The organism is Streptococcus cristatus ATCC 51100 (assembly GCF_000222765.1).
GTDB classification, from domain to species: Bacteria; Bacillota; Bacilli; order Lactobacillales; family Streptococcaceae; genus Streptococcus; species Streptococcus cristatus.
Genome location: NZ_AFUE01000001.1, coordinates 57,672 through 159,970, shown reverse-complemented (window position 1 = coordinate 159,970; position 102,299 = coordinate 57,672). Strand labels below are relative to the sequence as shown.

The window sequence follows — 102,299 nt, the reverse complement described above, 5'->3', positions numbered from 1 at the left end:
GGAGGATTGAAGAGTGTTTCATATAATAATTATCATTTCTATCATACTTTTATTACTCATGTTTCATTCTTTGATTCAGCAATCAAAGAACCCTTCGGGCTTTCTAGGAAAACGAATGATGAAATTGTGGAATCGAGCCTATCTTCCCATGTTTGTATGGGCAATTCGTTATCTGGATAGAACTTCTTACCCTGCAATCCTAGATGTAGGAGTTGGGAATGGTCGTTCAACCATTCTACTGAAAGAAACCTTTCCGCAAAGTACTGTAACTGGAATCGATATTTCAGACACTGCAATAGCTCAAGCCAAACAGATAGGGATGGTCAATTTAAATTTTGAACGAAGAGACGTTAGGGAGACAGGCTTTTCTGATGAAAGTTTTGATTTGATTACAGCTTTTCAAACGCATTTTCATTGGCAAGATCTAGAGGCTTCTTTTATAGAGCTTCGAAGGATACTCAAATCAGACGGGATGCTCTTACTAGCTTGTGAATATAACAAGTTATCTTATTTTTTACCGAAATTTCAAAGCGAAGAAGTATTTAAACGATTCTTGTTATCAGTAGGCTTTGCGCTCGTAACTAGTCAAAGAAGGGGATCGTGGATCCTTTATAAAATTGTTAAAAACTAATGGAGGTACAATCATGAAACAATTATTTTTATGTTCATATTTTGCTGGTGTCAAAAATCTTTTTAGTGATTATGCAAAGGAAAAAAATCTAGAAAAAAAGGTTCTATTTATTCCTACCGCTGGGAACAAAGAGGACTATACTGCCTATATCGATGAGGCTCAGCAAACATTCAGAGATTTAGGCTTTGAAATAGAGGTTCTAGATATTGCTTCTTGTGATCGAGAAACTGCACAGGCAAAGATTTTCCAAAGCAAGATTCTTTATGTCTCAGGCGGAAATACCTTTTATTTGTTGCAAGAATTAAAGAAAAAGCAACTCCTATCTCTCATCAAAGAACAAATAAGAGATGGGTTGGTCTATGTGGGAGAATCAGCAGGGGCTATCATTACAGCTAAGGATATTGACTACAATAAACTCATGGACGATAAGACCGTAGCGACAGAGTTATCTGATACAGCAGGATTGGATGAAGTGGATTTTTACATCCTTCCACATTATGGTGAGGAGCCTTTTACTGATAGTAGCAAAAAGACCTTTGAAATGTATAAAAATAAGCTCAGTTTAATGCTAACGAACAATTCCCAAGCCGTAATTGTAAATGGTGAAGAAAGAGAAGTCGTTTCTGAACAGGATTAAAATAAATTTCTTTTTGCTATTATGATGTTCATTTTAACAATTTGTTGCTTTTAAAAAAGAAAGTGAAGATAATATAAGTTTATGGCAGTTTTTTTCTTGACATTTATCCATTTTGCGTGTAGAATAGAGTAGATCTTGGACTTGAAGGGAGTGAAAAAAATGTCAAAAACAGTAGTACGTAAGAATGAATCTCTTGACGATGCTCTTCGTCGTTTCAAACGTGCGGTTACTAAAGCTGGTACTCTTCAAGAAACACGCAAACGTGAATTCTATGAAAAACCTTCTGTAAAACGCAAACGTAAATCAGAAGCAGCTCGTAAACGTAAAAAATTCTAATCAATAGAATGAGGAAGCAGCCGATTTGGCTGTTTTTTCTTTTGAATGGGAAGTATATAATAAAAACAGCACAGATTTTTCAGTGCTGTTTGGATATTAGTTTTGTTTTTCAAGCAAGCTCTTGATTTCTTGCAGAACTTCAAGTTCTGTTGGTCCAGCTGGTGCTTCTTCAGCAGCTTCTTCGTTCTTTTTAGCAAGACTTTGTGCTTTTTCAGCAGACTTCACGATGAAGAAGAGAACAGTACCGACTACCAAGAAGTTGATCACGGCGCTCAAGAAGTTACCATAAGCAATTCCGTTCCATTTCAATTCAGCGATTTGCTTCAAGTTTGCAGCTTTCAAAATTGGATTGAGGAAGAGGGGAGTGATAACGTCAGTAATCAATGAATTGACGATTGCTCCGAAAGCATTCGCAATGATAACCCCTACTGCCAAGTCAATCACGTTACCGCGTAGCAAAAATTCTTTAAGATCCTTTAACATTTTCTTTTCCTTTCAAAAAATAATTTAATATTTGAGATTATATTATAGCTTAAAGAAGCAATTATTTCAAGTTATTTGCCTATCAAATGTTTTACATTTGCGTCAAATTATTATAAAATATAGAGTGATATTCTGTGATGAATTGGAGGTATTGTCTATTGGATAAAGAAATGATTTCTGAAATAAAAAATAGTGTCAATATCGTCGATGTCATAGGAGAAACGGTAGCCTTGACCAAGGCTGGCAGAAACTTTTTGGGACTTTGTCCCTTTCATGGCGAAAAGACGCCCTCTTTCAACGTTGTAGAGGACAAGCAGTTTTATCACTGTTTTGGCTGTGGCAAGTCGGGTGATGTTTTCAAGTTCATTGAGGACTACCGAGGCGTATCCTTCATGGATGCTGTGCAGATTGTCGCAGACAGAGCGGGCATTTCCTTAGGTATGGAGAGAGCTGGCGCAGATCGACCGAGACAGGCTCATCCGCATCAGGCGCTCTACGATATTCATACAGAGGCAGCGAAGTTCTACCATGCGGTTCTGATGACGACCAAGATAGGAGAGGAAGCACGCGCTTATCTCTATCAGCGTGGTCTGACGGATGAAGTCATTAAGCATTTTCAAATCGGCTTGGCTCCTAATGAAGGCAACTATCTTCATAAGAGCATGGCTGGTAAGTTTGATGAGTCTACCATCATGAACTCAGGTCTTTTTAATCTAGCAGAGAATAATCTGGTCTATGATGCTTTTCAGAACCGGATTATGTTTCCCTTGACCAACGACAAGGGTCAGGTTGTCGCCTTTTCTGGTCGGATCTGGCAAGATTCGGAGGCTGGTTCACAGACTGCCAAGTATAAGAATAGTCGCAGCACCCCTATTTTTAATAAAAGCTATGAGCTTTATCATCTGGATAAGGCCAAGCCGGTTATCAAGAAGAGCCATGAAGTCTATCTGATGGAAGGCTTTATGGACGTGATCGCGGCTTATCGGGCTGGAGTTGAAAATGCAGTCGCGTCGATGGGAACAGCTCTGACGCCTGAACATGTCCAGCATCTGCGTAGGTATTGCAAGAAAATTATTCTGACTTATGATGGAGACAAGGCTGGTCAGGCTGCGACAGCCAAGGCTTTAGAAGAGCTGCGGGATATGTCGGTAGAGATTGTGTCCTTTCCTGACGATATGGATCCGGACGAATTTATTGCTAAAAATTCTGCCGAGGAATTGCGACAATTTCTGACTAAAACGCGAATTAGTGATGTAGAGTTCCTTTTACGCTATCTCAAACCGGATAATATTGAAAATTTGCAGGCTCAAATTGAATTTGTGGAGCGAATGGCACCAATTATTGCTCAGACACAGTCTATTACAGCTCAGAATTCCTATATTTATATGTTGGCTGAGTTGCTGCCGGATTTTGATTACCAGCAGGTAGAGAATACGGTTAACAATAGTCGTTTGGCTGAGCGAAGTAGTCGAAGCGGACAGCAGTCAGAATCTCTAAGAAGACCTGTACTGGTAGATCTTCCACTGTCTAAACAGCTATCACGGCTGATAAAGGCAGAAATCCATATCCTCTATCGTATGGTACACAATCCGCTGGTTTTAAATAGCTATCGGCTTCGCACAGATTTTGCCTTTGATACGGCGGAACTGCAGGAGTTATACGAGCTTTTACTGGCCAATGGTGAAGTGACTTCGCAGGATTTATCTAGCTTACCGGAAAGAGTCCAGCAACTTTGGTATCGGATGTTGGAGGAAGATTTGCCAGAGGAGATGGAAGACGGAGAGTTAGCAGAAGTTGAGTTAACTAGGGAACGTGAATTGCTTCGTAAGAATAATCAGCTGATTAGCAAAAAGGTTCGAGAAGCTTTGCATACTGGAGATGAGAATGCCGCTATATTAGAAGTGGAGCGCTTAATCGCACAAAAAAGAAGAATGGAGTAGGTATGGCTACAAAACAAAAAGAAGTAACAACATTAGACGTTCAAATTGCAGAATTCATCCGCAATCACAAGCAGACAGGTGTAGCGACAGACGATGAAATCAATGACCAGCTGGTCATTCCTTTCACTTTGGACGCTGATGGGATTGAGGATTTGCTGCAACGCATTCAGGATGCGGGCATTTCTATCACGGATAAGGAAGGAAATCCCAGCGCGCGGGTTCTGAATACTGAAGAGGAAGAAGTAGAACTGACCGATGAAGAGCTCTTGGGTAGCAATTCAGCCAAGGTCAATGACCCAGTCCGCATGTATCTGAAAGAAATCGGGGTTGTGCCGCTTCTTAGCAATGAAGAAGAGCAAGAGCTGGCGATTTTGGTTGAGCAGGGTGACTTAGAAGCCAAGCAGCGTCTGGCTGAGGCCAACCTTCGTCTGGTTGTTTCCATTGCTAAGCGCTATGTCGGCCGTGGTATGCAGTTCCTTGATCTGATTCAAGAAGGAAACATGGGGCTGATGAAGGCTGTTGATAAGTTTGACTACACCAAAGGATTTAAGTTTTCAACTTATGCGACTTGGTGGATTCGTCAGGCCATTACCCGTGCGATTGCTGACCAAGCTCGGACTATTCGGATTCCAGTTCACATGGTGGAAACGATTAACAAGCTGGTCCGTGAGCAACGTAATCTCTTGCAGGAATTAGGTCAAGATCCTACGCCTGAGCAAATCGCTGAGCGGATGGATATGACACCTGACAAGGTTCGTGAGATTCTCAAGATTGCTCAAGAGCCGGTTTCTCTGGAGACGCCAATCGGTGAGGAAGATGACAGCCATCTGGGAGACTTTATCGAAGACGAAGTGATTGAAAATCCAGTTGATTACACAACTCGTGTCGTTCTTCGTGAGCAGTTGGATGAGGTCTTGGATACTTTGACAGATCGTGAGGAAAATGTCTTGCGCCTACGCTTTGGTCTGGACGATGGAAAAATGCGGACGCTGGAAGATGTCGGCAAGGTCTTCAATGTCACCCGTGAGCGGATTCGCCAGATTGAAGCCAAGGCCCTACGTAAACTCCGCCATCCAAGTCGTAGCAAACCACTCAGAGACTTTATCGAAGATTAAGAAATGAAGAGCAAGAAGGGGCAGGAATCTTTCAGTAGGAAGTGTCAAGTCGGCAATCCTAGCTGAAAACAAAGGCCCCCTCGAGCTAACTTGAACTTTCTGCTATATTTATAAGGAGGATATGTATGTCAGAAAAAAATACAGCCCTGAAGAAGTTGAAAAGATTAAAACGCGTATTTTGGAGAGCTTGGAGCAGGTCATTGACCCAGAGCTGGGAATTGATATTGTCAATCTCGGCTTGATTTATGAAATCCGTTTTGACGAGACTACTGGGGAAACGGAAATCGATATGACCCTAACAACCATGGGATGCCCGCTGGCGGATCTTCTGACTGACCAGATCTATGATGCTATGTCAGATGTACCAGAGGTTACTAAGACAGAAGTCAAATTGGTTTGGTACCCCGCTTGGACAGTGGAAAAGATGAGTCGTTATGCTCGGATTGCATTGGGGATTAAATAGCGACATCATACTGGAAGAAAGAGTATACAGAAAAGCACTTGAAACGAAAGATCAAGTGCTTTTTGAATACAATCTTGGGTAGACTACCAGCTAGTCAGTGAAATTTCCCCGCTGTTGAGCCAGATATTTTGGCCGTTCTCCAACTGGACTAGAAGTTGGCCGCTGTCCGAGATATCGCTAGCAAGTCCCTTATAGGTTTGATTATTTTGATGGAAGCCCACTTGGCGACCTAGGACTAGAGAGTGCTTTTTGTAAAGATAGAGCAAGTCTTGGGGATCGCTTTCGTAGAAACATCTCCAGATTTCAGCAATCAGCTCATTTCTGCTGATAGGAGCTCGCTCTGTAAAGAGTGATCCAGCCTTAGATTGCAATTCTTCCGGAAAATCATTAATGCAAAAATTAAACCCGACCCCGATAATAATATCTGTGACTAAGCCTGTCTCGACTGAAGTAATGGCCTCGGTTAAAATGCCTGCGATTTTTTTATCCTTGTAGTAAATATCGTTGACCCACTTGATATCTATGTCTATGAGGGTTAGATTTTTTACAGCTTGATAGATGGCTCCAGCTGTCAGGAGGGTATAGGCAGGGATTTGATCAAAAGCTAGGTTGGGTTTGAGATGGAGGGACATGTAAAAGCCGCCCTGTTTTGGAGAGAAAAAGTCTCGGCCGAAGCGACCGCGACCAGCGGATTGAGCAGCAGCTAGATAAAGGGTATTTGCTTCGCCACCCGCCTCCAGACCTGCTTTGGCATCTATCTGAGTAGATTGGCAGTTGGGGTTGAAGGAAACTTTGATGGGCGCCTCTTTTTCAATGATTTCTGGGAATAGTAAATCCCCCGCTTTGAGCTTATAGCCCCGATTTTTTACGGAATCGATCTGGATTCCTTCTTTTTCCAAGCGTTGAATAGCTTTCCAAATGGAAGTCCTGGAAATGCCCAGTGTCTGAGCCAGACTTTCTCCGTTTACATAATCGTCAGCTTGGCTGAGAATGGTAAATAATTGTTCGTAGGTTTTCATTCGTTCTTTCTCTGTTAAATACTGCTTTCTCGAATGGTCAGCTTGGTAGAAAGTTTGACCATATAGGGAATGGAGTCCTCTTCGGATGTTAAAATTTGATTTAGAATGTGCAGAGCCTGCTTGCCCATTTCTTCTGTAAAAACGGTGACCGTACTGAGACTGGGATAGATATACTTAGCAATAGACGTATCATTAAATGAAATAATGCTGACATCTTGGGGAACTTGGATTCCGTGTTCTTGCAGAGCCCGCAAGGCACCGATAGCCAAAGCATCGCTAGAGATGAAGAAGGCGGGCGGGAGCTGGTCTATGTGTTCATTGATAATCTCTGTCATCATCTGATAGCCTGATTCCGAAGAAAAGCTGCCTACCTTAACCAAGTCAGCTTGGAAGATTCCCTTATCAGATAGATACTGCTGAAAACTCGCTAAACGAGGGTCGCTGATGAGGCTAGCCTGGTCAGAGGTTCTTTCTTGCCCAGCAATCATGCCAATCTGGTCAAAACCAGCGTTCATGAAGTGCTCAAGAACCTTCTGTACAGCATTCTCAAAATCCACCGTCACACAGCTGTGGCCTGCATTAAGCGTATCACTGTCGACAAAAACTAAGTGGCTACTGTACTGCTCCAGCTGCTGGATTTGAGCTGGGCTGAATTTACCGATGGCAATCAAACCATCAATGTCTTTCAATTGCTCAAGAGAATCATTTTGAAAGACTCTGAGAATCTCATAGCCCAATTCTTGGGCTTTTTTTTCAATACCCAAGCGAATGGAGTAGTAGTAAAGGTCATCGAGCTCTTCCTGCTCAGTGTACCATTCAATGAGCCCGATACGGTAGGCTTGAGCCTTGCTTGGCTTCCTTTTTCTTGATTTTTTATAGTTCAGCTGCTCAGCGATATCAAAAATCTTTTTACGAGTGCCATCACTGACTGACATGGCTGGGTCGTAGTTGAGTACGCGAGAAACTGTAGCGGGAGAGACTCCAGCAGCTTGGGCAATATCCTTAATCGTAGCCATTTTTTTCTCCTATTGTCTTATATGGGCTATTATACCTCAAAAACAAGTAAATAACAAAGAGGAATTTAGTAAATATTAGGTGATCGCTTTATTAAGTAAAAATTTACTAAAATTATTGAAGTTTTACTCGGAAACAGTTATAATGAAATCAAGAAAACGATTACAATATCGATCATCATTTTAAAGGAGTTTAGTTTATGTCAAATGTCATTTCAGTAGAGCAAATCCGCGCAGATTTTGCCAAGGTTTTTGGAGTAGAAGCGGACCACACTTTCTTTTCACCCGGTCGGATCAATCTGATCGGCGAGCATACGGACTATAACGGCGGCCATGTCTTTCCTGCAGCCATTTCTCTAGGAACTTATGGAGCGGCTCGCAAGCGGGACGACCAGCTCTTGCGATTCTTCTCAGGGAATTTTGAAGAAAAAGGGATTATTGAAGTGCCACTGGAAAACCTGCACTTTGAGCCTGAGCATAACTGGACCAACTATCCAAAAGGAGTTCTGCATTTTCTGCAGGAGGCAGGCCATAAGATTGACCGAGGCATGGATGTCTATGTTTATGGAAATATTCCCAACGGCTCGGGCTTGTCTTCTTCTGCATCGCTAGAGCTTTTAACTGGTATCATGGCCGAGAAACTTTTTGATTTGCAGTTGGAACGTCTGGACCTAGTGAAAATCGGTAAATTAACTGAGAATGAATTTATCGGGGTTAATTCTGGTATTATGGACCAGTTTGCCATCGGTATGGGAGCTGACCAGCGGGCTATTTACTTAGATACCAATACCTTGGAATATGACTTGGTGCCACTTGATTTGAAGGATAATGTTGTAGTGATTATGAATACCAACAAGCGGCGTGAGTTGGCGGATTCTAAGTACAATGAGCGTCGGGCGGAGTGTGAAAAAGCTGTTGAAGAACTGAACCGCAAGCTATCTATCGCAACCTTGGGTGAGTTGGACGAGTGGTCCTTTGATGAGTATAGCTATCTGATAGAGGACGAAAATCGCCTCAAACGGGCTCGCCATGCCGTTTTGGAAAATCAACGCACTTTGCAAGCGCGGGCAGCTTTGCAGGCAGGCGATCTTGACAAGTTTGGCCGCCTCATGAATGCTTCCCACGTTTCATTGGAGCATGACTATGAAGTGACTGGCCTAGAGCTGGACACCTTGGTTCACACGGCCTGGGAGCAAGAAGGCGTTCTGGGAGCCCGTATGACCGGAGCTGGCTTCGGTGGCTGTGCCATTTCCTTGGTGCAAAAAGATGCCGTTGAGGCCTTTAAGGAAGCTGTTGGCAAGCACTACGAGGAAGTCGTTGGATACGCTCCAAGCTTCTATATCGCTGAAGTTGCAGGTGGCACTCGCGTTTTAGACTAGGAGAGAAGTAAATGGACGCTGTAATATTTGATTTAGATGGCTTATTAGCTGATACTGAGATCATTTCTCTAAAAGTTTATCAAGAATTGCTTAAAGATTTTGGAATTCCTTTCACAGAAGAAACATATTCTAGAGAATACAGTGGACATAGGGAAGAGGAGAATGTTCAACGATTTTTGGATACCTATGATTTACCTTGGAACTTTGACCAAACCTTGGAAAAAGTTTATGAACTGGAAGCTCGAATATTAGCCAAAGGTGTAAATTTAAAAAAAGGTGCTAAAAATTTGCTTGCTTTTTTGCAAAGAGAAGGCATTCCGATCGCCTTAGCAACTTCAAGTGTTGAATCTCGAGCGAGAATGATCTTGGATAGCAATGGTATACTGTCCCTATTTGACCATCTAGTTTTTGCAAAAGATGTAAAGAGAAGCAAACCTTACCCTGATATATTTTTAAAGGCCTGTAGAGATTTGAACGTTTTACCAGAGAATTGCTTAGTACTAGAGGATAGTGAAGCAGGGATTGAGGCAGCGTATAGGGCTGGGATACCAATCATTTGTATTCCAGACTTAAAAATACCAGCGCAGTCTTTCTTAAATAAAACAGAACAAGTTTTTCAGGATTTAGACGCTGTCAGAGACTATTTAGAATGTAAGAAGGAGAATCAATGAGTCAGGGAGTTCTAGATGCATTTATCACAGAAGTCATTTCTGAAAGTTCATTTGAGGAAATGGATCGAATCTACCTGATCAATCGTGTTTTGGCACGAGTGGGAGATGGCGTTTTAGAAGTTGAGACTGAGTTGGATGACTTGATTGGCCTCAAGGACCAGCTGGTTGAGGAGGCAGTTAGATTAGAGACGATTGAGGATAGTCAGACTGCGCGTGAAATCCTTGGTGCTGAGCTTATGAACTTCATCACACCTGCCCCTAGCCAGCTCAATCAGGACTTCTGGACGACCTATGCTTCCAATCCCGAGCAAGCTGTGGCTGATTTTTACCAGCTTAGTCAAAAGAATGACTACATCAAGGTCAAGGCTATTGCTAGAAATATTGCTTTCAAAGCACCGACTACCTATGGAGATTTGGAAATCACCATTAATCTCTCTAAGCCAGAAAAGGATCCCAAGGAAATTGCGGCAGCTAAAAAGGCTAAGAACAGCCATTATCCAGCCTGCCAGCTCTGCATGGAAAATGAAGGCTACCAAGGCCGCTTGGATCACCCTGCCCGCGCTAACCATCGGATTATTCGATTCGATTTGGCCGGACAGGAATGGGGCTTCCAGTATTCGCCCTATGCCTACTTTAATGAGCATTGCATCTTTCTGCACAGCCAGCACCTTCCTATGGCTATCAGCCGACTGACCTTTGAGCGCCTGCTGGACATCGTCGAGACTTTTCCAGGCTATTTTGCAGGATCCAACGCCGACCTGCCTATTGTCGGTGGCTCCATCCTGACCCACGACCACTATCAGGGCGGACGGCATACTTTTCCTATGGAAATAGCAGAGCTGGATTGCAGTTTTGCTTTTAGCGGATTTGAAGAGGTGGAAGCAGGTATTGTCAAGTGGCCTATGTCTGTCATTCGTCTGAAGTCTGATAAGAAGGAACAGTTGATTGAGTTGGCTGACAAGATCTTGCAAGCTTGGCGGACTTATTCTGATCTAAGTGTGCAGGTGTTGGCAGAGTCTGAGGGTGAGCCTCACCATACCATCACACCGATTGCCCGCAAAAAAGATGGATGTTTTGAGCTAGACTTGGTCTTGCGGGACAATCAAACTTCCGCAGAACATCCAGACGGCATTTACCATCCTCATAAGGATGTGCAACATATTAAGAAAGAAAATATCGGTCTGATTGAGGTTATGGGACTGGCTATTCTGCCGCCTCGGCTCAAGGAAGAACTCAAGCAGGTGGGACTGTTTCTGCTGGGAGAAGACTGTCAGGTCGCTGTCTACCATCAGGAGTGGGCCAATCAACTCAAAGACCAGAATCCAGATGTTTCCGCTGAGATGGTGGAAGGAGTAGTTCAGGCATCGGTTGGACAAATTTTCAGCCGAGTACTGGAAGATGCGGGTGTTTACAAGCAAACAGAGGAGGGGCAGGATGCTTTCATGCGCTTTGTCCAATCTGTTGGTTTGAAAGAGGAATAATTGCAGGAGAGTTTTCATTTGTCCCTATTTTTGATAGAATAGTTAAAGTATAAATCAAGACAAGAAAGAGAGAAACATGGCAATTTTAGTATTAGGTGGAGCTGGTTATATCGGCTCGCACATGGTAGACCGTTTGGTAGAAGCAGGCAAGGAAGAGGTGGTCGTTGTTGATAATTTGGTGACTGGCCATCGCGCAGCGGTTCATCCTCAGGCAGTCTTTTATGAGGGGGATTTGACGGATAAGGACTTTATGCGAGATGTCTTTGCCAAGCATCCATCCATCGATGCGGTTATTCACTTTGCTGCCTTTTCACTGGTCGCCGAGTCTATGGCGGATCCGCTCAAGTATTTTGACAATAACACAGCCGGTATGATTTCTCTTCTGGAGGTCATGCAGGAATGCGGCGTTAAAAATATTGTCTTTTCTTCGACTGCGGCGACTTATGGCATTCCTGAGGAAGTGCCGATACTGGAAACGACTCCGCAAAAGCCGATCAATCCTTATGGTGAGAGCAAGCTTATGATGGAGACCATTATGCGCTGGGCAGACCAGGCCTATGGCATCAAGTTTGTAGCCCTGCGTTATTTCAATGTGGCTGGTGCCAAGCCCGACGGCTCGATTGGTGAGGACCATGGACCAGAGACCCATCTCCTGCCCATTGTGCTTCAGGTAGCTCAGGGTAAACGAGAGAAGATTGCCGTCTTTGGCGACGATTACGATACTCCAGACGGAACCAATGTCCGCGATTATGTCCATCCTTTCGACTTGGCTGATGCCCATATTCTGGCTGTTGAACACCTGCGAGCTGGTCAACCTTCGGATGCCTTTAACCTTGGCTCTTCGACTGGTTTTTCCAACCTGCAGATTGTAGAAGCCGCCCGTAAGGTGACCGGCCATCCTATTCCTTTGGAAATAGCAGAGCGACGCCCAGGGGATCCAGATACGCTGATTGCTTCTTCTGAGAAAGCGAGAAAAGTTTTGGGCTGGCAGCCGAAATTTGACAATATCGAAACCATTATCGAAACTGCTTGGAAATGGCATTCCAATCATCCAAATGGCTATGATGATCGTCAGTAACCAGTGTAGTTTCAAATATTTACTGAGACACTTTGTTAGAGATAGCAAGGTGTTTTCTTGGAGCGATAGAAGTTCTTTTCATGGGATTTAATTTGTTGTAAAAAAAGCGGATACATAGTAAAATAGAAAAATGATGAAAATAAGACGAATAAATAATGAATTAGAGATAAATCAGGAAGAAGATACAGTCTTGGTTCTGGGCTATTTTGACGGCCTGCATAAAGGGCATCAAACACTTTTTAAGGAAGCAAGGAAAATTGCAGCTGAGCAAGGACTGAAGATTGCTGTACTGACCTTTCCTGAGTCACCCAAATTGGCTTTTGTCCGCTATCAGCCAGAGTTGATGTTGCATTTGAATCATCCTGAGGAACGCGCTGCTCACTTAGAAAATTTGGGTGTGGACTACCTTTACTTGATTGACTTTACTAGTCATTTTTCTAAAAATACAGCCCGAGAATTTTTTGATAAGTACGTTTCTGCGCTTAAAGCAAAGGCAGTTGTGGCAGGTTTTGATTACCATTTTGGATCTGACAAGAGAAAGGCAGAGGAGCTTGCAGACTATTTCGATGGTCGGATTGTCATCGTCTCATCGGTCAATCAAGATGATGAAAAAATCTCTTCTACTCGGATTAGAGAGACCATTCAAAATGGTGATGTTGCCAAGGCGCATCAGCTATTAGGCTATCCTCTCTCTACTCGTGGCATTGTGGTTCATGGCAATGCTAGAGGGCGTACCATTGGCTATCCAACGGCCAATCTAGCACCATTGGATCGCGTGATTTTGCCAGCAGATGGTGTCTATGTGGTAGATGTTGAGCACAATGGCAAGATTTTTCGTGGCATGGCTAGCGTTGGCAAAAATGTGACCTTTGAAGGAGATGAGCTTCGTTTTGAAGCCAATCTATTTGACTTTGCGGAGGAAATCTATGGCGATACGATTCGGATTATCTGGCTGGATAAGATTCGTGATATGGTTAAATTTGATGGTATCGAGGAGCTAGTGACTCAATTAAAGAGTGATGAAGAAGTGGCAAGAAATTGGGAACGTTCGGAATAAATGTCAGTTTTTAATATTTTTCTTAGTATTTCGAGCCGATTCTCAAAAATATCTAGTCAAGAGAGATAAAATTTAGTATAATAGAGTTAGTTACTATATAAAAATAAGAAGAGAACAGCATGATTACATTATTTTTATCGCCTAGCTGCACTTCCTGTCGCAAGGCGCGTGCTTGGTTGATTGGTCATGAAGTTCCATTTACGGAGCATAATATCATGACGAGCCCTCTGTCTGCTCCAGAATTGCAACACATTCTTTCATTGACAGAAAATGGCACTGATGACATCATCTCAACCCGCTCAAAAATTTTTCAAAAACTAGATTTAGACGTAGAGGATTTATCGATTTCAACACTTATTAAGCTGATTGAGGAAAATCCTAGTCTTTTGCGTCGCCCAATTATCCTCGATGGTAAACGAATGCAAATCGGCTTCAATGAAGATGAAATTCGTGCTTTCTTGCCTAGAGGCTATCGGAAAGAAGAACTCAGAGCCGCAACTATGCGTGCTGATATTTAAAATATGGAAAAAAATTATAGTTACCCACTAGACTTATCGTGGAGCACTGAAGAGCTTGCTTCAGTGCTTTCTTTTTTTAATGATGTAGAGCAAGCCTATGAACAGAAGATTCAAGCGGAAAAACTGCTCCAGTCTTATGCAGTCTTCAAGAAAGTTGTTCCCAGCAAGGGAGAAGAGAAGCGACTTGGCCGTGAGTTTGAGACGGTCAGTGGCTATTCTCTTTATCGCGCTGTTCAGGAGGCGAAAAGGAAAGGGAAAGGAATGATTTCTCTTGGAAAATAAATTTCATTTTGCGAAAGAAATAGTTTATCAGGCAGGTGCTTTTTTAAGGGAGCATCTCTATGATGACTTGGATGTCGTACAAAAGAGCAGCCCGACTGACTTGGTGACTCAAATGGACCGCTTCATCCAGGATGACTTGGTTGGGAAAATTTTAGCTCAGTATCCTGACGACGCGATTTTGGCCGAGGAAAATGACCTACGACACGACATCGTGGATGGTAATGTCTGGGTGATTGATCCCATTGATGGTACCAATAATTTCATCACCCAGCGGGCTGATTTTGCTATTATGTTAGCTTATTTCGAAAATGGGCAGGGCAAGTTCGGATTGATTTACGATGTGACAAGGGACCAGCTTTTTCATGGAGGCGGGGCTTTTGATGTGTACTGCAATGACAGAAAGTTGTCTGCTTTTATTGACAAGCCCTTGCAGCAATATCTTATTGCTTCAAATGCTAGTATGCTGGAGCATAATCACTGGGGACTAGCTGATTTAGCTCGTGATTGCTTGGGTGTGCGTGTCTATGGCAGTGCTGGGATTAGTTTTGCTAAGACCTTGGCTGGTGGTTTAGCCGCCTATTTCTCTTATAATTGGCCTTGGGACTATGCGGCGGCCTATGTGATGGCTGACAAACTGGGCTTCGTCATTCAGACTCTAGATGGCAATCAGCCAAATTTTCAGACTCAGGAGCCGATTATGATTGCACCAAAGTGCAAGTTGGATGAATTACAAGAGTATTTACGAAAGGGAAAAGGCTAGTATGGACTTTCCAGCAGGTTTTAAGGAAAAGTATGAGAAGATCTTGGGACAGGAAGCAGAGGCCTTTTTTGCGACTTTTGATCAAGATCCGATTTCAGCTTTTCGCAGCAATCCCTTAAAAGAGAATCAGAAAGATTTTACAGATGCGATTCCAAATACAGACTGGGGTTATTACGGAAAAGTGTCTGGGAAGTCAGTGGAACATGTCACGGGGCTGGTTTATTCTCAGGAGCCTGCTGCGCAAATGGTCGCTCAGGTTGCAGCACCGCAAAAGGGCATGAAAGTTTTGGATTTAGCGGCTGCACCAGGTGGAAAATCTACTCATTTACTCTCTTATCTGGGAAATACAGGCTTGCTGGTTTCTAACGAAATCAATGCTAAACGTAGTAAAATTTTGGTGGAAAATATTGAGCGTTTTGGAGCGCGAAATGTCCTTGTCACCAATGAATCTGCGGATCGATTGGCTAAGGTTTTTCAGGGCTATTTCGACCTCATTGTTCTGGATGCTCCTTGCTCTGGCGAAGGAATGTTTCGCAAGCAGCCAGATGCTACTCAATATTGGAGTCCGGAATATCCTGCCCAGTGTGCGCGTTTGCAACGAGAAATTCTAGAGGACGCTGTCAAGATGTTGGCGACAGGCGGGCAGTTGGTTTATTCAACTTGCACTTGGGCGCCAGAAGAAAATGAAGAAATTGTCGCTTGGCTTTTAGAGAATTTTCCCTTGGAATTGCTTGAAATACCAAAAATCAATGGCATGGTTGCAGGGATTGATTTTCCAGAAACAGCTCGTATGTATCCCCACCATTTCAAAGGAGAAGGACAATTTGTAGCGAAATTTCGCTTTACAGGCAGTCAGTCTGCTAAAAAAATCAAGGCGACCAAAAATAAATTGACAGCAGAGCAGAGAAAACTCTGGCAAGATTTCCAGAAAAAGCATCTAAAAATTGAGCTAGAAGGACATTTAGATACTTTTGGTGATAATCTGTATCTGCTGCCAGCTGGACTGCCAGATATCTCCAAACTAAAAATTGCTCGTAATGGCCTGCATCTAGGAGAATTTAAGAAAAATCGCTTTGAACCGAGCTTTGCCTTAGGTTTAGCCTTGAGGCCTAGTGAAGTCGTCTCAGTCCTTGAGATTGATGATGAGTCTTTTAGCAAATATGTAGCAGGCGAGACGGTTCAACTCTCTCAAAACTATCCAAATGGCTGGTATCAAGTGCTTGCCCAAGGCAATGGTCTGGGCTTTGCAAAAATTACTGGAAATACCTTGAAAAATTATTTCCCAAAGGGGCTTCGCTTTCGTTCAAAAGACTAGGCAAAGCCCTCTTTCTATGTTATAGTGGATATAGTGGGATTTTCAGATTTTTTCAATATAGACATTCCACTATCATTCTCAAGATTTCGAGGAAAAAAATGGTGAAGAAAAAATATAAGCTGATTTTGTCAGCAGTTCTAGTGCTATTTGCAGTTAGCCTCTCTGCTTGTTCCAGCTGGATTGACCGAGGGGAGTCTATGACTGCCGTTGGTTCGACAGCTCTTCAGCCGCTTGTCGAAGCAGCAGCGGATGAGTTTGGTTCGGCCAATATTGGAAAAACAGTCAATGTTCAAGGTGGCGGATCAGGTACGGGATTGTCTCAGGTTCAGTCTGGTGCGGTTGAAATTGGCAACTCAGATGTGTTTGCTGAGGAAAAAGAAGGGATTAACGCTTCAGCCCTTGTCGATCACAAAGTAGCAGTCGCTGGAATTGCCGTGATTGTCAATAAAGAAGTATTTGTCGATAATTTAACGGCAGAGCAGCTGCAGAAGATTTTTACTGGCGAAGTGACAAACTGGAAGCAGCTGGGTGGGGAAAATCTAGAGATTTCCATCATCAACCGTGCGGCAAGCTCTGGTTCTCGAGCTACGTTTGACAGTGTTATTATGGCTGGTAAATCAGCCGTTCAAAGTCAGGAACAAGATTCAAATGGGATGGTTAAGTCCATTGTTTCTCAAACACCGGGAGCCATTTCTTATCTGGCCTTTGCTTATGTGGATGATTCTGTCAAGACTTTGAAGCTCAATGGCTACGAGCCAACGGCTAAGAATGTTGCGACCAATGCTTGGCCACTATGGTCTTATGAGCATATGTATACATTGGGCAAGCCGACTGGTCTTGCAGCAGAGTTTCTGGACTACATGTTGTCAGACGAAGTTCAGGATGGGATTGTCTCAGGAATGGGCTATATTTCCATCAAGGAAATGCAGGTCAGCAAGGATGCTGATGGAAATGTTACGAGCTTAAAAGGAGATAGCAAATGAGAAATGAAGAATTAGCAAAAAAATTACTATCCCCTTCGAAAAACTCTCGTCTGGAAAAATTTGGGAAATATATCACCTTTGCCTGCCTGTCTTTAATCGTCCTGATTGTAGCCATGATTTTAATCTTCGTAGCACAAAAAGGCTTATCGACCTTCTTTGTCAATGGAGTCAATGTGTTTGAATTTTTATTTGGCTCCACTTGGAATCCGTCAGGTAAGGAATTCGGTGCCCTGCCGATGATCTTGGGGTCTTTCATTGTTACGATCCTGTCAGCATTGATTGCAACTCCCTTTGCTATTGGAGCGGCTGTCTTTATGACTGAAGTGTCGCCTAAAGGAGCCAAGATTCTTCAGCCTGCGATCGAACTCTTGGTTGGGATTCCGTCTGTTGTGTACGGATTTATCGGCTTGCAGGTTGTGGTTCCCTTTGTTCGGACTGTTTTTGGCGGTACCGGATTTGGGATTTTGTCTGGTATTTTCGTACTTTTTGTCATGATTTTGCCGACCGTTACCTTTATGACGACGGACAGTCTGCGTGCTGTACCACGCCACTACCGTGAAGCGAGTCTGGCTATGGGGGCTACGCGCTGGCAAACTATTTGGCGGGTGACGCTAAAGGCTGCTCGCTCAGGTATTTTTACAGCGGTGGTCTTTGGAATGGCGCGTGCCTTTGGTGAAGCCCTGGCTATCCAGATGGTTGTTGGGAACTCTGCCGTGATTCCAACCTCTTTGACAACACCTGCGGCGACCCTGACTTCCGTTTTGACCATGGGAATCGGAAATACCGTTATGGGAACAGTGGACAATAACGTCCTCTGGTCTCTGGCTCTGGTGCTCTTGATGATGAGCTTGGCCTTTAACAGTGTCATTAAACTGATTACAAAAGAAAGAGGTAAGAAAAACTATGCACGCTAAGAAATTAGATAAATTGGCGACTGGTATTCTCTACACGATAGCGAGTATCATTGTTGCTATTCTTGCCTCTCTGATTCTTTATATTCTGGTAAGAGGCTTGCCGCACATTTCTTGGTCTTTCCTGACTGGAAAATCTTCTTCCTATCAGGCTGGAGGTGGTATTGGGATTCAGCTCTACAATTCCTTCTTCCTGTTGGTGATTACTTTGATTATCTCTGTTCCTCTTTCTATGGGGGCTGGGGTTTATCTGTCAGAGTATGCTAAGAAAGGACCAGTGACCAACTTTGTCCGTACCTGTATTGAAATCCTGTCCTCGCTGCCATCCGTGGTAGTCGGACTCTTTGGCTATTTGATTTTCGTTGTCCAGTTTGAGTATGGCTTTTCTATCATCTCTGGTGCCTTGGCTCTGACTGTCTTCAATTTGCCTCAGATGACTCGGAATGTCGAGGACAGCTTACGCCACGTTCACCATACACAACGTGAAGCAGGACTAGCTCTAGGAATTTCCCGCTGGGAAACAGTACTGCATGTGGTGATTCCAGAGGCTCTTCCAGGGATTGTGACAGGGATTGTCCTTGCTTCTGGTCGGATTTTCGGTGAAGCAGCTGCCTTGATCTATACTGCTGGTCAATCTGCGCCAGCTCTGGATTGGTCTAATTGGAACATTTTTAGCATTACCAGCCCGATTTCGATTTTCCGTCAGGCGGAGACGCTGGCTGTCCATATCTGGAAGGTCAATAGTGAGGGAACCATTCCTGATGGCACTGTGGTGTCAGCAGGATCAGCAGCGGTGCTTCTGATTTTTATCTTGATTTTCAACTTTGGAGCCCGCAAACTCGGTTCCTACTTGCACAAGAAATTAACCTCTGCATAAAGGAGAAGCAATGACAGAATATAATTGGAATGAAAAACATATCATTACTTTTCCTGAAGAAAAGGTAGCCCTTTCGACCAAGGATTTGCATGTTTACTACGGTAAAAAAGAATCCATCAAGGGCATTGATATGCAGTTTGAAAAGAATAAAATCACAGCTCTGATTGGTCCGTCTGGCTCAGGGAAATCGACCTATCTCCGCAGTCTCAACCGTATGAATGACACGATTGATATTGCCAAGGTAACAGGGCAAATTCTTTACCAAGGAATAGACGTCAATCGGTCTGATATCAACGTTTACGAAATGCGTAAGCACATCGGCATGGTCTTCCAACGGCCCAATCCATTTGCTAAGTCTATTTATCGCAACATTACCTTTGCCCATGAACGAGCTGGTGTAAAAGATAAAAATATTTTGGATGAACTTGTTGAAACTTCGCTCAAACAAGCCGCACTTTGGGACCAAGTCAAGGATGATCTTCATAAGTCAGCCTTGACTTTGTCAGGCGGCCAGCAGCAGCGACTCTGTATTGCCCGAGCTATTTCGGTCAAGCCAGATATCTTGCTTATGGACGAGCCGGCTTCTGCGCTGGATCCGATTGCGACCATGCAGCTGGAAGAGACTATGTTTGAGCTCAAAAAGGACTATACGATCATCATCGTAACTCACAATATGCAGCAGGCTGCCCGGGCCAGTGACTACACCGGCTTCTTTTATCTAGGAGATTTGATTGAGTACGACAAGACTGCCAATATCTTCCAAAATGCCAAACTGCAGTCGACCAATGACTATGTTTCTGGTCATTTTGGTTAGAGGTGAAGAAACTAAAGGAATGAACTTATGACAGAACCTATTTTGCAAGTCAAGGACTTGTCGGTTTATTATAATAAAAAGAAAGCACTCAATAGTGTCTCCTTGGACTTTATGCCTAATGAAATCACTGCCTTGATTGGACCGTCCGGTTCAGGGAAATCCACCTTGCTTAAGGCTATCAACCGCATGGGAGATTTGAATCCTGAAGTCACTACGACTGGCACGGTCATCTATAACGGACACAATATCTACAGTCCTCGGACAGATACGGTGGAGTTGCGCAAAGAGATTGGCATGGTGTTCCAGCAACCTAATCCCTTCCCAATGACCATTTATGAAAATGTTGTCTATGGACTGCGCATCAATGGTATTAAGGATAAACAGGTTTTAGATGAAGCGGTGGAGCGTTCCTTGATTGGGGCTTCTATTTGGGACGAAGTGAAAGACCGTTTACATGATTCCGCTATCGGTCTCTCTGGTGGTCAACAGCAGCGGATTTGTGTAGCACGCGTTTTGGCTACCAGTCCGAAAATTATCCTCTTGGATGAGCCAACGTCAGCGCTAGATCCAATCTCTGCGGGTAAAATTGAGGAAACTCTCTATGGACTTAAGGACACCTATACCATGCTCTTGGTGACGCGCTCCATGCAGCAGGCTTCTCGGCTTTCGGATAAAACAGGCTTCTTCTTGGGTGGCGATTTGATGGAGTTTAATGATACTAAGGAGATGTTCCTCAACCCACAAAATAAGGAAACAGAAGATTATATTACAGGAAAATTTGGATAAGGAGTTGAATGATGTTACGATCTCAATTTGAAGAAGATTTGGAGAAATTGCACAATCAGTTCTACGCAATGGGACAAGAAGTGCTCTCACAAATCAACCGCACCGTGCGTGCTTTTGTCACACATGACCGTGACTTGGCAAAGGAAGTCATCGAAGATGATGCAGAAGTAAACGAATATGAAGTGAAATTGGAAAAGAAATCATTTGAAATGATTGCCCTCCAACAACCTGTTTCTCAAGACCTTCGAACTGTCTTGACTGTTCTCAAGGCTGTTTCAGACTTAGAGCGTATGGGAGACCATGCGGTATCCATTGCAAAAGCGGCTATTCGTATGAAGGGCGAGCAGCGTATTCCAGCTGTCGAGGACGAAATTAAAAAGATGGGTCGCGATGTGAAAAATTTCGTTGAAGCTGCCCTTGATCTCTACCTAAATGGTTCTGTAGATCAAGCCTATGAGGTAGCAGCTATGGATGAAAAAATCAACCATTATTTTGATAGCATTCGTGACCTGGCTACGGAAGAAATCAAGAAAAATCCTGAAGCCATCGTTACTGGCCGTGATTATTTCCAGGTTATTTCTTTCTTGGAACGTATCGGCGATTATGCCAAAAACATCTGCGAATGGGTCGTTTACTTTGAAACGGGTAAAATTATTGAATTATAATATATGTTAAAGAGACAGGCTAAGCTTGTCTTTTTTGTTTTGAGGAGGAGAAAAGAGAATAACAGGATGTCTTTAAAATGATTACTTTATGTTTGAAGTCAAAAATCAATTTTGAGTCAGTTGGAATGAGTATAAAGTCACTAAATATGGTAGAATAGTAAGAGATGAATCTTGAATGGAGGTTGGTTTATTACCAGCCCCTTCAATTAGATGAGGAGAAAAACATGCAAGCAGTTGCACATTTTATTGATACTTTTGTTCCAGAGCACTATGATCTCTTTTTGGATTTAAATCGTGCGGATAAGACTTTCTCAGGGAAAGTTACCATTACCGGTGAAGCCAAAGCTGAGAAAATTTCCTTGCACCAAAAGGATTTGACGATTGAGGCCGTAGAAGTGGCTGGACAAGCTCGTCCCTTCACTCTTGATAATGATAATGAAGCTCTTTACGTTGAATTGGCATCAGCGGGTCCTGTGGAAGTAACCTTGACCTATACAGGTAAGATTACAGATAATATGACGGGGATTTACCCATCTTACTATACAGTAGATGGAGTGAAAAAAGAGATCATTTCCACGCAATTTGAGAGCCATTTTGCCCGTGAAGCCTTTCCTAGCGTGGATGAGCCAGAAGCTAAAGCGACTTTTGATTTGGCATTGAAATTTGACCAAGCAGAAGGCGAACTAGCTTTGTCTAATATGCCTGAAATCGACGTTGAAAACCGGAAAGCGACAGGCATTTGGAAGTTTGAAAGAACGCCTCGCATGTCTTCTTATCTTTTGGCCTTTGCTGCTGGGGATATGCAAGGCATTACTGCTAAAACTAAAAACGGCACTTTGGTCGGTGTTTATGCAACCAAGGCTCACCCAGCTAGCAACTTAGAATTTGCTTTGGACATTGCGGTTCGCTCTATTGAATTTTACGAAGAATATTATGGTGTCAAATATCCGATTCCTCAGTCGCTGCACGTAGCCTTGCCGGACTTTTCATCTGGTGCTATGGAAAACTGGGGTCTGGTGACCTATCGCGAAATTTACCTCTTGGTAGATGAAAATTCTACGGTATCCAGCCGTCAAGATGTGGCACTTGTTATCGCCCATGAGTTGGCTCACCAATGGTTTGGTAACTTGGTCACAATGAAGTGGTGGGATGACCTCTGGCTCAATGAAAGCTTTGCCAACATGATGGAATACGTCTGTGTCAATGCGATTGAACCAAGCTGGAATATCTTTGAGAATTTCCAAACCACAGGTGTGCCTTTGGCGCTCAAACGAGATGCGACAGACGGAGTTCAGTCTGTCCATGTAGAGGTGAAGCACCCCGACGAAATCAATACTTTGTTTGATCCGGCTATCGTTTACGCCAAGGGAAGCCGCCTTATGCACATGCTTCGTCGTTGGTTGGGTGATGAGGCCTTTGCTAAAGGATTGAACGCTTACTTTGCTAAACACCAGTATGGAAATACCATCGGTCGTGATCTTTGGAATGCCTTGGGAGCTGCTTCTGGTCGTGATGTAGCAGCCTTTATGGACTCTTGGTTGGAACAGCCAGGATACCCTGTTTTGACGGCTACAGTAGAAAACGATACATTGAAACTCTCTCAAAAACAATTCTTTATCGGGGAGCACGAAGATAAGAAACGCACTTGGGTCTTGCCTTTAAATAGTAATTGGAAAGGTTTGCCAGATACGCTGGAGACAGAAACCCTGGAAATTCCAAATTACTCTGCCTTGGCTGCTCAAAACCAAGGTGCTCTGCGCTTTAATACAGAAAACACAGCCCACTATATCACGGACTATCAAGGTGTCTTGCTTGAGCAGATTTTAGAGGGTATTACAGACTTGGATAGTACCAGCAAGCTTCAAGTGGTGCAAGAGCGCCGTCTTTTAGCTGAAGCAGGCAGCATTTCATTTGCTGATTTGGTTCCAGTTATTGAAAAACTAACAGAAGAAACCTCCTATTTGGTTGTTTCAGGAGTCAAAGCTGTTTTGAATGGTCTTAAGCTGTTTGTGGACGAAGGAAGCGAGTGCGAGAAAGCCTATCATGAATTGGTTCTTAAACTTAGCAAATTCAACTTTGACCGTCTAGGCTTTGAAGTACAAGAAGGCGAAAGTGATGAAGATGAGTTGGTTCGTCAGATCGTTGTAGGAAGTCTGATTTCAGCTGACGATCAAGCAGCAAGCCAAGAAGCAAGTCGCATTTTTGCCGCTCATCAAGAGGACTTAGAGAAATTGCCTGCAGCTATTCGCTTGCATATTCTCATCAATCAAATCAAGCATTATGAGAGCAAAGAATTGGCTGACCAATACTTGAATGATTATGTTTCGACAGTTGACGGCAGCTTCAAACGTCAATTGGCATCTGCTTTGGCTTATACTAAGGACGCAGAAACACTTGCTCGTATCTTGGAATCTTTGAAAAACAAGGATATTGTGAAACCACAAGATTTGGCCATGAGTTGGTATTTCCCTCTCTTGAATCATCAATTTACTCAAGCTACTGCTTGGACTTGGGCGCGTGAGAATTGGGAGTGGATTAAAGCGGCTTTGGGTGGCGACATGAGCTTCGACAAATTCGTCATTTATCCAGCTAATGCCTTCAAGACAGCAGAAAGACTAGCAGAATACAAGGCCTTCTTTGAACCGCAGCTGGACGATATGGCTATCAGCCGTAATATCAGCATGGGAATTAAGGAAATCGCAGCGCGTGTTGACTTGATTGCCCGTGAAAAAGCAGCGGTGGAAAATGCAATCAAGGCATCAGTTTAGCCTAATGAAAAGATCAGATTATAAAGTCTGGTCTTTTTTGTTGCTTAGAATCCCATAGTTTCAGTCTTCTTTAAGAAAAAATTCAGTCCCGTTTAAGCAAAACTCCCTATAATAACTCTAGCACGTGAAAAGATGTGAACTTGTGTAATCAAACTTTATATTGCTTCATAGTGTTAAAATCCATGAAATACAAAATTTAGAAAGAGGAAAACTTTAAAATGGATATGGAAAAAATGATTGTAGTTAAAAAGAGTACCAAATGGTGGATGACAGCAGTAGCTAGTGCCTCTTTAGCTGTCGGAGCAATTGGTGGCTATGGAATTGGTGCCTTGACCCAGAAAAGTCCGCAACAGAGCTCAGCGCAACAAGCCACTATGCCTCAGCAAAACAAGCAAGATGGCAAGATGCCAGGTCAAGGCGGACAAACTCCTCAAGGTCAGGGGCAGGGAAATGAAAATGGTATGCCACCACAGATGGGGGGGCAAAACGGTCAAGATGGTCAAGGCGGTCCTGGAGGTGGAGGCCAGCCACCACAAGGAAATGGTCAACCAGGGGGACCACAAGAAGGAAATCAATCAAAAAAGAAGCCATCAAACGCTGACGGCACAACAAAAGATGATAAGAATAACGAAAATAACTCGAAAACAACAAATTCTTAAAGCATTTTCGACAAGTCATGATATAATAGAAAAAGATAAGTGAAGATAGAATGAGAAGTGTTTACCATGTCTCAATTTAAACTACACAGCATAAGCTTTTTCTAGAAAGGGAGGAACAGGATGATTAAGATTCTATTAGTGGAGGATGACCTCGGTCTGTCAAACTCAGTATTTGATTTTTTAGATGATTTTGCAGATGTTATGCAGATCTTTGACGGCGAAGAAGGCTTATACGAGGCAGAAAGTGGCGTGTATGACCTGATTCTACTGGACTTGATGCTTCCTGAAAAAGATGGCTTCCAAGTACTCAAAGAATTGCGTGAAAAAGGGGTGAGCACTCCTGTCCTCATCATGACTGCCAAGGAAAGTATCGATGATAAAGGCCATGGTTTTGAACTCGGAGCTGACGATTACCTAACCAAGCCATTTTATCTGGAAGAGCTGAAGATGCGGATTCAGGCCTTGCTCAAACGCTCTGGTAAGTTTAATGAAAATACCCTTTCCTATGGCGATGTGACGGTCAATCTTTCGACCAATTCGACCTTGGTAGATGGAAGAGAAGTTGAGCTACTGGGTAAAGAGTTTGATTTGTTGGTATACTTCCTTCAGAATCAGAATGTTATTTTGCCCAAGACTCAAATCTTCGATCGTTTGTGGGGCTTTGACAGCGATACAACGATTTCTGTGGTGGAAGTCTATGTATCTAAGATTCGGAAAAAATTGAAAGGAACGGCTTTTGCGAATAATCTTCAAACCCTTCGCAGTGTCGGTTACATTTTAAAGAATGCTGAATAAACTCAAAAAAGCCTTATATGCGGATGATTTTTCTTATTTCATTCGCTATTTTGGTGTGTTCACCCTGATTTTTTCGGCCATGACGCTCATTATTATCCAAGTCATGCGCTCTAGCCTTTACACGACCGTTGATGATAATCTCAAAAGTCTCAGTCAAAATCCCGCCTGGGTAGCCAATCTAGCCTATCGGACGACGGGCCGGCAATACCAACAGCCAGAGAATAAGGATTCAGAGAACAGAGATTCAGAGTCTGTGCAAGCTCATGATATCAAGATTGAGGAACCGGGTAGGGTAAATGTTAGCGCCAATACTTCAGCTATTCTTTTGAATGATGATTATCAGAATGTATCAGCAAAAAATAGCTTTTTAAACTTTGATGCGATTAAATTTAACAAACGCTTTCTTAATCAGATCAAGCAAATACAACTAACTAATAGCTATGGACAGGTCGAGAGTTATCGGGCCTATATGTTTGACATTGATCCAAATGATGAAATTGAAAATGTCAAATACGCAGTTGTCATGACTAGTATCAGCCAGCTGGAGCAGACTAGCGAAAAGCATGAAAAGCTGATTGCCATCGTCATGATTAGTTTCTGGGGTATTTCCTTGATTGCCAGTATCTATCTGGCGCGGATGAGTGTCAAGCCTCTCTTGGATAGCATGCAGAAGCAGAAATCCTTTGTTGAAAATGCTAGCCACGAATTGCGGACGCCTCTAGCTGTGCTGCAAAATCGTCTGGAATCTCTTTTCCGTAAGCCCGAGGCTACGATTATGGAGTCTAGTGAGAGTATCGCGTCCAGTTTAGAGGAAGTGCGAAATATGCGCCTGTTGACCACCAACTTACTCAACCTAGCTCGGCGCGATGACGGTATCAAGCCAGAATACGGTGAAGTCACACCAGACTTCTTCACGACAGCTTTTTCTAACTATGCTATTATTGCAGAGGAAAGCGACAAGGTCTTTGATTTCAAAAATCTGGTTTCAAAATCAATCACGACAGACAAGGTCTTGCTCAAGCAGGTTATGACCATCCTTTTTGATAATGCTATCAAATACACGGAAGAAGATGGAGAGATCTATTTCGTGGCTTCCGCCAATGATCGGAGCTTGACCTTGCGTATTTCTGACAATGGTCCAGGGATTGCGGGCGATGACAAGAAAAAAGTCTTCGATCGTTTTTATCGGGTGGATAAGGCACGGACTCGTCAAAAAGGTGGATTTGGACTAGGACTATCCTTGGCGAAACAAATCGTGGACGCCTTAAAAGGAACCATTACAGTCAAAGACAACAAACCGCGTGGAACCATCTTTGAAATCAAAGTTCCCCTTAGGTCAGATATTAGAAAACGAATTAGCAAAAGCTGAAAAACTTTTCATATTATTTCAAATTTGACTGCTTTTGCGGTATAATAAAAGAAAGAAATGAGAGAGGTACAACTATGACATCAAAAATGTTGCATACTTGTTTACGAGTGGAAAATTTAGAGGCTTCGATTGCCTTTTATGAAGATGCATTTGGATTCAAGGAACTACGTCGCAAGGACTTTCCAGAGCACGCTTTTACCATTGTTTATCTCGGTTTGGATGGAGATGATTATGAGCTTGAATTGACTTATAATTATGACCACGGACCTTATGTAATCGGTGATGGCTTTGCTCATATTGCTCTTAGCACGCCTGATTTGGAAGGTTTGCACGCTGAGCATGCTGCTAAGGGCTATGAAGTGACTGAACCAAAAGGGCTGCCTGGAAATCCACCGAATTATTATTTCATCAAAGATCCTGATGGCTACAAGGTCGAAGTGATTCGAGAAAAAAGTCTTTAAAAATAGGTGAAACTTGTATTTTAGCACTTGTAAGATACAAGTTTTTTAACATCAGAATCATTTTATGACAATAGCTTAGGGGATAATAGATGAAAAGACAACATAAAAGGAAGCGTAGACGAAAATATAGACTGATTCTCAGTCTTCTGAATCTGCTTTTCTTAGGACTTCTTATTTTTGGCGGACTACGAATCTATGAAATGTTTCAGGAACAGGAGTTCCAGAAAAAGGTTACAGAAGTGATTGCCAAGGAAGAGCAAGAGCATGCTGACAATGCCGAAAAGCAGTCTGGTAGGATTGGCACCCATTACGTGGCAGCTTTTTATCCTCTGATGAATGGGCAGCCTCTTCAAAGTGTCAAAGATAAAATCTTGCAGGACAGTCAGAGCATTTCAGATGACAAGAAGCAGAAGGAAAACTTGACGGCTTTGACCTTTTACTATACGGAGGAGAAGTCTACTAGTCTGGCCAATACCAAGGAAGTAGTCATTCAGCGAAAAGATTACAGCATCTCAAAAAGAGACATCAAGTCTGAAGAAGCAAGAGAAGTAGCCTCGACTTATATCAATCAGGAAGGCACAGCGGTGACTTTGGACAAGCTGTTTCAAAATCCAGAAGCTGCCAAGGAAATTTTCCTGAAGGAGTTGACCAGTCAGCTGACCTTTAGACAGGTGGAGGAAAGTCAGCAAACAGCAGCTTTAAATACCCTCCGAGAAATAGAGTTGAGCCAGTGGAATTTTCATTACGAGGATAGTTTATTTTCCATTCGTTTGCCCAAAGAAATCAACGGTGTGTCGAGCGTGACAGTTCCTCTGTCTAGTTTTTATGATCTAATCCGTCCAGAATATTTACAGGGGGCTGATTTGGAAGCTTACCAGCAGTATGAAACCAAGCGGCATGAGAAAATGGTTGCCCTGACCTTTGATGACGGTCCCGACAGTAAAACGACTCCTCAGGCCTTGGAAATTCTGAAACGCTACAATGCTAAAGCAACCTTCTTTATGGTGGGACAAAATGTTGCTGCCAATCCAGAACTGGCTAAACGTGTCCTTGATGAAGGCCATCAGCTCGGCATCCATACATGGAGCCATCCAGATTTGACTAAGTTACCTCTGAATCAATCCAAAAAGGAAATTTTAGACACTCAGGAAGCCATTTATAAGGCGACTGGTATCCGACCTATGATCACAAGACCGCCTTATGGAGCCATCAATTCTACGGTTCAAAATGCTGTCGATCAGTCCTTTATTATGTGGAGCGTGGACAGTCTTGACTGGAAAACGCGTAATACAAAGGCTATTATGCAGGAGATCGTGAAGACCCAGCCGGGATCTATTATCCTCATGCATGATATCCATCAGACGTCCATCGATGCTCTGCCAAGCGTTCTTGACTATCTGAAGAACAACGGCTATACTTTGGTGACAGTTGATGAACTATTAGAAAATCAGCTTCAACCACATCAGATTTATTACAGTAGAAATTGAAAAAAGCATTGGGAATATTAAGTTTCCAATGCTTTTTGCTTTGCTACCATCAAATAAAAATATTGATGAGCGTAATTCTCGCTTAAGGACACACATACAGTTCTTGTTTTTTCAAGATGATTTCTCGAACAGAGGCATATTTTTTGAGAGTTTTTAGTTCTTCTGGGTGGCTGATGAAGGTAATGACATAGCCTTCCTTGCCCATCCGACCTGTTCGGCCAGAACGGTGGGTGTAGGTTTCCAAAGCGCGCGGCACTTCGTTGTTGACTACGCACTCTAGGGAATCAATATCAATGCCACGCGCAACTATGTCAGTCGCCAGTAAGAGTGTGATATCGTAATCTTTAAATTTCTCAAGAATGACCTTGCGGAATTTTACATTGACATCGCTGGCTAGAGAGACCACACTAGCTCCTCGGTACTGAAGCTTTTCTTCAGCGCTGCCCAAATCTGACAAGCTGTTGAAAAAGACTAGCCCACGAAATTCTTCTACATTGGATAGTTTGCGCAAGAGTTCAACCTTATCACGTTTCTCCACCTGCATATAGAAGTGCTGGATATTGTCCAAAGTCTGGTCGTCAATGCTGATGCGCAAGGTATTTTCGGCGATCTTCTCTTGGTCAAACTTAGCTGTAGCACTCATGTAAATCAGCTGGTGGTCACGCGGTGCATAATGCAGAATCTTATCAACAAACGCATACTGGGAATCACTGAGAAGCTGGTCAAATTCATCTAGGATAATAGTTTCAACATTCATCATCTTGATTTTCTTGAGCTTAATGAGCTCGAAAATCCGACCCGGTGTGCCAATCAGTATCTCAGGACCTTTCTTGAGTCGCTCAATCTGTCTTTTCTGGCTATTACCAGAGAGGAGGAGTTGATTGCTCAAGCCTAAAGGCTCCGCCCAAGATTTACAAACATCAAAAATCTGTCCCGCTAGCTCTGTATTTGGAGCTAAAATCAAAAGCTGCTGCGCTTTTTTAGGCTTCAATTTCAACAAGCTAGGAAAGAGATAAGCCAATGTTTTGCCCGTACCGGTCGGACTGATGCCTAGCACCGTCTGTCCCTGAGAAATGGGCTGGAATATTTTTTCTTGGATAGCAGTCAGTTCAGCAAAACCCAGCTGATTTAGCTGGTCCTGCCAGACTGTTGGAAATGTTTCTTTAATCATGGTCAACCTCAAATCTAATGCCAGCATCTTTTCTCATGGCAAACAGACACTCATGCACAGCAGTAGCAGCCTGCAGGTAGTCGCTATAAAGCTCTTCTTGGCCGCCTTTAAGCACACGAGCAAAAGCCTGAGCCTCTTCCAGCATTTGGTGCTCTGCTTGGTGGATAGCTAGACTTTCCGTCTCTCCAGTCAGCTTTTGGAAAATGGCAGAGCGGATAAACTCGATACCATCTAGGGTCAGAGTGCCTTGGTCCGTATAGATTTCAGCTGGTAGCTGGCTATGGATATTTTTTCCAGCTTGGATACGAACCTGAAAATCAGGATAAATCAGACTGCCTGAACCGTTGAGATCAACGCTATTTGGCAGTTGTTGAGCTGTATAGCAAACGCTTTGTGGAGCACCAAACAGCTGGACAGCTGCATAAAGCGTGTAGACACCCAGATCCATCAGAGCACCGCCTGAGAATTTAGCAGAAAAAACATTTGGTTCCTGTCCACTCAGCAGGGCTCCCATCTTGGAAGAGTATTTTGCATAGGTGAAATTAGCTCCCCAAATTTTCTTGTCCTTTAGAAAGTCACGAATGACTGCAAAAGCTGCTTCATGGTAGTTTCTGGCTGCCTCAAAGATATAAACCTGATGTTCAGCTGCCAGCTTAACCAATTCCTGCCATTCTTCAGGCCTTGATACAGCTGGCTTTTCAACGATGACATGCTTTCGAGCCAAAATGGCTACCTTGGCATGGTTGAAGTGGAGGCTATTAGGACTGGCGATATAAATTACATCTAGGTCGGCAGATAAGAATTCAATCATATCGGTGTAGAGTGCGACGTTTTTATAAGCTTGCGCAAAACGCTCCGCGGCACTCAAAGTTCTTGAGTAAACAGCTGTAAACTCATACTCACCACTTAGTTGAGCTGCTTTGATAAACTCGTGGGAAATGGTTCCCGTACCGATGATACCGAGTTGTAACATACTTTCTCCTTTAAAATGATTTTCCTGAATTTTTCTTGATTCACCCTTTCATTATATCATGAATTAAGGTAAAATAGATAAGATAACAAGTAATGGAGAAAACAATGCAAAACAGACCTATTATTATCGGTGTTACAGGTGGATCTGGTGGGGGAAAAACCAGTGTATCTCGGGCGATTTTAGATCATTTTCCTAATGAAAAGATTTCCATGATTGAGCATGATTCATACTACAAGGATCAGTCTCATTTGACCTTTGAGGAGCGGGTTAAGACCAACTATGACCATCCTTTTGCTTTTGATACAGACCTCATGATTGAGCAGATTAAGGAGCTTTTGGCTGGCCGCCCAGTGGACATCCCGACCTATGACTATACGGAGCACACGCGCAGCAATAAAACCTATCGTCAGGAACCGCAGGATGTCTTCATTGTAGAGGGAATTTTGGTCTTGGAAGATCAACGCCTCCGCGATTTGATGGACATCAAGATTTTCGTCGATACTGATGATGATGTGCGGATTATTCGTCGGATTAAGCGGGACATGGAAGAGCGCGGACGCAGTTTGGATAGTGTCATTGAGCAGTATCTGGGTGTCGTAAAGCCTATGTACCATCAGTTTATCGAGCCGACCAAGCGCTATGCGGATGTCATCATTCCAGAGGGCGCTTCTAATAAAGTTGCGATTGATTTGATTACCACCAAGATTGAAAAGATTTTGGAGGAAGCTAGAGAAGGATAGAAAGGAAGTCTGGTGTTACACTGGACTTTTTGGGTAAATTATGAGAAAGTTCGTCAAAAGAGAATTCCATTCTCGATCAAAGTTTTTTGCCTGTTTGCTGACCTTTTGCGCAGGTTTCGTGGATGCTTACACTTTCATGGAGCGCGGGGGCACATTGGTTGCGGGCCAGACAGGAAACGTCGTCTTTTTGTCCGTTGAGCTGATTCATCACAAGACTGGAGAAATTGAAGTCAAACTGGCTACCATGCTAGCCTTTATGCTGGGAATTTTTCTGATAACAGTTTTCCGCCCCTTTTTTGAGCAGTCAATATGGCGAGTAAGTAGCATTTCACCAATGGTGCTCATCTGTACTCTGGTAGGCTTTATGCCAAGTACCGTGCCTAATATGCTGATCGTTCCTCCTATTGCTTTCTGTATGGGAGTCGTTGCGACAGCTTTTGGCGAGGTAGATGGCATAGTCTACAATAATTCCTTTATGACAGGAAATATCAAGAAAACGATGGTGGCTTTTGGAAATTTTGTGAGAACTCAGGAAAAACCATACTTAAAAGAGGGCATTTTCTTTGTTGCTTTGTTAGGAAGTTTTGTCATCGGAGCCATTATTTCTACCTACCTGCTCCAATTTTACGCCTTGCGAACCATTTGGATCGTTGCAGGAATTCTATTTGCTTTCATGATGTTCCGCTTGGTTCAGTATGTACGAAGATAATGACGAAGCATGATTTGTAAATTATTAAAAAGGTAGGATATAAATGTTTAAAAAGGCTGAAATGAAGCTCTTGGCTAGAAGCAATCTTCGTTATCGCATACTAAAAACAGAGGATAACTATTATCTTCTGGATGTAGAACGCCCTTTTTTGATTGTCTACTTCTTGCCCTTGTTGATTTACTTTGTACCTCACAGATGTTATGAGATGAGTAAGGAAGAATATGAGCAATTGTCTCAATCAGAGGAGAAGAATGCTCGGTTAAAAGAGGCCTTTGAAAAACATGGTCTTGGCTATAGCTTAGGAACTGGCGTAGGTGCCATGCTTCTATCGAGAGTATTTGATATCAATCAATTTTTGAAATTTGATTCAAGTAGAATTAGCAATTTTTTGGCTATTCTAATTGTATTATTGGTTTTTGGTTTGCGTTTATGGCTTACAGTGGCTTATGAAGTCCCTAGTGGATTAAAAAATAGTAGCTATCATACGATTTACGTTTATCCTTGCTTTGTTAAAGAATTGCTTTTTAGTATTTTTGCGTATATTATATCAGTGTTGTTTACAGTAATGATTATTGCCGCTTTTTTAACGAACATAATGGATAATTATATTGGTCATATTGGATTGTTAATATTTTTGACATTTTGGTTATTTATAGGGAATATGTTTTTCATGCGGCCGGCAAGTAATTATTGGATAAGAATAAAAAATGGCTAAGGGAACGGTATAAAAAACTTTTGAGGAGCTAATTATGCGAGCGCACCATGTGAATTTTCGTTATATATTATTAGAGGATGGTAAGGAATACTTTCTATTGGATAAGCTACCAACATTGTGGGGTTATTTTTTTCCTTATCTGAATTGGTTTAGCAATCGAACGATTTACCGATTGACAGAGACGCAATTTTGGGAAATCCGAATGCGTAAAAAACATTGGTTGGAGACCCTTCTAATTCCAGCACCGATATTTTTAGCTGTTTCAGTATGGGCAGGGCGGATGCGAACTAGTGACAGCTTATATGCATACCTTAATTTACCTCGCTTCTCATTTACTGAAAGATGGATTTATTGGTTTCTTGCTTTTATACTAGCAGTAATACTTGCAAATCTAATCTATTTTTTATCATCTCGGTCTTTAGTAAAGAAATTTGATTTTAGTCTTTACAAAAAAGAGAAGGGAAAAATAAGATTAACTAAATTGGCTCCTTGGATGAAAAAGCAGTTTAAGGGCGTTCTGATTCTCAACTTCCTAATCTTTTTGTTTAGCTTTTTCATTTTAAATTGGGGGACTTTAGCTTTCCTGATATTTCATTGTCTTATATTACTAATGTCTACGCTGTTAGCAGGTGATCTAAGCTATAGTGAGAATTGTCAGTATACAATAGAAAGAGATGAGAAAGATAGTGGTATAAAATAAAGGTATTTGTTTTCTAGTTGTTAGCTGCAGTGCTAGTAAAAATAAAATTCTGAATGAGTAAAATATTCAATAATACGGGAGACCAAAGTGACTACATTTAAAAAATTGTTGTTTCTTGGAAATTTTCAAGAACAAGATATTTTCTATCATTTTGAATCAGGGAAACTCTATTCTTACTCTTATAAACCAGATAAGGTATGGGACATTAAATGGGCAGTTTTAACTTCTGGACTGGTGCTAACCAACTTACTATCTTCCATCGGTTTTCATACTTTCTCAAATTCTTTTGTAAAATATGGTTTGCTTATAAGCATGATATTCACCATTGTTCTTTTAGCAGAATGGGCTCTGAAACTCAAACATGATCAAGAATTGATAAGTTTTAATCCTAGTAATTATTTTGGTTGGTCTGACTTTATTAAGAAATGCAAGAATAACTTGTTGTTCCTCTCATTGACAGGTATTGTTTTCTCTGTAATGACATTTCAATTTTTATTGACCTATCTTCAAGAAGCAAACTTGTATAACTTTATCCTATTTAGTCTTTTTTTCCCAGTTTCCTATTTTTTAACATTTGGGGTTCGACCAATCAAAAGATTTTTGATGTTAAAGAAATTATCCGAGGAAATATCTAATACTTAAGTTATTACCAATAGGTAATGTTGTCCAGCTTAATAAAGAGGAAGTAAAAATCACTATTCTCTATATGATAATAAAGATGAAATTGCTATTAGACTAGTCTGGTAGGAAATTGGAAAAGTTTAGTATAGGTGATAATGTATTAAAAAATGATTATCACGATTTATAATCGCCAGCAATTATTTGAATCAAATATATAATGGAATAAGCTGATTACCAAGGAGAATATTGTTGAAAAATAAAGCAAAGTTGGTTAATTTAGGTGCTTATAAGGATAAGTATTACCACTTTGATTTTGAAAATAAAACATTATTAGAAGAGGTAAAACCTCCTAATTATTTGTCTTATATTTTAGTGCCGATAACTGTTTACGTTCTAAGATTTCTGATGACTGGTATTGAAAAAACTGGTATATTTGAAAGTGGGAGTACTCGAATTTTCCTAGTTCTATTTCTACTTGTAATCTCTTATCTATTGGCCCAATGGATTACAAAAAGTTATCAATCAAAGCTAGAACTTCAAAAATCTGCGCTTGATAAACATGTGTTGGCTAATTTTGTAAAAAGCCTTAGAAGAAGACACATAGTTTTTCTTACACTGAAATCAGTGATATATTTAGCAATTTTGATTTGTGCCTGGCTATTTCTATTAGGTGTGCTTGGAGATATCTTTCTGCTATTTCTAGGAATTTTACTTTCTTTATTTATACTAAATGCAGATTATCAATTACAAAAATGGCCCTTCATCATTCAAACTCTACAAAAAGGAGACTTTTAATTTTTAAGATTTTGAAATAATAGGATCTTGAAGATGATGTCTCCTAGTTATTCATTAGATGTTAAGTAAATAAAGACTGATAATCAAAATCTTGCTTTGAAATGCATGGTCCTGTATTCTATAATTTCCCAACTATAAATTGTGGCAAATGAAGCAATGATTTGATCACAAAAGGAGTAAACTGATATGAAAAAATTTTTTCTAAGTCTCTTCTCCCTCCTTGTAGTAGGTAGCTGTGTCTTTGGTTTTCTAAGATATCGGGACTATGACTCACTAAAAAATCCAATTGATGAAATCTATTATGCGAGCGTTCATTACAAAAATATTCTTGGTTTGCCAGTCATGAGTAGGATTATAGAAAGTAATACGGCATATGTAGGTGAGCCGGCCTGGATATACTATCGCCGAGCTAAACCTAGTTTGGCAGATGATGAAGATTTGCAGCTATATATCAATTCCGATGGTTTGCTTGCTGTTTTGTATAGTAAAAAGTTATCAGGAGAAACTTATCTCAATATTGACTATGTCTATGAGGAGGGTTTCGTTAAACAAAATGTCTCCATTGCTTTCTCCAAAGTTTCGGATTTTACTGTTCAAGCTTTTATTAATCAATCTAAAGAAAGGGGCTATGTCAGGACAGCAGATGAAATTTATCGCTCTCTTGGAGGGGGAGAGCCCCCGCGTAAGAGTCTAGTGTCAAAAGAGGAGATATTGGACTATCTGAAGGATTACGATATTGATCAGACTTGGTTGGCAGAAAAATCTGATCAAATTCTCTACACCTATTTTCTGGATATCTGGTTTAAAGAGGGAAGTCAGCGCTATTCTAAAGAAAATATGGGCGATTTGAAAGTGAAATACTCGGATACCATAGGGAAAGAGTAAATAGGTTATACTAAACCAGACAGAATTTAATAAGTTTTTTTACTCAAAAAACGTTATAGGCCTTTTCGATTCAAGGTTAAATTATTAGAGGCGATGCAACCTTTGTAGGATTTTAATGAGTAAAATGGTGAGTAGAGGAGGATGCGAATTGATAAAAAAGCCATCGATTGTTATCTATAAAAGATCAGCACTGGGACTACTTAGTCTATTTAGTTTAATGGTGGTGACCAGTTTTTTTAATATTTTCCTAGAAGAAAATCGGTCAGCAAATCTTTTCTATTTCTTAGTATCAGTTTCTTTATTGCTCACAGTAGGTTGGATGGCCTTTGCTTTTATGGGAAAAATCCAGCTTGATGGTCAATACTTGCTTGTTTTCCGAAATTTCAAATGCTATCGCTTTCCACTTTCTTCAGTGACATTTTACTTCGGAAAGAATAGACACGCTTATCGTGGCAGTTATGAATGGCCTTTATTTATTGTAGGGGAAGCGTTGACCCAAAATGGCAGCAGTCAAAAAGTAACGCTGAAGTTAATTGGAAGTAAGCGGAAGAACCGTCAATTCCAGCAATTTATTCAAGAACATCTTGAAGGGAAAATACATCCTCTGCCTAAGGAAGATTCGTGGAAACTGAATGCTTTTGGTCAGTTAGAGATCATTGAAGATGAAGCGCATGAAGAACCAAAGTCAGCATTGGCAGTTACTAGGAAGCTGGCTGATTTTATCGAATTTGGAGCAGATCAAGGAAATGTCAAAAGGACTGTGTTTTATGATATTAAGCGAAATGAGCTTTTTGTAGGGAAAAGTGTGCCTTTTCCAATGATTTTTCTACCAAGTGCTGGTTTTTCTTATGGCCTGTATATATTAACGGAGAATCTGACTGTACGAGGTTTGTTCCCTTTACTTTTTTCCTTCATTTTCATGCTTTTACTGGCTCTTTACCAGTTTAAAAATAGAAGGGAGAAATCAGTAGTTGAAGTAGTGCCTTATGAGATGCCTATAGACTATTTTGCCACCCAAAAATCTAACGGTCTAAAAACCTATGCTTTCATTTTCCTCTCTGCCTTGATTTCAGCTGTTTTCTCTTGGCTTTATCTTCTATTTGGCAGTTTCCTACTTTTATTTTTGACGATTGTGACATGGTATTGCTTCTTGCTCTTGCTCCTGTCTGGGCAATTTAAAAAATCTAAATATTTGAAAGTATTAGAAAAAGAAAAGTAATATAGAAATCAAAGATGGAAAAGTTGATTTGGAAAGCATGGGGATCAGCAATGGTATAAGGCTGGCAGATTTGCCGCGTATGATTCTCTTCTAATAGGGAGGAATGACTGGTTTTCAAAATTTTATCCTTGTAGTCAATATATTACTAGAAGAAGGAGCTGGCCTGCTTCTTTTTCTTTCTCGCATTTATACTAATAATGCCACAAAATAATCCAGCATATTAAAAATTTTCAGAAAATATCGAATTATCTGTTGACAGCTGAATGATACTGTGCTAAAATACTAATCAATAACATTTCAAAAGGAGTCAGTCAAACATGAAGTCAACTCAATTTTCAGACTTTGCTTTGTTGTTGCGTTACTCGGGCTAGTGCGAAAGCATTAGTCCTGTTTGGCTTACCAAGCGGGAGTAAATCAACATCTCGCTTGGCTTCCAGCGAGATGTTTTTATTTTATTCTTCACGAAAATCTTTGCTAGGATATACTGAGAAAAGCGAACTAAAAGTTCATTCCATAGTTGTATCTCTCATTGATTTTTATAGCTGTTTTAAACGATAAAGAAAGAGGAAAGTCTATGCAAAAAGTTGAGTTTCTTGATACCAGCCTTCGGGACGGTGAGCAGACACCGGGAGTGAATTTCTCTATTAAGGAAAAGGTTGCCATTGCTAAGCAACTAGAAAAATGGGGAATTTCTGCTATTGAAGCTGGTTTCCCAGCTGCTAGTCCAGATTCATTTGCGGCAGTGCAAGAGATTGCTAAAGTCATTACAAAAGCGTCTGTCACTGGCTTGGCGCGTTCGGTTAAATCGGACATCGACGCCTGCTACGAGGCACTCAAGGATGCCAAACATCCGCAGATCCACGTCTTTATTGCAACCAGTCCCATCCATAGAGAGTTCAAGCTGAAAAAGTCCAAGGAAGAGATTTTAGAAGCCATTAAGGAGCACGTTTCCTATGCTCGCTCTAAGTTTGAGATTGTCGAGTTTTCACCTGAGGATGCGACACGGACCGAGCTGGATTTTCTGCTTCAAGTTGTCCAGACAGCAGTTGATGCAGGTGCTAGCTACATCAACATTCCAGACACAGTCGGCTTTACCACGCCAGAAGAGTTTGGCAATATCTTCAAGCATCTGATTGACAATGTCCAAACAGATCGTGAGATTATCTATAGTCCTCACTGTCACGATGATTTGGGAATGGCGGTAGCCAACAGCCTGTCCGCGGTCAAATACGGAGCTAGACGGGTGGAAGGCACTATTAATGGTATTGGCGAGCGTGCTGGTAATGCTGCGTTGGAAGAAGTAGCGGTTGCCTTGGAAATTCGCAAGGATTATTACCAAGTTGAGACAGACATTGTCCTTAATGAAACCATCAACACTTCTGAGTTGGTGTCCCGCTTCTCAGGTATTCCAGTGCCTAAGAACAAGGCGGTTGTTGGTGGCAATGCCTTCTCTCATGAGTCCGGTATCCATCAGGATGGCGTTCTTAAGAATCCACTGACCTATGAAATCATTACTCCTGAGCTGGTTGGAGTCAAGAGCAATTCACTTCCGCTTGGCAAGCTGTCTGGCCGCCACGCCTTTGTTGAAAAACTCAAAGAACTGTCTCTGGACTTTGAAGAATCTGAAATTAATGAGCTCTTTGCTAAGTTTAAGGCCTTGGCTGATAAGAAAAACGAAGTCACGGACGCTGACATTCGGGCTCTGATTGCTGGAACTACAGTTGAAAATCCAGAAGGCTTCCACTTTAATGATCTGCAGCTGACGACCAATGACGATCATACCATCACAGCAGATGTGCAGTTGGTTAATGGCGACGGTGAGACGGTCAACTGTGTGGCAGAAGGCAAGGGAAGTGTCGAAGCTATCTTTAATGCTATTGACCAATTCTTTAACCAATCTGTTCAACTTTTAGCCTATAATATTGAGGCCGTGACGGACGGAATTGACTCTCAGGCTCGTGTTTTAGTAGCTATTGAAAATACGGATACAGATACGATTTTCAACTCCTCTGGTATTGACTTTGATGTTCTTAAGGCCAGCGCCATTGCCTATATCCATGCCAATACCTTTGTGCAAAAGGAAAATGCCGGTGAAATCGGCCATCAGGTATCCTACCGCGATCTGCCTGCAAATAATTAGAAGGAAGCGACTATGACAAAAGAAATTGTAGCTCTGGCGGGTGATGGTATCGGCCCAGAAATCATGGAAGCCGGTCTCCAAGTACTTGCTGCTGTTGCGGACAAGTTCGGTTTTACGTATCATATCACGGAGAAGGCTTTTGGGGGTGCTGGTATCGATGCGGAAGGTCATCCTCTGCCTCAGTCAACTCTAGAAGCGGCCAAGGAGGCGGATGCTATTCTCCTAGCAGCTATCGGCAGTCCCCAGTATGATAATGCTCCAGTTCGTCCTGAGCAAGGCTTGCTCGCTCTGCGGAAGGAGCTTGAACTCTATGCCAATATACGCCCAGTTAAGATTTTCGATGCTCTGAAGCATTTGTCGCCTTTGAAACCTGAAAGAATTGCTGGTGTGGATTTCGTGGTCGTGCGCGAGCTGACTGGTGGGATTTACTTTGGCGAGCATATTTTGGAAGACAGAACCGCGCGGGATATCAATGACTACAGCTATGAAGAGGTGGAGCGAATTGTCCGTAAGGCTTTTGACATTGCGCGTGGTCGCAGAAAGCGCGTGACCAGTATTGACAAGCAAAATGTACTAGCGACATCCAAGCTCTGGCGCAGAGTAGCAGATGAGGTGGCCAAGGATTATCCAGATGTGACCTTGGAGCACCAGCTGGTGGACAGCGCTGCGATGCTCATGATTACCAATCCTGCTAAGTTTGATGTTGTTGTAACGGAAAATCTTTTTGGGGATATTCTATCCGACGAGTCCAGTGTCCTGTCAGGGACGCTGGGAGTTATGCCATCAGCCAGTCATTCGGCTACTGGGCCAAGTCTTTACGAGCCTATCCATGGTTCAGCTCCTGATATTGCAGGGCTAGGTATTGCCAATCCTATCAGCATGATCCTTTCTGTAGCCATGATGCTGCGGGATAGTTTTGCAGAGCTAGAAGCTGCAGAAGCGATTGAAGCAGCGGTTGAAAAGACCTTGGCTCAAGGGATTTTAACGCGAGATCTGGGCGGTCAGGCGACAACAACTCAAATGACGGAGGCCATTATCAATAACTTATGAAATGGATACTAACAGGTATTTGCCTGATATGGAACCTTATCGTTTTCCTCCTTTATGGCTGGGATAAGCGTAAGGCTAAGAAAAATCACTACCGCATTCCAGAGAAGACTTTGCTCTTGTCAGCATTAGGAGCCGGAGGTTTGGGCGCTTTCTTAGGTGGTCGCCTCTTTCACCACAAGACCAGAAAATGGTATTTCTGGTTGGCTTGGATTTGCGGAATAATAGTGGAAATTGGAATTTTGTATTACATATGGAGAAGCTAGTATGGCTGGAAAATCAATTTTTGATAAGATTTGGGAAAGACACGTAATAACAGGCCAAGAAGGTCAACCCCAGCTTATGTATGTGGATCAGCATTATATTCATGAAGTAACCAGCCCTCAGGCTTTTCAAGGACTTCGAGATGCCGGTCGCAAGGTTAGACGACCGGACTTAACTTTTGGAACTTTTGACCATAATGTTCCTACGGTCAATATCTATGATATTCGGGATGTGATTTCCAAGGCTCAGATTGATAAACTTTCTGAGAACGTCAAGGATTTTGGCATCGAGCATGCGGCTCACGGATCGGAACTGCAGGGGATTGTTCATATGGTTGGACCCGAAACAGGCAAGACTCAACCGGGCAAATTTATCGTCTGTGGCGATAGTCACACGGCTACTCACGGAGCTTTTGGAGCTATTGCTTTTGGAATTGGTACTTCAGAGGTGGAGCACGTCTTTGCCACGCAGACCATTTGGCAAGTCAAACCCAAGAAAATGCTGGTCAAATTTACCGGAGTTCCACCTAAAGGTGTTTATTCAAAAGATTTTATCCTCGCTTTAATTGCCAAATACGGTGTAGCTGCGGGTGTTGGCTATGTGGTAGAGTATGCCGGTGATGCGATTGACCATCTGACCATGGAAGAGCGTATGACCATCTGCAATATGTCCATTGAGTTTGGCTCCAAGATGGGCATTATGAATCCTGACCAGAAGACTTATGATTACGTTCAAGGGCGGCCGGGCGCTCCCAAGGACTTTGAGGCGGCGGTAGCTGATTGGAAGACTCTGGTCAGTGATCCTGATGCTGTCTATGATAAGGTCATTGAGATGGATGTCTCCGAGCTGGCACCTATGGTAACTTGGGGAACCAATCCTTCTATGGGAGTAGAGTTTGGCGCGGCTTTCCCAGAAATCCGCGATATGAACGACGAGCGGGCTTACAATTACATGGACCTCGCCCCGGGTAAGAAAGCAGAAGATATTGACCTAGGTTATATCTTTATCGGATCCTGTACCAATGCCAGACTCAGCGATTTGCAGCTGGCGGCTAAGTTTGTCGCTGGCAAGCATATCGCTCCCAATCTGACTGCTATCGTCGTACCAGGCTCTCGTCCGGTCAAGCGGGCTGCTGAAAAGATGGGACTGGATAAAATTTTCATGGATGCAGGCTTTGAGTGGCGCGATCCGGGCTGTTCCATGTGCCTGGGAATGAATCCAGACAAGGTGCCAGACGGAGTTCACTGTGCTTCGACTAGCAATCGGAACTTTGAGGATCGGCAGGGATTTGGAGCTAAAACCCATCTTTGCAGTCCGGCAATGGCCGCAGCGGCAGCCATCGCCGGGCACTTCGTAGACGTCCGCCAACTACCGGAGGTCCAGTAAGGAAGGTTTATGGAAAAATTTACAATCTACACGGGGACAACAGTGCCCCTCATGAACGATAATATCGATACGGACCAAATTTTGCCCAAGCAGTTTCTCAAGTTGATTGATAAAAAAGGTTTTGGCAAGTATCTCATGTATGCTTGGCGTTATCTGGACAATCGATATACTGAAGATCCTGATTTCGTCTTTAATAGACCGGAGTACCGCAAGGCAACTATTCTGATTTCAGGAGATAATTTCGGGGCGGGTTCCTCTCGGGAGCACGCTGCCTGGGCCTTGGCTGACTATGGCTTCAAGGTAGTCATTGCTGGATCTTTCGGGGATATTCACTACAACAATGAGCTTAATAACGGTATGCTACCAATTGTCCAGCCGCTAGAAGTGCGGCAAGCCTTGGCGAATCTGAAACCGACGGATGAAGTGACGGTGGATTTGGAGCAGCAGAAGATTTTTTCACCGGTGGGAGAATTCTCCTTTGACATTGATGGTGAATGGAAGCACAAGCTCCTCAACGGTCTGGATGACATCGGCATTACACTCCAGTATGAGGATTTGATTGCAGAATATGAAAAAAATCGTCCATCTTATTGGCAGTAACCTTATTTTTGCTATATTGAGAAAATTCTGAAAAAATCTTGTTTCCAATAAAAATATATGGTAAAATAAATCTTAATTTAATAGAAAAGGAAGAAACTTATGACAAAACACATTCAATGGAACGGAACTCTTTCACAAGAAGGCTATGACATCTTGAAAGGCGATGGCGGCTGCATCGTTTGCCCGACCAAGGTGGGTTACATCATCATGACCAGCGATAAAGCTGGCTTGGAGCGTAAGTTCGAAGCTAAGGCACGTAACCGTAATAAGCCAGGTGTTGTCCTCTGTGGCAGTATGGATGAGCTTCGCGCTTTAGCACAACTCAATCCGGAAATTGAAGCTTTTTACCAAAAGCATTGGGATGAAGACATCCTCTTGGGCTGTATCCTTCCATGGAAGCCGGAAGCTTTTGAAAAGCTCAAAGCCTATGGCGACGGTCGGGAAGAGTTGATGACAGATGTTCGTGGCACTAGCTGTTTTGTTATTAAGTTTGGTAAGGCGGGCGAGCAGCTGGCAGCTAAGCTTTGGGAAGAAGGTAAGATGGTCTATGCTTCCTCAGCCAACCCATCCGGTAAAGGAAACCGCGGCAAGGTAGAAGGAATTGGAGAGCGCATCGAAAATGCTGTTGATTTGGTTATTGAAGCAGATGACTATGTAGCCTCTATCCAGCCAGACAAGACCATTGAAACTCGCTACGAGCAAGGCGTTATGGTCTCTATGGTGGATAAAGATGGAAAACTGATTCCAGAACAAGGTGGGCAACGTTCCATCTCACCAGCACCAGTGGTCATCCGCAAAGGCTTGGACATCGACAAAATCATGATGCACCTGTCAGATACCTTTAACTCATGGGATTACCGTCAGGGTGAATATTACTAAGATAAAAATAAGCTCAGTGTGGGAGAGGGATTTCCTCTTTACACTGGGCTTTTTGTTTTGAACTTTGAGTTTAAAGATCTTTACCCAATTTTAAATTATTTCTAAATCGAATAAAATCCTTGACAAGTGTAATATCGGGTGTTACAATAAATAGAAAAAATTCGATATAGAAATAAATTGGAGGAAGTATGAAAGATAGTCATTTAGTTGCCCATCATATTCGTTTGTTGAATGGGCGGATTTTTCAAAAGTTACTGAGTCAGGATCCTGAAACCCTTTATCGGAGTGAGCAGGGCAAGATTCTCACTGTTTTATGGAATAGTGAGACAGGTTGCGCTACGGCGACAGATATTGCGCTTGCGACTGGTCTTGCTAACAATACGCTAACAACCATGATTAAGAAGCTTGAGGAGCAAAATCTGATCACCATCAGTCCATGTGGAATAGATAAGAGAAAAAAATATGTCAAGTTGACAGAGCAGGGTTGGTCTCAGAAGGAAGTTGGCCATCGTATCAGTCAAAAGTTGGATGCTATTTTTTATAAAGGCTTCTCAGAGGAAGAAATTTGCCAATTTGAAAGTTATCAGGAACGTATTTTAGCCAATCTGAAAGAGAAAGCAAATGAGGCATAAATCATGTCAAAACAAGTTGAAAATGCGCAAAATTTATATATTCATGCCATTCAAGACGGGTGTGTTGCTGAGGCTCAAGCCCAGTCTGTAGGGGATACCTACATTCAACACTCGACAGGTGTGCCAGATGGGAAAGAAGGTTTTGCGGCTTTCTTTGCAAATTTCTTTGAGCGCCATCCCGAGCGTGAGATGAAAATTGTTCGCACTATTGAAGACGGCAATCTAGTCTTCGTCCATGTTCATCAATATCTCAATGGTGGGGAAGCTCAATGGGTGACGACAGATACTTTCCGTGCGGATGAGAATGGTCGTATCGTGGAGCATTGGGATGTTATTGACTACTATCGAACACCTGAAAATGGCCAATTAGATCAGATTTTTGGTGATTTTGAGATCAAGGATTTGGATAAGACAGCAGAAAATAAAAAGTTAGTTCGCCGTTTCTTGACAGAAATTTTCCAAAATGGGGAACTGGAGCAGTGGAGTGATTATGTAGCAGACGATTTGATTCAGCATAATCATGAGATTGGACAAGGAAGTGCTGCTTATAAAGACTATGTGGCTGAACATGGGGTTACTTTTGACTTTGTTTTCCAACTTTTGGGACAAGGAAACTATGTGGTCAGCTATGGGCAGACTCAGATTGATGGCGTTGCCTATGCCCAGTATGACATCTTCCGTTTGGAGAATGGCTTGATTGTTGAGCATTGGGACAATAAAGAAGTCATGCCTAAGGTAGAAGACTTGACCAACCGAGGGAAGTTTTAAAAGGAGATACTAAGATGAAAGCTGTGCTTGTTAAGGAAGCTGGGGGACCAGAAGTTCTGCAGGTTGTGGAAGTTCCAAAACCGACTGTTAAAGAAGGTTGGACCTTGGTCAAGGTGCAAGGATTTGGAATCAACCATAGCGAGATTTTTACTCGTCAAGGACTATCGCCGTCCGTTCAATTTCCACGGATTTTAGGAATTAAATGTGTGGGACTTGTAGAGGAGACCAATCGTCCCGATTTGCAGGTCGGGCAGCAAATCATTTCCATCATGGGAGAAATGGGGCGTGCTTTTGATGGTGGTTATGCTGAGTACGTTTTGCTACCGGATGAACAGTTTTATCCTGTGAGGACAAAGCTTGCTTTGGAAAGTTTAATCGCACTGCCTGAAACCTACTATACAGCATTTGGCTCTTATCTCAATCTCAAGATTGAGGAGGGAGACAGAGTTCTGGTTCGAGCAGCGACTAGTGGTGTTGGGATTGCTTTTGCAAAGCTTCTCAAAGGGCAATTTCCAAATGTCTATTTAGCGGGAAGTAGCCGTAGTCTGAGCAAGGAAAAGCAACTAAAAGAGGCAGGATTTAATCAGGTAATTTTGGACAAGGATGGTGTTTTGCAAACGAAAGAGCAGTTTGACAAGGTCTTGGATCTTGTCGGTCCGAGTGCTATTCTTGATACATTTGCTCGGACGGCAGATGGTGGTATGATCTGTTCTTGTGGCTTGCTGGGCGGTCAGTGGACTATTCCAGACTTTGACCCTATTGAAATGCTTTACCGCAATCTCTACTTGACTACCTTTGTTTCTGGCAATGTGTCTCAAGACAAGCTACAAGCTTTGGTGGACTTTGTGGAGCGGTATCAGGTAGACGTACGACCTGAAAAAGTATTTTCTATTGAGCAAATCCAGGACGCTCATGCTTATCTGGAAAGTAGCCAATCTTTTGGCAAGGTTATCGTAATAAATAAGGAGAAGAAATGATTGAATATAAAAATGTAGCGCTACGCTATACAGAAAAGGATGTCTTGAGAGATGTCAATTTAAGGATTGAGAACGGAGAGTTTATGGTTTTAGTTGGGCCATCTGGGTCAGGTAAGACGACCATGATAAAGATGATCAACCGTCTTTTAGAGCCAACAGATGGCAATATCTATATGGATGATAAACGGATTAAGGATTATGATGAGCGTGAGCTACGCCTCTCTACAGGCTATGTCTTACAGGCGATTGCCCTCTTCCCAAACCTAACTGTGGCTGAAAATATTGCCCTGATTCCTGAGATGAAGGGGTGGACTAAGGAAGAGATTGCTCAGAAAACAGAAGAGCTTTTGGCTAAGGTTGGTTTACCAGTAGCTGAGTATGGACATCGACTTCCTAGTGAATTATCTGGTGGAGAACAGCAACGGGTGGGCATTGTCCGGGCCATGATTGGTCAACCTAAGATTCTACTCATGGATGAACCTTTTTCGGCCTTGGATGCCATTTCGAGAAAACAACTACAAACTTTGACCAGAGAATTGCACAATGAATTTGGGATGACGACAATCTTTGTGACTCATGATACGGACGAGGCTTTAAAGTTGGGGAATCGGATTGCCGTTCTGCAGGACGGGGAGATTCGTCAAGTGGCGACACCTGAGGAAATCTTATCTGCACCTGCAACCAGCTTCGTAGCGGATTTATTTGGAGGTGTTCAACATGACTAATTTGATTTCTACCTTTCAGGAGCGCTTTGGTGATTGGGTAACAGCCCTTGGTCAGCACCTCCAGCTCTCTCTTCTGACCTTACTTGTGGCCATCTTCCTGACTATTCCGCTCGCTATCTATCTCCATAGTCATAAAAAAGCAGCCAATTGGGTGCTGCAAATTGCAGGAATCTTTCAAACCATTCCTTCAATGGCCTTGCTGGGACTCTTTATCCCGCTTATGGGGATTGGTACACTGCCGGCACTGACTGCTCTGGTGATTTACGCTATTTTCCCGATTTTAGAAAATACTGTCACGGCTTTGAATGGGATTGATCCTAGTTTAGAGGAAGCTGGAATCGCTTTTGGGATGACCAAGTGGGAGCGGCTCAAAAAGTTTGAACTGCCTCTAGCTATGCCCGTCATCGTGTCAGGAGTTCGGACGGCAACGGTTATGATTATCGGAACAGCAACTCTAGCAGCCCTTGTTGGAGCTGGTGGATTAGGTTCTTTTATCCTTCTAGGAATTGATCGTCGCAATGCTAGTCTAATCTTGATTGGAGCAATTTCATCCGCAGTTTTGGCAATTCTTTTCAACAGTCTCCTTAAATGGATGGAAAAGGCCAAGCTTCGGACGGTTTTTGCAGCTTTTGCGGTCTTAATCCTCGGACTAGGCGCTTCTTATACGCCGAGTTTATTACCTAAACAAAGCAAGGATAATCTGGTCATTGCTGGGAAATTGGGTCCAGAGCCAGAAATTCTTATGAATATGTATAAACTCCTAATCGAGGAAAATACTGATATGACTGTGACGGTCAAACCAAACTTTGGTAAAACCGACTTCCTTTATCAGGCTTTAAAGAAAGGCGATATTGATATCTATCCTGAGTTTACCGGTACGATTACTGGAACTCTCTTGCAGCTTGCTCCAAAGGTCAGCAATGATGCTGAAGAAGTTTTTGAAGCAGCACGCGATGGCATTAAGAAACAGGACAATCTAGTCTTGCTCAATCACATGGCCTATCAGAATACCTATGCGATTGCAGTTCCAAAGACTATCGCCAAAGAATATAATCTTAAAACAATTTCTGACCTTAAGGCGGTTCAGGATAAACTCAAAGCTGGCTTTACCCTAGAGTTTAACGACCGTGAAGATGGGAATAAGGGGCTTCAGTCGGTCTATGGACTCAATCTCAATGTATCAACTATGGAGCCAGCACTTCGCTACCAAGCTATCCAGTCGGGTGATATTCAAATCACGGATGCCTATTCGACTGATGCAGAACTTGCGCGTTATGATTTACAAGTTCTAGAAGACGATAAGCACCTTTTCCCTCCTTATCAAGGGGCACCTCTCCTGAAGGCTGAACTGCTAGAAAAACACCCTGAGTTGGAAGGTATTCTCAATAAGCTGGCTGGTAAAATTACAGAAAGCCAGATGAGCCAGATGAATTATCAAGTCGGCATTGAAGGCAAAAAAGCGGAAGCTGTCGCGCGTGATTATCTGGTCAAGGAAGGACTTTTAAAAAAATAAGAAGTAAGAGAGTTAGACTTATAAGGTCTAGCTTTTTTACTTATTTTAGAATAGATAGACTGCAGATTGAAGAAGATACATCAGTAATATTCATCCATTTTTGGTATAATAAGGTATCAATGCATGGAGGTGTTCCGATGGCATCTAGTCAAGAATATTTGGATTTTATCTTGAAGCAGCTGCAAGGCTTAGGTCAAGAAATCAGTTTTCGCAAGATGATGGGGGAATATTTGCTCTATTATCGAGGTCGCTTATTTGGCGGGATTTATGACAATCGCTTGCTACTCAAGCCAGTTCAGCCTGCTCTGACTCTCTTAGAGAATCCAGTCTATGAACTCCCTTATCCAGGTGCAAAGCCAATGCTTCATATAGAAGAAGTAGAAGATCCTGCCTTTCTCTGTAGTTTGATTGAGGCTGTCTATCCTATCTTGCCAGCACCTAAAAAGAAAAAATAGTCTTTCTGTTCTAATGGATATTTCTAAAATTTTCCGTTGTAATAGACATTTTAAAAATTTTCCTTTATAATGGACTTAAAGGAGGTTTGATCAGCTATGCTTTATATTGCTCTTATTGGAGATTTGATTGAGTCCAAACAGCTAAAAAACCGCAAGCAGGCGCAGCAAGAGTTGCAGGAATTGATGGCGGTGCTAAATCAGGATTATCGAGATTATCTGGTGTCGCCTTTTACAGTAACGACTGGAGACGAGTTTCAGGCTTTGCTGCGGCCTAATCCTGAGATCATGCGGCTCATTGATCAGATTGCCTTAGGCTTTCCTCATCCGATTCGCTTTGGTCTTGGTCTGGGTGAAATTGTGACGGATATCAATCGCGAACAAAGTATTGGCTCGGACGGTCCAGCCTACTGGAGGGCACGCGCAGCTATTAACGCAGTCCACGAAAAAAATGATTATGGCAGCAGTCGCATAGCTGTATCCTTAGGAGATGAAGAGCTCAGTCAGGCGGTCAATACGGTGCTGGCGGCTGCGTCCTTTATCCAGAGCAAGTGGAATAACAGTCAGAGAGAAGTTCTGGAGCGGATGCTCATGGAATATATCTATGACGAGAATTTTTCTCATGGAGAAATAGCAGAGCTGTTGCAGATAAGTCCCAGTGCGCTTAGTAAGCGGCTCAAGTCGTCTGGTCTGAAGATCTATCTGAGAAATCGCCGTTTAGCTATGAGAATGATTTTACAGGCAGCATAGGAGGCTGAACAATGACAAATTTTATGGGATTTTCAGAATTTTTCATGCAGAATCCGATTCTTGTATTGACTTTGCTGGCCCATGTGCTAGCTGATTTTCAGCTTCAAAGTCAGAAAATGGCCGACCTAAAAAGCCGGCGGTTGAATTTTTTGATTCTCCACTTGGGAATTGTTCTCTTGCCCTTGTTGCTCTTAGGGCTAGTCCTACCTAAGTATCTGCTATATTTCGGCTTGGTCTGGCTCAGTCATGCGCTTATTGACTTCTTAAAGAATAGGCTGAATTCATTGATTGTCCAGCAGCATGCTCAAAAGTTTGCCTTTATACTGGATCAGATTTTGCATTTGATTAGCATTTTTGCTCTTTATTTTCTTTTAGGGCAGCAGCAAATTCCAGCTCCTAATTGGCTGTCTGAGCGCTACCTCATGCTGCAGGCTCTCTTTTTCTTCGCCCTTACTGGCAAGCCGATTAATATCCTCTTTAAACTCTTCTTCAGCAAGTACCAGGCAGGAGAAGACAGTGGGGAGACTATTGCGGGGGCTGGTGCCATGATTGGGATTTTGGAACGCTTGATTATGGGACTTTCCCTTATTTTTGGGCAGTTTACTGCCATTGGGTTAGTTTTTACAGCTAAATCTATTGCCCGCTATAATAAGATCTCAGAAAGCCAGTCTTTTGCAGAATACTATCTGATTGGTTCACTCTTTAGCATGATCAGCGTTTTACTGACTTATGGCTTGCTTTATTGGTAATAAAAACGAGACTGGGATAGGATTTCCGGTCTTTACTCTAATTCTCGTTTGATACAAGGTAAGGAGAAGTCACATGGCAAAATCCCTAGAAGATATGTCTTTAGAAGAATTATGGCAGTTGTTCCCGATTTTCTTAAAGGAGTATAATGAGGATTGGGCAGCTTGGTATAAGGAGGAAAGCAGAAGAATACAAAGTTTTTTGCCAGCAAATCAGTTGTATAAAATGCATCATATTGGCTCCACATCTATTGAGGGGATATGGGCTAAGCCGATTATTGATATTCTTTTAGAAATTCCTCGAAGTGAAGATATGGGTAGCATCCAGAGAAAATTGCTGGAGTATGGCTACCTGCTTATGTCAGAGTCAGAAGGCCGAATGACTTTTAACAAGGGCTATACACTGCAAGGTTTTGCTGAACGCGTTTTTCACTTGCATTTGCGCTACTATGGAGACAATGATGAACTCTATTTCCGAGACTATCTGAAAGATCATTCAGCTGTCGCTAAAGACTACGAGCATTTAAAATTAATCTTATGGAAAAAGTACGAGCACAATCGTGATGCCTATACAGAAGCTAAAACCGATTTCATTAGGCAGTACACACAAAAAGCTAAACAGCTTTATAAGAGAAGGTATGACGATGAAATTGAATAGCATGGTAGTTCTTGGTGCGATGATTTTCTATTCAAGTTAATACGAATAAAAATGAAATAAATACGTTTTAATACAAATTAAGTTCCTTTAAATTCTTTTTAAATAGAACATCGTCTTCTTTAGTTGTTTAAGGTTATTAGAAATGTTATGATACTAATCCATACGAGTTAGGAGGTGGAAAATGAGAAAACGGTCTATTATCGCACTCTCAACTTTTCTGTTTATTGCTCTTGTTAGCTTATTTCTAATCTACAATCGGCAAACCAAAGGATTAAATAGTAGAGACTATATTCAGTCAAGCACACCAACCTTGTTTTTCCACGGTTATGGCTCAAGCGCCAATGCTGAAAAGCATATGGTAGAAGCAGCCAGACAAGCTGGGGTTACTCAAACAATTATCACAGCCACAGTTGACAGTCATGCTAAAGTAACTCTTAAAGGTGATATTCCGAAAAATGCTGTTAATCCAATTGTCATGGTTGAGTTCAAAGACAATCGAAATGCCAACTATGCTCAGGATGGAGAGTATGCGGCAGCAGTTGTCAGAGAGTTGCAAGCAAGATATGGCTTTAAAAAGATGAATTTTGTTGCACATTCTATGGGAAATATGTCTATCCTATTTTACCTATTGGAGCACGCTCAAAATGAAGAACTTCCACAACTACAAAAGCAGGTAAATATCGCCAATCATGCCAATGGTTTGGAGGGTATGGATCTGCCAGCTAATTTGACCATTCTAGATAACCATACAGGGCAGCCTAGCGCCATGAGTGATAGCTATCAAAAACTTCTGGGCTTGCGCGAAATTTATCCGCAAGATCAAGTGGATGTTCTCAATATCTATGGAGATTTTAAAAATGAATCGGATGGTTCCGTCTTAAACGTTTCTTCTCGCAGTCTCAAGTATCTTGTAATTGACAATGCCAAGTCCTATCAGGAAAAACGAGTGTCTGGTCCTCTGGCTCAGCATAGCCAGCTACATGAAAATCCAGAAGTCGATAGATTATTGATTGATTTTCTTTGGGGCAAATGATTTTAAGAATTGCAGGCTATTCTTTGTCTATAAGAAAACTTTAAGCATTTTATACTATTTTGTTCTATGGGAAGTTTTCCTTTCCTAATTTAGTATGACAGCGCAATCCGCTGATTATAATCGAAGCTTCTCTAAAACCTTATTGTTTAGAGATAGATTGAGGAGTAAAATGAAATTTAAGAAAACATTACTGACAGCAGGAGCTTTTCTAGCTACTCTCTTTACCGTTTCTACTGCAATGGCTGACACAAACGTTCAAAAAGTCATTGACGAAACCTATGTTCAGCCTGAGTATGTCTTGGGCTATTCCTTGGATGACAGCCAAAAAGAGCAAACGCTTCAGCTCTTAGGCTACAATGCATCGAGTGATTCTAAACCTCTGAAAACAATGACACCTGATGTCTATTCAAAGATTATGAATGTGGCAAATGATCCTAGTTTACAGCTATATTCTTCTGTTAAGATTAAGAAGTTAGGTAACAAGAAACCACTTCAAGTTAAGATTGTTACGCCGCAAAACATCACCAAGGTTACAGAGGATATGTATCGCAATGCGGCAGTCACCTTGGGCGTACAGCATGCAGAAATCACAGTAGCAGCACCTATCCCTGTGACTGGAGAAAGCGCCCTGGCTGGTATTTATTACTCGCTGGAGGAAAATGGAGCAAGCGTTCCCCAGGAAAATAAAGACTTAGCTCAGGAAGAATTAGCAGCCCTTTCAAATATCAACGCTGAGAACCAGGGCAAGGAAGGTTACGATGCTGATAAGCTGAATGTGGCTCTGACAGATATAAAAACAGCTGTTGCCAATGCTAAAAAGAATAACAGCAACTTGACAGAAGCTGATGTCCGTAAAATCGTTGAAGAAACACTGAAAAACTACGGTCTCAGTAGTTCAGTCACAGCTGACCAAATCAATCTGATTATTAACTTTGCAGTCAATCTTTCAAATAACGGAGTCATCACAAATTCTGATTTCACAAAGACGCTCACCGACTTGAAAAACAGTATTGTTTCAAAGGCTGGTAACACATTCAATAATATCAACCTTAACTTTGATGCAAACGGACTTCTTGAAGATGGCGGAAATTTCTTTAGCAATATCTGGAATGCAATCGTCAATTTCTTTAAGGGCCTGCTAGGTCAATAAGACTGTCTAAAAAAATGCAACTAAAAACCAGCTAAATTCTAGCTGGTTTTTGCATATTTGTTATTCCCACTCCACAGTTGCAGGTGGTTTGCTGGTAATATCGTAGACGATGCGGTTAACATGGTCAACTTCATTGACGATACGAACAGAGATTTTTTGCAGAACATCCCAAGGTATCTTGGCAAAGTCAGCTGTCATCCCATCAATAGAGGTGATAGCACGAATGGCAATTGTGTAGTCGTAAGTCCGGCCATCGCCCATAACACCGACTGAACGAACGCCAGTGTTGACAGTGAAGTATTGCCAGATATCGCGGTCAAGACCAGCCTTGGCGATTTCTTCGCGGAGAATAGCATCTGACTCGCGGACAGTTTCCAATTTCTCCTCTGTGATTTCTCCCATGACACGAATAGCAAGACCAGGACCTGGGAATGGCTGACGCCAGACAATTTCATCAGGCATACCAAGCTCGGTACCCAAAGCGCGCACTTCATCCTTATAGAGCGTATTAAGTGGTTCAATCAGCTCAAACTGCATATCTTCTGGCAGACCGCCAACATTGTGGTGAGATTTGATGGTCTGAGCAGTATCGGTACCAGATTCGATAACGTCGGTATCCCCTGTGTGCCTTGAGCCAAGAATTTCACATCTTTCAGTTTGCTGGCTTCATCGTCAAAGACGTAGACAAACTCGTTTCCGATGATTTTACGTTTTTGCTCTGGATCAGATACACCAGCAAGTTTGTCAAGGAAACGCTTAGCTGCGTCCGCTTTAACGATATTAAGACCAAACTTGCCGCCCAGCATCTCCATAACTTGATCAGCTTCGCCTTTACGCAAAAGACCGTGATCTACAAAGATACAGATCAATTGATCTCCGATAGCTTTCTGCAAGAGGACACCTACAACAGAAGAGTCAACACCACCTGATAGGCCTAGAAGAACACGTTTGTCACCAACTGTTTCACGGATCTTTTGAATCTGCATATCAATGAAGTTATCCATAGACCAGTCTCCTTTTGCTCCACAGATATTAAGAGCGAAATTGCGCAAAATATCGTAACCATACTCGGAATGACGAACCTCAGGATGGAACTGGATTCCGTAGATTTTCTTGTCAGGATTTTCAATAGATGCAAAAGGACAGTCTGCAGATGTACCCGTACGGACAAAGTCTGCAGGAATCTCTGTCACCGCATCACCGTGGCTCATCAGGACAAGCTGCTCATCTGGTGTGCCTTTAAAAAGAGGAGAAGTAGCACGTGTCAGTTTGGATTGACCATATTCACGATTGCCAGCATCACCTGCTGGCAATACTTTCCCGCCCAATTTATGAGTCAAAAGCTGCATACCGTAGCAAATCCCTAAAATTGGAATCCCCAACTCAAAAATCTCTGGGTCAATATCAAATGAACCTTCTTCATAAACCGAGTTAGGCCCACCTGAAAGGATAATACCAACAGGACGGATAGCACGGACTTCATCCGCTGTGATCTTGTGGCTCTTGAGTTCAGAAAATACACCAATTTCACGGATGCGGCGTGAAATCAGCTGGTTGTACTGGCTGCCGTAATCAAGCACGATGATTTTTTCAACATCTTGCAATTCAGTTGTAGTTGTCATCTTTTCCCTTTCTTAAAAGAAGTAATCTTTTTCCCTCATTCTATCACAAAAATCGAATTTTTCCAAGGTAATAGAGCCAGCTCCAAGTAAAATAACTGGAAAATTAAAACATCTGTTCTAAAAAATGATAAACAAATAGGATTTCCCTACATTGATTGATATTTAGTTTGACTTTTAAACTAATTGATAATACAATAAATGTATAAAAAAGCTGCTTAAAATCAGAAAAGAGGGCTATTGATGTTACCTGCTTATGTGAGAATACATGATCAAATAAAAAAAGATATTGACGAGGGTATTTGGGAGATTGGCGAGCGTTTGCCAAGCGAACGTGATCTTGCTGAAACTTTCGAGGTCAGCAGAATGACCCTACGCCAAGCTATTACGCTTCTGGTGGAGGAAGGGGTGCTAGAGCGTCGAGTCGGTAGCGGGACTTATGTCGCAAGCACTCGCGTGCAGGAAAAAATGCGCGGAACAACTAGTTTTACAGAAATTATGAAGTCTCAAGGGAAAATACCGTCCAGCCAGCTGATTTCCTACCGTCGGACGCTGCCTAGCGAGCGAGAAGTCGAAAAGTTGGGCATCCATAAGACAGAGAACATCATCCGTATGGAACGGGTTCGCTACGCTGACGATATCCCCGTTGTCTATGAAGTTGCCTCGATTCCAGAGAAATTTATAAAGAATTTCAAAAAAGAAGAAGTGACCAGCCATTTCTTCCAGACCTTACAAGAGCACGGCTATAAAATCGGCAAGTCCCAACAGACCATTTACGCCCGTTTGGCCAAGGAAAAAATCGCTAAATACCTAGGAATTCCCCGTGGTCACGCTATTTTAGGTCTAACACAGGTTTCTTATTTTGATGATGGAACGGCCTTTGAGTATGTAAAAAGCCAGTATGTCGGCGAACGCTTTGAGTTTTATTTAGAAAATACATGATTACATAATTTAAATTACGTTATAAAACTGTCAATCGGCAGTTTTTTTATAATTCTCCATTTTCAAACCTATCGAAAGAGTGGAGTTTAAAGGGATTATTTGGTATAATATTCTTTATGGAAATTGAAAAAACAAATCGAATGAATGCTCTGTTTGAGTTTTACGCGGCTTTGCTGACTGACAAGCAGATGAACTATATTGAGCTCTACTACGCAGATGATTACAGCCTTGCTGAGATTGCTGAGGAGTTTAATGTGAGCCGCCAAGCTGTCTATGACAATATCAAGCGGACAGAGAAAATTCTGGAAGACTACGAAATGAAACTGCATATGTACTCTGACTATATTGTCAGAAGTCAGATTTTCGATCAGATTATGGAGAAATACCCTGACGATCCCTATTTGCAGGAGCAGCTTGCGGTTTTGTCCAGCATTGATAACCGAGAATAAAACGGATAGAAACCTGTCCATTTCCATCATTTGATAATTAAGAGGAGAAATATTTATGGCATTTGAAAGTTTAACTGAACGTTTACAGAACGTCTTTAAAAATCTTCGTAAGAAAGGGAAAATCTCTGAAGCGGATGTCCAAGAGGCAACCAAAGAGATTCGTCTAGCCCTCTTAGAGGCCGACGTTGCCCTTCCTGTTGTAAAAGACTTTATCAAGCGCGTCCGCGAGCGGGCCGTAGGGCATGAAGTTATTGATACTCTAAATCCAGCTCAACAGATCATCAAAATCGTAGACGAAGAGCTAACAGCCATTCTGGGTTCTGATACTGCCGAGATTATCAAGTCACCAAAGATTCCGACTGTTATCATGATGGTCGGTTTGCAAGGGGCTGGTAAAACGACCTTTGCGGGTAAATTGGCCAATAAACTCAAGAAAGAAGAGAATGCTCGTCCTTTGATGATTGCGGCGGACATCTACCGTCCAGCGGCTATTGATCAGTTGAAAACACTGGGGCAACAGATTGATGTGCCAGTCTTTGCCTTGGGTACCGAGTTTCCAGCAGTAGAGATTGTCCGTCAAGGTTTGGAGCAAGCCAAGGCTAATCACAATGACTATGTATTAATTGATACGGCTGGTCGCCTGCAAATTGACGAGAAACTCATGCAGGAGCTGGCTGATGTCAAGGCTTTAGCACAGCCAAATGAAATTCTGCTGGTTGTCGATGCTATGATCGGTCAGGAAGCAGCAAATGTAGCCCGTGAATTTAACAATCAACTCGAAGTGACCGGGGTTATCCTGACCAAGATTGATGGGGATACCCGTGGTGGTGCAGCTCTGTCAGTCCGTCAGATTACTGGCAAACCAATCAAGTTCACTGGTACCGGTGAAAAGATTACTGATATCGAAACCTTCCACCCAGACCGTATGTCTGGCCGTATCCTCGGTATGGGGGATATGCTGACCCTGATTGAAAAGGCCGCTCAAGAGTACGATGAGAAGAAATCTCTTGAAATGGCTGAAAAAATGCGGGAAAACACCTTTGATTTCAACGATTTCATCGACCAGCTGGACCAAGTGCAGAACATGGGTCCTATGGAAGAATTGCTCAAGATGCTGCCAGGTATGGCCAATAATCCTGCTCTTAAAAACATCAAAGTAGATGAAAAAGAAATTGCCCGTAAACGTGCCATCGTATCCTCTATGACACCAGCCGAGCGGGAAAATCCAGACCTGCTTAACCCAAGCCGTCGTCGTCGGATTGCAGCTGGTTCTGGTAATAGCTTTGTCGAAGTCAATAAGTTTATCAAAGACTTTAACCAAGCTAAACAGATGATGCAGGGCGTCCTATCTGGAGATATGAACAAAATGATGAAACAGATGGGGCTCAATCCTAACAATCTGCCTAAAAATATGCCGGGTGGCATGCCGGATATGTCAGCTTTAGAAGGCATGATGGGCCAAGGCGGTATGCCTGATTTATCTGCTTTAGGCGGAGCAGGTATGCCAGATATGAGTCAACTTTTTGGCGGTGGCCTCAAAGGAAAAGCTGGAGAATTCCTCATGCGCCGCAGCATGAATAAAATGGCTAAGCAAATGAAGAAAAACAAGAAAAAACGGAAGTAATCGCAAACAAGTTACATAATTTAGTTTATGTAGCTTGTTTTGTACACTTAGGAAAAAAGAAATGAAAAAGTTTATTAAGTATCTAATTCGGCTTTATAACGACATACAAGCGAAGCTCACTTCCCATCCCATCAGCCATCTGCCCTTTAGCAAAGTTGATATTCAGCCAATTATCATGATTCCGGGTAGTTCAGCAACAGAGAATCGTTTTAACAAAATGGTTAGAAAGCTCAATCACGGCCAGCATCCTCACCATAGTCTCATTCGTATCAAAGTCTGGAATGACGGCCACATGACTTATCGTGGGCATTTGAAGCGAAAGGACAGAACCCCCATTTTTGTGGTTGGTTTTCAGAATAATTGCGATGGTTACAAAAATATCAAGAAGCAGGCTGCTATGTTCAACGCTGCCATAACTGTTTTACGAGAGAAATATGCTTTTACCAGCTTTAAAGGGTTGGGGCATTCTAATGGAGGTCTAATTTATACAGTATTCCTACAGCAATACCTAGCAGACCATTCTGGGTTGGGGGTGGAAAAGCTCCTGACTATTGGTAGTCCTTATAATCTGAATAAGAAAAATCTCAATCATCGAGTCCCAATGCTAGACGACTTTGTAGCCAACCAAGGAAAACTGCCTAAGAAGCTGCAGCATTTATCGATTTTAGGAATATTTTTCCGAGATGGCGATGGCATCGTTCATAGAAGCAGTGTAGAAGCTGGGAGCCTGATTTACAAAGGCAAAATTGCTTCATACAGAGAGGCTATCGTCATAGGCAAGGCTGCCCATCATTCCTCTCTGCCGCAAAATGGTCAAGTCATTGGTTTAATTAGGGAGTTTTTGTTCTAATAATTATATTACATAATTTTATTTTGGTAAAAAATTTAGAAAGACAATAAAACAATGAAAATGACAGACATTCTTCATAGGTATTATGGTGACTTTGATCTGATAAAAGAAAAATGGAATGAAGACTATGAAGGCATTTTGATTAAGCCGAAGGATAATCAAGAATACAAAAGATGCCGTTTGGCAAAGAAAACACCTAAAAAAGAAGGCTACTTTACAGTCTTTTGGAAAAAAGACCAAGACAACAAGAATATTCCTTATACCGATGAGGACTTGGGTGATGAACTGCTGATTGTCGTGATAGACGGCTGTCATTGCGGTTTATTTATCATTCCCAAAGAGGTGGCTATCAGTAAAAAAATTCTCTCTACAAAGGATTGTAAGGGAAAGATGGCTATGCGTTTTTATCCATCCTGGTGTACAAATTTAAATAAAACTGCTCAGGCAACACAAAAATGGCAACAGGATTATTTTCAAAAAATCGAATTAGAAGAATAAGTTTCAGGTAAAACAAGACAGAGTTTAATTTCTCAATTTTGTCTTGTTTTTGTGCATTGACAGTCAAAAATATAATTCAAGAAACCTGATTCTGCAGCATTCTTATTTATTTATTCCCCACTTATTTGTCATTTTTTATGGACAAATAAGTGGGGAATTTGTGCATTATTGACAAAAAAGTTGATAATTTATGCACTGAAAAAACCTTAGCTTTATAAATAGTTGATAATTTTTGCTCTAAGTGTTATATTGATTTTAGAAAGCGTTTCCTTTTATATAAGCGAGGGTTTGTTTATGTTAGATATTAAACCAGTGAAACCTAAATTTTCAGCAACAAGATCATATGGAAACAATAGATATATTGTTTACAGCCCTAAACTTGGAAGAGAAGTTATTCTTTATAGCAATCTGGAGTATTATTGCTTTTTAATATTGGAGTTTGATAGCAATGTATCTTTTTACTGTGAGCAACCTGACTTACATATTGCCCGATTTATTAATCAGAAGAGTAAGAAGTCCGTTGTGGATTTCATAAAGGAAGATAAAAATGGTATAACCATCATTGAATGTAAACATAGTTCAGATTTAGAAAAAACAAAAGTAATAGAACAGATACAGGTTCAGAAAGAGTGGGCGATTTTAAAACAGTATTCGTATGAAATTTTCACAGAAAAAACAATACACGATAAACAAACGATGTTGGCAAATTTCAAAAAACTACACACTGCTTTATTACAATATTCAATAGACGAGCAGGCAACCAAGAACGGTGTAATCATCCTTTTAAAGGAGCTGGGGACATTATCGATAAAAAAACTAATAGCTTGCTGTCCTAACACCTCGGAAAAAAATATCTTGCCAATACTATCTTTCTTATATCACACTGGTAAGATATCAATAGAAATAACGAAGTCCGAACTTAACTTAGAGACCGAGGTGAGTTGCTGTGAGAGATAAATTGAAACAGTTTAATGTTCCGGAAGAATACCTTAACACAGACGCGTGGGAACCTGTAGAGATATCAAATCTGTCTGATAGTGAGAAAGAGATATTTTTGCGCAAGAAAAATGCTATCGATCTATATTTGTCCACTAGTCTCACTATTAAAACAATATCTGATGAAACCAACATGTCAGCAAGTAAAATCTATCGTTTGGTAGAGCGCTGTCTGACACAAAATGGCGATGGATACATCTATGGTTACTCAGCTCTCTTACCCTATACCAGAATCAATAGTAATCGATACAACAAATTCAAAGAATTTATTATACAATATCCTGTTCTGAATGAACTAGTTATCAAAAGATTTAAGCTACATAAATTTAATCAAATTTCTAATTTACAAACTATTCACCGTTCTTTTTTAAGGTGGTGCTATAAAAATAATATCACTGACAATGAATATCCATTTACATTGTCAGATAGGGGATACAAAGCTTTATTGAGATATTATAAGGAATGGTCAGATATTCAAGATAGGTTAAAAGCATTATCTCAAACTACTCGTTTAACTCTTGAGCAACTTCCTACTTCGTGTGGACTTCCTCTATCTGAAGTAGAAGTAGACGGACATCGAATTGACGCTTACTTCATTACTGAATTTCAGACTCCTTCAGGAACTTGGAGAGAGGCAATCATTGAGCGTCCATGGATTTTGTGTGCTATAGATCGTTCTACACGATGCATCTTAGGATATGAGTTGGTTTTAAAACCAGAGTACGATTCGCTTGATTTAATTTCATGTATTGAAAATAGTATTATTCCGACTAATCGTTTTTCTTCTGAAAAAGACGATAAACCAAAAGCCTTTCCAAATCAAATATTTTCAGATATTGAATATGCACTTTTTGATGAGCTTCATTTAGATAATGCTAAAGCTCATCTAAGCGACTCATTTTTGAATACTCTTGTTAATAAACTTGGAATTAAAGTTTGTTATGGGAAGGTAGCAGAACCGACACGACGTGGAATTATTGAACGCTTTTTTAAAACTTTGGAAGAAAACAGTTTCCACACTCTGCCTTCAACAACCGGATCTTCACCAAAGGATCCTAGGCGTCACTCTCCTGAAATGCAGGCTCAAAAATATCGTATTTCTGTTGAAGACTTGGAAAATATCACATTCTCGACGATATTACACTATAATAATACTCCTCATAGTTCACTCTATGGTAATTCTCCCTTAGAGGATTTTAGACAAAAAAAATAAATAAGTTATTTACTTACCTTCCAATTCCATTAAGGGACGGTTCTGAACTCCATACTGCTAAATATTCAAGAAAAGTAGTAGCTAATGGTGACAACTATCTCCATCTTAATTTTGCTGGAGCCAAATATACCAGTTCAAAACTAGCCAATGACAAGTCAATACTAGGACAAACATTACTTCTTCAAATAAATTTAAAAGATGCTCGCGTCATTAAAGCATTTTATTCAAAAGGAAACTATTACGATGATTTATTCGTAGAGAAAAAATGGCGTGGACGAAAGCACTCTTTGAAAGAGAGGAGAATCATCACAAAATTAGCTCGAGAAGGCCATTTTTCACAACTCAATCAATCTAACATTTTAGAAAGCTATGATAACTATCTTTTTAATAAGCCAACCGTTGATAAAAAAACTGCTTCAAAAATCGCTGAACATCTAAAGGAAACTGCACCCCCTTTAGAGCTCAAACAACAAGTAAAAAAATCTGATAATATGAGTGGAGAGAAAGAAATTGACAGCCTTAGAGCATATCGGAAATTAAGAGGAACGCCAATAGAAATAAAAGGTCTTAATTTATAGAAAAGAGGCTAATAATTATGGTTGTAGAGCATCCTATTGAGACAGGTAATTATTTGATTCCTACACCCCAAATCCAAGAACTAACAAACACAATACAATGGTGGCTGGAGAATCGAATCACTGGAGCCATCATTTATGGAAAACCTAGAGTTGGAAAGACAAGTGCTCTGAAGCTAATCAGCGAATCGCTTTTTAAAGCTAATTATAACATTCCTTGTTTTTATGTATCAGCAATTCGTGAAATAAAACCATCAGAATCATCATTTTACACAACTCTTTTAAAGGCAGTCAGCCATCCTAAACCCAATAATCGTAATAAAGCAGCTAAAAGGATACAATTACTCGACTATCTTATATTAGTAGCTAGAGAAAGTCAGCAAAGTAGATTAGTTCTAATTATTGATGAGGCTCAAAATCTAACAGAATACCATTATGATTGGCTGATTGGCATTTACAATGAACTATATCATAGAGAAATCCAGATGATTACCCTTTTGATTGGTCAAGAACAACTCAACACGCAAAAACAAAGTTTCCTGGAGATGGGAATGACACAAATAGTGGGACGTTTTATGGTTGATTCAGTATCTTTCTATGGTATAAAAACAAAGGACGAAATAACAGATATACTGAGTGCATTTGATTCCAAAATTGAATTCCCATCAGGATCAGGAGTATCTTATACAAACTACTATTTCAAGTCAGGTTTAAAGCTAGCGAACTACAGTGATAATCTATTTACTGCTTTAAAAAATATCAATTTGGCTTATTCAATTGGAAACGATGAGATCCCCTTATATAGTTTTATCCCCATTGTTCGCGAAGTCTTACTGCAATGTGGAGATTATGGACGTGCATTACAAGAATTATCTATTGACACTTGGGAAGAGGTCATTAAATCAACAATGTATATCACATGGATGAAAACACTATGATTATTGGAGAAAAATATCTACAAATAGACTCACATTTAAGTAATTGGTGCGTTTTAGAAAGATATAAAAGACTATTTCACATTACAGGTGATTTTTACAAGAAATTTGAAGAAACTTATTCTATTGACCTTAATAACCGTAGAAAACAACTATCAGAGGAACTGTTTAAGGATTTCATTTACGGAGTTCCTTATTATAAGAGTTTGAGATTTTGTCCTGTATGTATCTCTCAAGGAATACATTTGTATGAGCATCAAGCGATGGTGCATCAACACTGCGTGTTACATCCTGATGTAGAACTACAAGTCACGTGTTCAAGCTGCCAGAAGTCAATAAATCTTTACCAAAGCCCCTATAGAATGCACATTCCAGCTTTCTCCTGCACTTGCGGCCATAAATTTTTAAAATACGATGACTTAAATGATCTATTAAACTTTTGGGAAAAAGAATTCCCCATTGATAGGAGTAGTAGCTATTTTAAAACTTCTCATTATAAGCATTATCCTGATTATTTCGAACAAGTTGATCAGCATTCTCTAACTCAGCTTTATAAAGGGAACTATGACTTCAATTTCAAACAAACTATAGAAGTACCATTTGGAGTGGTAAAACGAGGAACATTTAAAACACGTCGTGATATCATCAATAGATCATTTAATAACTTTTTATCAAGAGCTTTATATTTGTTTCCGAGACAAGTCATTTGTCAATTTTTAGTAAACTATCTTCATCTGAGCATGAAAGCATGTTTCGGTCTAGAATTATATAGCGATGAGGCTGAATACTATTTAAAAGTACTAAGAAGATTGGACGGAGATAAAATTGATTTTCTTCCTGTAAGTTATAAGCAATTGGATTGCTATAATGATTTTATTTGGAGCATGTCGACTAATTTAATATTAAGCAATGCTGTCGTACATAATTGGTTTATTTATCACTTTATTCAATACCTATGCTCAGAACAAATAAGAACAATCACCTGCACTGATGTACTTTGGAATCCATTTTTATATGATTGTCAGATTGATAAAGAAAAAAGCATCATCATTTTAAGTGTTCAATATAAATCAGAAATCACAAATAAAAGTCTATAGGTGTAAAATAGTACATAAATTATCCCAATTTTTATCAAATTTAGAGACAGTAAAGTAGGTAATTTGTGCACTGAACTAAGCAAAAATGAGTTGAAAGTGCATAAATTACCCAGATTTTTGTCAATTTTTAGAGACAGTAAAGTGGGTAGTTTATGCACTGAGATCTAGGATTATCCACATTTGTGTCAATAGTTTATCTGGTTTTTTGTCTATGCACAGTTTTTATTATCTATTTTGTAGTAAAGTTAGATTTCTTACTTCTCTCTATCATCTTTCCGAAAAACTATAATTTTCTTGAAAAATATATCTAGATATGCTATACTACTATTATAGAAAAAACGGAGAAATATGATGAGACGTGAACTGTTATTAGAAAGAATTGATAAACTCAAAGCTACTATGCCCTGGTACGTTCTAGAGTATTATCAGTCCAAGCTGGCGGTACCTTATAGTTTTACAACCTTGTATGAATATCTCAAAGAATACGATCGATTTTTTCGCTGGGTTTTAGACTCCGATATTTCTGACGCTTCAGAGATTGCTGAGATTCCTCTCTCTGTCTTGGAAAATATGACTAAGAAAGATATGGAATCTTTCATTCTATACTTACGGGAGCGGCCGCTCCTCAATGCTAATACGACCCAAAACGGTGTTTCCCAGACAGCCATCAATCGGACTCTTTCGGCTTTGTCCAGCCTCTACAAATATTTGACTGAGGAAGTTGAAAATGAGCAGGGTGAGCCCTACTTCTATCGAAATGTGATGAAAAAAGTTGCTACTAAGAAGAAAAAGGAAACTCTGGCTGCTCGTGCAGAGAATATTAAGCAGAAGCTCTTTTTAGGGGATGAAACCGAGGAATTTCTCCAGTATATTGATACAGAGTACCCTAAGAAGCTCTCTAATCGCGCCCTGTCCTCTTTTAACAAGAACAAGGAACGAGATCTAGCCATCATTGCCTTGCTGCTAGCCTCTGGTGTTCGTCTGTCTGAAGCCGTCAATCTGGACCTAAAAGACATCAATCTCAAAATGATGGTCATTGAAGTAACTAGAAAAGGCGGGAAAAGGGACTCTGTCAATGTCGCTGCTTTTGCCAAGCCCTATTTAGAGGAGTATCTGAACATTCGAAGCAAGCGATACAAGGCCGAAAAGACGGATACAGCCTTCTTTTTGACGGAATACCGTGGTACTCCGAATCGAATTGATGCTTCCAGTGTCGAAAAAATGGTAGCCAAGTATTCTGAGGACTTCAAGGTGCGAGTGACGCCACACAAACTCCGGCATACGCTTGCTACACGTTTATATGATGCAACAAAATCTCAAGTTCTCGTCAGTCATCAGCTAGGGCATGCTAGCACTCAGGTAACGGACCTCTACACCCACATTGTCAATGACGAGCAAAAGAATGCTTTGGACAAACTATAGTTTACAGAACTAAAATTATGACACATGCAACAGTAAATGCTCTATGATGTTTTGTTCATAGAGCATTTTTACTTAACTTAAATAGTATTTAACCGAATCACTTCATCAGCCTTTTCCCAAATCGCTGGGTTATGCGTTGCAATAATCATCAAACGGTCTGGCTTTTTCAATGATAACAGCAAGTTCATAATTTCTTGTGAGGTTTCGGGATCGAGTGCTGCAGTCAGTTCATCCGCCAAAATCAAGGGAGGATCCTTGAGGATGACTTTGGCCAAGGCGACACGTTGCGCTTCTCCGCCTGATAATTCGTAGATTTTTTGATCGAGTGCGAGATAATCCAATCCGACCTTTTCTAAGACTTCTTCTTCTCGCTGCTTCTTCTCTTGTTTAGTCCATTTTTGCCCAATCAATCCAAGTTCTAAATTGGCAGCTACGGTTTCGTTTTCAAGAAGACCAAAGTTTTGAAAGAGATAGCCTAATTCATTTTTGAAAAAGTGATGAGATTTGATTTGCTTAAGCTCTTGCCCTCGGTAGCTGATGCTTCCCTTATCATAAGGTTCCAGCTTAGCCAGAATATTGAGTAGAGTTGTTTTGCCACAACCACTATTTCCGATTAGCGCATAGACCTTTCCTGCTTCAAATTGCAGATTGATATCCTGAAAGACAATCCGTTCTCCAAATGATTTTGTCAGGTGTTCTATATTAATCATATTAGGCTCCTTTCAGAATAATGGGCAAGAAATACTCTTCTTTATGCGAGCGGTAAAGGAGAATCAGCCATGCATTAGTCGCAAATAATAAGAGCGTGACGAGAGCGATCCACCATTCCTGTGTGAGAAAGAAAATCAGGACACTACCTAATAGCAGCATAGCAATCTCTGATAGGAGCATGCTTTGGTGAATTTTCAAAAAGTCCATACCCGCAATCTTCTTCAGGAATATCGGTCTTCTAAACTCTTCAAAATAGAGGAAATTCATGGTATTAAAGAGTAGAATGGAGGTCGCCATTCCGAAGATACCTCCAGCAATGGCCATGAGGTTCTCTAATTGAATGGATTGCATCATCTGCTGATAGACAGCTGCTGCATAGTCATATTGACTTACGTTTTTTTCAAGCCCATGCTCAGCTACTAGCTTCTTGCTTTTTTCGAGTCCATCAAAATACAGATAAGAATTAAGTTGAGAGAAATAAGGATTGTCGTAGCCACCAAAGCTTTTAGGTCGAACAACAATCAAAATCGGATCGGTCAAGAATTGCTGATAATTCATAGGTGTATTGTTATAAATAAAGCGTTTTTGGTTGTTAGGAAGATAGGTCACCCGTGCTTTCATGGCTAACTGGCTCTTTCCTTGTTCATCTCTAGGAGTCAGATAATCTTCGTAGCGTTTTTTCAACTCCTCTTCTTGACCCTTCAACTTTTCAGGGAGCAAGAGTCCAAATTCTCCAGCTTGCAAGTGATTCAAGCGCTCTTTTTCCTCAGGGGAAACTGAGATCCTTTGGATATCGAGATAATTTGGAGTGACATACAGGGTATTTGCAAGAGGATCGTAATCTGTGATTGAAAGATCTCTACCTGTTCTAGGATCGTTCATGAAGCCTTTTGAATTAAAAGATACGAGCTGATGATAGACCAAGAGACCACCTTTTTTGATGCCAGACTCGATTAGCTTAGTCCATTTGGCTCTGTTTTCAATTTGCGTCTCTTTGTTTGTATTCTGTGAAAAATCCTCCCGATTTACACCAATTTGAACCCAATTCGTCTCTTTAGACCAAGCCACTTTCCCCTCTTGGTAAGTCTGCCAGACAGAACCATAGATACTGACCCGATGGATAGCAAGGCCAATGAGAGCAACAGCTAGAAATTGACAGGTAAAGAGAAAAACTAAAATCCTTTTTACTGGAATTTTCCCTTTTAAAAGGCTAACCAAGTGCACCGTCTGGATGCTGAATGCAAATATAAAGGACAGGAGAGCAGATACGATGAGCAAGAGCGTATTATAAATGATACTACTTGAAATAATGAAGGAATAGGCAAAGGGGGTTAATTGTAAGCAATAAATCAAAATGGATCCTAAGGCACTGGCTCCAATACATCCTAAAAGCAGCTCTCTGCTGTCTTCCATGAGAGAACGTCCAAAGAGTTGGTACCGTCTCATCCCTGCAATATAACGAATCCCTGCACTCCTCAATTCAAGTGTTTTTTGAATAATGGCCAATGCACTAAAGCTAAGAATAAAAATAACCAAGGCTAAGGATTGGGAACCGGAACCAAAAAATGCCATAAAATTCTGCAAGAGATTAGGCTTATTCATGAAAGTCTTTGAGAAACCAAGTTCGTGTAGTTTTTGATCCAACTTTTCGAGTGGTAACTTCCCTGATAGGATATAGTAATTGGTAAGCAAACTCTCCTTTGAAGCGAGTTCTTTCTCTGTTTTTTTGATGCCTTTTGGAAGCTCTCCCCCTCCGTAGAGATCGTAGGAGAACTTGACCTGACCTTGCGAATCCGTTTGTTGAATCTGGCGAGCGATTACACTATTGCTTTCCCTCGCTAACTGATTCAAGTTTGCCGAAAGCTCCTCATAGGTGACGTTCTTTTCTTGTTTGAGAACTCCTACCACAGGGAGACTTCGGTGGATGAGCGTATTTGGTGAGATAAAGGCAATCCAAAGAAGAAAGCTGGTGACAAAAAGATTAGAAAAGATAATAAAGACTCGTTTCATAAGATCACACTTTCTAAAGAGAGATACTTCAAGTTTTTCAAACGACTTTATCCATCTATATAATACCATGAAAGTAATATATTAGAAACTATTTATATGTAAAAATGAATTTAGAAAAAGATCCGCAAAAGCGAATCTCTTATAGTTTTATCCTACTACTGCTTCAGCGATTTCTTCACGGCTGATACCAGCAAAGTAGCGTGTAATATCAATAGTTTCTAGAGCTTTAAGGACATCTTCGCGTTCGTATTTCACTCCACGAAGGACATCTTCTACAGCTGCAACGTCTTCGATACCAAAGAAGTCTCCATAAATCTTGATATCTTGGATTTTTGATTCAATGACGTTGGCAAAAACTTCAACCTTACCGCTAGTGAATTTTGTTCCTCGACGGACGTTAAATTCTGGTGATTTACCGTAGTTCCAGTCCCAAGTACCGAACTTGGTATCCTTGATACGGTTGATTTCCGCCAATTCTTGCTCAGAAAAAACGTATTCAGTCATCTCTGGGTACTCTTTTTTCATGTATTCCAATAGCAAATCACGGAATTCTTCAACTGTGATTTTTTCAGGTAATTCATCGATAATATTGGTTACACGGGCACGGACGGATTTCACGCCTTTTGATTCAAATTTGTCTTTTGAAACCTTAAGGGCGTTAGCAAGGACTGACAAATCAACGTCAAAGAGCAAGCAACCATGGTGCATGATACGGCCATTGATATAGGCTTGGGCATTTCCACAGAATTTCTTGCCATCAATCTCAAGGTCGTTACGGCCTGTGAATTCAGCCTTTACACCGAGTTGAGCCAAGGTGTTGATAACGGGAGTTGAGAAGCTCTTGAAGTCAAAGGCCTTGTTTTCATCTTCTTTTGAAATGATGGTGTAGTTGAGGTTGTTAAGATCGTGGTAAACGGCTCCACCACCACTAATACGGCGGACTACCTCAATGCCATTTTCTCGAACATAATCACGGTTAATTTCTTCGATAGTGTTCTGGTGACGCCCGACAATGATAGATGGTTTATTTATCCAAAGTAGGAAGATTTGATCCTCATCCAAAAGGTGTTTAAAGGCATATTCTTCCAAGGCGATATTAAAGGCAGTGTCGTTTGAATGATTGATAATATATTTCATGATATCCCTTTATACGATAGAGACTGGAAAATACCTTTCCAGTCTAATCTATCTTCAATTTATTTTTTCTTAGGTGAATGGATGGCCATTCCTAGTACATCTGCAAATGCTTCGTACATAACTTCAGAGTAGGTTGGATGTCCGTGGATGGTCTTCAGCATTTCCTCAACAGTGATTTCCATTTCGATGATGCTTGACGCTTCGTTGATCAATTCTGCAGCTGAAGGACCAATGATGTGCACACCAAGGATTTCTCCGTATTTCTTATCGGCGATAACTTTTACGAAACCTTGAGCAGCATCAGAAGCAATCGCGCGACCGTTAGCTGCAAAGTTAAATTTACCGATGGCAACATCGTATTTCTCACGAGCTTGTTCTTCTGTGAGACCTACTGCTGCTACCTCAGGAAGAGTGTAGATAGCTGCTGGAGTCAAGTTCAATTTGGCAACAGCATGATTTCCTTTGAGGGCATTTTCAGCTGCTACTTCACCCATGCGGAAGGCTGCGTGCGCCAACATCTTAGTGCCATTGATGTCACCTGGTGCGTAGATACTTGGAACAGAAGTTTCCATATATTCGTTGACCTTGATACGGCCACGATCCAATTCAAACTCAACATCGCCAATACCTTCAAGGTCTGGAACACGACCGATTGAAAGAAGGGCTTTGCTTGCGATGATATCGTCTTTTCCTTCAACCTTGATACGAAGTTGACCATTTTCCTCGATGATTTCTTGGAGTTTTGTACCTGTCAAGATAGTCATACCTTTGCGTTCCAAAATCAAGCGAAGGTTCTTAGAAACTTCCGCATCCATAGCTGGCACGATACGGTCCATCATTTCGATAACAGTCACTTTTGAACCAAATGTCATGAAGGCTTGGCCGAGTTCGATACCGACAACGCCACCACCGATGATTACTAGGCTTTCTGGAACTTCGTTCATTTCAAGGATGTCATCGCTGGTCATGACAAGTGGAGATTCCATACCAGGGACGTTGATCTTGCTGACTTTTGAACCACCAGCAAGGATGATTTTCTTGGTTTCAAGCAATTCTGAACCATTAACTAAGACATTCTTATCTTTAGTGATGGTACCAACACCCTTATGAACAGTAACTCCGTAGCTACGAAGGAGACCAGCAACACCACCTACCAAGGTATTGACAACCTTAGACTTGGTTTCAAGGAGTTTATCCATATCAACGGTGAAGTTAGGATTTTCGATCACGATACCACGGTTTGCTGCATGACCGATGTTTTCGATGATTTCAGCGTTGTGAAGGTAGGTCTTAGTTGGGATACAGCCACGGTTCAAGCACGTTCCACCGAGTTCAGATTTCTCAACAAGGGCAACCTTACCACCGAGTTGGGCTGCTTTAATGGCTGCCACATAACCGGCAGGACCACCACCAATCACAACGATATCAAAGGCATCATCACTCTTACCGTCGTCGTTTGAAGCACTAACTGCAGGTGCAGGACTAGCTTCTGGCGCGGCAGCTCCAGCTGTTGGGATGTTCTCCCCTTCTTCACCAAGGTATCCAATGACTTCCGTTACAGGGACAGTTTCACCATCACCTTTGAGGATGGCAATCAAGTAGCCATCTTCTTCGGCTTCCAATTCCATGCTGACTTTGTCAGTCATGATTTCCAAAAGGATTTCTCCTTCTTTTACAAATTCACCGACTTTCTTATTCCATTGGACGATTTGTCCTTCTGTCATATCCACGCCGGCTTTTGGCATAATTACTTCTAAGGCCATGTCTTACTTCCTTTATCTAAAACTCTAAAATAATAATAGCTGACTTAAACCAACATTGAGATTGGGTTCTCAATCAAGGCTTTCAAGTCTTTCATAAACTTAGCACCAGCCATACCATCTACGACACGGTGGTCAATGGTTAATCCTAGACTCATAATTGGTCGGATAACAATCTCACCATTGACAACTACAGGTTTCTCAACTGTTGAGCTAACCCCTAGGATAGCTGAGTTTGGTTGGTTAATAATAGGACCGAAGGAATGAACACCAAACATTCCCAAGTTACTAATTGTGAAGGTTGAATTTTGCAGTTCGCTTGGAGCCAATTTACCATCCAAGGTACGACCAATCACATCCTTAAAGGCTACGACCAACTCCGAAAGACTTAATTTCTCAGCATTGTAAACAACAGGTGTCATCAAGCCATTATCCATTCCCACAGCCATAGCAAGGTTGACATAGTTGTGAGTGATAATGGTCTTGCCGTCTTCGGTCAATGAAGCGTTGATGTATGGGTGCTTCATCAGTGTCTTAACAACAGCGAGAGAAAGCAAGTCAGTAACCGTAATTTTCTTACCAGTTGCTTCCATGATTGGCTCAAGAACCTTCTTACGAAGCGCCAACATTTCTGACATATCGACATCGTAGTTGAGCGTGAAGGTTGGCGCAGTTAAGTAAGATTCAACCATACGTTGGGCGATAACCTTACGCATTGGTGTCATTGGAATACGCTCAATCTCACCATAAGGAGTGATATTGTCTGGAATTTCTTCCACTTTTTCGATCTGAGCAGGAGACTTGATGGTATCATTTTCGATATTTTCAGGAAGCAAGGCCAAAACATCCTTCTTCATGATTTTACCACGATGACCCGTTCCTTGGATTTCCTGCCAAGCAATATTATGTTCGAGGGCAATTCGTTTTGCAAGTGGCGAAATGCGAACCACATTTGTGTCTTTATAAGTTTCCACGTCTTCTTTGTGGACACGACCGTTTGCACCTGAGCCAGAAACGTCGTAGAGGTTGATCCCTAAATCATCCGCTAACTTTCTAGCCGCAGGAGTCGCTCTTAGCTTATCATCAGCCATGACCTCTCCAATTCTATACTAAGATATTAAGGACGAAGAAGGCAAGGAAAAAATAGGAGATTGACGATGTGTTCGATGAACACAAGGAAATCTATCTTTTTTTCGCAGACCTCCGTCCGAATTCAATTACATGATACAAAGGGCATTAAAAGCGACTGAAAAATAGAAAATCGACACTGGCTTCGATGAAACCAAGGTAAATTATCTTTTTTCTGAGCTTTTAGCCCACACTAAATATAAATATTAAAAGTACTTATTAGGACCTCTACACAAGATTAGATTAGATTACATAAAATAATCTATGTAATCTAATCCATGAGAAAGCCTTTTCTTTATTATACCTTATTCTTTATGATATGTCTTCCGAATAGCGTCTTTGATGCTTTCAACAGTCGGAATCATCGCGTTTTCCAAGTTTTGTGCATAAGGCATTGGCACATCTTCACCTGCACAACGGCGGATTGGTGCATCTAGATAGTCAAATGCTTCAGATTCAGCAATAATCGCTGAAATTTCACCAATAAAACCGCTAGTTTTGTGGGCATCATTTACCAGAACAACCTTACCAGTCTTCTTAACAGAATTGATGATAATATCCTTATCAAGCGGCACCAATGTACGTGGGTCAACGACTTCTACAGAGATACCTTCTTCTGCCAATTCTTCAGCTGACTGCATGACACGGCGCAGCATTTTTCCGTAGGTAACAACTGTTACATCAGTACCTTCTTTTTTGATTTCGCCAACGCCAAGCGGAATAACATACTCAGGATCGACTGGCACTTCCCCTTTTTGGTTAAATTCAGACTTGTACTCAAGAATGATGACTGGGTTGTTATCACGGATAGAAGACTTGAGCAGTCCTTTCATATCCGCAGGTGTACCTGGTGCCACAACCTTAAGTCCAGGGATATGCGTAAACCAAGACTCTAGAGATTGCGAGTGCTGGGCTGCGGAACCCACTCCATTACCAGCCGCACAACGAATGGTCATCGGAACTTGCCCTTTACCACCAAACATATAACGTGTTTTAGCCGCTTGGTTGACGATATTATCCATAGCAATTACAGCGAAGTCCATGAAGGTCATATCAACAATCGGGCGAAGTCCTGTCATGGCTGCTCCTGCTGCTGCTCCAGAAATCGCCGCTTCTGAAATCGGACAGTCACGTACACGCTCAGGACCAAACTCTTCCAGCATACCAACAGATGTTCCGAAATCTCCACCGAAAACTCCGACATCCTCTCCCATCAAGAGTACATTTTCATCGCGACGCATTTCCTCAGACATAGCGAGGATAATGGTGTCACGAAATGACATAGTTTTAGTTTCCATTTTCTTTTTTTCTCCTCTCTTTAGTCTGCGTAAATATCTTCAAAAGCAGATTCAAGCGGTGGGAATGGGCTTTCTTCTGCAAACTTTACAGACGCCTCTACTGCTTCTTTGACACTAGCTTGAATAGCTTCTAGCTCCTCCTCGCTTGCAATGTCATTTTCTAGCAAGTAGTTGCGAAGATTTTCAATGGGATCTTTTTTCTTCCATTCGTCTACTTCTTCACGAGTGCGGTATTTACCCGGATCAGAAGATGAATGTCCTAACCAACGATAGGTTACACTTTCGATCAAGACTGGTCCTTTACCACTACGAACGTGCTCGACAGCCTTTTGGAAGCCTTCGTAGACATCCAGAACATTATTTCCATCTTCGATGAACATGCCTGGGATTCCATATGCAGCGCTACGTTGATGGATATGTTCTACATTGGTCATTTTCTTGATATCCGCAGAGATTCCATAACCATTGTTAATGCAGTAGAAAATAACTGGCAGATTCCAGATAGAAGCCATGTTTACTGCTTCGTGGAAAACACCTTCGTTGGTCGCACCGTCACCAAAGAAGCAGACAACAATCTTGCCTGTCTTCTGCATTTGCTGAGTAAGAGCCGCACCAACAGCGATTCCCATACCGCCACCTACGATACCATTGGCACCAAGGTTTCCAGCATCCAGATCGGCAATATGCATAGAGCCGCCTTTCCCTTTACAAGTACCATTGTACTTACCAAGGATCTCAGCCATCATACCATTTAGGTCAATACCTTTGGCAATGGCTTGACCATGTCCACGGTGATTAGAAGTGATTAAATCATCCGGATTTAAAGCTAACATTGCACCAACATTGGCCGCTTCCTCACCCACTGAAAAGTGAGTCATGCCTGGAACTTTCCCTTTTTTTACAAGTTGTGCAATTTTTAAGTCCATACGACGGATTTCTTCCATCTTACGAAACATCTCTAATAAGAGAGATTTATCTAAGGTTGCCATTTCTTTGCCTTTCTAAAACCCCATTCAATCGAGTGTACGGGCAGCTGCAACTATTTAAGTTGAACTAGGACACCATGAATATCCCAAGCGCTCTAGCTGTCCTATCATTCCGAATGATACAGGGTATAAGCATTATTTATTTCCCTTCTATTCTAACGAATATTGTAAGCACTGTCAAAGTTTTTGCTCAAATTTTTTTACAAAGAAAAATCAGCATATCCCATAGATACGCTGATTGATAAAACAAAAATAAATATTTCACAAACTATTATGTTTAATTTTTTTGAATGGTTCAATAGATTCAAAACTAGATTTTCATTCTATTTCCGCAACGCTATTATATATGCTGACTGGATGTTCACCGCTATAAGGAAGCTATTTACTATAAAAGATCACTCTGCTTTCTTTCCAAAGTCAGTGATCATCTCTTCCATCTGCTCCCGACTTGGAGTGGTCAGCATGTAGAGGTAGTCTCCTTGCAACTCTGCAAAGGCCGCTGGCATGTCTTTTTTGACTTTAAAGTTATCTTGATATTTCTCTAACAACTCCGCCTCTGAATAGGCATAATGCGAGCTTGCGCGACGAGACGTTGCCAAGCAGAATAACGGCTCCATGTCTGATTCAGGGAAAGGCTCACCCGCAACAATATTCGCGTATCCACGATAGAGATCGATTGAGTGAGCGTAATTATAAACATCGATGGTAAAACCACCTGCTGGACGATTATTGTATTCGATAGCTATGTAATCATCGTCTTTGCGGAAAAATTCGATATGGAAAAAGCGCTCTTTCATGCCAAATGCTTGGACGATGGCCTCGCCATAAGCACGAAGTTTTGGATCCATCTCCTTGAGGACATAGTAAGAATTATCCATTTTATAAAGCATGAGGTCTAGCGGTGTGTAGGCGTAATCAAAAGTTGTTGAAAAGACAATATTTCCTTCGGAATCAATCAGGCCATCAAACGTACAGATCTCGCTAGAAGTCACAAATTTTTCAAAGAAATAGACAGTCTCCTGATCCCATTCTTCTTTAAAATGCTCGACATCCGCAGCTGTCTCAATCTTAAACGTGGCTGCAGCCCCTACCCCGTTGTCTGGTTTAGCAATCAGAGGAAGGCCGATTTTTTTGACAGCCTGATCTACATCCGATAGTTTTTTGACAACCTGACCTGGAACGACTGGCACACCAGCTTTCTGGAAGAGTTTCTTCATTTCAGACTTGAATTTTGTCTTTTTCAGGTCATCCGGCTTAGCTCCAAAAACGTTAAATTGTTCCCGCAACTGGGCATCTTGCTCCAGCCAGTATTCATTATGAGATTCGATGCGGTCGATCGGTCCATGTTTGTAGAAAAGGAAGGCTACCGCACGTTTCACTTCATCCAGATTTTCCAAATTGTCAACACGGAAATACTCTATCAAAGCGTTCTGAAGGCCTGGGCCTAACTGCTCATAGGGCTCCTGTCCGATACCAAGCACTGTAATGCCCTTGTTAGCCAGCTCAATCGTAAACTGCTGGAAATTTTCTGGATAATAAGGTGAAATAACAATATAATTCATAGTAAGACTTCCTTTCCACTTAACATTTTAGAGATTTAACTGGCTCAAGAAATAAGGCATCTGCTTGCGCCACCAAATCCAATCATGAGACACATCGTGACCCCATTCAGCAAACCAGGCTGGGATATTTTTGTGTTCGCAAGCTTCTTTCAGTGTGTAGAAGGAAGGCAGGCCATCCTGCTCCCAGTCGCCCAAACCGGTACAAACAATAATATCAGCTTGTCGATAGCGGTCAATAAACCAACCATCATTTTGGTTCCAGATATAGTCAGCTGGTGAGTTTTGATAAATGACTTCGTCGTTCAAATTGTCACCGACAAAGAAGCGTGCATCATAGACACCACTGAGGGCAATCACTTTATTGAAAACATCTGGATGCTGGAGGAAAAAATTGACGGCATGATAAGCGCCCATAGAGCAGCCTGTCGTCATCATTGGATCAAACCAGCCTGTCTTGTGTTTTATAAAAGGAATCGCCTCTTCAATAACATAACGCTCATAAGCACGGTGCATCTCAGCGCGGTCATGGGGATGTTTCCAGTCCGCCAGCCAGCTTTCGCTATCTACGCTGCTCAAGGTAAAAAATTGCACCTTCCCTGTCTCGATGAACCAAGAGCAGGCTTCAATCATGCCGAAGTCAGCATATTCATTGTGAGAACCGCCTGACGAGGCAAAGACTACCACTGGAATGCCAGCATGACCGTAACGATTGACATACATTTCACGGTTCAAATGACCGCTCCAATGACTTAAAAATTCTACATGCATTTGTTTTCTCCTTTTAGCTTCTTTTTCTACCACTTTTCACTGATAAAACGGAAACAGTCAGGTAGATTTTCCGCCCAATCCACTTCATTGTGAATCGCTCCAGACTGGATTTTGATGTGCAGATTGTCCAGCTCCACACCAGCAGCAATCAGCTGACGGTAATAACTGAGTGAAGAATCAATATAGGCTTGCTTGATATTGCCTGCCATGAGAGTCTTATCTGTATCATCAGCTTCCTCTGTTCCAACATAGATGAAAACTCGCTGGTCTGGATGTAACTTCTGACGCTCTATGTAGCGGTCAAAAGCTTCTTGGTGGAGCCAGTTGGCCGATGAAAAAACACCTAGACAGCCGACCTGATCCTGATATTCAATACCGATAAATTGGGTAATATTGCCCCCCAATGAAGAACCAATCATAGCCGTATGCTGGCGGTCAGGCTTAGTCCGATAATTTTCGTCAATAAAAGGTTTGACGACGTCCATGACAAACTCTGCGTACTCTGTGCCCTTGCCGCCAAACTGAACACCAGGAATATTGGACTCCTGAAACTTCCAAGCAGAATACTCATCCATCCGTCGTGGTCCATCGTTGTCAATGGCCACGACTATCATTTTTTCAATATCAGGATTGCGCTTGATTGTTGGAATCACTTTCCAAGAATGTCCACTGAAAGACTCCTTGCTATACAGGACATTTTGTCCATCGTGAAAATAGGCGACGGGATAGGTCTTTTTAGTATCTTGTTCATAATTTTTAGGAAGCAGCACTCGCACGCGCCGCTTTTGTTTGGTGTAAGGAACAACCAACTCATGAGTTTTCATATCAAGATAGAAATAGGATTTATTCATTTTCAGAAAACTTTCTATTTTCAAAATTTTTATTTATTATATCACAAATTAAGCAAAAAAGTTAGGAATTTCCTAACTTTTTAATGATTTTTATTAGATAATGATAGAAAATAGATTATTTATCCAAATAAGGCTGTAAAGCTTGCAAGGCACGCTCAGCAATCTTCTCATAGCGCTCTTTCTTATCACGAATTCGAGGACCATCTAGCTCTTTGATAATACCGAAATTGACATTCATCGGTTGGAAGTGCTTGCTATCAGCATGAGTGATATAATGTGGCAGACTGCCGATAGCCGTTGTTTCTGGAAAGACAAGCGCTTCTTCTCCATTGAAGAGTCGAGCGGCATTGATACCAGCAACCAGCCCAGAAGCTGCTGATTCAACGTAACCTTCAACACCTGTCATTTGACCTGCAAAGAAAAGATTGGGCTGTTTCTTAGAGCGGAAAGTCTGTTCCAGCAGATTTGGAGAGTCCATATAGGAGTTACGGTGCATGACACCATAGCGGACAAATTCTGCATTTTCAAGGCCAGGAATCATTTGAAAGACACGCTTTTGCTCTCCCCACTTGAGATGAGTTTGGAAGCCGACAATATTGTAAAGACTGCCCGCTGCATTGTCCTGACGAAGCTGCACTACAGCGTATGGAGTCTTATAGTCACCGTCACGAGGTCCTTGGTAGTCATCTGGGTATTCCAAGCCAACCGGCTTCATCGGTCCATAAAGCATGGTTTTAATGCCTCGCTTAGCCATAACTTCAATAGGCATGCAGCCTTCAAAGTATTTTTCCTTCTCAAAGGAATTGAGCGGTGCTTCCTCCGCATTGACCAAAGCCTCATGGAAATCCATAAATTCTTGTTTGGTCATGGGAGCGTTGAGATAGGCCGCTTCGCCCTTATCATAGCGGGATTTAAGATATACCTTGGTCATATCAATGGTATTGACATCGATGATTGGCGCTGCTGCATCGTAGAAATAAAAACCGTCGCCTCCATTGAGCGCGTGGATCTTTTCTGCCAAAGCATCGCTAGTCAGCGGACCTGTCGCAATGACTGTAATGGCATCTTCTGGAATTTCGGTGATTTCCTCGCGCATGACTTCAATCAGTGGATGATTGGATACTAGCTCAGTCACCATCTGCGAGAAACCTTCTCTATCAACCGCTAGAGCACCACCCGCCGGCACCCGAGTCGCTTCTGCTGACCTTAAGATGACTGAATCCAACCGCCGCATTTCTTCCTTTAGCAGACCAACTGCATTGGTCAGCGCATCTCCTCTCAGAGAATTAGAGCAGACCAATTCTGCAAAATCTGCAGTCTTGTGTTGAGGCGTTGACTTAACACCCCGCATTTCATAGAGTTTGACTGGGATTCCACGCTTAGCAATCTGGTAAGCTGCTTCACTGCCAGCCAGACCAGCACCGATAACATTGATATAGGATGATGACATGATTCTCTCCCTTGGATATTTCTAGATTTTCACTCTGACCATTATAACAAAAAGCTGGTAAAAAAGACAGACAGGAGGATTCCTGAAAGTCTCTCATTCTATCATTTTTTCCAAATAAGCAATCTTAGCAAAATCTTTACAATTGTTATTATCATTTCGGTAAGAATCTTGGGAAGAGGCGCGGTAGATTGCTAAAAATTGCTCCGCAGTCGGCAGTAAAAACTCAATACCATCAACCTCTTTTCGAGTTAGTTCAACTATTGGTACACCTGAAAATGCCTCCAAGGTTTCCATGACCCCAAATTCAATAGACAAGCCTTCTTTTTGAAATTCGTGCTCGTGCAGATCGACTAAACGATAACCTAGACGCCCCATCATGGGCTCGATCTTGTCCATATCGTAAATACGACCTTCATCTAGCGCTTCCCAGCCACGTTCATCACCGTGAACGTGAATGTCGATATCACGCGCTTGCCAGTCCTGACCAGTAACCTGTTCCAGCCCCAAAGAGCCCATTAGCAATGGAACGATTCCCATCTTGTTCAGTTGAGACGCGATTTTTAGAAATTCTGCAAATTTATCTGTCATAAAGGTACCTACCTTTTATAAAAAAATCTTTTTACATAATATAAATTATGCAAAAAGATTACTAAGCTAATTATTTCACTTTTTCTTCTTGATAGTCGCCATTGCTGCAGACCACTTGCTTGCCGCCACCACGGACTTTCTTTTCAACTAGATAATGGTCACATTTTGGACAGTTACGCCCAACAGGCTTGTCCCAAGATGTGAAATCACAGTCTGGATAACGATCACAGCCATAGAAAATGCGATTTCGCTTAGTCTTACGCTCGATAACTTGCCCTTTCTGACACTGTGGGCAGGTCACGCCAATTTCCTTGACAATGGCCTGAGTGTGACGACAGTCTGGGAAATTGCTGCAGGCATAGAACTTGCCAAATCTTCCCAACTTGATGACCATTGGACTGCCACAGACTTCACAGTCAAAACCGGCTGGCTCATCCTTGATTTGGATTTTTTCCATCTCGGATTCAGCTTTAGCCACTTCCTTTTCAAAAGGCTTGTAAAACTCATCAATAACCTTCTGCCACTGTTCTCTTCCAACTTCTACATCATCCAGTTTTGCTTCCATTTCGGCTGTAAATTTCACATTTACGATGCCTGGGAAGAATTCGACAATCAGCGCATTAACTATTTCACCCAATTCTGTCGGTTCAAAGCGCTTGGAAACCAATTTGACATAGTAGCGTTTCTGAATGGTTTCAATGGTCGGTGCATAGGTAGACGGACGACCAACGCCATTTTCTTCCAAAGTTTTGATGAGAGTCGCTTCAGAATAACGAGCTGGCGGCTGGGTAAAGTGCTGTTCTGGATTGGTATTGACACGTTTGACGGTATCACCCTTTTCCATGTCTGGCAGCATTTTATTCTTGTCAGAGTCATTATAGATAGCCAGATATCCATCAAACTTGACCTGACTGCCGTTAGCTGCAAATTGGACACCGTTTTGCTCTAATTTGACATTCATGGTGTCAAAGACCGCTGCTGTCATTTGGCTGGCTACAAAGCGATTCCAGATTAGCGTATATAGCTTAAGCTGATCCTTATCCAGATATTTTGCAATGCTTTCTGGTGTATTGAAAACACTGGAAGGACGAATGGCCTCGTGGGCATCTTGGGCACCCGAAGCATTTTTCACCTTACTGCCATGTTTAGAATATTTAGCACCAAATTTATCAGTAATAAAGCTAGCCGCTTCATTCTGCGCTACTGGGCTGATCCGAGTCGAGTCGGTACGCATATACGTAATCAGACCTTGCACGCCAGAACCGATATTAATGCCCTCATAGAGCTGCTGAGCTACCATCATGGTCTTACGAGTCCGGAAATTAATCTTATTAGCGGCATCCTGCTGCATAGAGGAAGTCGTGTAGGGCAGCGGAGCATTGCGTCGGCGCTCTTTCTTTTCGACACTGTCGACTGTAAAGTCATCACCTTTGAGGTGAGACAAGACTTCTTTGACATCCTCGTTGTTGGTCAACTTCATCTTCTTACCATTCATGCCATAGAAGCTTGCCTGGAACTGACGAGTCCCTTTCTTAAAGGTTCCGTCAATTGTCCAATATTCTTCCGGTTTGAAGGCGTTGATTTCATTTTCACGGTCGATAATCAGCTTGAGAGCAACAGACTGCACTCGACCAGCTGACAGACCTTTTTTGACTTTCTTCCAAAGAATCGGAGAAATGGAATAACCAACCAAGCGGTCCAGAACCCGACGAGCTTGCTGGGCATTGACCAAATCCATATCAATTTGACGCGGCTCTTTAAAAGCATTCTTGACCGCATCCTTGGTGATTTCATTGAAGACGACACGGTTTTTCTCTTTCTCATCTAGATTGAGAATGTGGGCCAAATGCCAAGAAATAGCTTCTCCTTCGCGGTCCGGGTCACTCGCCAGAAAGACTTGCTTGGCTTTCTTCGCTTCTTTTTTTAAGTCATTAATCAACGGACCTTTACCACGAATATTGATGTATTGAGGCTCGTAGTTGTTCTCAAAATCGATGGACATAGTGGACTTTTTCAGGTCACGAATATGCCCGACACTAGCCAGAACCTTATAATTTCTTCCCAGATATTTTTCTATTGTTTTTGCCTTGGCAGGCGACTCTACGATGACAAGATTTTTCTTGGTCGTAGACTTTTTCTTTGTTTTTGTTACCAAATTAGACACCTTCTATAAGAAATAAATCTCATAGAGTGTAAACTATTTTTTGATAGATGTCAACTCACAACATTCTCTATAGGAAAACTTGTTTTAGAATTGGAACTCAGATAGGACGTCAGATCCCGATGTGATGCACTTTGCGCCCTCTTGAATCAAATGATGACAACCGTCAGATTTTCCATCTAAAATTGACCCTGGAATGGCAAAAACATCCCGCCCCTCTTCCATTGCCCGCTCACAGGTAATCAGACTGCCTGAGCGCATCTTAGCTTCCGCCACGATAACGCCACGACAAAGACCAGCGATGATGCGATTTCGCTCTGGAAAATGAAATTTCAAGGGTTGCTCACACGGTCCATACTCCGTCAGCAATAAATGATTTTTGCCAATATAAGCCTGCAGCTTTTGATTGGCCTTGGGATAGAAGACATCTAGTCCCGTCCCAATGACAGCAATAGTTTGGCCACCATTTTGCAGGGCAGCCATGTGGGCCACGGTATCAATTCCGCGTGCCAGTCCGCTGACGATAACCAGTTCATTATTCAACTCCTTGATGATTTTCTGCACAGCAGCATTGCCCTGCTTACTGCTGTCTCGACTGCCAACAACCGCTATCTTTGGCATTTCTAGTAAATTTAGATTTCCTTGATAAAATAGCAAAGTCGGTGCATCGTAAATTTCACATAAGTCCCAAGGATACACATCATCCAAGATTGAAAAGGACGGGAAACGTTCAAACTCTTCTCTCAAAGCTGGTAGATCAAGTCGCTTGTATTTTTCCATAAAGAGTGCGGGATTGCGACACTCAGAAACGACGGCCTTGTCTCGCAAAGATAGCTCTCCCTCTTTATTTTCTGCATATCTCAAGATATTTAAGACCTGTGGATTGGTTAAGCCAGCTTTTTTCATTTTATAAATTTCAAAATTATTCATTTTTATCACCTCACTTTCTTATTCGTAAAAAAGTTCAAAAAAAGAACTGCAATACAGTTCCTTGTTTCTTATTCGATTAATGCTTGAGAAAATGGTTGAGTTCTTCTATTCTTCATGAACAGGAATTTCCTTAATAATCTTAGCAGGATTGCCGGCTAGGACTAGGTTATCGCCGAATGATTTAGTCACCACTGCACCTGCTCCGACTACCACATTATCTCCTAGAGTCACTCCTGGCAGAATGGTTACACCACCGCCAGCCCAGAAATTGTCACCAATCTTAATGGGTGCCCCGTATTCAATGCCGGAATTTCTTTCCACTGGGTCAAGCGGATGTAGCGGCGTCAGAAACTGGCAATTGGGACCCAGCATGGCATTCTTTCCAATGGTAATAGGACAGACATCCAGCATAGTCAGGTTCCAGTTAGAACAAAAATTTTCTCCTAAATGAATGTTAATTCCGTAGTCGCAAACCAAATCTGGCTTCATAGCAAGATTATTTCCCGTACTGCCAAACCATTCCTTGATAATGGCCGTACGCTTGTCACTGTCTTGCTCGTGGTTGAAACGATATTGAAATTCTTTGGAGCGGGCTCTAATTTTTCTTAAATCTTCATCTTGTGGTCGGTAAATCTCTCCAGCAATCATTTTTTCGTTTTCGCTTCGCATGGCATCCTCCTTTTCATGCTTATTCACACATTGATTTTACGGGCTCAAATGTTTTGCGATGAATAGGAGTTACGCCGTTTCGTTCCAATCCCTGTAAATGGCTCTTAGTGCCATAACCAGCATTCTGAGCAAAGTCATAGCCTGGATAAATCTGGTCAAAATCCGCCATCATCTTGTCCCTCGTCACCTTGGCTACGATAGAAGCCGCAGCGATGGACAAGGAATTAGCATCACCCTTGATGATGGACTGCTGAGGCAAGGACAAATCTAACTTCATCGCGTCAATCAAGAGGTAATCTGGCTTAATCTTGAGCTGGGCTACAGCTTCTAACATGGCTAGCTTGGTCGCTTCATAGATATTGACTCGATCAATCGTTTGATTGTCCATAATCCCCAAGCCAACGGCTAAGGCATGATCTAGCACCGCTTGATAAATTTCCTCATGCTTTTTCTTGGGAATCTTTTTACTGTCATTCAGCCCTTTGATTTTGCAGTTAGGAGGCAGAATAACTGCTGCTGCGACTACTGGACCAGCTAAGGGACCTCGTCCGACTTCATCAATGCCAGCAAGGGCTTGGAAGCCTTGACTGTAGAGTTCTTTTTCATAGCGCAGCATGTACTCTAGGCGTAAATCTTCATCTAGCTCTGCTTGGATTTCTTTTTGGCGTTTGAGTAAGAGTTTTTGAACACCGCTCCGCTCATCCTGCTTTAAAGCCTGAAAAAGCGGATCCTGCAAGTCAGAAACTTGAGCCAACTGCTCTTGGATTTCCTTAATCGTGGCCATCCAATTCCTCCAATGTATCCAGTGTATAGCGACCTAAGCGGCCATCACGCACTTCCTTGACAAAGAGGCTATAAAAACGATCGTAGTCCTCTCTGAAGCCCAATTTCTGGGTCATATCCATAATCATGTCTGGCGCTTCCAGCTCTAAATCCAGCTGCTTAAAACGCTCCTGCAATGCCTTAGGATAATGCTCTTTGAAATAATTGAGTCCAAAAATAGTAACTTCGTCCATGGGCAGCAAATTGTCCTTGATAGCCCCCGTCAAAGCGAGTTTCAAAGCCACCATTTCATCTTCAAATTTTGGCCAAAGAATCCCCGGTGTATCTAGAATTTCCAAATCCTTATTGGACTTGAGCCACTGCTGACCTTTGGTGACCCCTGGTTTATTGCCGACTATAGCGATTTTCTTACCAGCCAGCCTGTTCATCAGCGTTGACTTTCCAGCATTGGGAATCCCGATAATCATGGTACGCAGAGTCTCGATTTGAATTCCTCTTTCCCGCTGGCGAGCTAGCTTATCAGCCATCAATTTCTTAGCTGCTTCGGTCACTTTTTTGACTGCAGATTGTTCCTTAGAGTTAATAGCCAACGTTTTAATTCCCCGACTTTCAAAATAGGCCTGCCATTCCTTGGTCAAGGTCGGATCTGCCAGATCAGCCTTATTTAAAATCAATAACTTAGGCTTGTCTCCAACAATTTTGGTCAACATGGGATTTTGACTGGACAAGGGCAACCTCGCATCCACCAAAATCGTCACAAAATCTACAAATTTAATACTTTCTTGAACCTGTCTCCGAGCCTTGGACATGTGCCCCGGAAACCATTGAATCGTTGCCATTAAAAACCTCTTTCTTACAATATTCTAGTATCTCATTATACCAAAAAAATAGAGAATAAAATAGTAAAATCGCTCCCTCAAACTGTCAGAAGCGATTCTCTATTCTTATAAAAATAATGGTTTACGATCCTGCTTATCTGTGAATGGAACTCGCGGTTCACGAATCCTAGTCACATAATCAACAAACTCCTCGCCAGTCTGATCAAACTCAGCAACTGCGAAAAATTGATCGTGGTAAAAGAAAAACTTATAATGGTTTTCAAAAGCTTCGTTAAGCCATTTGTCTTTGGCAACAATTGAGCGCATCGGATAATCATCTACTGCAGCAACCCACAGAGGTTTCCGATGGGCATGAGTCAACACCAGATCAGCCATATGAATCATGGTTTCCTCGCCCTGTTTGAGTAAGATGATGCTGTGACCATTACTGTGACCACCTGTATGAACCATTTGAATTTCTGGAATGACGTTCAGATATTCAGTAAAGGTTTCAACCTGATCTTGGATTGGCTCCCAATTTTCCTTCAGATAAGTTCCCCTTGTCCGACTATTAGGATTTCGCATTTCGTACCATTCCATCTCATTTACAAAAATCTTTGCATTTGGGAATTTTGAAACAAGCTGATTGTTCTCATCTAGTCTAGTCAAACCGCCAGAGTGATCATGGTGCATGTGCGTCATTAAAATATGGGAAATATCTTCTGTTTTTAATCCCAAGAGAGCCAAGCTTTCTTCAACACGGCTCTCAGAAAGAATACCGAGATTGCGACGTTGTTTATCAGAAAGCTTAGCCGTATCAAAACTCGCATCAATTAAATAATTCTGCCCCTTGTATTGAATCAAAATCGGATCTGTCAGTTCAGCCATCATATTTTCTTCTGTTGTTGGATAATAACGTGACCAAACAACCTTTGGTACCGGGCCAAACAAGGTGCCTGCATCTGTGAGCTTATCCGCTCCACGCAACCAAGTCAGCTTCATTTCCCCAAACTGATACTCTTGTAATTTGAGTTCTGTCATCTTTTACTCCTTTAACCATCTTTCTGCGATTTCTTTTCTGATCGAATTCCCTGACCGTCCATAATTTTCAATAATTTCAGCATCTTTAAAATAGCGTTTGATATTCACATGATCAAATTTTTGTAGAGGCCCGATAAGACGGAGAATTTCATCTGTAACCTCTAGCGCTACCTTAGTCATATATAGCTTTATCCGTGCAACAAACTTGGAATCTTCTTCTATTTGATTAGGATAGGATGAGAAATAAGCATCTGCAGCACAAATTTTATTGTACAAATCTGCGAACTTGTACTGATGCAACTCAACATCCATCAGTCGCTTGCCGAATCCTCTTTTTACACGTGCAAACTCAAGGCCCTTATTAAAGGCGCCCTCAGCAACTCCTAAAGCAACCGCACTCAAGCCGAGTTGCATATTTTTTATAATGTTATTAAATTGTTCATTTCCAGCCAAGACTCCGCCTAACAAGGCAGTTTCTGGAAGGTTTACCTTGTCCAAGGTAACAGAACTTAGTGGAAGTCCTAGTAAACCTTGCTTTTCTATCTGCTCACCAATGAGCACACCCGAAGCAGTCGTCTCCACAATGAAGAAGCCATAAGAATCAGGCTTTCCAGCCTCTCTTACTTTGGCTAAGACCAAGAGAATGTCCGCAATGCTACTATTTGACACTTTAGCTTTTTCTCCCGAAAGTTGCCAACCTGTCTCTGTCTTGATCGCATAGGTCTCCAAATCTGCCAAACTATTTAGATGTTTAGACTCAGAAAATCCAAGACCTGCTTTACAAGTTCCCTTTACCAACTTGTCCAGATAACGCTCTTTCTGTTGCCCCGTACCAAACTTCAAAATCGGATAAACACCATAACAACCTTGGGTCAGCAATATAGTTGAAAGAGCTGGAAACTCATTCGAAATCATTCGAATAGAGCTGATAAAATCAGAAGCCAAAGCCTGGTCATCTTCTGACAAAATCGGTGAAAAAATATCCAAATCCGTCGTCAATTCTTCCCAAATCTCCTGAGGAAAGTCAACTGACTCATCATGATTTTTCATGTAGTCTCTAATAGCTGTATTTACATATGAACTCAATGCTGCTGTTTTAGTACTGGACTTCATCATCAATTCTCCCTTTATGAATGTGGCTCAGAAAGAGGCTGATAATAACCTTTTAAAAGCTCTTCGTATACGTATGCTTCTACCTCATTGTAGCTTGCTTTATAAGGCCGACAGAACCAAATATTGAAAGGCACCGGATCCTTAAAGCGCACAACCTTAAATTTATTCTTATCGACAAAATACTCTAAAGGACGAGGTAAAAGTGCAATCATATCGTTTTGATAAGTTGACTCTATCAAGAAATCCCATGTCGATGATAAATAGGCAAAATTTGCTTTTATCTTTTTACTCTTTAATTTTTCAGTGATTAAATCGTAGGTTGTAAATGATTTATTAAAGGTCGCTAAACCGTACTGAGCTATATCTTTCCACTCCAATAATTCTTTGTCCGCCAAAGGATGATTCTTATCCATATAAGCAACGTATTCATCAACTTGAATGATATACTGTTCATATTTTTTAGGATCCAGATTGGTAGGTTCGATTAGTACTGCAAAATTCAGATCCCCTGCAACCAGCTTTTGACGTAATTCATTACTTCCATCCTCAGTAACCTGAATGTTGACTTGCGGATTGTCTTGTAAAAACTTTGGTAAAATACTAGAAAAATATACACGTAAAATCAATGACGGAATGCCCAAGTTAAAGGTACCTTTTTGTTTAAGAGCTTCCATATGAATCATTGACTGCATCTCTTCATGCCGGTTGACAATCTCTGTGGCAAAACGGTAAATCTTACCACCAGCTTCCGTCAGACTCTCTAATCTTCCATTTCTGCGATTGAAGAGCTGGATTCCTTCCGTTGATTCAAAATTTGTGACAAACTGACTCAAGGCTGACTGGCTGATATGAATTTTCTTAGCTGCGATAGAAAGATTGCATCCACATTCGACGATATTGATAAAGTAAGTCATTTGAATTATATCCACTTTTCGTCTCCCATCTTTCAAATTTCACGAGGTAATTTGCCATAAATAAAACAGCAACTGGCCCTCGAAACCATGATGACCAGTTGCTAGTATTCTGATTAAAAACTAATCATCGCTCAAGTTGTTATAAACACATAGTAACACACTTTCAGAGAAAGAGGAGATTAATTGCTTACTAACCTTATTAGATTGACATCGTTTTCAAGTCTTCTGAAACAATTACTTCTCCTGCTGTCTTTTCAAGAACTTCCTCTAGGGTAACACCAGGAGCAAGCTCTTTCAAGAGGAACTTACCATCTTGGAAACCAAAGACAGCCAACTCTGTAATGACTAAATCAAGAACTCCTTTGGCAGAAAGTGGCAAAGTACACTCTGGCAGAAGTTTAGATTGGCCATCGGCAGTAGTATGCTGGATTGCACCGATAACACGCTTCGCTCCAACCAACAAGTCCATCGCTCCACCCATTCCTGGGGCAAACTTCCCTGGAATAATCCAGTTAGCAATACTACCATCTTGACTGACTTCCAAAGCTCCTAGCACGGTCGCATCAACGTGTCCACCACGGATGATCGCGAAGGAAGTCTGTAAGTCAAATAATGCTGCTCCAGGCAAGAGAGTGATTGGCGCTCCACCAGAGTTTGCCAGGTTTGGATTGTAAGTATCTTTCGTTGGTGTTTCACCAAAGCGAAGCGCTCCATTTTCAGCCTGAAGAATAACGTTTACTCCCTCAGGAATATAGTCAGCAGATGCGTTTGGAATACCAAATCCTAGATTGACAACATCTCCATCTTTAAATTCTTGTGCAACACGTCTTGCAATAATTTCTTTTGCTTTCATATTAGTTCACCCCCGCCAATTTTTTAGTCTCTGTCCAAAGATCACCCATCATTTTATGGTGTTCTTCTGGAGTCAAGCTTTGGACGACATAGTCAACAAGGATGCCCGGAATATAAATATCGTTCGGATGAATTTCGCCAGCTTCAACAATTTCATTCGCTTCAACGATAACAGTATCTGCTGCGAGAGCTAATTGCAAGGAAATGTTTTTCGTAGTGCCATCGATATACAAGTTGCCGTATTTGTCAGCTTTAGTCGCTTTGATTAAGGCAACATCAATTTTAAGTGGATCATAGACCAAGTATTCACGGCCATTACGCTCTACTTTTTCATAATCTTTTTCTAAGATTGTTCCGACTCCTGTCGGGGTCAAGACAGCTCCTAAGCCAGCTCCAGCTGCATGGAGACGCTCGACAACAGTTCCCATCGGTGTAAATTCGACTTCCATCTTCTTTTCAAAATACTCACGTTGAGCTGCTGCAGATGTTCCTACGTGGGCTGCAATATATTTTTTCACTTGGTGATTTTCACAAAGTCGTCCAACCCCAACTTCTTTACCAGGATGAGATGTTACCACCGATACCAAAGTCAAGTCTTGCTGGTTTTGTTTTACTAATTCTTCAATCAATTCAAAAGGTTCACCGACACCGAGGAATCCAGAAATTCCAACGATATCACCCGATTTGACCTTAGAAATAGCGTCTGATAATGATACAACTGATTTCATGCTGATACCTCCTCTTTTACTTACGATTGAAAACAGCTTTGCGTTTTTCAACAAAAGCACGCATTCCTTCTAGTTTGTCTTCTGTAGAGAAGAGCAAGGCTTCTGCTTCTGTTTCCAGACGGATTGCATTTTTAAGAGGAAGTTCCGCACCAACTTGAATGACATGTTTTGCTTTTTCAACAGCTAACGGTGCATTCTTCATGATGGCTGCGGCTAATTCTTCAGCTGAAGACAACAATTCTTCAGCAGGAACCAGTTTGTTAAGAATACCTAAGTCATAGGCTTCTTGACCTTTCACTGTACGAGCAGTGAAGATAAGTTCTTTGGCACGGCTAGTTCCAATCAAGCGAGACATCCGTTGAGTACCAGCAAATCCTGGAATAATACCCAAGCCAACTTCTGGGAAGCCAACCACTGTTTTTTCAAATCCAATACGGATATCTGTTGAAAGTGCTAGCTCCATACCACCACCGAGTGCATAACCATTGATGACTGCAATCGTTGGTTGGCGTAAATCTGAAAGGCGAGTAAATGTATCATTTGCAAATGTCATGTATTCAAAGGCTTGAATAGGTGACATCAAATCCATTTCCTTGATGTCTGCTCCAGCGACGAATGCTTTTTCTCCTGCTCCAGTTACGATGACAACGCGAATTTCTTCGCTTTTCTCAACTTGATCAAGAACTTCATTCAAATCAGCCAAAACTTGAGAACTCAAGGCGTTCAAAGCTTCAGGACGGTTGATAGTGATATATCCAATCCCATTTTTAACTTCTAATAAAACAGTTTTACTCATTTTTATGCTCCTACTTATAAAATTGAATGACTAAGTATGGTGTCAACAAATACTTAAACTACAAATGTAAGAGCTTACATTCTTATGATATACCATTTCTCACACTTCGTCTACTTAATCATCATTTATACATCAATAAGCTAAACTTATAGTTTTGATATTCAAATTAAATTTTCGAAAAATAAAACAAGCCCTATCAAGGCTTGTTTGCAAAAAACAGCTCATCGATAGGACTTGTTTATATAGTAGAAGCAAATGGAAAACTTCAAAAATGAACTAGATTCTAGCGTTCTACGATGACCGCTGTACCCATTCCGCCACCAATACATAGGGTAGCAAGGCCACGTTTAGCATCACGTTTTTGCATTTCATGCAAAAGTGTTACCAAAATACGGCAGCCTGAAGCACCGATTGGGTGACCAAGAGCAATCGCACCACCATTTACATTGACTTTTTCAGGATCAAGATTCAATTCTTTACCAACGGCACATGCTTGCGCTGCAAATGCTTCATTGGATTCAACCAAATCTAAATCTTCCACTGTAAATCCGCCTTTTTCAAGGGCTTTGCGAGATGCGTAAATCGGACCACACCCCATAACTTTTGGATCTAGTCCAGCGCTTGCGTAAGATTTGATCGTTGCCAAAATTGGAACGCCCAATTCTTTAGCTTTATCAGCACTCATAACAACCACTGCTGCTGCACCGTCGTTGATACCTGAGGCATTACCAGCAGTTACAGTACCATCCTTCTTGAACACTGGACGCAATTTACCCAAACCTTCAAGAGAAGCATCTTTTCTTGGAAATTCATCTGTATCAAATACGATAGGATCGCCTTTACGTTGTGGAATTTCAACAGGAACAATTTCTTCTTTGAAACGACCAGCTTCGATAGCTGCAACTGCACGTTTTTGAGATTGCACAGCAAAGTTATCTTGGTCTTCACGTGTAATGCCATATTGTTCAGCAACGTTTTCAGCTGTAATTCCCATATGGAAGGATTCAAAGGCATCTGTCAAGCCATCACGAAGCATAGTGTCTACTACTTGGGAGTCTCCCATACGGGCGCCCCAACGTTGGTTTGGAAGGACATAAGGAGCTTGGCTCATGTTTTCAGCCCCACCGGCTACAACGATATCAGCATCTCCACACAATACAGCTTGAGCCGCCAATTGAACTGCTTTCAAACCAGAGCCACAAACTTTGTTGATAGTGAAAGCTGGAGAAGCTACTGGGACACCTGCGTTGACACTCATTTGACGAGCTACGTTTTGACCAAGACCTGCACCCAGAACATTCCCCATGATAACTTCATCAACTTGTTCTGGTTTCAAATTTGCTCGTTCAATAGCACTTTTAATAACTAAACTACCTAGATCAACAGCCGAAACATTTTTTAAAGTTCCACCAAAAGAACCTAAAGGTGTGCGGACTGCTGCTACAATAACTGCTTCTTTCATTTCTTGCTCCTTATATCTTAATATTTAAAGAATCCTTCTTTAGTCTTGCGACCAAGCTTACCAGCTTCAACCATCTTCTTCAGAAGTGGAGCAGGACGATACTTAGGATCTCCAAATCCATTGTTTAACACTCCCATGATAGCCAAGCAGACATCAAGACCGATCAAGTCAGCCAATGCCAATGGGCCAATTGGGTGATTAGCACCTAGTTTCATTGCTTCGTCAATTTCTTCAGCTGAAGCAACACCTTCACCTAAGATGAAAATAGCCTCATTGATCATTGGAATCAAGACGCGGTTCACAACAAAACCATAAGAATCTTTCACATCTACAGCTGTTTTACCAATTTTTTCAGTCAATTCACGGACAGCTTTTACAACTTCATCTGATGTTTGAAGTGCACGGATAACTTCAACCAATTTCATAACTGGTGCTGGGTTGAAGAAGTGCATACCAATAACACGTTCTTGATGAACTGTCGCAGCTGCAATATCAGTAATAGATAGAGATGAAGTGTTTGAAGCCAGAATAGTTTGAGGGTCAGTCAACTCATCCAACTGTTTAAAGATGCTCAATTTGATGTCGCGATTTTCAGTAGCCGCTTCAATAACCAATTGAGCATGTTTAGCATCTTCATAAGATGTAGAAGGAATCAGATTTGCCAAAATGCTGTCTTTATCTTCTTCTGACAAACGACCTTTTTCAACAGAACGAGACAATTGCTTAGTAATACCATCCAGCCCTCTTTGAACAAATTCTTCCTTGATATCATTGAGATAAACTGTGAAACCTGATTGTGCAAAGACTTGTGCAATACCGCTTCCCATTTGACCTGATCCGATGATCATCACTTTTGAAATACTCATTTTTTTCTCCTATTTACTATCAAAATACAAACTTCAAAAAGAAAGAATCGGAACGATTACTAGCAAATGCTGAGCAATCGTTCCAAATTCATTATTATACAAATGCTCCAATACCAGTGATTTCACGGCCTACGATCAAAGCATTCACTTCATGAGAACCTTCATAGGTGTAGATTGCTTCAGCATCTGCAAAGAAGCGAGCTACATCAGTTTCAAGAGTGATTCCGTTACCACCACATGTTTCACGTGCAAGTGCAACTGTTTCGCGCATTACCAATGAGTTGTGCATCTTAGCAAGTGCAGAGTTCAACATCAATTCGTTACCTGCTTCTTGCATTTCAGCAATACGAGCTGAGTATGAAAGTACTGCCACTGCGTTAGCTTGCATTCTAGCCAGTTTTTCTTGTACGATTTGGAATGCAGCAATTGGACGTTTGAATTGTTGACGATCTTTAGCATATTTAAGAGCTGCTACGTATGAACCACAAGTGATAGCAGTTGCAATGTGAGCAACGTCAGCACGAGTGAATGTCAAGATACGAGCTACATCGCCAAATCCATTGATGTTTACCAAACGGTCTGAATCTGGAACTTCCACATTCTTCATAGTAATGTGGCCATTACGTACGCAACGAAGAGCTGTTTTGTGAGGGATTGGTTCTGCATGATATCCAGGAGCGCCTTTACGAACGATGAAACATTTTACTTTTCCATCTTCAACGTCGCGAGCAAATACTGGAACCACATCAGCTGTATCTGATCCACCGATCCAACGTTTTTCTCCGTTCAAGATCCATTTATCGCCAACACGCTCAGCTGTTGTCGCAAGACCTCCAGCAATGTCAGAACCTGACAACGGCTCAGTCAATGCGAAACATCCTTGCCAGTCAAATGCAGCTAATTTAGGTAGGAATTCTTTTTGTTGACGCTCGTCACCACCAAGCAAGACTGTGTTGTAGCAAAGTCCACCATGAACTGTGAAGAAAGTCGCTATAGACGCATCGAAACGGCCTAATTCCAAATACAAGAATGCGATGTAAAGTTCTGATGGTTTGTAGTTGCCTTCACGACCTTCGAACAATTTAGGGTTGTTCATGATTTGAGCGCCTTTAGCAACTGCATAGAATTCTTCAAATGGGAAATCAGGCGCTTCCCAATATTCATTAATGACTGGACGAAGATGCTTTTCAATCAAACGACGAGTTTCTTGTAATACTTCCGCTTCTCCCAATGTCAAGCCATCAGCATAGTGGAAAAGATCCTCAGGGTATAGTTCACGTAAAATTTCTTCTTTAGTTGCCATTTTATTGACTCCTTTTGTATAGTTTTTATTTATATAAGAGCGCTTTCATTTTTGTAGCTCAGTATTTGTTGACGCTTTCATTTTATATCTAATATGTTATGATGTCTACTTAAGAAAGATTAAGAAGAGCATAAGTCTAGATTATACATATTGATTTTACTGGCTTTGAAAGGTCTTTTTCTAATAAAAACTAGGAAAAAATCTTTGAATACGGTTACAAATTTTGAAGAAAAATCTCCTTTGGAGTGACTTTATAAATTGAGTTTTGCAAAAGAAAAAGCCCATGTGGGCCTCTCAGCATTTTTATCGGATTTGCTCAAAATGCAGATGGACAGCGATATGGTCACCGTAACCACTGCGTTCCAAATCACGCTGCAAGCGGTAGGAAATATAATGCTCAGCAATAGTGATATAGCCCGCTCCCAAGAGACGGTTTTCAACCATAGACTGAATCATACTGATAGTGGCACGCTCAACCTTGGCTTCTTCCAGATCTAATGCGACCTTTTTTGTCACCAAGGCTAGATTTTGACGGAGGTCGTCTGTCAAGACATAAACAGTTTGAGCTGCTTTTAATACCGCTTGATAGATTTTATCTGGGTCAAAGTCAACGACTTCCCCACTGCGTTTAATGACTTTCATAAAATACTCCTTTATTTATATATTTCTGATGTAATGTAAATCTCTGGCTTGACTGCTATCAATCCAATTTACAGTGGCAGACTCAAAGACAAAGCCCTCTTTTTCATAAAATGGAATACCGATAGCATTTCCTTCCGTTACTGTAACGGCTTGCTCTCTGGCCTGATATTGTGATTTTTGATAACTTGTCAAGGTCTCCAGTAACTCATGACCGATTCCCAAACGTTGAGCCTGCGGCAAGACGTAGAGAACATAAACATTAGCTCTGCCGTCCTCGCTCATCCCACCCCCAACACAACCAAGCACCTGCCCATTTCTTTCTGCCAGCCAATAGCCATTCCATTCAGGAGAAAGTTCAGTCAAGTCCTTATATAAACGTTCCTGGCTATAGAAAATGTCAAAGACTCGCTCTATGTAGGAAGAGGAATAAATATCTTTATAGGTAGTCAACCAAGTTTCTCTACATATTTTTTGGATTAGTTGCCAATCAGCCTTGCTTGCCTTACGAACCTGCATTATCGTCACCTCTTAAGCAATAACTTACCCTATCATTATACAATTTTTTCTTGTTTTTTTCAAAAAGAATGAAATATTTAGAAAAAGGACTGCAGAGATGAACTGAACCTCAATCCTTAGAATGTTATCTAACGTTTGAGGCGCCATTCAGATGCAATCCTTGTGAAATATTTTTTAGAGAACTATAAATATTAGTCCTTTTAGATCAAGCTAATAATACATATACTATATACCACTTTGCTCTAATACAATATCTTGTTTCTTGTAACGATAATGCATTTTCCAATGATTTTCAGATACTTCTTCTAATTTCAGAGTTTTGTTAATCTTATTAAAAGGCAGTTTCTCTTACTCAACTTTCTTTAGGAGCTCGACTAATAAGTCTCTGCCAGCGTTTAGAGAAATTAAACTATCATCCTCACTATCGTATTGAAGTAAAACTTTCTTAGTCGGTTTGTGGATGACATTATAAAGATTGAAAGCTCTTTTAATGTCAAAATTCTTCTCTTTGTCTGCTATCATTGACACAGTATGTAACTCTAACCGACCAATTTTAAAAGCCCCGAAAAGACTGACAACAATCCCTAATCCAGCAAGTGTTTCCCAGATGAGAGAGAAAAGTTTTAAATCCCAGTCTGTTATAAGGTTAAGAAGTAGATAAAGAGCCCCCAAACCAAACCCTAACAAAATTAAACCTGCGCCATAAAAACTTGCCTTATCACCAGTTCGAATAGTTGGCTTGTCGTAAACTCTCTTCCCCTCAAGCTTTTCCAGACTACGCTTTGCCTTGTACTCTTCGATTTGTTGACTATGCTTTTCTGTCATATTATTTCATCACACCTCGCTTATACCTGTATCCTCTAAAACAAATTTGCCGATCAATAATCTGGTCTCAAGACACCTTTAACAGTCTCTTTCGTCGCTTCATAGTCGCCATCAACCACGACCTTGATAATGCGTTTGGCATCTTCTTCAGGAGCTGGCACAAGTGGTAAGCGAGTTGGACCTGCTGCAAATCCCATGTAATTGAGGACAGCCTTGACCGGAGCAGGGCTTGGGTAAGAGAACAGGGCATTGACCTTAGGGATGAATTTCCGTTGGATAGCAGCTGCTTTTTTGATGTCATTGTGCTCGATAGCATCTAGCATTTCAAACATTTCATCACCGTTTGTGTGAGAAGCAACTGAAATAACGCCATCAGCCCCTAGATTCATAGCATGAAAGGCATCACCATCCTCACCCGTATAAATTAGAAACTCCTCTGGACGATGTTCAATCAAATAAGCCATATTCGCCAGACTAGTACATTCCTTTACGCCAATAATATTTGGGTGTTCTGCCAGTCTCAGCATGGTCTCAGGTGTCATCTCAACTACTACCCGTCCAGGTATATTGTAGATAATGATCGGCAGGTTTGAAGCATCCGCAATGGCTTTAAAATGCTGATACATGCCTTCTTGAGACGGTTTATTGTAATAGGGGACAATGGCCAAACCAGCCGCAAAACCACCAAATGCATCTACTTCTTTGACAAATTCGATGGAGTCGCGCGTTTCATTGGTACCGACACCAGCTATCAAAGGAACACGCCCCTTGACAACCTTTTGTACAGCCGCAAATAATTCCAACTCTTCATCGTGGGTCAGGGTTGGACTCTCTGCAGTCGTTCCAGCTAGCAAAATCCCATCCGTATGGTGAGCCAAAAGGTGCTCAATCAAATCTGGAATGGCCTCAAAATTGATGGAGCCATCTTCATGAAAAGGCGTAATGAAAGCTGTGATGATTTTACAATTCTTCAAATCTGCGTATGCCATAGACTAACCTCTCTTTGTATGAAAAGAGGATTGAATGACAGATATTCAATCCTCGACCTGTCACGTATTTTCAGACAGTTTATTTTAATTCAAAAACAACTTCTTCCGTCGGACGGACCAAACCACGCTCATGAAGAGTTTCAGCAATTTGGACAGAATTCCAAGCAGCACCTTTGAGAAGGTTGTCTGAAACGACCCACATATGGATTCCTTTTTCTGCATCCAAGTCTTTGCGGATACGACCTACAAAAGTATCACGTGAACCAACTGCGTTAATTGCTTGAGGATAGATTTGATGAGCTACATCATCCTCAAGAACGGCACCTGGGAAAGCTGCAATGGCTGCTTTGACTTCTTCAATCGGAGCCACTTCTTTTGTTTCGATGTAAACAGACTCGGAGTGAGCTGACAAGACGGGAATACGCACACATGTTGCAGATACTGCAATGCTGTCATCTTCCATGATTTTCTTAGTTTCCTTAGTCATCTTCATCTCTTCGTATGTGTAATCATTGTCAGTAAAGACATCGATTTGTGGAAGAGCGTTAAAAGCGATAGGATAGTGTTTCTTGTCACCACCTGAAGGCAAGATTTCCGCATGCAAATCACGAGGATTCACACCATCATTCAACACTTCACGCAGCTCGCGTTGCGTTTCAAGAATGGCTCCCATACCAGCACCTGAAACCGCCTGATATGTAGAAACAATGATACGCTCCAAGCCCCATTGCTGACGAACAGGCTCTAAAGCCACCATCATTTGGATTGTTGAACAGTTAGGGCAGGCGATAATCCCTTTATGCTGATCTAGTGCATGAGCGTTGACTTCTGGAACAACCAGAGGCACATCAGGATTTTGGCGGAAATATGAGGTATTGTCCACTACGACTGCACCAGCTTTAACTGCATACGGAGCATATTTTGCTGAAGTAGAGCCACCAGCTGAGAAAAGAGCGATATCTACACCTTCAAAGGCAGTTTCTGTTGTTTCTTCGATAGTGACATCTTGTCCCTTGAACTGAAGAACCTTACCAGCTGAACGAGCAGAAGCCAAATAACGAATCTTGTCAATTGGAAGTGTTGATTCTTCCAGCATTTTAATCATTTGAGCGCCAACAGCACCAGTGGCACCAACTACAGCAACTGTATATCCCATACAATCCACCTCTGAATTTTCTAAAAATTTTGTATATTCTAGTATTATACTATTTTTAAGGAAAAATGCAAATATTTCTAAAGGATTATATCCTTATTTTGTCGGAATATGCTGCTCTCACAATGCTGACCTCCTCAATATCAATGTCTCTAAGATCAGCTTCGACCAGCAATCTTGCCTCTCTATGAGAACTTCCAAGGTTTACAGATTTTGTTCTCACGAACAAAACTGCAGCCATTGCTCTAAGACTTAACTTCGTCCTGCGGACTGGTTTCGTCAAGAGCAATAGCACTCACGACGCCAACCGTCTCAGTATCTATGTCTCTAAGCTCAACCGCGACTGAGAGCCTTGCCTCTCTAAGAGTAGTTGCAAAGTTTACAGTTTTTGTCCTCATGGACAAAACTGTATCCACTGCTCTAAGACTCAACTTCGTCCTACGGTCTCGTTTCGTCAAGAGCAATAGCACTCACGATGCCAACCGTCTCAGTATCAATGTCTCTAAGCTCGGCTACGACTAACTGTTTTGCCTCTCTAAGAGACATAGAAAAATCCCCAATCCGTAGACTGGGGATAAGGGCACTTTCGTGTGATCAGCAGGTTCACACAACTGATCAAGGTCCGCTCCTGCGTTTATGACCTCCCATGCTTCAATTTGCAGAAAATCTGCATATCGACTCATCGCACCTATCTATCATAAGCTATAGCGTAGAAAATGTCAAGCCTTAAAGATTAGTAAAACCATCACAGATACTTACTTCCCTCTCGAATACTAGGTGCAGCCATTTCTGCCTGATGCCGCTCAATAAAATCTCTGACCCAGTCTGGGTTGGTTTCGGAATAATCTCTCAGCGCCCAGCCGATGGCCTTGTTAATAAAGAATTCTGTTTGACCAAGATTATTCACTAAAATTTTCTCCAACAGCTCCGTGTCTGTTTCTTCTTTTCGCAATAGCTGATGATCAATGGCTAATCGCCGCAACCAAAAATCTTTATCGCAACTCCATGATAAAATAATCTCTTTTGTTTCTGGAAATCGAGCAATGATTGATCCGACCAAGCGGTCCAAAAAGTCAATGGTATCCCACCAAGATTTTGTTTGGGCCAGCTTTTTCAAACGTGGCAAGTCAGATAGGGTCAAGAGCTTCTTGCGAATTTCCAGATAATCTAGCGCGGCATACTGCAATTCTCGATAGGGATTGTCCCAAGATTCATTTATAAAAACCCAATCAATAACGGAGTCAGTCTGCTGTTTGAAAAAAGCCTTTGTGATCTTCCGTCTGACTGGAGTCTTGACTCCTAGAAACTCAAATTTGTTTTTCATATAGGCTTTCATAGCTACCGCATCATCAGGGTTAGCTACTGCTTTCAGATTTTCAAGTAATTCCTCTACATCCATAGCTTACTCCAGCAATTCACGGTCATAAATAGTGTAGTCGCAGCGGTAAATCACGAGGCGCTTGCCGTCAATCAGCAACTCAGAGGTTTTGGGAGCATCAGATTTATCGAGAGAGACACGGTCGCCAGCATAAGCTGCTAGAGGAGTCCCGTTTTGAGAGCGAATCAGAACAACCTTTTTCTTTCCGGTAAATTCGTTTTTGAAGGCTGAAATCATACGATTCAAAACGGGAACTGCATGGCTATTCTCCTCAACATCTGCAGTCTTTTGATATTGGGCAAAGACATCTTTCAACCCCTTTTCTTCTGCAATCAAGGAAGAGCCCACATGATCAATCTCATACTTACCCAAGGTGATTTTGAGCACAGAAGAATCTTCCTTGGAATTTCCTTCCGCATCAACTGAGTCAAATTCCTCGTTACGCGAGATGGATAAGGATTTGCCCGACATCTGGTCGATGAGTTGGGAATTCTCATCATAGGTGCGAACCGTCATCTCCAGCCCCAGCCATTCTTCCTTGGCATTTTTAAACCACTTTTCAACAGACTGACAACCAGTCAAGGTCAAAAGGGCAATGCTTAGAAGAGTTATTAATAGGTATTTCTTTTTCATTATTTATGCTCCATATTTTTTTCGTATAAGGAAATTTCTTTTGAAATTTGTGATTTGGCTGCTTTTCCCGTCAATAATAACTTGAGAGGCCTCATCACTTGCAGTCCTAGGCCACCCATTGTATAGTAAGATAGGCGATAGTAAAAATAATTAACAAATTCAATGATGGCAAGCAACCAAAGTAAAACTCCAATAATGATATTACTGCTACTACTCACTCTAAAAGACCAGATCCAAATCGGTATATATGCAAGCAGCATCATTAAATCTAGCACTTTTAATCCTTTATAAAGAGGTACAAGTAATTGAGCTTTCAGGGCCTTCTTCTTTTGGATTCGTCTTAAACAGTTAAGCCAATAGATGGAACCTTGAACCAATATCAGATTAAGAATTAACAATGGAAAATAAAGGACTGCACTAGATGTGGCAAATCGGGTCTCTGATTTCGTATACAGGACATACACGATACAAAATAACACAACACTTATTGATTCCCCTGAGGCAAGGTAAATTAATTCCTGTTTGAGACTTCTTTTTTTCAATGTTCATCCTCCTATGAGCAAAAAATAGGTGATGGGAATATGGCTTTATTATATCAAAATATCTGGAATTTAAGTCTAAAAGAGAGAGGCCAGGCTCTGTTTAGCCCAACCTCTTCTTATATCTTAAATTCAATTAGAACAGACCAATCGCTGTACCGTCTGCTGCCACATCCATATTGAGTGCTGCAGGACGTTTTGGTAGACCTGGCATGGTCATGACATCACCTGTCAGAGCCACAATAAATCCTGCCCCAAGTTTTGGTACTAACTCACGAATGGTAATTTCAAAGTTTTCTGGTGCGCCCAGAGCAGCAGGATTGTCTGAGAAGCTATACTGGGTTTTGGCCATGCAGATTGGCAGTTTGTCCCAGCCATTCTTGACAATTTCCCGAATCTGAGTCTGCGCTTTTTTCTCAAAGTTTACTTTTGAACCGCGATAGATTTCAGTAACAATCTTCTCGATTTTCGCTTCAATTGTTGAGTCATTGTCATAAAGACGAGTGTAGTGTGCTGGTTTTTCGTCAATAGTTTTGACAACAGTTTCAGCTAGAGCCACACCGCCTTCAGCGCCATCAGCCCAGACACTGGCAAGCTCAACTGGTACCCCGATTTCTGCACAGAGTTCCTTAAGAGTTGCAATTTCAGCTTCCGTATCAGAGACAAATTCATTGATGGCTACGACCGCTGGAATACCGAACTTACGGATATTCTCAACGTGGCGTTTAAGGTTAGCAAAGCCTGCACGTACCGCCTCAACATTTTCTTCAGTAAGTGCATCCTTAGCCACGCCACCATTCATCTTGAGGGCGCGTAAGGTTGCAACGATGACAACTGCATCTGGAGAAGTTGGTAAGTTCGGAGTCTTGATATTGAGGAATTTCTCAGCGCCAAGGTCTGCACCAAATCCTGCCTCCGTCACAGTATAATCGGCCAAGCGCAGCGCTGTGCTAGTCGCCAAAACAGAGTTGCAGCCATGGGCGATATTGGCAAACGGTCCGCCGTGAACAAAGGCTGGTGTTCCGTAAATAGTCTGTACCAGATTTGGCTTAATCGCATCTTTCAAGACCAGAGCCAGAGCCCCTTCTACCTCAAGGTCACGAACATAAACTGGTGTGCGGTCATAGCGATAGCCGATGACAATATTTGCCAAGCGATTTTTCAAATCTTCAATATCTGTTGCCAAGCAAAGAATCGCCATAATTTCAGAAGCGACCGTGATATCAAAACCATCTTCGCGTGGAATACCATTAACCGGACTTCCTAAGCCAACGGTCACATGACGAAGAGCCCGGTCATTCAGGTCAACCACCCGTTTCCAGATAATGCGACGCTGATCGATTCCAAGAGCATTTCCCTGATGAAGATGATTGTCAATGAGGGCAGACAAGGCATTATTAGCAGTCGTAATGGCGTGCATGTCACCAGTAAAATGCAGGTTAATGTCTTCCATTGGTAGAACCTGCGCGTGACCGCCACCAGCTGCTCCTCCTTTGATCCCCATCACTGGTCCCAAGGACGGTTCGCGAATGGCAATCATCGTTTTCTTGCCAATCTTGTTAAGCGCATCAGCTAGTCCAATGGTAATGGTAGACTTACCTTCTCCTGCTGGCGTTGGATTGATTGCTGTTACCAAAATCAGCTTGCCGACAGGATTTTTCGCTACCTCACGAATTTTGTCAGAACTGAGCTTGGCCTTGTACTTTCCGTACAACTCC

102 protein-coding genes and 2 pseudogenes (1 of these 104 only partly in view) are annotated in these 102,299 nt (G+C 41.6%); 63 read left to right on the top strand and 41 right to left on the bottom strand.

The genetic code is table 11. From position 1 onward, the window contains the following. Positions 1-58 precede the first annotated feature (58 nt). The 3 genes from HMPREF9960_RS00820 to rpsU all read left to right on the top strand — a co-directional run bounded on the left by HMPREF9960_RS00820 (position 59) and on the right by rpsU (position 1,604). A complete protein-coding gene (locus tag HMPREF9960_RS00820) occupies positions 59-631 on the top strand; it encodes a class I SAM-dependent methyltransferase (RefSeq protein ID WP_174263557.1) in 573 nt (190 codons plus the stop codon). A gap of 13 nt (positions 632-644) precedes the next feature. Beyond that, positions 645-1,268 carry a Type 1 glutamine amidotransferase-like domain-containing protein gene (locus tag HMPREF9960_RS00815; protein WP_005591933.1) on the top strand — a complete coding sequence of 208 codons (624 nt, stop codon included), beginning with the start codon at positions 645-647 and terminating at the stop codon, positions 1,266-1,268. A 159-nt stretch (positions 1,269-1,427) separates the two neighbouring features. After that, positions 1,428-1,604, top strand: coding sequence for a 30S ribosomal protein S21 (gene rpsU, locus HMPREF9960_RS00810; protein ID WP_000048054.1), 177 nt, complete (start codon positions 1,428-1,430; stop codon positions 1,602-1,604). 96 nt (positions 1,605-1,700) lie between these two features. Here rpsU and mscL read toward each other — a convergent pair whose 3' ends face one another. Then, positions 1,701-2,087, bottom strand: a complete 387-nt coding sequence (gene mscL, locus HMPREF9960_RS00805; protein ID WP_005590233.1) for a large conductance mechanosensitive channel protein MscL — start codon at positions 2,085-2,087, stop codon at positions 1,701-1,703. Between the two features lie 137 nt (positions 2,088-2,224). On the opposite strand from mscL, the gene dnaG reads away from it, so the two are divergent. The 3 genes from dnaG to HMPREF9960_RS00790 all read left to right on the top strand — a co-directional run bounded on the left by dnaG (position 2,225) and on the right by HMPREF9960_RS00790 (position 5,605). After that, positions 2,225-4,027 (top strand): DNA primase, encoded by a 1,803-nt coding sequence (gene dnaG, locus HMPREF9960_RS00800; protein WP_005590234.1) that lies wholly within the window; start codon positions 2,225-2,227, stop codon positions 4,025-4,027. Between the two features lie 2 nt (positions 4,028-4,029). Then, the gene (gene rpoD, locus HMPREF9960_RS00795; protein ID WP_005590235.1) at positions 4,030-5,142 is read left to right on the top strand and encodes an RNA polymerase sigma factor RpoD; all 1,113 of its coding nucleotides are present in this window, start codon (positions 4,030-4,032) and stop codon (positions 5,140-5,142) included. Between the two features lie 121 nt (positions 5,143-5,263). Further along, positions 5,264-5,605, top strand: coding sequence for a metal-sulfur cluster assembly factor (locus HMPREF9960_RS00790; protein WP_005591978.1), 342 nt, complete (start codon positions 5,264-5,266; stop codon positions 5,603-5,605). Positions 5,606-5,688: 83 nt separating this feature from the next. On the opposite strand, the gene birA is transcribed toward HMPREF9960_RS00790, so the two are convergent. Further along, positions 5,689-6,624 carry a bifunctional biotin--[acetyl-CoA-carboxylase] ligase/biotin operon repressor BirA gene (gene birA, locus HMPREF9960_RS00785; RefSeq protein WP_005590238.1) on the bottom strand — a complete coding sequence of 312 codons (936 nt, stop codon included), beginning with the start codon at positions 6,622-6,624 and terminating at the stop codon, positions 5,689-5,691. A 14-nt stretch (positions 6,625-6,638) separates the two neighbouring features. Beyond that, positions 6,639-7,640: a LacI family DNA-binding transcriptional regulator gene (locus HMPREF9960_RS00780; RefSeq protein ID WP_005590240.1), complete on the bottom strand. Its 1,002-nt coding sequence runs from the start codon at positions 7,638-7,640 to the stop codon at positions 6,639-6,641. 197 nt (positions 7,641-7,837) lie between these two features. Between HMPREF9960_RS00780 and HMPREF9960_RS00775 the strand changes: the two genes are divergently transcribed. The 21 genes from HMPREF9960_RS00775 to HMPREF9960_RS00675 all read left to right on the top strand — a co-directional run bounded on the left by HMPREF9960_RS00775 (position 7,838) and on the right by HMPREF9960_RS00675 (position 28,753). After that, positions 7,838-9,016 carry a galactokinase gene (locus HMPREF9960_RS00775; protein ID WP_005590241.1) on the top strand — a complete coding sequence of 393 codons (1,179 nt, stop codon included), beginning with the start codon at positions 7,838-7,840 and terminating at the stop codon, positions 9,014-9,016. A gap of 11 nt (positions 9,017-9,027) precedes the next feature. After that, complete coding sequence (locus HMPREF9960_RS00770; RefSeq protein ID WP_005590244.1) at positions 9,028-9,687, top strand: HAD family hydrolase; 660 nt, start codon at positions 9,028-9,030, stop codon at positions 9,685-9,687. After that, a complete protein-coding gene (galT, locus tag HMPREF9960_RS00765) occupies positions 9,684-11,168 on the top strand; it encodes a UDP-glucose--hexose-1-phosphate uridylyltransferase (protein WP_005590245.1) in 1,485 nt (494 codons plus the stop codon). Before HMPREF9960_RS00770 ends, galT begins: the two co-directional genes overlap by 4 nt. 76 nt (positions 11,169-11,244) lie before the next feature. Continuing rightward, entirely contained in the window at positions 11,245-12,246 is a 1,002-nt protein-coding gene (gene galE / locus HMPREF9960_RS00760) for a UDP-glucose 4-epimerase GalE (protein WP_005590246.1), read from the top strand. A gap of 133 nt (positions 12,247-12,379) precedes the next feature. Then, positions 12,380-13,303 carry a bifunctional riboflavin kinase/FAD synthetase gene (locus HMPREF9960_RS00755; RefSeq protein WP_005591932.1) on the top strand — a complete coding sequence of 308 codons (924 nt, stop codon included), beginning with the start codon at positions 12,380-12,382 and terminating at the stop codon, positions 13,301-13,303. Between the two features lie 119 nt (positions 13,304-13,422). Continuing rightward, complete coding sequence (locus tag HMPREF9960_RS00750) at positions 13,423-13,821, top strand: Spx/MgsR family RNA polymerase-binding regulatory protein (RefSeq protein ID WP_005590248.1); 399 nt, start codon at positions 13,423-13,425, stop codon at positions 13,819-13,821. Between the two features lie 3 nt (positions 13,822-13,824). Beyond that, positions 13,825-14,103 carry a UPF0223 family protein gene (locus HMPREF9960_RS00745; RefSeq protein WP_005590249.1) on the top strand — a complete coding sequence of 93 codons (279 nt, stop codon included), beginning with the start codon at positions 13,825-13,827 and terminating at the stop codon, positions 14,101-14,103. Beyond that, the gene (locus tag HMPREF9960_RS00740; RefSeq protein ID WP_005590250.1) at positions 14,093-14,863 is read left to right on the top strand and encodes an inositol monophosphatase family protein; all 771 of its coding nucleotides are present in this window, start codon (positions 14,093-14,095) and stop codon (positions 14,861-14,863) included. The genes HMPREF9960_RS00745 and HMPREF9960_RS00740 overlap by 11 nt, the downstream gene beginning before the upstream one ends. A gap of 1 nt (position 14,864) precedes the next feature. Then, complete coding sequence (locus HMPREF9960_RS00735; protein WP_005591947.1) at positions 14,865-16,178, top strand: RsmF rRNA methyltransferase first C-terminal domain-containing protein; 1,314 nt, start codon at positions 14,865-14,867, stop codon at positions 16,176-16,178. Between the two features lie 98 nt (positions 16,179-16,276). After that, positions 16,277-17,161: a phosphate ABC transporter substrate-binding protein PstS family protein gene (locus HMPREF9960_RS00730; protein WP_005590254.1), complete on the top strand. Its 885-nt coding sequence runs from the start codon at positions 16,277-16,279 to the stop codon at positions 17,159-17,161. After that, positions 17,158-18,075, top strand: coding sequence for a phosphate ABC transporter permease subunit PstC (gene pstC / locus HMPREF9960_RS00725; protein ID WP_005590255.1), 918 nt, complete (start codon positions 17,158-17,160; stop codon positions 18,073-18,075). The genes HMPREF9960_RS00730 and pstC overlap by 4 nt, the downstream gene beginning before the upstream one ends. After that, a complete protein-coding gene (gene pstA / locus HMPREF9960_RS00720) occupies positions 18,065-18,949 on the top strand; it encodes a phosphate ABC transporter permease PstA (RefSeq protein WP_005590256.1) in 885 nt (294 codons plus the stop codon). Before pstC ends, pstA begins: the two co-directional genes overlap by 11 nt. 10 nt (positions 18,950-18,959) lie before the next feature. Then, positions 18,960-19,763 carry a phosphate ABC transporter ATP-binding protein PstB gene (pstB, locus tag HMPREF9960_RS00715; protein WP_005590257.1) on the top strand — a complete coding sequence of 268 codons (804 nt, stop codon included), beginning with the start codon at positions 18,960-18,962 and terminating at the stop codon, positions 19,761-19,763. A 27-nt stretch (positions 19,764-19,790) separates the two neighbouring features. Next, complete coding sequence (gene pstB / locus HMPREF9960_RS00710; RefSeq protein ID WP_005590258.1) at positions 19,791-20,549, top strand: phosphate ABC transporter ATP-binding protein PstB; 759 nt, start codon at positions 19,791-19,793, stop codon at positions 20,547-20,549. Between the two features lie 11 nt (positions 20,550-20,560). Continuing rightward, entirely contained in the window at positions 20,561-21,214 is a 654-nt protein-coding gene (gene phoU / locus HMPREF9960_RS00705) for a phosphate signaling complex protein PhoU (RefSeq protein ID WP_005591940.1), read from the top strand. Positions 21,215-21,438: 224 nt separating this feature from the next. Continuing rightward, positions 21,439-23,982 (top strand): M1 family metallopeptidase, encoded by a 2,544-nt coding sequence (locus tag HMPREF9960_RS00700; protein ID WP_005591931.1) that lies wholly within the window; start codon positions 21,439-21,441, stop codon positions 23,980-23,982. A 218-nt stretch (positions 23,983-24,200) separates the two neighbouring features. Continuing rightward, positions 24,201-24,641 (top strand): hypothetical protein, encoded by a 441-nt coding sequence (locus HMPREF9960_RS00695; RefSeq protein WP_005590264.1) that lies wholly within the window; start codon positions 24,201-24,203, stop codon positions 24,639-24,641. A 120-nt stretch (positions 24,642-24,761) separates the two neighbouring features. Further along, a complete protein-coding gene (locus HMPREF9960_RS00690; protein WP_005590265.1) occupies positions 24,762-25,436 on the top strand; it encodes a response regulator transcription factor in 675 nt (224 codons plus the stop codon). Next, entirely contained in the window at positions 25,426-26,805 is a 1,380-nt protein-coding gene (locus HMPREF9960_RS00685; protein WP_005590266.1) for a sensor histidine kinase, read from the top strand. The genes HMPREF9960_RS00690 and HMPREF9960_RS00685 overlap by 11 nt, the downstream gene beginning before the upstream one ends. A 74-nt stretch (positions 26,806-26,879) precedes the next feature. Next, on the top strand, positions 26,880-27,266 hold the full coding sequence (gloA, locus tag HMPREF9960_RS00680) for a lactoylglutathione lyase (protein ID WP_005590267.1): 387 nt from the start codon (positions 26,880-26,882) through the stop codon (positions 27,264-27,266). A gap of 89 nt (positions 27,267-27,355) precedes the next feature. Then, positions 27,356-28,753, top strand: a complete 1,398-nt coding sequence (locus HMPREF9960_RS00675; RefSeq protein WP_005590268.1) for a polysaccharide deacetylase family protein — start codon at positions 27,356-27,358, stop codon at positions 28,751-28,753. Between the two features lie 82 nt (positions 28,754-28,835). On the opposite strand, the gene HMPREF9960_RS00670 is transcribed toward HMPREF9960_RS00675, so the two are convergent. Further along, a complete protein-coding gene (locus HMPREF9960_RS00670) occupies positions 28,836-29,924 on the bottom strand; it encodes a DEAD/DEAH box helicase (protein WP_303620868.1) in 1,089 nt (362 codons plus the stop codon). Further along, a complete protein-coding gene (locus HMPREF9960_RS00665; RefSeq protein WP_005590270.1) occupies positions 29,917-30,897 on the bottom strand; it encodes a Gfo/Idh/MocA family protein in 981 nt (326 codons plus the stop codon). The genes HMPREF9960_RS00670 and HMPREF9960_RS00665 overlap by 8 nt, the downstream gene beginning before the upstream one ends. Before the next feature lie 104 nt (positions 30,898-31,001). Here HMPREF9960_RS00665 and udk point away from each other — a divergent pair, with 104 nt between their 5' ends. The 25 genes from udk (at position 31,002) to HMPREF9960_RS00540 (ending at position 53,001) form a co-directional block, all read left to right on the top strand. Then, positions 31,002-31,637 (top strand): uridine kinase, encoded by a 636-nt coding sequence (udk, locus tag HMPREF9960_RS00660; RefSeq protein WP_005591973.1) that lies wholly within the window; start codon positions 31,002-31,004, stop codon positions 31,635-31,637. A gap of 40 nt (positions 31,638-31,677) precedes the next feature. Then, a complete protein-coding gene (locus HMPREF9960_RS00655; protein WP_005590272.1) occupies positions 31,678-32,346 on the top strand; it encodes a YoaK family protein in 669 nt (222 codons plus the stop codon). A 43-nt stretch (positions 32,347-32,389) separates the two neighbouring features. Then, positions 32,390-33,061, top strand: a complete 672-nt coding sequence (locus tag HMPREF9960_RS00650; RefSeq protein ID WP_005590274.1) for a DUF443 domain-containing protein — start codon at positions 32,390-32,392, stop codon at positions 33,059-33,061. 34 nt (positions 33,062-33,095) lie between these two features. Next, positions 33,096-33,761: a DUF443 domain-containing protein gene (locus tag HMPREF9960_RS00645; protein WP_005590276.1), complete on the top strand. Its 666-nt coding sequence runs from the start codon at positions 33,096-33,098 to the stop codon at positions 33,759-33,761. A gap of 87 nt (positions 33,762-33,848) precedes the next feature. Continuing rightward, entirely contained in the window at positions 33,849-34,403 is a 555-nt protein-coding gene (locus HMPREF9960_RS00640) for a hypothetical protein (RefSeq protein WP_005590278.1), read from the top strand. Between the two features lie 228 nt (positions 34,404-34,631). Further along, positions 34,632-35,177, top strand: a complete 546-nt coding sequence (locus HMPREF9960_RS00635; protein WP_005590279.1) for a hypothetical protein — start codon at positions 34,632-34,634, stop codon at positions 35,175-35,177. Positions 35,178-35,363: 186 nt separating this feature from the next. Then, positions 35,364-36,062 carry a TipC family immunity protein gene (locus HMPREF9960_RS00630; protein WP_005590280.1) on the top strand — a complete coding sequence of 233 codons (699 nt, stop codon included), beginning with the start codon at positions 35,364-35,366 and terminating at the stop codon, positions 36,060-36,062. A 217-nt stretch (positions 36,063-36,279) separates the two neighbouring features. Continuing rightward, entirely contained in the window at positions 36,280-37,281 is a 1,002-nt protein-coding gene (locus HMPREF9960_RS00625; protein ID WP_037585969.1) for a hypothetical protein, read from the top strand. A 574-nt stretch (positions 37,282-37,855) separates the two neighbouring features. Then, a complete protein-coding gene (locus tag HMPREF9960_RS00620; RefSeq protein WP_005591952.1) occupies positions 37,856-39,421 on the top strand; it encodes a 2-isopropylmalate synthase in 1,566 nt (521 codons plus the stop codon). 12 nt (positions 39,422-39,433) lie between these two features. Beyond that, positions 39,434-40,471 carry a 3-isopropylmalate dehydrogenase gene (gene leuB / locus HMPREF9960_RS00615; protein WP_005590284.1) on the top strand — a complete coding sequence of 346 codons (1,038 nt, stop codon included), beginning with the start codon at positions 39,434-39,436 and terminating at the stop codon, positions 40,469-40,471. After that, the gene (locus HMPREF9960_RS00610) at positions 40,468-40,734 is read left to right on the top strand and encodes a DUF1294 domain-containing protein (protein WP_005590286.1); all 267 of its coding nucleotides are present in this window, start codon (positions 40,468-40,470) and stop codon (positions 40,732-40,734) included. Before leuB ends, HMPREF9960_RS00610 begins: the two co-directional genes overlap by 4 nt. A gap of 1 nt (position 40,735) precedes the next feature. Beyond that, positions 40,736-42,118: a 3-isopropylmalate dehydratase large subunit gene (gene leuC, locus HMPREF9960_RS00605; RefSeq protein ID WP_005590287.1), complete on the top strand. Its 1,383-nt coding sequence runs from the start codon at positions 40,736-40,738 to the stop codon at positions 42,116-42,118. Between the two features lie 9 nt (positions 42,119-42,127). Then, positions 42,128-42,718: a 3-isopropylmalate dehydratase small subunit gene (leuD, locus tag HMPREF9960_RS00600; RefSeq protein ID WP_005590289.1), complete on the top strand. Its 591-nt coding sequence runs from the start codon at positions 42,128-42,130 to the stop codon at positions 42,716-42,718. A 99-nt stretch (positions 42,719-42,817) separates the two neighbouring features. Further along, a complete protein-coding gene (locus HMPREF9960_RS00595) occupies positions 42,818-43,597 on the top strand; it encodes an L-threonylcarbamoyladenylate synthase (RefSeq protein WP_005590290.1) in 780 nt (259 codons plus the stop codon). 188 nt (positions 43,598-43,785) lie between these two features. After that, complete coding sequence (locus tag HMPREF9960_RS00590) at positions 43,786-44,229, top strand: MarR family winged helix-turn-helix transcriptional regulator (protein WP_005590291.1); 444 nt, start codon at positions 43,786-43,788, stop codon at positions 44,227-44,229. 3 nt (positions 44,230-44,232) lie between these two features. Next, positions 44,233-44,997 (top strand): nuclear transport factor 2 family protein, encoded by a 765-nt coding sequence (locus HMPREF9960_RS00585; RefSeq protein WP_005590292.1) that lies wholly within the window; start codon positions 44,233-44,235, stop codon positions 44,995-44,997. Between the two features lie 14 nt (positions 44,998-45,011). Further along, positions 45,012-45,974, top strand: coding sequence for a zinc-binding dehydrogenase (locus tag HMPREF9960_RS00580; protein WP_005590294.1), 963 nt, complete (start codon positions 45,012-45,014; stop codon positions 45,972-45,974). Next, entirely contained in the window at positions 45,971-46,699 is a 729-nt protein-coding gene (locus tag HMPREF9960_RS00575) for an ATP-binding cassette domain-containing protein (protein ID WP_005590296.1), read from the top strand. Before HMPREF9960_RS00580 ends, HMPREF9960_RS00575 begins: the two co-directional genes overlap by 4 nt. Beyond that, entirely contained in the window at positions 46,692-48,212 is a 1,521-nt protein-coding gene (locus tag HMPREF9960_RS00570; RefSeq protein WP_005590298.1) for an ABC transporter permease/substrate-binding protein, read from the top strand. The genes HMPREF9960_RS00575 and HMPREF9960_RS00570 overlap by 8 nt, the downstream gene beginning before the upstream one ends. Positions 48,213-48,349: 137 nt before the next feature. Then, a complete protein-coding gene (locus tag HMPREF9960_RS00565; RefSeq protein ID WP_005591927.1) occupies positions 48,350-48,667 on the top strand; it encodes a TfoX/Sxy family protein in 318 nt (105 codons plus the stop codon). Positions 48,668-48,763: 96 nt separating this feature from the next. Next, positions 48,764-49,414: a SatD family protein gene (locus HMPREF9960_RS00560; RefSeq protein WP_005590300.1), complete on the top strand. Its 651-nt coding sequence runs from the start codon at positions 48,764-48,766 to the stop codon at positions 49,412-49,414. Positions 49,415-49,425: 11 nt separating this feature from the next. Then, positions 49,426-50,163, top strand: coding sequence for a DUF3307 domain-containing protein (locus HMPREF9960_RS00555; RefSeq protein WP_005590301.1), 738 nt, complete (start codon positions 49,426-49,428; stop codon positions 50,161-50,163). Positions 50,164-50,236: 73 nt separating this feature from the next. Continuing rightward, entirely contained in the window at positions 50,237-50,818 is a 582-nt protein-coding gene (locus HMPREF9960_RS00550) for a GrpB family protein (RefSeq protein ID WP_005590302.1), read from the top strand. 181 nt (positions 50,819-50,999) lie between these two features. Continuing rightward, complete coding sequence (locus tag HMPREF9960_RS00545) at positions 51,000-51,851, top strand: alpha/beta hydrolase (protein WP_005590303.1); 852 nt, start codon at positions 51,000-51,002, stop codon at positions 51,849-51,851. Between the two features lie 169 nt (positions 51,852-52,020). After that, positions 52,021-53,001: a DUF1002 domain-containing protein gene (locus HMPREF9960_RS00540; protein ID WP_005591935.1), complete on the top strand. Its 981-nt coding sequence runs from the start codon at positions 52,021-52,023 to the stop codon at positions 52,999-53,001. A 60-nt stretch (positions 53,002-53,061) separates the two neighbouring features. Here the strand turns inward: HMPREF9960_RS00540 and guaA are convergent. Then, positions 53,062-54,623 (bottom strand): annotated as a pseudogene (gene guaA / locus HMPREF9960_RS00535) (glutamine-hydrolyzing GMP synthase). Positions 54,624-54,863: 240 nt separating this feature from the next. Here guaA and HMPREF9960_RS00530 point away from each other — a divergent pair. The 11 genes from HMPREF9960_RS00530 (at position 54,864) to xerS (ending at position 65,221) form a co-directional block, all read left to right on the top strand. Continuing rightward, positions 54,864-55,562, top strand: coding sequence for a GntR family transcriptional regulator (locus HMPREF9960_RS00530; RefSeq protein WP_005590306.1), 699 nt, complete (start codon positions 54,864-54,866; stop codon positions 55,560-55,562). 116 nt (positions 55,563-55,678) lie between these two features. Next, on the top strand, positions 55,679-56,011 hold the full coding sequence (locus HMPREF9960_RS00525; protein ID WP_005590307.1) for a putative DNA-binding protein: 333 nt from the start codon (positions 55,679-55,681) through the stop codon (positions 56,009-56,011). Between the two features lie 55 nt (positions 56,012-56,066). Next, on the top strand, positions 56,067-57,635 hold the full coding sequence (ffh, locus tag HMPREF9960_RS00520) for a signal recognition particle protein (protein WP_005590309.1): 1,569 nt from the start codon (positions 56,067-56,069) through the stop codon (positions 57,633-57,635). A gap of 61 nt (positions 57,636-57,696) precedes the next feature. Beyond that, positions 57,697-58,485 carry an alpha/beta hydrolase gene (locus HMPREF9960_RS00515; protein ID WP_005590310.1) on the top strand — a complete coding sequence of 263 codons (789 nt, stop codon included), beginning with the start codon at positions 57,697-57,699 and terminating at the stop codon, positions 58,483-58,485. A 54-nt stretch (positions 58,486-58,539) separates the two neighbouring features. Continuing rightward, complete coding sequence (locus HMPREF9960_RS00510) at positions 58,540-58,983, top strand: MepB family protein (RefSeq protein WP_005590311.1); 444 nt, start codon at positions 58,540-58,542, stop codon at positions 58,981-58,983. Positions 58,984-59,277: 294 nt separating this feature from the next. Next, positions 59,278-59,940, top strand: coding sequence for a TnsA endonuclease N-terminal domain-containing protein (locus HMPREF9960_RS00505; RefSeq protein ID WP_005590313.1), 663 nt, complete (start codon positions 59,278-59,280; stop codon positions 59,938-59,940). Then, on the top strand, positions 59,930-61,192 hold the full coding sequence (locus tag HMPREF9960_RS00500) for a TnsB C-terminal domain-containing protein (protein ID WP_005591959.1): 1,263 nt from the start codon (positions 59,930-59,932) through the stop codon (positions 61,190-61,192). The genes HMPREF9960_RS00505 and HMPREF9960_RS00500 overlap by 11 nt, the downstream gene beginning before the upstream one ends. Before the next feature lie 287 nt (positions 61,193-61,479). After that, positions 61,480-61,770: a hypothetical protein gene (locus HMPREF9960_RS10715; protein WP_005591924.1), complete on the top strand. Its 291-nt coding sequence runs from the start codon at positions 61,480-61,482 to the stop codon at positions 61,768-61,770. Positions 61,771-61,787: 17 nt separating this feature from the next. Beyond that, complete coding sequence (locus HMPREF9960_RS00490) at positions 61,788-62,705, top strand: ATP-binding protein (protein WP_005590317.1); 918 nt, start codon at positions 61,788-61,790, stop codon at positions 62,703-62,705. Continuing rightward, entirely contained in the window at positions 62,702-63,799 is a 1,098-nt protein-coding gene (locus HMPREF9960_RS00485; RefSeq protein WP_005590318.1) for a hypothetical protein, read from the top strand. The genes HMPREF9960_RS00490 and HMPREF9960_RS00485 overlap by 4 nt, the downstream gene beginning before the upstream one ends. A gap of 351 nt (positions 63,800-64,150) precedes the next feature. After that, positions 64,151-65,221, top strand: coding sequence for a tyrosine recombinase XerS (gene xerS, locus HMPREF9960_RS00480; protein WP_005591938.1), 1,071 nt, complete (start codon positions 64,151-64,153; stop codon positions 65,219-65,221). A 77-nt stretch (positions 65,222-65,298) separates the two neighbouring features. On the opposite strand, the gene HMPREF9960_RS00475 is transcribed toward xerS, so the two are convergent. From HMPREF9960_RS00475 to HMPREF9960_RS00300, 35 genes and pseudogenes are all read right to left on the bottom strand, one after another. Further along, positions 65,299-65,931, bottom strand: a complete 633-nt coding sequence (locus HMPREF9960_RS00475) for an ABC transporter ATP-binding protein (protein WP_005590322.1) — start codon at positions 65,929-65,931, stop codon at positions 65,299-65,301. Between the two features lies 1 nt (position 65,932). After that, positions 65,933-67,942 (bottom strand): DUF1430 domain-containing protein, encoded by a 2,010-nt coding sequence (locus HMPREF9960_RS00470; protein ID WP_005591958.1) that lies wholly within the window; start codon positions 67,940-67,942, stop codon positions 65,933-65,935. Between the two features lie 147 nt (positions 67,943-68,089). After that, entirely contained in the window at positions 68,090-69,079 is a 990-nt protein-coding gene (gene lplA, locus HMPREF9960_RS00465) for a lipoate--protein ligase (protein WP_005590324.1), read from the bottom strand. 59 nt (positions 69,080-69,138) lie between these two features. Next, complete coding sequence (gene lpdA / locus HMPREF9960_RS00460) at positions 69,139-70,842, bottom strand: dihydrolipoyl dehydrogenase (protein WP_005590325.1); 1,704 nt, start codon at positions 70,840-70,842, stop codon at positions 69,139-69,141. A 44-nt stretch (positions 70,843-70,886) separates the two neighbouring features. Beyond that, positions 70,887-71,930: a dihydrolipoamide acetyltransferase gene (locus HMPREF9960_RS00455; protein ID WP_005590326.1), complete on the bottom strand. Its 1,044-nt coding sequence runs from the start codon at positions 71,928-71,930 to the stop codon at positions 70,887-70,889. 342 nt (positions 71,931-72,272) lie between these two features. Further along, positions 72,273-73,265, bottom strand: a complete 993-nt coding sequence (locus HMPREF9960_RS00450; protein ID WP_005590327.1) for an alpha-ketoacid dehydrogenase subunit beta — start codon at positions 73,263-73,265, stop codon at positions 72,273-72,275. A gap of 20 nt (positions 73,266-73,285) precedes the next feature. Continuing rightward, complete coding sequence (locus HMPREF9960_RS00445; RefSeq protein ID WP_005590328.1) at positions 73,286-74,254, bottom strand: thiamine pyrophosphate-dependent dehydrogenase E1 component subunit alpha; 969 nt, start codon at positions 74,252-74,254, stop codon at positions 73,286-73,288. 392 nt (positions 74,255-74,646) lie between these two features. After that, positions 74,647-75,813 (bottom strand): ATP-grasp domain-containing protein, encoded by a 1,167-nt coding sequence (locus HMPREF9960_RS00440; protein WP_005590329.1) that lies wholly within the window; start codon positions 75,811-75,813, stop codon positions 74,647-74,649. A gap of 27 nt (positions 75,814-75,840) precedes the next feature. Next, positions 75,841-76,581 carry an esterase family protein gene (locus HMPREF9960_RS00435; RefSeq protein ID WP_005591929.1) on the bottom strand — a complete coding sequence of 247 codons (741 nt, stop codon included), beginning with the start codon at positions 76,579-76,581 and terminating at the stop codon, positions 75,841-75,843. A 26-nt stretch (positions 76,582-76,607) separates the two neighbouring features. Further along, complete coding sequence (locus tag HMPREF9960_RS00430; protein ID WP_005590333.1) at positions 76,608-77,432, bottom strand: alpha/beta hydrolase; 825 nt, start codon at positions 77,430-77,432, stop codon at positions 76,608-76,610. Between the two features lie 115 nt (positions 77,433-77,547). Further along, entirely contained in the window at positions 77,548-78,882 is a 1,335-nt protein-coding gene (gene trmFO, locus HMPREF9960_RS00425) for a methylenetetrahydrofolate--tRNA-(uracil(54)-C(5))-methyltransferase (FADH(2)-oxidizing) TrmFO (protein WP_005590335.1), read from the bottom strand. 93 nt (positions 78,883-78,975) lie between these two features. Beyond that, entirely contained in the window at positions 78,976-79,470 is a 495-nt protein-coding gene (locus HMPREF9960_RS00420) for a hypothetical protein (protein WP_005590337.1), read from the bottom strand. Between the two features lie 70 nt (positions 79,471-79,540). After that, positions 79,541-81,634, bottom strand: coding sequence for a type I DNA topoisomerase (topA, locus tag HMPREF9960_RS00415; protein WP_005590338.1), 2,094 nt, complete (start codon positions 81,632-81,634; stop codon positions 79,541-79,543). An 84-nt stretch (positions 81,635-81,718) separates the two neighbouring features. Continuing rightward, complete coding sequence (dprA, locus tag HMPREF9960_RS00410) at positions 81,719-82,561, bottom strand: DNA-processing protein DprA (protein ID WP_005590340.1); 843 nt, start codon at positions 82,559-82,561, stop codon at positions 81,719-81,721. A 105-nt stretch (positions 82,562-82,666) separates the two neighbouring features. After that, positions 82,667-83,230: a sugar O-acetyltransferase gene (locus tag HMPREF9960_RS00405; RefSeq protein WP_005591975.1), complete on the bottom strand. Its 564-nt coding sequence runs from the start codon at positions 83,228-83,230 to the stop codon at positions 82,667-82,669. Positions 83,231-83,249: 19 nt separating this feature from the next. Further along, positions 83,250-84,014, bottom strand: coding sequence for a ribonuclease HII (gene rnhB, locus HMPREF9960_RS00400; RefSeq protein WP_005590343.1), 765 nt, complete (start codon positions 84,012-84,014; stop codon positions 83,250-83,252). Continuing rightward, positions 84,001-84,852: a ribosome biogenesis GTPase YlqF gene (ylqF, locus tag HMPREF9960_RS00395; protein WP_005590344.1), complete on the bottom strand. Its 852-nt coding sequence runs from the start codon at positions 84,850-84,852 to the stop codon at positions 84,001-84,003. Before ylqF ends, rnhB begins: the two co-directional genes overlap by 14 nt. Positions 84,853-84,957: 105 nt before the next feature. After that, complete coding sequence (locus HMPREF9960_RS00390; RefSeq protein ID WP_005590345.1) at positions 84,958-85,872, bottom strand: MBL fold metallo-hydrolase; 915 nt, start codon at positions 85,870-85,872, stop codon at positions 84,958-84,960. Positions 85,873-85,875: 3 nt separating this feature from the next. Next, complete coding sequence (locus HMPREF9960_RS00385; RefSeq protein ID WP_005590346.1) at positions 85,876-86,988, bottom strand: acyl-CoA dehydrogenase family protein; 1,113 nt, start codon at positions 86,986-86,988, stop codon at positions 85,876-85,878. Between the two features lie 11 nt (positions 86,989-86,999). Beyond that, a complete protein-coding gene (locus HMPREF9960_RS00380; protein WP_167395900.1) occupies positions 87,000-87,914 on the bottom strand; it encodes a LysR family transcriptional regulator in 915 nt (304 codons plus the stop codon). A 184-nt stretch (positions 87,915-88,098) separates the two neighbouring features. After that, positions 88,099-88,752, bottom strand: coding sequence for a 3-oxoacid CoA-transferase subunit B (locus HMPREF9960_RS00375; protein WP_005590348.1), 654 nt, complete (start codon positions 88,750-88,752; stop codon positions 88,099-88,101). 1 nt (position 88,753) lies between these two features. Next, complete coding sequence (locus HMPREF9960_RS00370; protein ID WP_005590349.1) at positions 88,754-89,479, bottom strand: CoA transferase subunit A; 726 nt, start codon at positions 89,477-89,479, stop codon at positions 88,754-88,756. Between the two features lie 16 nt (positions 89,480-89,495). Then, positions 89,496-90,275, bottom strand: coding sequence for an enoyl-CoA hydratase/isomerase family protein (locus HMPREF9960_RS00365; protein ID WP_005590351.1), 780 nt, complete (start codon positions 90,273-90,275; stop codon positions 89,496-89,498). 283 nt (positions 90,276-90,558) lie between these two features. After that, positions 90,559-91,737, bottom strand: a complete 1,179-nt coding sequence (locus HMPREF9960_RS00360; RefSeq protein WP_005590352.1) for an acetyl-CoA C-acetyltransferase — start codon at positions 91,735-91,737, stop codon at positions 90,559-90,561. Between the two features lie 17 nt (positions 91,738-91,754). Next, positions 91,755-92,603, bottom strand: coding sequence for a 3-hydroxybutyryl-CoA dehydrogenase (locus HMPREF9960_RS00355; RefSeq protein WP_005590353.1), 849 nt, complete (start codon positions 92,601-92,603; stop codon positions 91,755-91,757). Positions 92,604-92,697: 94 nt separating this feature from the next. Beyond that, positions 92,698-93,906, bottom strand: coding sequence for an acyl-CoA dehydrogenase FadE (gene fadE, locus HMPREF9960_RS00350; RefSeq protein ID WP_005590354.1), 1,209 nt, complete (start codon positions 93,904-93,906; stop codon positions 92,698-92,700). Between the two features lie 303 nt (positions 93,907-94,209). Beyond that, on the bottom strand, positions 94,210-94,548 hold the full coding sequence (locus HMPREF9960_RS00345) for an ATP cone domain-containing protein (RefSeq protein ID WP_005590355.1): 339 nt from the start codon (positions 94,546-94,548) through the stop codon (positions 94,210-94,212). A 15-nt stretch (positions 94,549-94,563) separates the two neighbouring features. Then, positions 94,564-95,064 (bottom strand): GNAT family N-acetyltransferase, encoded by a 501-nt coding sequence (locus HMPREF9960_RS00340; protein ID WP_005590356.1) that lies wholly within the window; start codon positions 95,062-95,064, stop codon positions 94,564-94,566. A gap of 225 nt (positions 95,065-95,289) precedes the next feature. Further along, a pseudogene (locus tag HMPREF9960_RS00335) lies at positions 95,290-95,889 on the bottom strand (hypothetical protein). Positions 95,890-95,942: 53 nt separating this feature from the next. Beyond that, complete coding sequence (dapA, locus tag HMPREF9960_RS00330; RefSeq protein ID WP_005590358.1) at positions 95,943-96,878, bottom strand: 4-hydroxy-tetrahydrodipicolinate synthase; 936 nt, start codon at positions 96,876-96,878, stop codon at positions 95,943-95,945. A 79-nt stretch (positions 96,879-96,957) separates the two neighbouring features. Further along, a complete protein-coding gene (locus tag HMPREF9960_RS00325; protein ID WP_005590359.1) occupies positions 96,958-98,034 on the bottom strand; it encodes an aspartate-semialdehyde dehydrogenase in 1,077 nt (358 codons plus the stop codon). Between the two features lie 742 nt (positions 98,035-98,776). After that, positions 98,777-99,430 carry a DNA alkylation repair protein gene (locus HMPREF9960_RS00315; protein ID WP_005590362.1) on the bottom strand — a complete coding sequence of 218 codons (654 nt, stop codon included), beginning with the start codon at positions 99,428-99,430 and terminating at the stop codon, positions 98,777-98,779. Between the two features lie 3 nt (positions 99,431-99,433). Further along, entirely contained in the window at positions 99,434-100,042 is a 609-nt protein-coding gene (locus HMPREF9960_RS00310) for a DUF5052 family protein (protein WP_005590363.1), read from the bottom strand. Continuing rightward, positions 100,042-100,584, bottom strand: a complete 543-nt coding sequence (locus tag HMPREF9960_RS00305; RefSeq protein ID WP_005590364.1) for a hypothetical protein — start codon at positions 100,582-100,584, stop codon at positions 100,042-100,044. The genes HMPREF9960_RS00310 and HMPREF9960_RS00305 overlap by 1 nt, the downstream gene beginning before the upstream one ends. 133 nt (positions 100,585-100,717) lie before the next feature. Continuing rightward, positions 100,718-102,299: the 3' portion of a formate--tetrahydrofolate ligase gene (locus HMPREF9960_RS00300; protein ID WP_005590365.1), read on the bottom strand. Its footprint extends 89 nt past the window's final position; only the last 1,582 of its 1,671 coding nucleotides appear in the window; its start codon lies beyond the right edge, outside the window; it ends in the stop codon at positions 100,718-100,720.

Coding starts and splice junctions, on each gene's coding strand:
- HMPREF9960_RS00820 (WP_174263557.1), top strand. CDS start 59: ATGTTTCATTCTTTGATTCAGCAATCAAAGAACCCTTCGGGCTTTCTA.
- HMPREF9960_RS00815 (WP_005591933.1), top strand. CDS start 645: ATGAAACAATTATTTTTATGTTCATATTTTGCTGGTGTCAAAAATCTT.
- rpsU (WP_000048054.1), top strand. CDS start 1,428: ATGTCAAAAACAGTAGTACGTAAGAATGAATCTCTTGACGATGCTCTT.
- mscL (WP_005590233.1), bottom strand. CDS start 2,087: ATGTTAAAGGATCTTAAAGAATTTTTGCTACGCGGTAACGTGATTGAC.
- dnaG (WP_005590234.1), top strand. CDS start 2,225: ATGAATTGGAGGTATTGTCTATTGGATAAAGAAATGATTTCTGAAATA.
- rpoD (WP_005590235.1), top strand. CDS start 4,030: ATGGCTACAAAACAAAAAGAAGTAACAACATTAGACGTTCAAATTGCA.
- HMPREF9960_RS00790 (WP_005591978.1), top strand. CDS start 5,264: ATGTATGTCAGAAAAAAATACAGCCCTGAAGAAGTTGAAAAGATTAAA.
- birA (WP_005590238.1), bottom strand. CDS start 6,624: ATGAAAACCTACGAACAATTATTTACCATTCTCAGCCAAGCTGACGAT.
- HMPREF9960_RS00780 (WP_005590240.1), bottom strand. CDS start 7,640: ATGGCTACGATTAAGGATATTGCCCAAGCTGCTGGAGTCTCTCCCGCT.
- HMPREF9960_RS00775 (WP_005590241.1), top strand. CDS start 7,838: ATGTCAAATGTCATTTCAGTAGAGCAAATCCGCGCAGATTTTGCCAAG.
- HMPREF9960_RS00770 (WP_005590244.1), top strand. CDS start 9,028: ATGGACGCTGTAATATTTGATTTAGATGGCTTATTAGCTGATACTGAG.
- galT (WP_005590245.1), top strand. CDS start 9,684: ATGAGTCAGGGAGTTCTAGATGCATTTATCACAGAAGTCATTTCTGAA.
- galE (WP_005590246.1), top strand. CDS start 11,245: ATGGCAATTTTAGTATTAGGTGGAGCTGGTTATATCGGCTCGCACATG.
- HMPREF9960_RS00755 (WP_005591932.1), top strand. CDS start 12,380: ATGAAAATAAGACGAATAAATAATGAATTAGAGATAAATCAGGAAGAA.
- HMPREF9960_RS00750 (WP_005590248.1), top strand. CDS start 13,423: ATGATTACATTATTTTTATCGCCTAGCTGCACTTCCTGTCGCAAGGCG.
- HMPREF9960_RS00745 (WP_005590249.1), top strand. CDS start 13,825: ATGGAAAAAAATTATAGTTACCCACTAGACTTATCGTGGAGCACTGAA.
- HMPREF9960_RS00735 (WP_005591947.1), top strand. CDS start 14,865: ATGGACTTTCCAGCAGGTTTTAAGGAAAAGTATGAGAAGATCTTGGGA.
- HMPREF9960_RS00730 (WP_005590254.1), top strand. CDS start 16,277: ATGGTGAAGAAAAAATATAAGCTGATTTTGTCAGCAGTTCTAGTGCTA.
- pstC (WP_005590255.1), top strand. CDS start 17,158: ATGAGAAATGAAGAATTAGCAAAAAAATTACTATCCCCTTCGAAAAAC.
- pstA (WP_005590256.1), top strand. CDS start 18,065: ATGCACGCTAAGAAATTAGATAAATTGGCGACTGGTATTCTCTACACG.
- pstB (WP_005590257.1), top strand. CDS start 18,960: ATGACAGAATATAATTGGAATGAAAAACATATCATTACTTTTCCTGAA.
- pstB (WP_005590258.1), top strand. CDS start 19,791: ATGACAGAACCTATTTTGCAAGTCAAGGACTTGTCGGTTTATTATAAT.
- phoU (WP_005591940.1), top strand. CDS start 20,561: ATGTTACGATCTCAATTTGAAGAAGATTTGGAGAAATTGCACAATCAG.
- HMPREF9960_RS00700 (WP_005591931.1), top strand. CDS start 21,439: ATGCAAGCAGTTGCACATTTTATTGATACTTTTGTTCCAGAGCACTAT.
- HMPREF9960_RS00695 (WP_005590264.1), top strand. CDS start 24,201: ATGGATATGGAAAAAATGATTGTAGTTAAAAAGAGTACCAAATGGTGG.
- HMPREF9960_RS00690 (WP_005590265.1), top strand. CDS start 24,762: ATGATTAAGATTCTATTAGTGGAGGATGACCTCGGTCTGTCAAACTCA.
- HMPREF9960_RS00685 (WP_005590266.1), top strand. CDS start 25,426: ATGCTGAATAAACTCAAAAAAGCCTTATATGCGGATGATTTTTCTTAT.
- gloA (WP_005590267.1), top strand. CDS start 26,880: ATGACATCAAAAATGTTGCATACTTGTTTACGAGTGGAAAATTTAGAG.
- HMPREF9960_RS00675 (WP_005590268.1), top strand. CDS start 27,356: ATGAAAAGACAACATAAAAGGAAGCGTAGACGAAAATATAGACTGATT.
- HMPREF9960_RS00670 (WP_303620868.1), bottom strand. CDS start 29,924: ATGATTAAAGAAACATTTCCAACAGTCTGGCAGGACCAGCTAAATCAG.
- HMPREF9960_RS00665 (WP_005590270.1), bottom strand. CDS start 30,897: ATGTTACAACTCGGTATCATCGGTACGGGAACCATTTCCCACGAGTTT.
- udk (WP_005591973.1), top strand. CDS start 31,002: ATGCAAAACAGACCTATTATTATCGGTGTTACAGGTGGATCTGGTGGG.
- HMPREF9960_RS00655 (WP_005590272.1), top strand. CDS start 31,678: ATGAGAAAGTTCGTCAAAAGAGAATTCCATTCTCGATCAAAGTTTTTT.
- HMPREF9960_RS00650 (WP_005590274.1), top strand. CDS start 32,390: ATGTTTAAAAAGGCTGAAATGAAGCTCTTGGCTAGAAGCAATCTTCGT.
- HMPREF9960_RS00645 (WP_005590276.1), top strand. CDS start 33,096: ATGCGAGCGCACCATGTGAATTTTCGTTATATATTATTAGAGGATGGT.
- HMPREF9960_RS00630 (WP_005590280.1), top strand. CDS start 35,364: ATGAAAAAATTTTTTCTAAGTCTCTTCTCCCTCCTTGTAGTAGGTAGC.
- HMPREF9960_RS00625 (WP_037585969.1), top strand. CDS start 36,280: ATGGTGGTGACCAGTTTTTTTAATATTTTCCTAGAAGAAAATCGGTCA.
- HMPREF9960_RS00620 (WP_005591952.1), top strand. CDS start 37,856: ATGCAAAAAGTTGAGTTTCTTGATACCAGCCTTCGGGACGGTGAGCAG.
- leuB (WP_005590284.1), top strand. CDS start 39,434: ATGACAAAAGAAATTGTAGCTCTGGCGGGTGATGGTATCGGCCCAGAA.
- HMPREF9960_RS00610 (WP_005590286.1), top strand. CDS start 40,468: ATGAAATGGATACTAACAGGTATTTGCCTGATATGGAACCTTATCGTT.
- leuC (WP_005590287.1), top strand. CDS start 40,736: ATGGCTGGAAAATCAATTTTTGATAAGATTTGGGAAAGACACGTAATA.
- leuD (WP_005590289.1), top strand. CDS start 42,128: ATGGAAAAATTTACAATCTACACGGGGACAACAGTGCCCCTCATGAAC.
- HMPREF9960_RS00595 (WP_005590290.1), top strand. CDS start 42,818: ATGACAAAACACATTCAATGGAACGGAACTCTTTCACAAGAAGGCTAT.
- HMPREF9960_RS00590 (WP_005590291.1), top strand. CDS start 43,786: ATGAAAGATAGTCATTTAGTTGCCCATCATATTCGTTTGTTGAATGGG.
- HMPREF9960_RS00585 (WP_005590292.1), top strand. CDS start 44,233: ATGTCAAAACAAGTTGAAAATGCGCAAAATTTATATATTCATGCCATT.
- HMPREF9960_RS00580 (WP_005590294.1), top strand. CDS start 45,012: ATGAAAGCTGTGCTTGTTAAGGAAGCTGGGGGACCAGAAGTTCTGCAG.
- HMPREF9960_RS00575 (WP_005590296.1), top strand. CDS start 45,971: ATGATTGAATATAAAAATGTAGCGCTACGCTATACAGAAAAGGATGTC.
- HMPREF9960_RS00570 (WP_005590298.1), top strand. CDS start 46,692: ATGACTAATTTGATTTCTACCTTTCAGGAGCGCTTTGGTGATTGGGTA.
- HMPREF9960_RS00565 (WP_005591927.1), top strand. CDS start 48,350: ATGGCATCTAGTCAAGAATATTTGGATTTTATCTTGAAGCAGCTGCAA.
- HMPREF9960_RS00560 (WP_005590300.1), top strand. CDS start 48,764: ATGCTTTATATTGCTCTTATTGGAGATTTGATTGAGTCCAAACAGCTA.
- HMPREF9960_RS00555 (WP_005590301.1), top strand. CDS start 49,426: ATGACAAATTTTATGGGATTTTCAGAATTTTTCATGCAGAATCCGATT.
- HMPREF9960_RS00550 (WP_005590302.1), top strand. CDS start 50,237: ATGGCAAAATCCCTAGAAGATATGTCTTTAGAAGAATTATGGCAGTTG.
- HMPREF9960_RS00545 (WP_005590303.1), top strand. CDS start 51,000: ATGAGAAAACGGTCTATTATCGCACTCTCAACTTTTCTGTTTATTGCT.
- HMPREF9960_RS00540 (WP_005591935.1), top strand. CDS start 52,021: ATGAAATTTAAGAAAACATTACTGACAGCAGGAGCTTTTCTAGCTACT.
- HMPREF9960_RS00530 (WP_005590306.1), top strand. CDS start 54,864: ATGTTACCTGCTTATGTGAGAATACATGATCAAATAAAAAAAGATATT.
- HMPREF9960_RS00525 (WP_005590307.1), top strand. CDS start 55,679: ATGGAAATTGAAAAAACAAATCGAATGAATGCTCTGTTTGAGTTTTAC.
- ffh (WP_005590309.1), top strand. CDS start 56,067: ATGGCATTTGAAAGTTTAACTGAACGTTTACAGAACGTCTTTAAAAAT.
- HMPREF9960_RS00515 (WP_005590310.1), top strand. CDS start 57,697: ATGAAAAAGTTTATTAAGTATCTAATTCGGCTTTATAACGACATACAA.
- HMPREF9960_RS00510 (WP_005590311.1), top strand. CDS start 58,540: ATGAAAATGACAGACATTCTTCATAGGTATTATGGTGACTTTGATCTG.
- HMPREF9960_RS00505 (WP_005590313.1), top strand. CDS start 59,278: ATGTTAGATATTAAACCAGTGAAACCTAAATTTTCAGCAACAAGATCA.
- HMPREF9960_RS00490 (WP_005590317.1), top strand. CDS start 61,788: ATGGTTGTAGAGCATCCTATTGAGACAGGTAATTATTTGATTCCTACA.
- HMPREF9960_RS00485 (WP_005590318.1), top strand. CDS start 62,702: ATGATTATTGGAGAAAAATATCTACAAATAGACTCACATTTAAGTAAT.
- xerS (WP_005591938.1), top strand. CDS start 64,151: ATGAGACGTGAACTGTTATTAGAAAGAATTGATAAACTCAAAGCTACT.
- HMPREF9960_RS00475 (WP_005590322.1), bottom strand. CDS start 65,931: ATGATTAATATAGAACACCTGACAAAATCATTTGGAGAACGGATTGTC.
- HMPREF9960_RS00470 (WP_005591958.1), bottom strand. CDS start 67,942: ATGAAACGAGTCTTTATTATCTTTTCTAATCTTTTTGTCACCAGCTTT.
- lplA (WP_005590324.1), bottom strand. CDS start 69,079: ATGAAATATATTATCAATCATTCAAACGACACTGCCTTTAATATCGCC.
- lpdA (WP_005590325.1), bottom strand. CDS start 70,842: ATGGCCTTAGAAGTAATTATGCCAAAAGCCGGCGTGGATATGACAGAA.
- HMPREF9960_RS00455 (WP_005590326.1), bottom strand. CDS start 71,930: ATGGCTGATGATAAGCTAAGAGCGACTCCTGCGGCTAGAAAGTTAGCG.
- HMPREF9960_RS00450 (WP_005590327.1), bottom strand. CDS start 73,265: ATGGAAACTAAAACTATGTCATTTCGTGACACCATTATCCTCGCTATG.
- HMPREF9960_RS00445 (WP_005590328.1), bottom strand. CDS start 74,254: ATGGCAACCTTAGATAAATCTCTCTTATTAGAGATGTTTCGTAAGATG.
- HMPREF9960_RS00440 (WP_005590329.1), bottom strand. CDS start 75,813: ATGAATTATATTGTTATTTCACCTTATTATCCAGAAAATTTCCAGCAG.
- HMPREF9960_RS00435 (WP_005591929.1), bottom strand. CDS start 76,581: ATGCATGTAGAATTTTTAAGTCATTGGAGCGGTCATTTGAACCGTGAA.
- HMPREF9960_RS00430 (WP_005590333.1), bottom strand. CDS start 77,432: ATGAATAAATCCTATTTCTATCTTGATATGAAAACTCATGAGTTGGTT.
- trmFO (WP_005590335.1), bottom strand. CDS start 78,882: ATGTCATCATCCTATATCAATGTTATCGGTGCTGGTCTGGCTGGCAGT.
- HMPREF9960_RS00420 (WP_005590337.1), bottom strand. CDS start 79,470: ATGACAGATAAATTTGCAGAATTTCTAAAAATCGCGTCTCAACTGAAC.
- dprA (WP_005590340.1), bottom strand. CDS start 82,561: ATGAATAATTTTGAAATTTATAAAATGAAAAAAGCTGGCTTAACCAAT.
- HMPREF9960_RS00405 (WP_005591975.1), bottom strand. CDS start 83,230: ATGCGAAGCGAAAACGAAAAAATGATTGCTGGAGAGATTTACCGACCA.
- rnhB (WP_005590343.1), bottom strand. CDS start 84,014: ATGGCCACGATTAAGGAAATCCAAGAGCAGTTGGCTCAAGTTTCTGAC.
- ylqF (WP_005590344.1), bottom strand. CDS start 84,852: ATGGCAACGATTCAATGGTTTCCGGGGCACATGTCCAAGGCTCGGAGA.
- HMPREF9960_RS00390 (WP_005590345.1), bottom strand. CDS start 85,872: ATGACAGAACTCAAATTACAAGAGTATCAGTTTGGGGAAATGAAGCTG.
- HMPREF9960_RS00385 (WP_005590346.1), bottom strand. CDS start 86,988: ATGATGAAGTCCAGTACTAAAACAGCAGCATTGAGTTCATATGTAAAT.
- HMPREF9960_RS00375 (WP_005590348.1), bottom strand. CDS start 88,752: ATGAAAGCAAAAGAAATTATTGCAAGACGTGTTGCACAAGAATTTAAA.
- HMPREF9960_RS00370 (WP_005590349.1), bottom strand. CDS start 89,479: ATGAAATCAGTTGTATCATTATCAGACGCTATTTCTAAGGTCAAATCG.
- HMPREF9960_RS00365 (WP_005590351.1), bottom strand. CDS start 90,275: ATGAGTAAAACTGTTTTATTAGAAGTTAAAAATGGGATTGGATATATC.
- HMPREF9960_RS00360 (WP_005590352.1), bottom strand. CDS start 91,737: ATGAAAGAAGCAGTTATTGTAGCAGCAGTCCGCACACCTTTAGGTTCT.
- HMPREF9960_RS00355 (WP_005590353.1), bottom strand. CDS start 92,603: ATGAGTATTTCAAAAGTGATGATCATCGGATCAGGTCAAATGGGAAGC.
- fadE (WP_005590354.1), bottom strand. CDS start 93,906: ATGGCAACTAAAGAAGAAATTTTACGTGAACTATACCCTGAGGATCTT.
- HMPREF9960_RS00345 (WP_005590355.1), bottom strand. CDS start 94,548: ATGAAAGTCATTAAACGCAGTGGGGAAGTCGTTGACTTTGACCCAGAT.
- HMPREF9960_RS00340 (WP_005590356.1), bottom strand. CDS start 95,064: ATGCAGGTTCGTAAGGCAAGCAAGGCTGATTGGCAACTAATCCAAAAA.
- dapA (WP_005590358.1), bottom strand. CDS start 96,878: ATGGCATACGCAGATTTGAAGAATTGTAAAATCATCACAGCTTTCATT.
- HMPREF9960_RS00325 (WP_005590359.1), bottom strand. CDS start 98,034: ATGGGATATACAGTTGCTGTAGTTGGTGCCACTGGTGCTGTTGGCGCT.
- HMPREF9960_RS00315 (WP_005590362.1), bottom strand. CDS start 99,430: ATGGATGTAGAGGAATTACTTGAAAATCTGAAAGCAGTAGCTAACCCT.
- HMPREF9960_RS00310 (WP_005590363.1), bottom strand. CDS start 100,042: ATGAAAAAGAAATACCTATTAATAACTCTTCTAAGCATTGCCCTTTTG.